Consider the following 115,343-nt stretch of genomic DNA (forward strand, 5'->3'; position numbering starts at 1 on the left):
AGGCGGGTCTGTATTATCATTATGGTGTGAAAAAATATGAATTGCCGGAAAAATGCTTCGGTATATATGAACACCAAATTTCTGACCACACTGTTAATCTTGTGCGCGGGTTTGACGATATTTTTCATGCGCCGCATTCCCGCTACACCAGTGTATCAAGAGAAGCGATTGAAGCCAATCCGGATCTGACGCTGCTGTCTGTTTCCGAACAGGGCGCACCCTTTATCATCATGTCAAACGATGCCAGAAACATCATGATTACAGGGCATATGGAGTATGATGCGACAACACTTGCTGAGGAATATAAACGGGATCACAGCAGGGGCGTGGACACTGGCATCCCCGAAAATTATTTTCCAAACGATGATGTTGATGCACAGCCGCCGCACAAATGGCGATCACACAGTCATCTGCTCTTTTCAAACTGGCTCAACTATTACGTTTATCAGGAGACACCGTTTGAATGGGACTGATACGAAAAGCTGTAACTCTTTAGAAAGGGTTACAGCTTTTTTTTGGTGGATCAGCAGAAGAGCGCCGACATCGGCAGAAGAACCTGCAATCTGCAGATGTTCGCATTCACTTCCCGAGATTCATGTTTTCTCACAGTTATTCCAGCAATATTCCCTCATTTTTCAGCACGTCGCATGCTTTATCCAATTGTCCTTCAGTGTCGGCCTCAATTGTATGCAGATGAACGCCACCGGTGAGTTTGGACAGAAGTGATGCCCCGGTCTTGTTCAATTCAGTTAAAAAAGCATCGACATCCAGCCGATTTTTTATCATTAATGAGCCGGTCATATCCCCGTAAATTGGGTGTTCAACCATTACATTCCGGACGATCACGCCATGATCTACCAGTGTATAAAGTTCGGTTCCCGTCTTTTCCAGTTTGTGGGAAACTGCAATCACCCTGGTAAAATTTGTAGATTCGCTGTTTTCCTCATAGTAGACATAACCGCGTGAGGTAGCGATGATAGGTTCGCCTTTCGCTTTCAGCAGAGAAATATCCTGAACAATTGCTTGACGGCTTACATTCATTTTTTGGGCTAAAACTTTTCCGGAAAGGGGACCACCGCTTTCTCTCAGCATGTTCACAATCATATTCCGCCGTTCTGCACCAAACACTTTATTTTGCTCTTCCACTTCCAGCACCTCTATTTCAGCTTTTTTCCAATTATACCATTGATACATGATCGATTAAAAAGTTCTTGAATTATTGCTTTGCATATGTAATTATATGTGTAAAGACATATGTAAAGTTATTTGTTGTTGCGCGTAACAGTGTTCAATATTTCATAAAAGGAGGAAGTCCATTTTGCAACAAAACAAATCAAAAACAAGCTGGGGAATACTAATTGTACTATTGATTTTGTCAGCTTTTATCCTTCCTTACTCTGTTCTGTCAGATGTTCAGACCTGGTATGGCAGTTTTCTATTGTGGGGGATCATCGGAATTCTAATCATTATCGCTAATGTTATGGTCACAAAGGATTGGGGGAAGTAAATTGAGTACAAATCTAGCAATTTGGGGAATTATTATCTATTTTATTTTAGCATCAGTTATCGCAATTCTGTCGAGACGAGGAGACCGTTCGGATATGGCGGGCTTCTTTCTGGGCGGACGCAGTATGAATGGTATCCTGTCGGCGCTGAGTTACAGTGCGACAACATATAGTGCGTTCATGATGGTCGGTCTCGCGGGACTCACGTATCAGGGCGGCGTCGGGGCACTCGGTTTTGAAATTGTTTATTTTACTGGCGTCTCGCTGGTTATCCTTTTCGGGCCGCGGTTTTGGAAAGCAGGGAAAAAATATGGCTATGTATCCCCGTCGGAAATGGTTGGTGGGCGATATGAAAGCAAAACAGCAGCAAAAGCTGTGTCGCTTGTCAGTTGTTTGTTTCTGATTCCGTATTGTGCCGTTCAGCTTGCCGGGGTCGGTTATTTGCTCCAGGGCATTACAAACAACGCCATCCCTTTTACAGCAGGTGTCGTGTTTGCAACCGTCATGGCTATTTTATTTTCCTATACGGCCGGTATCCGTTCTGTCGTGTGGACAGACTCATTGCAGGCTATCATCATGATCATTACATCCACAATCGTTGTTCTGATGGTTTTTCAGGGATTAGGTGGATTCGGACAGTTTTTTGAAAATCTGGATACGAGCCGTCCGGATTCGTTGTCTGTTCCGGGAAATGGCTACTTTGACTTTCTGACGTTTCTTGGCCTGACATTGCCGTGGTTCTTCTTCAGTTTGTCCAATCCGCAAGTGAGCCAGCGGTTGTTTATGCCGTCGTCGTTAAAAGGATTGCGGCAGATGCTGATTGGCTTTCTGATTTTTGGATTTATTTATACGTTCGTCTCCGTTTTATGGGGATTTTCTGCCATGCAGATGTTTCCTGATCTCGAAACGGCTGACTTGGCAACACCTAAGCTTCTGTCATCTGAACTGGTGCCGCCGATTCTTGGCGTCATTGTGATGGTCGGTATTCTGGCTGCAGCGGTATCAACGATTGATTCGATTATGCTGACATTGTCATCGATGTTTGCCCGCGATGTATATGGAAATTCCAAAAGTAAGCCAGGCGATCGGAAACAGTTAAAAGTTGCGAAAATGGTCATTCCGTTGATTGCGGTTTTGGCGTTTGCGTTTGCGGAACTGGAGCTTAACCTGATTGCGGTTCTGTCTGTTGCCGCCTCATCCGGGTTAATTGTTGTTGTACCCGCCTTTTTCGGAACTTTCTTTTGGAAGCGCGGAACGGCTGCCGGTGTCATTACTAGTGTGTCTGTCGGGGCGGTGCTTGTGCTTGCGATTGAATTTACCGGTATTAAACCACTGGGGCTGGCATCCGGCATTTGGGGATTGTTGGTATCAACGGTTATTTTTATAGGCGTCAGTCTCGTAACTAAAGTGTCATTGGAAAAAGCGGATGCCTTCATGAATATTATGAAAGAAAAATGGAACGAAGAGCGAAGAGCATCATAAATCGGTTCGAGTCTGGAAAAGCCTTTGTGTGTTCCCTGCACAAGGGCTTTTTCTATATGATGGTCAGTCCAAACAATCTAAAGTATTCATGGATGAATGTAATCGGCTGATGCACTTGTTGCATGCTCGCATCTGGGGCTTTATTACGTTCTGGTCACGTGAATTTCGGTTTTCGCTCAAGTTGTCACAGAATCGGCTTAAATAGCCATGAAATCGGCTCAAGTTCACAAAGTTTTCGCTTAAGTTCACATATTTTCCGCTCAAGTTCACAATTTGTCGCCTCTTGTTTGTCAAAAACACTGCCGAAATTAACTAAAATGGTCAGGATTTCAATCGCTTAGAAATTTTTCATTCTAATAAAGGATTTTGGTTAAACGTGTCGAATATCTAATCTGTATCTCTAATTCAATAAGAAAGGTTGTGTACAATTGTATGTCAAGCCACTAGCGCTCCCTCTTCATATCCAGGAAGCAATGGCTCTGGATAGGCGTGTAGCTAACACCCACCTGCAAAAACACGCCATCAGTAAGGCCGCTGCCAATCTATTCTCCGGTTACAAGGGCGAGGAATCACTAATTTATCATTTGAATTTTCTCCCTGAGGATGACTTCCTAATCTTTCACTATTTAAGGATTCCCGACGGTAAGGGGCGTTTTCAACTGGACTTTCTTCTCTTATCCATCTATTTTTTCCTGATTATTGAGGTTAAAAATATTTATGACAACGTCACTTTTGATGAAATGGGACAGGTATACCGGGAATCTGCTGAGAAAGTTGAAGTCTTCGGAAATCCCGTTGATCAAGTGAATCTGCAGCACAGAAGATTGTTATCCTGGCTCCGTGAAATGAATTTACCTGCAGTCCCGATTGAAAAAATTGTTGTTTTTAGCCGTGATAGTACATATCTGAGAAATTTAACTAACAATAAAATTATTTCCGATATTGTCATGCACCGTCATAAAATTCTTCCAAAAATAGACTCGTTTATAAACAGATATAGGTTGGCACGTATTTCTGAAGATCAGTTAATGGAACTATCCTACCGTCTACTTGAAGAGCATAACCCTGAAGTTTATAGTGGGATGGAAAAGTTCGGTATGACAACTCATGATTTGATAATAGGTGTGATTTGTCCGGGATGCAGAAACGTTCCAATGCATTGGAAAAGTGGTAAATGGCTGTGCTTAAGTTGTGGGTTAAAGTCGAAAACAGCTCACCGGCCAGCTTTGGCTGACCATAGCTTGTTGATCGGTAAGTCTATTAATAACAGGGAAGCCCGGGAGTTTTTGAAGCTTAATTCTAACAGTATCACAAGAAAGATTTTACAGTCGGAAGAATTGGATAAGATTGGAGTTGGGAGCGGAATGCGATACCGGCTGGACATTGGAAAACTTTTAGATTAAGTTATGTTTGGCTCAAATTGTCACAAAATCGGCTCAAATACTAATGAAATTTGCTCAAGTTCACAAAATTTCCGTTTAAGTTCACAAGTATTTCGCTGAAGTTCACAATTTCAAAACAGGAAATCACGCTCTGAGATATATTTTTAAACCAAGGTATCCTAATTTTGTACTATAATAGACAGATAGAATAAGCCGAAAAAGGGGGAGCAGAGCATGAAACTATTCCACACGGCGGACTGGCATTTGGGAAAGCTGGTCCAGGGCGTCTACATGACTGATGATCAGCGTTACGTGCTGGAGCAGTTTATCGATGCGGTTGAAGATGAGAAACCTGATGCGGTCATTATCGCAGGGGATCTGTATGACCGGGCAGTACCGCCGACTGAGGCTGTGCATTTATTGGACGAGACGTTGAGTAAAATTGTGCTTGAATTGAAAACGCCGGTGCTAGCAGTGGCGGGCAACCATGACAGCCCGAGCCGGCTTAACTTCGGCAGCAGCATTATGAAACAAAACGGCTTTCACATTGCAGGTAATTTTGAAGACGATTTAAAGCCGGTCGTGCTGCATGATGAGCATGGGCCGGTCCATTTTTACCTCGTGCCGTATTGTGATCCGAGTGTTGTGCGGACTGTGACGGCAGACGATACGATCCGTAATCACAACGATGCAGCGCAAAAAATCGTTGACATCCTGCAGCAGGATATGGATCCGGATGCCCGTCATGTCTACATAGGGCACGCTTTCGTGACGCCATTTGGCGAGGAAGAAGAGAATACGAGTGATTCGGAGCGACCGCTGTCGATTGGCGGTGCGGAATATGTGGATGCCCGCCATTTTGCACCATTCCACTATACGGCATTGGGGCACTTGCATCATCCGCACCATGTGGCCAATGAGACAGTACGGTATTCGGGTTCTATTCTCAAATATTCCATTTCCGAAGAGCATCATCAAAAAGGCTATTCAGTCGTGGAGATGGGTGCCCGCGGGAATGTATCAATAGAAAAACGCACGTTCACACCAAAACGGGATATCCGGACGATTGAAGCAACGATGGACGCGTTGTTGACGCATCCGGTTAATGACGATTATGTGTTTGTCCGGCTGCTGGATGAGGCACCGGTTTTGTCGCCGATGGAGCGAATTAGATCCGTCTATCCGAATGCGATGCATGTTGACCGCGGGGCTTATATGGCCTCATCCGATAATCAGACTGAAGACAGTCAAACGAACCGAAGTGACATGAGTGACCTGGATTTATTCAAAGCTTTTTATCATGAAGTCAAGGGACACGAGGCCTCCGAAGAAATGGAAACGATTTTCAAAGAAGTTCTGGATGACCTGTTGAAAGAAGAGCGGGGAGTAGAACCGTCAAAACAGACGGTAGAGAACTAGAGATAGAGAGGGGGGTTCTGATGCGACCTTTAAAACTGACGATGACGGCTTTCGGCCCATATAAACTTACTGAAACGATTGATTTTACCGAGCTGAATGGCAATAATCTATTTGTCATATCCGGCAACACCGGTGCAGGGAAAACGACTATTTTTGACGGGATCTGTTTTGCCTTATACGGAAGCGCGAGCGGAACGGATAGAGAGAATAATCGAATGCTCCGTAGTGATTTTGCCTCGGATGATACACAAACAGTGATTGAGCTGGAGTTTGAAATTCATGGGAGACACTACCGGATCCTCCGCCAGCCGGGACATGTGAAAGAAGGGAATAAGACCAAGACCGGCGAGCGGTATGAGTTTTATGAGAAAGTTGACGGTAGGGAAGTGCCATGTGTCGACCGTCAAAAAGTGTCTGATATCGATAAAAAAGTCGAATCGCTTATCGGACTCTCGCAGGATCAGTTCAAGCAGATTGTCATGCTGCCGCAAGGGGAATTCCGGAAGCTGTTAACCTCTGAGACTGAAAATAAGGAATTGATTTTGCGGCGGCTGTTCAAGACGGAGAGCTACAACCAGATTAATCAGCTGCTTCGGGACAGGAAGAATCGGATTGATCAGGACTTCAAGCAGGCACAGCAGTCCAGAGATCACTTTATCGAAAGTATCCGTACTGCCCTGCCTGAGCGTGAGGATTCAGAGCTTTTTAGCGTCCTCAACAGTGATTATTACAACGTCAATCAGGTTGTGGCAGGACTTGAGGCGGAAGTCACGTATTTTACTGAAAAAATTTCTGCCGACGAGCAAGCCTATCAGAACGCGTATCAAAAGCATGACCAGAAGCAGACCGAGCTTCATCAGGCGAAAGCGCTCAATGACCAATTTGCTGATCTGGATAAGAAGCAGTCTGAACTAAATAAGCTGGAGGAGCAGGTGCCGGCATATAAGGAACGAGAAAAGCAGCTGGAAGACGCTGAGCGGGCAAGCCACATCGAAGTGTACGAAAAGCAGGTCACCGACTGGCAAAACGATGAGAAAGCGAAGATAGAAGCTTTGCAACATGCCGAAACTGCCGACCAACAAGCTAAGCAAAGGCTCGAACAGGCTCAATCCATTTATCAGCAGGAAGACAATAAAAGAGATGAGCGTGAGAAGACAGCCAGAGAGCTTGAACGGTTAAACGACTATTTGCCGATCGTGAAGCAACTCGATGAGAAGAAAAAAGAGCTCGCAAAACTGGCGGAAAAAGGCAAGCAGGCTGCCAAAGATCTGGAAAACGCTAAAACCAAACTGCAGAAAAAAACAGAAGCAGTTGAGGAAAATGATAAAAAGGTGCTTGAACTTGATCATGCTGTCAGTCAGCTGCCGGACAAACAGCAGGAACTGATGGACGCCAGCGAGCAATATAAGGTAGCAGAAGGCTATGTTGATCTGCAGACAAAACAGTCCGCTGTGAAACAGGATTTGGAACAAAAGGAGAAAGCCTTTGTAACGGCCAAGAAGGCGTACGATGCCAAAGAGGAGGCATGGCTCAACAATCAGGCTGTGGTGTTGGCCGGGCACTTGCACGATGGTGGCGCATGTCCGGTGTGCGGGAGCACCGACCACCCGAATAAAGCAGCTGAACACGGTCAAACGGTGTCTCGCGAGCAACTTAACTCCTTGAAGAAAGATCTAGAGGAAAAAGAAAAACTATACTGGAAAGCAGATAGCGCGTATAAATCCAATGCCAGTCTTCTGGCTGAAAAGGAGCAGGAACTGGCAAAACATGAAGTAGCTGCCGATAAGGCCGCGAATATTCGCGATCAGCTATTTGAAAAGGGCACCAAACTTAAGCAGGAAGTCGGCTTGCTGAAAAAACAGCGTGAAGAGTTGAAACAGCTTAAAGCGAACCAGGAACAAGCAAAGGAGGAATTAAAACAACAGGAATCAAAAAAAGAGAAGTTGGATAAAACACACCAGGAACTTCAATCCGATTACCGGTCGGCGCATGCCATTTACAAAGAACAGCTGCGGAATATCCCGGAAGAGGTCCAGACGCTTGCCGCCCTAGAAAAACGAATCACTGAAACCGATCAGTACAAAACGAAATTGGAAAGGTCATGGGAAAATGCCCAGCGGCAGTTCCAGCAGGCAAAAGAAGCAGCCGCCAAAACCGCTGCGAATTTTTTAAATGCCACGAACCAGCTGTCAGAAACGAAGGAAAAACGTGCCAAAGCAGAGGAATCGTTCAAAGAAGCACTGAAGAAAGCAGGGTTTGAATCCGATGAATCGTATCAGCAGGCAAAAATGCCCGATAACGAGCGGCAGGAATGGAAAGAAGCCATTCGTCATTTTAATGATAATTTAACCGCGAAGAAACAGCAGGTACAAGATCTAGCGGAGTCGCTCAAGGGTAAAAAGCGTGCAGATCTGTCAGCGCTTGAGGAAGAGCTGCAAACACTCAAAACTGCCTACGAAAAGGCCTATCAGACATATAATCAATCGACGGATTACAGAAATCAGGCCGTAACGATAAAAGACAACATCATCGACACGCATCATGAAGCTGCAGAACTTGAGAAGAAATTGGCCACCATCACCGATCTGCATGATGTGCTGCGTGGTCAGAACAGTCACAAGATATCCTTTGAACGTTACCTGCAAATTGAATATCTGGAGCGGATCATTGATGCGGCAAACGGCCGGCTGAAACGTCTGTCCAATGGGCAATTTTCCCTGATGCGCAGTGAGCGCCAGGAATCACATGGTAGACAGAGCGGTCTGGCTTTGGATGTCTATGATGCTTATACCGGCCAGACCCGTGACGTCAAAACATTGTCAGGCGGTGAAAAGTTCAATGCTTCCCTGTGCCTGGCGCTCGGTATGTCCGATGTCATACAGAGCTTCCAGGGCAACATTACCATTGATACGATGTTCATCGACGAAGGGTTCGGGACATTGGATGAGGAGTCCTTAAACAAAGCGATTGATACATTAGTTGACCTGCAGAAGTCAGGCCGGATGATCGGGGTCATTTCCCACGTCCAGGAATTAAAGACGATCTTCCCGGCAAGACTCGATGTTGAGAAAACAAAGGAAGGCCACAGCAGGACAGAATTTGTGGTGAAGTAAGACGTCTTTGGAACTGTATGGGGCGGCCCGTTTATTTTTGCAGCGACAGCTAATTGTGACAACTTGAGCGGGAAATATGTGAACTTAAGCGGGAACTTTGTGAACTTGAGCCGATTTCATGGCTATTTAAGCCGATTCTGTGACAACATCAGCCGATCCAACAATTGCAACAGATTTAATAGTTAAGAGTAGCGAATCCGTACGGGGGAACTAATAGCGAAAAGAAAACTCATTTGTCGGAGTGAGCACAAGTTTATGATTAAGAATCATATTCGGGTGAATACGATTTTTTTTGATAAAGTTAAGCTGACCTCAAAATCTATTCACGCTGCATGCACTCGTCTGTTACGATAATATAAGACGATAATCCATTGTGTTATAGAAAGGGACGAAATGATGAAAGTGAACAGAAAACCCGTCTTAATGTTGATCGTTATTATGGTGTTTGTTGCAGGTCTGCTTGATGTTAAATGCCGCGGATTGTTCTTTCGAATGCTGCCATATGCAGCACAGACGTATTTAGCGTCTATTTTAAATCATGAAGGATACCCCGGCTCGCATTAAAGGTAAGTGGAAAAAGATACTCGTTTCATTGCTGTCAGTTTGTTAATATTAAATTAACGTCGCTAACGCAGGGTGGTTTTATATGATATATATTGTCATAGGTGTGTTAAGCATCGGGTTAATCGGATGCATATGGTATATTTTCCGTTTAAAGAAAAATACAACTGAAAGAGAAGCTAATGCCATAGAAAGGCATCAAAAGGAAATCGCAGCAGCAGAAGAAGACTTCAAATCATCTTATCATGAACAGGAGAATGAGTGGCTGGATAAGATGGCAGAACTCGAGCATCACTATAACAATGACGTTCAAACGCTGAATCATCATATTGGCAAATTGAATAAAAACTTAATTGACTTACAAAAATACACACGGAACGCAGGAGAAATCGTTACGCATCAAATTTTAGAACAGTTAAAAAATGAGTTGATTCATGAAGGGTCTATTTCTCATGATGACATGATTATTTTGCCAAATCTATTTATCCCATATGAGGAAGAAGGTTATTTTAAAACGCGCCAAATTGATCACCTTGTTTTACTGCCGACAGGATTTTATGTTGTGGAAACCAAGTACTGGCGAGGAAAAATCATCCACGGATTGACTCAGGAAAATGCAGGGTTGTTTTCGTTTATTACAGATATGATGACACCCGGCATTCAGCGATCGAAGAAAAAACATACGCTTGTTTTTGTCCCAGACAATGAAGGCAAAGAGATACGAATCAAATCATATGGGAGTCCGACGCAGCAAGTTATGAGCACCGCTTTAACGTTAAAAGATTATATTTCCAAACACTTGGCTAGAGATGATCATATTACGGCGGTTGTTTATTTTGGTTATTCATCTGATGAAGATATGCAAGGCGTAATAGACTTATCTGATAATCAAAATGTACCCAGATTAATAGGGGAAAATGAGATTCGCCAATATTTCCGTAATCAGTTAAAACATGAAGCAAAAAAGCATTCAAAGGAAACCCTTCAACAGATGAAGGAAGATCTGGAGAATATAAATTACTTACATAAGTGAAGCAATTATTACCCGTAATAAGAAACTGGATCCTAACGTTAAGGCTCCAGTTTCTTAGCTTTTCGATTATAAATTGTACGAACCTCTAATATATGATAATTTAGTAGATACCGTCGAATTTTGACAGATATATATAGGACAGGAGCGTTAGATATGAAGAAAAGTCTGATATGGCAGTTAATTGCCGCGTTTATACTAGCGATTGTAACCGGTATCATATTTGGTGAGAAAGCGCAAGTTGTGCAGCCGCTGGGGGATTTGTTTCTGCGATTAATTCAATTCATTATTGCCCCTTTAGTGCTTGCGACACTTGTCGTTGGAGTTGCCAGTACAAGTGATGTGAAGAAATTAGGAAGACTGGGCGGAAAAACGATTGGATTTTATCTGCTTACCAGTATGCTCGCGATAACGCTCGGCATCATAGCGGGGAAGATTTTTTCACCGGGCAGTGGTATTGATGTATCATTAGAAGGTAAAGAGACTCCTGAACCGAATGAAACAGAGGGGGTTGTCCAAACCATTTTAAATATTATACCGACAAACCCATTTGACGCGCTATCGTCGGGGAATATCCTGCAAATTATCTTTTTTGCATTGGCCATCGGTATTGCGATTACCCTGGTAGGTGAAAAGGCAAAACCCGTGCAGCAGTTTTTTGATGGATTTGCGGAAGTGATGTATAAAATAACCGGCATGGTGATGACCGTTGTTCCGATTGGTGTATTTGGCCTGCTTGCACCCGTTGTCGGTGAGTATGGAGTGGATGTGTTGCTTCCGTTAATCAAGCTGATTCTGGCAATGCTTCTGGGATGCGTTATTCAACTAATTGTGGTTTATGCGCTGATTATTAAATCACTTGGAAAAATGAGCCCAATTCAATTTTTTAAAGGCATTTTTCCAGCTACTGCCGTTGCTTTCAGTACGAGCAGCAGCTCAGGCACGCTGCCGGTAACGATTAAGAGTGCGCAGGAAAACCTGGGCGTATCCAAAGAGACGAGCACGTTTGTTTTGCCGTTGGGAGCTACCATAAACATGGATGGAACGGCGCTATATGTCGGGCTTTGTTCGATGTTTGTCGCGCAGTACTTTGGTATGGATTTATCGCTTTCACAGATGGCGACGGTTGTGCTAATCGGTACACTCGCATCGGTTGGGACAGCCGGTGTACCCGGAGCAGGTCTTATCATGCTGACGATGGCGCTGAGTGCCGTTAATTTGCCACTGGCCGGAATCGCACTGGTTGGTGGTATCGACCGTATATTGGACATGATGCGGACTGCTGTCAATGTAACAGGTGACGCGGCTGCGAGTGTTGTCGTTGATGCAAGTGAGAAGAGGAAATGACAGACAGAAGAGTGACAGGGTGCAGAGATTCTAAAAGTTAACCGTATCCAACAGACAAAACGCATTCAGGGGTTACCCGGAATGCGTTTTGTCTAATATTAGGAGACTGCCGATATCCCGTTCACAACCGCTTCAGACTGATGCTTTTTCGCATTTTCTGCAAAGCTTCCTGACCGGATTCATTATTAGCGATCATGACATTGGTATAAAGCGCATCAATGATTGATAACTGGGCAATTCTTGATGACAATGCTTCCGAACGGAAATCGGTTTCTTCGGCGACAGTGTATAACGAAATATCTGCTTCCTTCGTTAGTGGTGATTTAGCAAAATTTGTGATAGCGATGATTTCTACTTCATTTTCTTGTAAAACTTGCAGAATATCGAGCAGATCTTTGGTTGAACCGCTGTGTGAAATGAGAACAGCAAGGTCATCGCTCGTCATTTGGGATGCGGACATTATCTGCATGTGTGAATCCAAGTTGGCACTGACGTCAATGCCGCTGCGGATAAATTTGTGATAGGCATCCAGTGCTACAAGAGCGGATCCGCCATTCCCAAAAAATTGAACTTTATTTGCCCGCAAAATCGCTTCAACGGCCTCCTCGATCATCATGCCGTCCTGGATATGGAGTGTATCCTCAATCGTTTTAACGTTGGAACGGAATACTTTTTCAGTGACTGTTCCGATGCTGTCTTCTTCATTAATTTTTTCATGAATATCTTTTATAGGCGTTACAATTTCAGCAGCAAGTGAAATTTTCATGGCCTGAAATCCTTTGAAACCAATTCGCTGACAGAACCGAAAGACCGTTGATTCAGCGATTCCCAGTTTTTCAGAAACTTGATTAATCGTATGATGAATGATTTTCTGGGGATTCTCTAAAATAAAATCTGCTATTGCTTTTTCCTTATCACTGAATTTACCGTAGTTGCTCCGAATGCTGGCAAGGCAGTGCTGATTATCGTTTACCATAAACTATTCCCCTTATCAGTAGGCTGTATATTCCCCGCATATAACGGACAGTAACCCATCAAGAAACGGCGGTTAACTGTCCGTAAATGTCCGATTTTGCTTAACTAACAATGAGGTTTGGATAAAACTTACAAAGCAAACCTAAGGACGAACAATACACTGCTTAGCGGAGGAAATATACGAAGACTCTTGGGGAGCAGAGGCCTAGATGAGACCCCGCAGTGCTGAAGGCACGAGGAGGCTCATCAGCTGCCCCCGGAAAGCGAAGTATATTTCCGAAGCGAGTTATATCACTAGCTATAATTTCTAGTGGTTCGGATTTTACTTGTATAGAAACTTTTGTCCCAGCCTCATTGAAGTTTCACTTTACATTATATATGAAAATCAGTTTTCATAAAACATTGCATACGGAAAAAAATTTGATATAATATCTATAAAATGAAAAAAAATTACTTGAAAACAGGAGGACATCATGGAAATAGGAATGGTAGGACTTGGAAAAATGGGTCTTAACTTAGCTTTGAATTTATTGGACCACGATCATCAAGTTTTGGGTTTTGATAAAAATAGTGAAACGATTGAAAGCGTTGTCGGCAAAAAACTCAAGCTTGCTGATTCTTTACAGGAACTTGTTGCAAGTTTGCCTTTACCCAGAAAGATATGGCTGATGGTGCCGGCAGGTAGGATGACGACAGCTGTGATTGATGAACTCATTCCACTGCTTGATGCCGGAGATATATTAATCGACGGCGGTAATTCCAATTATAAAGATACACTTAAACATGCCGAAAAATTGAAGGATAACGGAATTTATTTCTTTGATTGCGGTACGAGTGGCGGTGTGGAAGGTGCCAGGTCAGGCGCTTGTACGATGATTGGCGGTGATCAGGATAAATTTAAGGAGATTGAACAGTTGTTCCGCGATGTGTCGATTGATAATGGCTATCTTTACACTGGAAAATGCGGAAGCGGACACTTTCTGAAAATGGTCCATAATGGCATGGAATATGGCATGATGCAAGCAATTGGCGAAGGGTTCGATATTCTTGAAAAAAGTGAATTCGACTATGACTATGAACAGGTTGCCAGGGTATTCAACAATGGTTCTGTTATCCGTTCCTGGCTGATGGAATTGGTTGAAAGTGCGTTCTCCAAGGATGCCAATCTTGATGATATCCGGGGCGTGATGAATTCATCCGGTGAAGGGAAATGGACGGTGGAAACGGCACTGGACTTACAAGCTGCCGCTCCGGTAATTGCATTATCGCTTATGATGCGGTATCGCTCACAGGAAGATGATACCTTCTCCGGCAAAGTTGTCGCAGCGCTAAGAAATGAATTTGGCGGTCACGATGTTGTGAAGAAGTAGTTGTTTAAATTAGGAGGAAGAACGATGGAACAGCAGGGGTTTTACCTGGGAGTGGATATAGGTACAACGAGTACAAAGGCAGTGCTTTATCAAAAGAACGGTAACGTACAAGCAGACTATACCGTCAGTTATCCGTTGTATACGCCAAATACTCTAGTGGCGGAACAAGATCCGGAAGAAATTTTTAATGCCGTACTTACCGTTATCCGGGAAGTCATCCGCAAGAGCAGCATCTCATCAGATCAACTCCGTTTGATAGCATTCAGTTCCGCCATGCACAGTCTTATCGCTCTGGATGGCGATGGACGATTATTGACAAACAGCATTACGTGGGCTGACACAAGGGCCAGTGAATACGCACGGAAAATCAAGGAAGATCACAACGGCCATAATATTTATTTACGGACCGGAACACCGATTCACCCTATGTCTCCACTGGCAAAACTGGTCTGGATGAAAGCGGAAAAGCCGGATATTTTCAATCAGGCGGCGAAATTTATTTCGATTAAAGGCTATGTTTTTTATAAACTTTTTGAAACGTTTGTTGTCGATTACTCGATTGCGTCCGCGACCGGATTGTTTAATTTGGAGACGCTTGACTGGGATGAAGCAGCACTGAAACTAGCGGGCATCTCACGTGATCAGTTGTCTGAAATTGTCCCGACCACACATCAGATGAATGGCATTAAGGCGGAACATCTTACATACATGGGGATTGATCCCGATGTTCCGGTAGTTATTGGAGCGAGTGATGGCGTTCTATCCAATTTGGGAGTTAATGCGATTGATGAAGGTGTTATTGCTGTAACAATCGGTACAAGTGGTGCCATTCGAACGGTATATAATGAGCCAAAAACGGATCCAAAAGGGCGGATTTTTTGCTATGCCCTTACCGAAAACCATTGGGTCATTGGTGGGCCGGTTAATAACGGGGGAATCATTTTACGGTGGCTCCGTGATGAATTTGCTGCTGCAGAAGTTGAAACGGCAAAAAGATTATCAATTGACCCATACGATGTGCTGACAAAAATCGCATCAGGTGTCAACGCAGGATCGGATGGTCTGATTTTTCACCCATTCCTAAAGGGTGAACGTGCACCAATCTGGGATGCCAACGCACGCGGTTCATTTTTTGGGTTAAGTATCCACCATAAGAAAGAACATATGGTTCGAGCCGTACTGGAAGGGACGCTTTATAACCTTTACTCGGTACTGCTGGCACTTGAAGAACTTACCGGTGAACCGAAGAGTATCCAGGCAACAGGTGGTTTTGCAAGGTCTGAAACATGGCGGCAGATGATGGCGGATATTTTTGATAAACCGGTTATTGTACCTGAAAGTTTTGAGAGTTCCTGTCTTGGGGCAGTTGTGCTGGGAATGTATGCGACAGGGGAAATAGACGACTTCAGTGTTGTGTCGGAAATGGTCGGCAATACCAATACACATTCCCCTAATGAGGAAACGACACAAATTTATCGGGAATTGCTACCGATATACATTCGCCTGTCACGGATGCTTACCGATGAATATGAAAGCATCGCTTCATTTCAGCGGAAATATTTGGGACAGGAATAATACTATGTTTGAGTATCGAAAGGGGTGATGTGGATGGACGTTGTGACACTCGGGGAGACGATGGTGCTTTTTACCCCGGAACACGCTGGTCCGATGCGTTATAGCGATCGCTTTTCGAGCCGTGTGGCAGGCGCCGAATCCAATGTGGCGATCGGTCTTGCACGGCTTGGCGTTCAGTCCGGATGGATGAGCCGCCTTGGCAATGATGAATTCGGCAAAAAAATCCGATCATTTATTCGCGGTGAAGGTGTTGATACGAGTCGAGTAATTTTTGATGAAACAGCTGATACTGGTCTTTTTTTCAAGGAAAAACTGGCAAACGGTGAATGGCGGGTTAAATATTATCGCCGGGATTCGGCGGCAAGCAGGCTTAAACCTGAAGACCTGGATGAATCCTATATTGCCGGTGCGAAATACTTGCATGTCACCGGGATCACACCAGCATTGAGTGATAGTTGCTATGAAACCGTTTTAAGCGCAATCGAGTATGCGAAAAGGCATGATGTGAAAGTGGTTTTTGATCCGAATCTACGGCGTAAACTATGGCCTGAGCATAAGGCTCGGAAGGTTTTGGTTGAACTGGTACGGAAAGCTGACATCGTGCTCCCGGGAATTGAAGAAGCAGAATTTCTTTTCGGAATTGGGTCGCCGGAAGAACTTGCCAGACAGTTTAACGAACAAGGAGCTTCAACAGTTATCATGAAGCTGGGTGAAGAAGGCGCGTATTATTTGACTCATGACACTGAAAGATATGTCGAAGGGTTTCGGGTTACAGAAGTAGTTGACCCCGTTGGTGCCGGAGACGGATTTTCAGCCGGCGTTCTATCCGGCTTGCTTGATGGATTGAATCTGGAGGATTCAGTTCAAAGAGGAAATGCTATTGGAGCAATGGCAGTCTTGGCGGCAGGTGATATTGAGGGACTGCCGGAAAAAGACCGTCTGATTGACTTTATGCATAATCGGGGCCAGGGAGATGTCGAACGATGAGGAGCGTATGTTCATGATAAACACATTGCAAAAAATTACAGATCATAAGCTGGTTGCGGTTGTCCGCGGGGCGGATCCTAATGATGTGATGCCAATAGCTGAAGCACTTTATGCCGGTGGTATCCGCATCATGGAAATCACAATGGACACACCGCGTGTTGAAACGGTGATTAGTGATCTAAATAACGCTTTTGATGGAAAAATGGTTGTTGGCGCAGGAACGGTTTTGGATGCGGAATCAGCCAGAACTGCGATTATGGCAGGTGCGAAGTTCATCTTCTCTCCGACTATTAACACCGGGACGATTGAGATGACTAAGCGGTATGGTGTAGTTTCCATTCCGGGCGCTATGACACCAACGGAAATTCTGACTGCCTACGAACACGGAGCAGACCTGGTTAAAGTTTTTCCTGCAGGGACGATGGGACCAGGCTATATAAAAGATGTTCACGGGCCGCTGCCGTATATCCCATTAATGCCAACCGGGGGCGTGAATCTGTCAAACGTCCGGGAGTATTTTGATAAAGGCGCTGTTGCGGCGGGACTAGGCAATGCACTTGTCAAGACCGGCTCACCGGTGACAGAGGAAAATTTGCAAACAATGAAGGAAAATGCGAGACAATTTATCGATGCGATTGAGGGTGTGTCATGATGAAAATTACGGATTTTAAACTGTATCAGATACCGCCGAGGTGGTTATTTTTAAAAATCGAAACGGATGAAGGAATCAGCGGCTGGGGCGAGCCGATTGTAGAAGGCAGGGCTCATACTGTAGGAGCCGCTGTTACCGAATTGATGGACTATCTTATCGGGAAAGATCCTCAACATATCGAGGACCATTTTCAGGTTTTATATCGCGGTGGCTTTTATCGCGGCGGTCCAATCCTGATGAGCGCTATATCCGGAATTGAACAGGCACTTTGGGACATTAAAGGCAAGTATTACAATATGCCGGTCTATGAAATGCTCGGCGGAGCTGCGCGTCACGACATTCAGGTTTATTCATGGATTGGCGGTGACCGGCCTCAGGATGTCGGAGCTGCTGCGAAGGAAAAAGCTGATGCCGGATTTACGGCCATCAAGATGAATGGAACCGAAGAAATGAACTATATCGACAGCTACTCCAAAGTGGATGATGCCATCAGCAGGGTTGCAGCGATTCGCGAGGCGGTCGGATGCGATTTTGGTATCGGCATTGATTTCCATGGACGCGTGCATAAGGCAATGGCCAAGGTTCTTGTGAAAGAACTAGAGCCATACCGGCCGATGTTTATCGAGGAGCCTGTCCTTGCAGAAAATCTGGAAGCATTTCGGGATATCGCCAATCATACGACAATACCGATTGCAGCCGGTGAACGCAACTACACACGCTGGGGTTTCAAACAAATGCTGACAGATGGTGCGGTGGATATTATTCAGCCAGATTTGTCCCACGCTGGTGGTATTTTGGAAGTGAAAAAGATAGCCGCCATGGCGGAAACGTTTGATGTGGCGGTAGCTCCCCATGCTCCACTGGGACCAATTAATTTGGCCGCATCACTGCAGTTGGATGCCTGCACACCAAACTGTATCATTCAGGAGCAGAGTCTTGGCATTCATTACAATCAGGGAAGTGATCTTTTGGATTATCTTGAGAACCCGAAAATATTCGAATATGCTGACGGGTCTGTAAACATTCCTAATGGGGTGGGACTTGGCGCAGAAATCGATGAAGCACGGGTGATTGAAGCGGCGAAAATGGGTCATCAGTGGAAAAATCCTGTCTGGCGGAATAAAGATGGCACATTTGCTGAATGGTAGTCTAACAGTCTATCAAAGACTGACATTTAAACAATTGGAGGGGGAAATGTAAATGTCTACTGTAGGATTGATTTTACTTGCCGCGTTTGGCGTAGCGTTACTGTTATTCCTGGTTATCAAAACAAAACTTCAGGCGTTCCTTGCATTACTGGTCGTCAGTTATATTATCGGGCTTTTATCAGGAATGAGTCCGTCGGAAGTACTTCAGGCCGTCAATGACGGGATGGGCGGTACGGTAGCTGAAGTTGCTGTCATTATTGGTGTTGGCTCGATGTTTGGTGAAATACTGAAGGCATCCGGTGGAGCTGAACGTCTGGCCATGACATTAATGGATAAGTTCGGTGAAAAGCGTGTCAATTGGGCACTGATGCTGACAGGCGTTATCATTTCAATACCGGTTTTTTTGGATGTTGCATTTGTGATTTTAATACCTATTTTATACAGTCTGGCTCAAAAGACGAAGAAATCATTGCTCTTTTTTTCCATTCCGCTGTTGGCAGGTCTTGCTGTCACACATAGTTTTGTGCCACCGACTCCAGGACCGATAGCTGTTGCTTCCTTATTGGATGCCAATCTTGGATGGGTCATCCTGTTCGGATTAATAGCTGGTATTCCTGCGGCGATTCTTGCTGGACCAGTTTTTGGAACATTTATCTCCAAAAAAATGCATGTTGAAGTGCCAAAAGAAATGCTCAAGAATATGGCAGATGAAGCCAGAGGTAAAGAGTATGATAAGGAACTTCCCAGCTTTACAATGATCGCATCCTTTATTTTGCTGCCTTTAGTCCTGATTTTGCTTAATACGTTTGCCAGTGCAATATTTGCTGAAGGGAGTACGGTGAGAGATGTCTTAACGTTTATTGGTAACCCGGGTGTTGCATTGACAATCACGGCATTGTTAGCTATTTACTTTCTGGGTACGCGCCGCGGCTATTCAAAAGAGGACCTGCAGCAAATTACGACAAAAGGATTGGAGCCTGCGGGTATTATCATTTTGATCACCGGTGCCGGTGGTGTGTTCGGTGAGGTATTAGTTGCAACCGGTATAGGAGATGTTATTGCTAATACAATGACGAATCTGAATATGCCGATTATCGTTTTCGCGTTTCTTGTTGCTTCGGCCGTTCGTATTGCACAAGGTTCAGCAACGGTTGCAATGGTTACGGCAGCCAGTTTGATTTCGCCGGTTATTGGTAATCTTGGGATTGAAGGGCCAATGCTGGCTTTGCTTGTTATTACGATTGCATCAGGTGCAACCATTGCGTCTCATGTGAACGACTCAGGATTTTGGATGGTCAGTCGCTTCCTGGGACTATCAGAAAAAGACACACTAAAAACCTGGACCGTTATGGAAACAATTATTGCGCTTGTCGGGTTTGGTGTTTCATTAATCATAAGTATCTTTATTTAAGAATTCGGGATAGGGGGTCTGACACCCTGTCCCGTTTTCAATTAGTGTAATCTATGTCTGATAGAGCAATTGATTTCTGTTAGAATAAAAGAATGTGTGCACAAGAAATGCATGCTGACTATCAACTTGGGAGTGGAACAACCTTGGATAAACAAGATATCTCAAATATCCGTAAACAATTTAAAGTCGATAACGATTTATTGAACATACATGACATTTTTAATGTGTATATCATGAAGGAATCGAGTGAGATTTATCATCATCAGAGCATGCCATTTGAGATGCTGGAGCAGGACCAGCAGGAGTTGTTTATGGAAAATTTCAAAAAAGTGCTGTCCGGCAAAATGGATGAGAAATTATTTGAACTAACGTTTCAGCGTGATGTGGAGAATAACAGTCAGCTCCTTCTGCATCAGGGTCTGTTAAGTAACGATTCCAAAGAATTCAACGAACAAATGCTCCGTCTTGTGGAAAAAATGCTGAAGGATAAACAATATGAACATGACATGGTGGTTACCTTTATTCGGGGAGAATACATGAAACCGATGAAGCGTCAAAGTGAAGAGGCGGAAGATAGCGATCGGGATACCGTTTATTCCAACCCCTTTATTCTATGCAGTGTGAATAAAACACAGGATCCGAAAAAAGAATTGCTGTTTGACTATGCTGAGAAAGAATTCAAGTATAATATTGTCGTCGACCCGATTATCAATCTGAAGGCGCCAATATCAGGATTTTTGTTCCCTTCGATTACGGATAATGCTGCGGATGTCAATCATGTGCTTTATTCGGCAGGGAAGAAAAATGAACTGAATTATCATTTTATCGAAGACGTTTTAAATGCAGAGGAAATGATGACGGCTGAACAGGATAAATTAGTTTTTGAGGAGATTGTAAAAAATGTAGCCGGTGATCAACCAATCAATACATCCACACTGTCGAATGTTTACGAAGAGATTAATCGGGTCGTGGAAGAAAGTGAAGAGGAAGACCGACCGGCGTTAGACGTCAGAGATGTTGAAAATGTTTTAACAACCAGCGGTATAGAAGGTGTTAATACAGAAAAGGTGGAAGCCGCCTTTAAAACGGTGATTGATGATGAACGCCATGAGTTTAAAGCAAACAACGTTATACCGAAATATAATTCAAAATCAATCAAAATCGAGACGAAAATAGCGAATATCGCCATCAGTCCCCAAGACTTGAGACATGTTCGCCAAGTCCACTTCAACGGAAAGCGTTACTTAATGATGGAGGTGGAGGAAAATACGGTGATTGAAGGGTTTGAAATGATTCCGGAGGCTTTGACTCAAAAAGCGCCTGAGAATGAGGAATAAGGAACAGAGGGGGGCTACTATCCCGCAAGAGCTGCTTATAAATTTGTTTTTGAGTGTTTTTATGATTATAGTTAACATAACACGAACCAAAAAGACAAGAAGGACACTATTATCAAATCTTATTGTGTTTAACCCTGCTCTGAAAAAGGAAAATAATAATTATCTGCAGCACGTTAAACATATGATAAGACAGGGGGTGACAAGTTAATGCTTGGGCGACGGATCAGACATACAAAACGGTACCGGCAGATTGTGAACGTGCTCGTCAAAAATGGCTTTAGTCATTTTCTTTTTCGGGCCGGCTTAATTGACCGCGGACTCGCAAGGGATGAGGAGTCAGATGAAATCAACACGAGTATGAAAAGTATTGGTAAACGGCTTCGACATGCGTTGCAAGAACTGGGCCCGACAGCCATAAAGCTTGGTCAGATTGCGAGCACGCGGTACGACACAATGCCTCGGGAAATTTCAGAAGAACTGGAAAAATTGCAGGATCATGCATCCGTTCTGGACTTTTTCCATATCCAGAATACAATCGAAACAGAAATGGATGACAATCTTGAAAATGTATTTGCCCATGTTGACCGTGAACCGATTGCAACGGCTTCAATCGGACAGGTGCATTCAGCTCGACTTTTGAGCGGGGAAGAGGTTGTGGTCAAGGTGCAGCGTCCGGGGCTCAAGCCTAAAATGGAAACGGACCTGGAAATCCTTCAAGGCATTGGCCATATGCTCGAGGAAAGGACAGCCTGGGCACAGCGTTACCGGGTTTGCGACATCATTGAGGAATTATCCGAAACGCTTCGAAATGAACTGGATTACATAATGGAAGGGCGCAGCGGTGAACTGGTCGCTCAGCAATTTGAAACTGAGCCATTTGTCAAGTTCCCGGGGATATACTGGGAGCTGACAACGGAGAAGATTCTTACAATGGAAAGAATCGACGGTATCAAGATTTCAAATAATGACGAGCTTGAAGAGGCAGGCTATGACCGGGAAATAATCGCCAAGCGTCTAGCGGATGCGATGTTGAAACAAATACTGGATAATGGTTTTTTCCATGCAGATCCGCATTCAGGCAATGTGCACGTTTTGCCGAACAATACGATTGCGTTTATGGATTTTGGCGAGACAGGACATGTCAGTAAAAATCTGAAGCAGCATTTTGCTTCGATTATTGTTAATCTGCAGCAGGGTGATAGCAACGGTATGATCAAAACATTTTCCAGGATGGATCTGATTGACGAACGAACTAATATTGAATCATTGAAGCGAGACTTGGAAAAACTCCATCAGCAATATGAAAATGTTAAGCTGAGAGACCTCAGTCTTGGACGGATTATCATCGGAATATTTAATGTCGTTTATCATCACTATATCCGGATTCCTACTGAAATGGTCATCATAAGCAAAACTATCCTGATCCTTGAAGGTGTACTCGGTAGACTTGACCCGGAATTCAGTTTGTCACGTGCAGCCGAGCCGTTTGCACGAAAATTGATGCTCAAACGCTATCATCCAATTGAGATTCTTCGTAATTCATGGCGGGAGATCGGGGAAAACATCGATATTTTGACCGATTTACCCCAGGATGTTAAAGACGTCATGTCCGTTCTGAAAAAAGGCAGAGTCGGACTTGATATAAATGTCAAGCACGTCAACGAGGTCATGCGGCGTCTGGACAAAATCAGCAACAGAATCGCATTTAGTATCCTAATGCTTGCGTTCAGTATTATCATGGCCGGGCTGATTGTCGGATTGGCGCTTGTCGGGCAGAGCACTGTCATATGGGAGCTGCCAATCATCGAAATTGGTGCCACCATTGCTTTACTGATGTTTATTCTGATGGTATTCATCATCATACGCTCCAACCGAATGTAGTGACGGAAATGTTTATTGGCCTCCAATAACGGCAATAGCAATAGTACGTGATTTTTTGATGAAGGAGTCGATTTGAGATGAAAGTACTTGTAGCAGGCGCGAATGGACATACTGGTCGTTTACTCATAAAATTTTTGAATGAAGATGGTCATGAGCCATATGGAATGGTCCGTAAAGAGGAACAAAAACAAGGTATAGAAGAATTGGGCGGTACTCCGGTTCTGGCAGATTTGGAACGTGACGTCGGCCATGCGGTAAAAGCAATGGACGCCGTTATCTTTGCTGCAGGTTCCGGCAGCAGTACCGGGCCAGAAAAAACAACAGATGTCGACCGCGATGGCGCTATCAATTTAATCAAAGCCACTGAAAATTTAGGGATTAAGAAATTCGTCATGTTAAGTAGTATAGGTGCAGGCCGCGATGTAGAAAAAATGGCTCAGGATAATGAACGCATGAAGCATTATCTGCAAATGAAAAAAGAAGCTGATGAATACCTGATGAGCACTGAGCTGGATTATACAATTGTGCGCCCAGGCGGTCTTACACACGATCCCGGCACAAGCAAGATTAAAGTAGGAAACAAAGTGGAATTTGCTAATATTCCGCGTGCGGACGTAGCCAAAACAATGATTGCAGCCATCCAGGAGCCAAATGCATTCCATAAAGCATTCGAAATGGTTTCCGGAGACATGCAAATCGAGGAAGCTTTGAAACGTTTATAAATTTATCCCCATCAGAACGATTCCCGGGCGATTTAAAGCGCTCGGGGATTTTTTTATCTCTGTACTTAGAAACAATAGTGGAACATGAGCAGAAGAAGAGGAACATCAGCTAACAAATGAACCGGTGCCCGCGATGTGGACACCGGTTCTTATTCTAGTTTCTTGGTCCTTTCCCATTGCTTTCATTTCCGTTATTGCCTTTGAATTTACCATTGGCTTTTCCTTGTGGCCCCATGACCACATCCTCGGTGACATTTCCGGCGTTGTCAGTGGCTGTAATGGTTACGACCTGACTCGGATGGATACCGTCCAGCTCCAGTTCGGTTTCCTCCGTCATGACGATCGGATCCTGTCTATCAACCTGAACTTCCCATTCGGCAACGCCATTCTCATCAGACACTGCCAAATCAACTTCGCGCTGTCCGCGGTTGATATTAGCATCTACCTCGGGTCCGGCCGTATCAACAGTGATTGGCAGTTTAATAGATTGCTGCTCTGCACCGTCAAAGTTGATGACCCCTTCAGCCTGCAAGAAATACTGACCATCCGGGGCAGGTTCATCCTCGATGGTGCCATCCCATGTGCGTTCCGGATCAAGCGAGTAGGTTGGCACCAGCCCACCGTCATAATAGTTTTTCCGTACGTAGTCTTCTTCGGTCAGTGTTTCGACAACATGACCGTCAGCATCGAGTACATTGAAACTGACTTCCTTGGCGTTTCTCAGGAAGGAAACAACGAGCAATGCGCTGTCAAGCTCGTCATCGCCATTTGGCGAGATGACCGCCTCTCCCTCAAAGAATCCATACTCGCCATCACTAAGTTCTGTTGCAATACCGGTCATGCCATAATAAGATGATTCATCTGCCGAATCAAAGATTGGCGCGTCATCCCATTCACCCTTAAAGCCAACATACGGAACACTCAGTGTTGGATTCGTATCAGTTGGATCAGTCAATGTTACGAATCCTTCGAGCCAATATCCGTTTGTGAACGTGGATTTCAGGTCCTTATCAAATTCACTGACGTTGATCGTGACTTCAAATGTCGTTTTGCCGTTGGCAGGGACTTCGATTGTGTTATTGTCCACTGATGCAGCACCGTCAAGCTCTTGTGCAGGGAATTGGTTCGGGGCTGTCACAAGAACGCCGCCACCATTAGCAGGTGTATCAGTCTGGGCATTGGCCTCAACGTCATATGTCACCGCTTCATCTGTAAAATTTTCCGCTGTCAATTCAAAGCTGACAGTATTGCTGGTTACTTCTCTCAACGCTACTTTTGCTTCACCTGTGTCGGAATTGGATACAGCAACAGGCGTTGACAGAGCGGCGTGCAGCTGCATGACCCCGGTACCCTGACGGCGAGGTGAAACAGGTGCACCCTGAAAGTCTACGGTCTCACTCGTATTCATCATCAGTTTCTTAGCCAGATTGACACGGTTAGCACCTTCATAGCCAAATTCCTGATCAATCCGTTCCAGTACTAATGCACCACCACCTGATACATGCGGGGCTGCCATCGATGTACCACTCTTAATGCCATATTCGCCATTGTTGAGCGTGGAATAGATTTGGCCGCCCGGTGCTGTAATCTCCGGTTTAAAATCAAGGTTAGGTGTTAACCCCCACGATGTGAAAGCACTCATTTTTCCTGCTTCAGGATTTACAATTGACGTTTTGTCCCCATGGAAGGCAACTGTCGGATTGTCACCGTTGGCAAGAGCCTCAGCAAGCTGTTCCCCATCCGTTTTCGACAAGGAAAGCTGTGGAATCTCAATCGTCGGGTCAGATGCCATATTGATCATTCCGTCTGTGTTGTTGTAAACAAGCACACCAGCTGCACCGGCGTTTTGTGCATTCAGCGCTTTATCGACAAAGGACAATTCACCGCGCTGTACTAGGGCAAATTTCCCTTCCAGATCTTTTCCTTCATAATCTTCCGGATAACCCAGCCCTGCATCGACTAATCCAAATGAACTGCCGTCAGCAGGCGGGTCTGTCTCACTGGCTGACAGGAATCCGAACGTTCCGGTTTCACCATCGATAGTGTATTCAAGTGCATCAACTTTCATCAGGCTGTTTTCATACGATGCCACTTGCAGCGAGTCATCAGCGACCCCAGGTGACCCGGTGACACCGTAATCCGGGTTAGAGGCGTATGGGTAAAAAAACCCTTCTCCAAACTTGTTGGAGTTGCCGGCAGAAATCGACATTAACACACCATTATCAACAGCGCGTGTGACAGCCTGCTGCTCGGGGGCTTTATCGTTTACAAATCCGGCAGGGGACCCCAGGCTCATGTTCAGCACGTCAGCACCTAGTTTAATCGCATCATCAATCGCTTTTATGTAAACATCTCCGTAAGTTGACTGGGATTCCGGATCATTGCCAAAAACTTTCAGGTTTAATAGCTGTGCTTCCGGAGCGATACCCAAAATGCCGTTATTGGATTCATCCCCGTTTGCACCAACTGATCCGGCCACGTGAGTACCATGGGATGATGCACCTGGAAAGTCATCCGTGTACTCATGGTTTTCATCCATATAGTTATAACCATATGGCACTTTTTCTGTGTAATAGCGCCCGGGAAGATTTTCTTCTGCAATCGTTTCATTAACGTCATCTTCGGTCAGCTTTACATCGGTATCGCCTGAGAGCATCATATCCTGGTGTTCGTGGTCAATACCTGTGTCGATCACACCGACAACCATGCCTTCCCCTTTAAAACCATAGTCACGCCACGCCTGCTGCGCTTCAACCAGCTTTTTACTGTTTACCATATCAGGTTCAGCAATCGGCTGTTCATATTCATTGGCGATCGTCACTTCTTTGACGTTCGGGATCTTCTCAATGGTTTCAAAATCTTTGTATTGCACTTCGACACTGAAACCATTCATGACCGCGTTAAATTCCTGAATCGGCTTGGCGTTGACATCTTTGCCTTTCATAGCCTTTTTGACGCCTTTTTTCTTAGCCTTTGCTTCGTTCAGAAACTGCTTCTTTTCCGAGACGCTCAAGCTGCCAAACTTAACGCCTTTTTCAGTTGCCTTTTCGATTGGGGCTTCACCTTCAACTTCAACAATCGCGCGCACCTCTTCTTCTGGGGCGATTGTCGGCTCCAAATCTTCAGCTTTCAGGTTGTTCCGCTGCAGTTCCGGCTTCGACGCCAAATCGCCCGATGCAAAGGCCACTTGACTAAACGCCATTAAAAAAATAACAAGCATTACTCCAATACGCTTAAGCATGTGCTTCCCCCTCATGTATTATTTTGTTTTGGCATCAAACGATCCAATTCGCCCCTTTCTGTCAAATTTCTATGCCTAAACACTAATTATGATAGAGAATTCCAAAAATTTACACAAGGGTAAAAAGCAATGGGTATTAAGACCTATTATCTGTAAATAACAGTTTTCCTGGACGGGTTAGCTTTGATATTTGCTGGAATCTCTGGCGGACAATATTAAATTGCTTTTTGATATAATGACATAATCTAGTAGATTTTGTTTTACATATATCTGTACTTATCGGGAGAGAATGATTTTGGCACAAAATAGACAAGCAATGCAGAAACATAATAATATATCTCGCTGGGGTCTGTTGATTGGAATCCTGGTAATAGCTGCTAATTTGCGGGCGCCTTTAACCTCGGTAGGGTCACTGCTGTCCGCTATCCGTGAAGATTTGCAAATAAGCAGCACCCTCGCTGGAAGCCTTACAACCTTGCCGTTGCTCGCCTTTTTTGCCGTATCGCCATTTGCATCCACCATTGCAAATCGCGTTGGCATGGAATGGACGCTTTTTTACTCATTTATTTTATTAACCATTGGGCTGATCGTTCGTCCTTTATCTGGCATAACGTTATTGATATCAGGGACGATTATTGTTGGGGTGGCAATCGCATTTGGAAATGTGCTGTTGCCTGGTTTGATAAAAATGAAATTTCCAATGAAAATTGGGCTACTCACTGGTTTATATGCGGTATTTATGAATATTTTTGGTGCGCTGGCTTCGGGGTTAAGTTTACCAGTGTCACGAATTTCCGGATTTGGATGGCAGGGCTCATTAGCATCCTGGGCGATATTGTCGATTGTTGCGTTAATGGTTTGGTTTCCGCAACTTAAGAAGAAAGCAGATTCACTGAAAAGTACAGACTCGAAACAAGCTGCAAATAATAAGCTTTGGAAATCATCTTTGGCATGGAATATCACCGTGTATATGGGAACACAATCAATGATCTTTTTCACAATGATTTCATGGCTGCCGGATATACTGACAAACAGTGGCTATTCATCGAATATGGCTGGGTGGATGCTTTCGCTCATGCAGCTGGCTTTCATTCCATTCACATTTATCACCCCGCTTATCGCTGAAAGAATGGCAGATCAAAGATTGTTGACTGCTATTACTGGAATATTGGTTCTAATCGGCTCCGGCGGACTTATGACCGGAAGTGCAGTCATGATCACCATAGCCGTTATATGTATCGGTGGAGCCTGTGGTGCGGCGTTCAGCTTATCGATGATGTTTTTTAGCTTACGGTCAAATGATGGGCACGAAGCATCCAGAGTATCCGGTATGGCCCAGTCACTCGGCTATTTAATTGCAGCGGCCGGGCCGATATTATTAGGCTTTATATATGATATAACAGCCAATTGGACTCTTCCGATTGCAATCGTGGGAATGGTCGGTTTTATTTTAATTGTGACAGGAGTGAAGTCTGGGGCGGATAGGAAGATAGTGAGTACCGAATGAGTAGGGGAGATCCAGGCCAAACTATGCACGGAGGTGTTTGAAATGGCTAAAGACAAAAAGAGAAAAGACCTTGTCAGTGATGAGCAGGCAGTACGGAAGGATCTTACACGAAAATACGATCATGAATTTGCCAATGAGCCGTTGACTGAAACGGAAAAGGCAAATAATAAGAAAACAAAAAAACGGCAGTAAGTAGTCATTAAGAGGAGTGGTTTGGCCATTCCTCTTTATTTGACGAGTTAATCCCCTTTTTTGCCCTCTCATTTAGAAGCATTCTTGATTCATGGCATTTCTGACTCAAGTGAAGAAAAGTGACAAATTTTGCAGCATTATGTATAATTGGGTTCAGCGAATAACTTAATAGTTTGGGTACAGGTGATTTCAATTTGTGAAATCTTAAAAGGGAAGCTGCTGAAAATCCAGCGCGGTCCCGCCACTGTAATTGCGAGCTAGCTGTGACAACCACTGTACATGTGAATGTATGGGAAGGTGCGGCAAGTGATGACCATAAGCCAGGAGACCTGCCTGTTGCCTATTGTGCACCAATGCCTACGGGGAATAGGAGGGGTGTAAAGGGACAGGTTTATAGTGCTGCTCTTTTACATGGTCATCTTCATTTCTCGTGAAGATGTTTTTTTATTTTGGCAGTTAAGAAAGTATAAATACTTCCTTACTGCATAAGGGCAACTAAGGCTTTCGCCATAAAAGCTTGGCGATAAGCCAAGTTTTCTAATACAGCATATAAGGGGGAATTAACGTGAAAAAGGTTTTATCATTTATACTATTACTAATGGTTACACTGGGGCTTCTAGTCGGCTGTGGTTCCGGCAGTTCTGATGCAGGAAATGAGGCCGGGAGTACAGACGACAATGCAGAACAAACAGAAACGCAGGAATCAGCTTTTCCGTTAACGGTAACTGATGCGTCAGATAATGAAATGACGATTGATGAGAAACCAGAGCGAATCGTTTCCTTAATTCCAAGTAATACCGAAATTGCGTTTGCACTCGGATTGGGGGATGAAATCGTCGGTGTCTCTGATCATGATAATTATCCGGAAGAAGTTAAGGAAAAGAAGAGAGTAGGCGGTATGGAGCTGAATGTGGAAGTTATTCTCAGCCTGGAGCCGGATCTTGTGCTTGCCCATGCTTCCGGTGCGCATAACTCTAAACAAGCATTACAACAGATCCGCGATGCTGGCATCAATGTATTTGTTGTACAGGATGCTCAGAGTATCGAAAGCACATACGAAGCTATTGAACAAATTGGCCACATTACGGGTACGGATGAAAAAGCGTCGGATATCGTCGGCAATATGAAAGAGGAATTTGCGGCACTAAGTGGAAAAACGGAGGCCATCAGTGATGACGACCGTAAATCTGTCTTTTTTGAAGTAGCGCCTGCACCGGAGATGTTTACGGCGGGAAAAAATACATTTTTTGATGACCTCCTCCAGGTTATTAATGCAGGTAATGCAGCGAAAAAACAGGACGGTTGGGTTCAGATCGACCCTGAGGCCATTGTGGAACTTAACCCGGATGTCATCATAACGACGTATGGCGGTTATGTGGACAACCCGGTAGAACAAGTTAGGAATCGTGATGGCTGGGGGGACATGACGGCGATTGAAAAAGAGCAGGTTTATGATGTGCCGTCTGATATTGTAAGTCGTCCCGGGCCTCGGTTAGTAGAAGGCGCAAAGGAGATCGCTGAAGTTGTCTATCCGGAACTTTTTGAAGAATAATTATGTATTTGCCTATGTGCTGGCATTTGCGTTTTTACTTGTATCGATGCTAACGGGTATATCCGTTGGAAGTGTATCTGTTCCTGTATCAGATATTGTCAAGATTATTGGTGCACACGTTTTTCGCTTACCGATAGCTGATCAGGTCGATTCAACGAATATGAATATTGTTTCGCAAATTCGACTGCCCAGAGTGCTGCTTGCCGGTCTTGTCGGGGCTTCTCTTGCGATTGCGGGAGCGGCTTTTCAGGGTTTGCTGCGAAATCCATTGGCAGATCCGTATATTTTAGGAGTCTCTTCCGGTGCATCTGTTGGGGCAGTGGCAACATTATTTTTTAACATATCAATTCCTTTTCTGGGACTTTATACGCTGCCGGCATTAAGTATAGCGGCTGCTTTAATAACCATTTTACTTGTGCTTTTTTTCGCTAGAAGAGTAGACCGGACGATGCGGGTGGAGACGATTATTTTAACGGGTATTGTCTTCAGTTCTTTTCTGGGAGCTTTTATATCGTTAATTATTGCGTTAACGGGTGATCAGCTGCAGCAAATCATGGGGTGGCTGCTTGGCAGTGTATCGATGAGGGGATGGAGTCATATTGGAATTATTGTGCCGTTTTTTATCTTGGGGGCTTTGCTGCTGTTAGTGAACACCAGCGAGTTAAATGCGATGTCATTCGGAGAGGAACGGGCACAGTATCTCGGTGTTGATGTCGAAAAACGGAAATTGGTGATTCTTGTGGCCGGCTCAATCTTGACTGGGGCGGCAGTGGCCGTTTCGGGAGCAATCGGCTTTGTTGGGTTGGTCATTCCTCATTTAACAAGGCGGCTGTGGGGGCCGGACCATGTGCACCTGCTTCCTCTGTCCATTTTAACCGGAGCCGGATTTTTAATGCTGACGGATCTTATATCACGAACGATTATATCGCCAAGGATTCTGCCGATTGGGGTCATCACGGCATTAATTGGCGCTCCGATATTTGCAATTATATTAATGAAACAGCGAAAAAGCACTTGAATTAGCGAGTTTTGCATCGAGTAACACGACGATGCAAAACTCGATCGAAAACGCGTGCAACTCGATCGAAAACGCGTGCAACTCGATCGAAAACGCGTGCAACTCGATCGAAAACGCGTGCAACTCGATCGAAAACGCGTGCAACTCGATCGAAAACGCGTGCAACTCGATCGAAAACTAACGCAGCGCTATCAAAAACGGGGGCTGCCGAGGAGAGGAGGGATGTCATGCTAAATCTTGAACATGTATCAGGCGGCTATGATGGGGAGTCAGTTATTCAGGATATCAGTTTTTCCGTTTCACAGGGCGAATTTTTTGGTATATTGGGGCCGAATGGGAGCGGTAAAACGACTCTGCTGAAAATGATCAGCGGCTTAATCTCCTGCACTTCCGGTTCCGTCCAGGTGGATAACAGAAGCATAGATCATTTTTCCAGAAAAGCACTGGCGAAGAAAATGGCTGTTCTCCCTCAGCTTACAGCGCATGCGTTTTCATATACGGTGAGAGAAACAGTGGCCCTTGGGCGGTATGCGCATCATCAGGGTCTTTTTCAAAGGTGGACGCCTGAGGATGAACGTGTACTTTACACGGTTATGGAGCAGACGAATATTACGGTATTTCAACATCAGGCAGTTCAGGAGCTGTCAGGCGGGGAGCAGCAGCGGGTATTTTTGGCCCAGGCTTTGGCTCAGCAGCCAGGTCTATTGCTGCTTGATGAGCCGACGAACCATCTGGATTTGGCTTATCAAAAAGATTTGCTGGATCTGCTGAAAAAAGGGGCGGAACAAGAAGGGTTAACTGTCGTTTCTATTTTCCATGACCTGAATCTTGCAAGTCTGTACTGTGACCGGCTGCTGTTGCTGGACAAGGGCCGGGAGCGGGCAATACATACACCTGATGGCGTGCTGAGTGAGAGATTGATCAAGGAAGTTTATAAAACGAATGTGACCAAATATCCACACCCGACAGTCGCTAAGCCACAGATGCATTTACTTCCGGATAAAGCAGAATGTTCAGCAGAAGCGGTCATGATTGGTCCGTCGATGTTAACCATTAAGCAGGAGCATATCACTTTAACTTCACCAATCCCGTTACGTACATTATCATCGGGCGTGTGTGGTGCCGGCATTGGCTGGAATAGTGCTTTTGTTAATCGTCATGTGCCAAAGAATTATGATTGTTCTGATCCAGAAGGGGAGATGCATGATTACCTGGAAAAAAACGGATTTAATATGGGGATGACAGTCGGTATGATGACAGCAGTTCAACTCTCTGATGCTGCTTATAGCCTTTGGGAAAGAGAACATGTCTCTCTCTTCACTGTTGTGACTGCCGGGGTAGGAAATGCAACAGACGGTACACAATCAGTCGGGGCGTCTTATCCCTTAACTCAGGGGACAATCAATATTTGGCTGTTTGTCAATGGGCACTTAACCGAAGAAGCATTTATCCAGGCGGTTATGACGGCAACGGAGGCCAAGGCCCAAGCGTTAAGGGAGCTGGACATTCGAGATAAGCGGACGAACACCATCGCAACTGGCACCTCAACAGACAGTATTCTGGTGGCTGCCACGCAACAGGGCGAAACACTGTCATATGCAGGAACAGCGACAGTACTTGGTCAATTGATTGGGGAAAGTGTCTACACGGAAACGAAAAAAGCGATCGAGCGAAGTCAGGCGGGTTAGCCGATGCTCCTTTATCATTTAATCAGCATCACACTGGCTCTCATAATTGACCGGATGATTGGGGATCCACCTTCGTGGCCGCACCCTGTACGCTGGATTGGATCGTTTATTGCCTGGCTCGAGTATCGTCTGAATATAGGCGGGCAAAGAAAGGCTAAAGGCGGTATGCTGCTGATTGCAGTGATGCTGACAGTATTTTCTGTGACAAGTCTTCTCGTGTGGGCAGCATATCATATTCATTCCATAGCCGGAGTTGCGGTGGAATCAGCCATCATCGCGACAACGATTGCGCAACACGATTTAAAAAAAGCTGCGATGAACGTTTATCACCCATTAAAAGACGGTGATATCACAGCTGCCAGACTGCAGGTTTCGATGATTGTCGGTAGAGATACGCATAAGCTGAAAGAAAGCGGGGTTACCAGAGCGACTGTCGAAACCGTTGCTGAAAATATCAGCGATGGTATTACCGCGCCATTATTCTGGGCATTATTCGGCGGCACCCCGCTGGCGATGGTGTATCGTGCTGTGAATACGTGCGACTCGATGGTTGGGTACAACAATGAACGGTATCATGATTTCGGCTGGGCATCAGCCCGGTTTGATGATATGGTTAATTGGCTCCCAAGCCGCATCACCGGTGTTTGTATGATAGCCGTCTGTTCATCCTCATTTTTGACGAAAAGGCAGGCGTTGCACATGCTGAAAACAGAGGCTGCTAAGCATCCGAGTCCGAACAGCGGCTGGGGAGAGGCAGCCGTTGCACTTCTTTTGGGTGTTCAGCTCGGGGGCACAAATTATTATCAGGGAATCAAATCAGAACGGGCCGTTATGGGACTGCCGCAAAAAGACTTGCAAAAGGGGCATATACAGGGAGCCATTACAATCATGGAACGATCAGTTGGGCTTTTTTTAATACTTTTATGGATAGGGGGAGGATGTTATGCAATTGCCAGCACATGGCTCTAATCCGGATCATTTGTTTAGGGCTTTGGGGATGGATAAACCTGCAGAAATGGTGGACTTCAGTGTGAACATTAATCCATTGGGCGCACCTGCTTCTATCAAACACCACTGGCAAAGCTGGCTGGGGGATATTGAAGATTATCCAGATCCATCAGCCGTGGAACTGAAACAGACTATTGCCGCTCATGAAGGTGTAGCAGAATCTCATTTGCTGCCCGGCAATGGTGCTTCTGAACTCATTACGTTAATCGCTCGTTATATCCACGGAAAAAAGGTGCTGATCATTCACCCGGCTTTTTCGGAATATGCGTCTGCCTGCAGGAATGAAAATTGCAGCATTTTTTATCATGTTGTTCATCCGCCAAACTGGCAATTAGAAAAGGCAGCATTGCAACAGGAAATCGATGCCGTTGATGCTGTCTTCTTTTGCCATCCCAATAACCCGGCAGGTGTGCAATATGACCGGTCGACCATCAATTGGCTGATTGATGCGTGTAGGCAGTCTAAAACGCTGCTCGTCATCGATGAAGCGTTTTATGATTTTGCATCGAATCCTGTCACGTCCATTCAACAAACAGGCAGATCTCCATACTTACTGGTCCTCCGATCACTTACAAAGATGTATAGTATTGCAGGGCTGCGCCTGGGATTTTTGGCGGGTCAGCCAGAACTTCTATCAAAAATCAAAAAGACCCAGCCACATTGGAGTCTCAATGCCATTGCTTTAGAAGCTGGAACGCTGTGCTTGAATGACCGCCGGCACAGCACACGGACCAGAACGTATATAAAGGCAGAAAGAATGCGGTTATTTTCTTTCTTCAGGGAAAACGGGTTTCTGCACAGCCCATCAGCAGTGAATTTTTACCTGATCAGAGACCCTGCACTGGACGATCAGCAGGAATTGTTCATGTATTTATTGCGCAAAGGACTTGTATTGCGGCATACTTATAACTTTCCCGGTCTTGAAGGGACGTGGCTTCGTGCGGCTGTTAAAAAGGAAGGGGAAAACAATCTATTAATGGAGGCGCTATCCGAATGGAAACAGGAAAACTGATATTTGTCACAGGCGGTTCTCGGAGCGGAAAGACCTCATATGCGGAGAAGATGGCTATCGATTTAGGACAGGACTTGGAGGCAAACCTGCATTATATTGCATGTAGTGATTCTATTGACATGGAGATGTCGGAACGGATTGCCCGCCACAGGAGAGATCGGGAAAACGCACCCGTTCACTGGGAGACCTGGGAATGTCCGTATAACGTGCAGCGTATTGCCAGGCATTTTTCAAAACGGGATATACTCGTTTTGGATTGCGTGACAACCCTTCTGGACAATTATTTATATGAATTGATGATGAAGGAAGCTGAATGGTTGATTGATTGTCTATTCGACGAATTAACCAGTCTTCAGGAAGCTTCCTCAGTGCTAATTGTTGTTTCTAATGAAGTGACACAAGAGGTCCCCTTTAAGGAACAATTAATAAAAAAATATCAGTACATACTTGGTAGCCTTCATCAAAAGATCGTTTACCAGGCGGATACGGCCTATTTGGTCGAAAATGGACTCCCGATTTGCAAGAAAGGAGCAGCGGAATGAGAGGGGTTATGATTCAAGGAACAGCTTCAAATGTTGGGAAAAGTCTTATCACAACCGCTCTGTGCCGCTTGTTTGCTGAAAGGGGATATGCTGCTGCACCATTCAAAGCACAGAACATGTCTAATCGTACAATTCAAACGGAAGATGGAAAAGAAATGAGTGTTGCACAGGCTCAGCAAGCTGAAGCAGCCGGTCTTACGCCGTCCGTATGCATGAATCCGATTGTCTTAAAACCTTCTGAAGATCATCGGACAGAGGTGATTTTTATGGGGGAAACCATCAGTACAATTAATGGCGATGATTATCAAAAGATCTATTATAATGAAGCAAAACAAACAATCCAATCGGCACTAAAGCAGTTGGACAAGCGGTATGACCTCATTTTTCTCGAAGGAGCAGGCAGTCCTGTGGAGATGAATCTGAAGGAGCGTGACCTTGCCAATATGGCTGCGGCCGAGATGGCGGACGTTCCGGTTATTCTGGTCGCCGATATCGACAGGGGAGGCGCTTTTGCGAGTATCGCCGGAACACTGGCATTACTGACAGCGGAAGAGCGAAATCGGGTAAGGGGGCTGATCATTAATAAATTTCACGGCGATGTAGCCTCGTTTGCTTCAGGCAATGAGTGGCTTGAGGCTTATACCGGGATCCCTGTTTTGGGTGTCGTACCATACATCGAACATGACCTTGCTGAGGAGGACGGTTTAAGTACCCCGGAATTTTCCAGTGACGATGTAATGGATAAAGAAGCTACATATGAAAAATTAGCAAAACATGTGGAAAAGTATTTGGACTGGCGTAAACTATTAACAATCATGCTGGGTGAAGCACATGTTCACTAGTTTACGGGGCATTTTTACCGGGATGGCCATCAACCTGCAGCTTTTCACAAGCATTCCCATCAATCGTGAGCTTCCGATGAACCGTTTCTATCTGGCATATGCGTTACGGACATTCCCGCTCCTCGGATTACTGCAGGGGGTCATCTATACAGCTATTTTGTTTGTACTTATGTCTTACATGCCTTTTTCTGACGTTATAACTGCGCTATGTTTATGGCTGGTACTGATTTTTCTATCAGGCGGCATTCATCTGGATGGTCTCATTGACACCAGCGACGCCTATTTTTCGTATCGGGATCCCGAAAAGCGGCTGGAAATTATGCAGGACCCCCGTGTCGGTGCATTTGGCGTATTGTCGATTGTCATATTTCTTGGCGTGCGGTTTGTAATTCTTTATGAATTGATCACCATGGCACACCCCTGGACATATTTAACGGTCATGCTGATTCCGTTTCTTGGGAAAATGCTGATGGGCACCTATTTGCAGGTTTTGCCGGAAGCTCGAAATAGTGGGATGGCTCACTTTTTTAAACAAGGTGCGAGCCGATCATTCTGGCTGGTTTATGGGGGCTATTTAATTATCATTGGTATATTGATAGGGCTGTTAAATATTGAATTATTGGCAATCTATTTGATTCTCGTAAGCTGTATGATCGTTATAGGGTTTATAATCGCCGGGAGAATTGTGAAGCATTTTGGCGGTATATCGGGCGATACATTAGGGGCGACCTCAGAAGGGATGGAGCTGGTGTTATGGATTGTTATGTGGCTGTTACACTCTTTCGCCATGGTGTAACAAAAGCAAACCTGGAAAAAAGATATGTTGGGTGGCGTGATCCACCGATAACGCGTGAGGCATGTAAAAGGTTAAAAGTGATGGAAAGCGATATGCCAAACTTTGACCACTGTGTATCCAGTGATTTAACCCGCTGCAGGCAAACAGCTGACATCCTTTGTCCAAGCATGCAGACCGTGTTAAGTGAAGCATTTCGCGAAATGCATTTTGGCCAGTGGGAATTGAAAACATATGCGGATCTTTATCAGGACGAAACATATCAAAATTGGCTTTCGGACCCTTTTTCAGGAAGAATGCCTGATGGTGAAAGTTTTGCCGATATGGAAAAAAGGGTCATGAGCGGCTGGAATTCACTCAAGAAAACCATACATGATCAGGGTTATCAGAAAGTTTTGCTGGTAACGCATGGCGGGGTCATCCGCTCTTTATTAACAAAGCTGGCTGATGAGACGAAAAGTTTTTGGCAATGGCAAATCCCACACGCGAGCGGGATCAGACTTTGCTGGACATACCATGACTGGAAGGAGGATGGCCGATGCACTTTATTACAGGCGGTGCCTTCAACGGCAAACGGAAATGGGTGAAAAAACACTATGATGCGAATCATCGCTTATGGCTGAGCGCCTATAACGCAGATGCGCTAACGAAACCGTCACATGAAACGATGCCGGATTTAGTAGTGTTGGAAGGTCTTGAAAAATGGATTTATACGCAAATCGATACAGCGCTCACACCTGATATTCATCGTCAAAATATAATCAATCAAATTAAGCATTGGCTGGCATGGGAAAATGCCGACAGCCACCGAAAACTTGTGATCATCGGCACAGATATTTCCAAAGGGATAGTACCAACGGATAAAAGGAATCGGCTGTGGCGGGATATAACCGGGTGGATCTACCAGGATTTGGTGACACAAGCCGACCGGGCTGATGTGATCTGGTATGGCATCGAACAAACGATAAAGCACAATGAATTTTAAGAGGAGGCTTTTACATGAGGCTTTATACAAAATCAGGCGACAAAGGGCAGACAAGTGTCATTGGTGGAAGATTGGATAAAGACGACATTCGCGTTGAGGCTTACGGCACAATTGACGAGGTGAATTCGTTTGTCGGAAAGGCGATTTCGGAATTGGATAAGGATATTTTCCCGGATATTGTCGCAGACCTTGAGAAGGTTCAGCATGAGTTGTTTGACTGCGGCTCGGAATTATCGAATATTAAAGAAAAACGCGACCATAAATTGACCGAAGAACCGATTACTTACCTGGAAGACAAAATGGATGAATTGATTGATGAGGCACCGGATTTGGAACGGTTTATATTGCCGGGCGGCTCAGATGCCTCTGCCTCGATTCATATCGCCAGAACAGTGACACGCCGGGCTGAACGCATGATTGTATCACTCATGAAAGCGGAAGAGGACATCTCACCTGTTCCATTAAAATATGTCAATCGTCTGTCGGATTACTTTTTCGCAGCTGCACGCGTCATTAATGCCAGATTAGATGTTCCGGATGTTGAATATGCACGCAGCGCAAAGGTATTCCGTGGAACCAACAAGAAGAAACGGGATTAATAAGGAACTAATCCGGGATGAATAACGTTGTTGTACTGCCTTTGACGGCTGGACAAGAGCTCGTCATTGCCTCGGATAACAATGGCGCCATTGGTGAAAAAACGCGTGATGCAGTCCGTACATCGAATAGCGTTGTGGGCTACTTTGCCTGCCGTGTAGCTGTTATGGAATGCCTTGCTGCTGGAGGAGAAGTAAGGGCAGTCGTCATGCAGAATTTTACAGACAATGAGGCCTGGCAGGACTATAAACAAGGCGTGGAACAAGTAATGGAAAAATTAAAGCTGGATCAGATCCCTATTACCGGCAGTACTGAGAGCAATTTTCCCGGCCTGCAATCGGGCCTGGGTCTGACGGTTGTTGGAACGAGAACACTCGCGAAAACGAGCGGCTTCCTGGGCGATGAAGGATTTGCGGTCATCGGGACACCTTTAGTCGGCAATGAAGTGCTTGAACAACCGGATAAAGTCGCACCACTTTGGTTATTTCAGCGTCTGTGCCGAATGGATTCGGTGAACGCATTGCTTCCGGTTGGCTCAAAGGGCGTTGCTGCAGCATGGAGAACCTGGACGGGCCGGTCAAATAAGCTGGATTGTACGGTTGACTTGGAAAAATCCGCCGGCCCGGCTACCTGCTTTTTGATAGCCTACGACAATGGAGATGAAGCGAAAATAAAAGAAGTAGTCGGTTCCTTTTTTTACAGACTGTTACCAGTTGGCGTGGTTGAATCATAGAACATCACCATATAGACGTTTTCAAACAAATCTTTTATAATGGTATTAACACACGTGCCGTTAACTTATAAATGAAGGAAAGAGGGAGGGCGGATACTGTGAGTGATATGGCAAATAATCAAGTGCTGCAGGCCATCAAAGAATTGCAGGATCAAATGAATGGTGGTTTTGAAAAAGTTAATCGACGCTTTGAACAGGTAGATAAACGCTTTGAAGAGGTGGATAAACGTTTTGATGAGGTGGACAAACGTTTTGAAGCAGTAGAAAATCGGCTTGATCGAATGGATGCAAAAATTGACAGAGTTCAAGGCAGCGTTGATTTGCTTGCTAAGAAAACCTGGGACAATGAAAAGGATATTCATTGGATAAAAACTACAATAGGACAAGAATAGCTTGGTGCAGTCTGTAGGGCTGCTTTTTTTATTGAATCCGAAAAGCATAGGGAGGATTTGCATGACTTTCAAGCAATTGGAATCCGAAATATTCAGCATTATATCCGATATTAATTCGCCAATTGGGCTGGTTATCAAAGAAGGGCACCACTCCATAGCAATCAATGAAAGCATGCCAATGCCTGCTGCCAGTGTCATAAAAATCCCGATCATTATGGAAGCGTTCCGTCAGGCTGAAAATAGTGGATTGAATTTGTCTGAAACATTAAGGGTTCCGACCGATGCTAAGGTCGGCGGTTCCGGTGTATTACAGTCTTTGTCAGAAGATGCTTCGATGACGCTGCTCGATGTACTGACACTCATGATCATTGTCTCGGATAATACCGCCTCTAATCTGGCGCTTAAGCGGGTTGGGATTGATAATGTGAACAGGCTTTGCCATGAGCTGCAATGTCATAATACGGAAATCCAGCGCTGTTTTATGGATATGGAAGCAGCCGAAAAAGGTCTGGAAAATACTACAACAGCAGGAGATATGGTCAAATTGCTTGCAGAAATTGCCGCACCTAATCTGTTAAGGAAGGAATCTGCCAATAGCATCCTGCATATAATGACCCAGCAGCAGCTTGCCTCCAAATTGCCTGCTTATCATGTGAACGACGACGTTATCATTGCCAATAAAACCGGAGAACTTGCACATGCCGAGCATGATGTCGGGATTTTCCAGTATCAGGACAGGACGGTTACTGCTGCGGTTTTGATGGTTGGCAACAGTGATCATGTCGCAGCGCAGCACGCAATTGCCCGCATCGGAAAAGTGATTATGGCTTACTTGACCGCGTAAGCATGCAACAATTTTCAGTTCTTCCAATGCGTGATATGATTATTTATAGGATTCTATCAGATAGTTGGGAGCTGAAATTTTGGCTATTTTAACGAATGACTGGGCGCCGGTCATAGCAGATGAATTTGAAAAAGACTACTACCTGGAGCTGCGTTCGTTTTTAAAACAGGAGTATGGGAGCTCCACGGTATACCCGGACATGTATGATATTTTTAATGCCCTGCACTATACAGGCTATGAAAATACCAAAGTCGTTATAATCGGCCAGGATCCGTACCATGGTCCGAATCAGGCGCACGGGTTAAGCTTTTCGGTGAGACCGGAAGTCAGCATACCGCCCTCTTTACAAAATATCTATAAAGAACTGCACGAGGATATCGGGGTCGCGATTCCTGATCACGGGTACCTGGTTGACTGGGCAAAACAGGGTGTTCTTCTGTTGAATACCGTCCTGACGGTGCGCGCTGGCAAGCCGGCTTCCCACCGTGGCAAAGGCTGGGAGCATTTTACAAATGAAGTGATCCGGCAGGTGAATGCCAAACAGTATCCGGTCGTGTTCATGCTTTGGGGACGGCATGCTCAGGCGAAAGAATCATTCATCACAGGGCAGCATCACCTTGTTATAAAGTCACCGCATCCAAGCCCATTTTCCGCACATAAAGGATTCTTTGGCAGCCGGCCGTTTTCACGTGCCAATCAATTTTTGGAAGATGCAGGCCGCACACCCATCAACTGGCGTGTTACGATTCAACCCTAGAAAAAAACCGGAAATTCCGAATAACTATAATCGAAGCATATGATAGACTTGTAAAATGACTGCTGAATTGTACAGCAATTGGCAGTCATTTTTTAGCCAACCCCAGCTGCAGTTTGAATGCTATGTTATTTGGGAACAGGTAGATAAAATTTACTGCAACTGTTTTTATAAACCTTGAAATGGCCATTAGGGTACCTGGAAAGGAGAATATCATGAAAACAAGATCTGACATGCGCATGAAGAAAAATAAGCAAAATCTCATTCTTAATAGCCTTATTGGTGTTGTCTTTATCTTCATATTAATTATTGGAGGGAACATGCTATTTGGTGACAGCAACACCACAAGCGGAACTGAAGATCAGCAAAACAGTGCCGCGAGTGAAGGCGAATCGAACGGCAAGGACAATAGCGTTCAAATTACTGAAGATGAAAATGCTGACGAAAAGTCTGAAACAGCATCCTCTAACCAAGAAGAGAATGCTGATCAGCAAGAAGGTGAGTCCCAGCAGGATGTGCACGAGAATAATGAACAGGGAAACAATAAATCTGAACAGAATGGAAACGACAATGACGACCAAGAAAATCAGGAGGAAAATGAATCGCAGCAGGATGGAAGCGGTCCTAATTCAGAAAATATTGGCGAACCCATCGGCACTTCCCAGACCGGTGAGCATACGTCCAGTTATGATAAAGGTTCAGTAGACTGGAATGAAAAGGTAAAAGCTATTAAAATGGCGACAGGACTGGATGACAGCATGACGCTCTGGCGGCTTGAAGGTGGCGGAGGTCCGCACCAATCAGTCGGCAAAGTCAGTCCTGAAGGTGTACAAGACTGGATGTATGTCGTCAATCTGCAGTGGGTCGATCAAAAAGGATGGAAAGTGACAAGTGTTAATCGACAAAGCCGATGAGGTAAGTTGAATAAAGATACCAGTCCACCTTGAGTTAGAAGCTCAGGGTGGACTTTTATTCTGCAGCGCTGAGCTCAGTCCGTACATCACTAAACGGGCACTTGCACCTTTGTTCGTGGTGAAAGCTAATTGTGACCATTTGAGCGGGAAATTTGTGAACTTGAGCGGAATTTGTGACAACTTGAGCCGATCCGACAATTGCGGGGCCTGATCATTAAATCTTGGTAATACGTTTTATCCTTCCATATCCCGTTTTCGATATCCGATAAAACCAGCAGCGATTATCGCGATGGCAATGCCTGTCAGCCATAACATGTTTTCAGCTTCCATATCAGCAGCGGGCAACTGGGGAACATGTTCGAAGACTGACAGGTTGTTCAGCCATTCCGGAAGTTCGAGCAGGCCGCCGATATACACGGTTACAAATCCATAAAATAAATATAACCAAACAAGCGTAGCTGCTTTTGGAAGCATGCCGATCAGCAATACAGCAAGACCGGTTATGACCCACATGGCAGGTAGGTAGACAAATGCCGCCGAAAAAACAGTGTTGAAGGAAAGCGCGTTATCCATGACCGACAACCCAACAGACCATAGTCCCAAAGCAACAAGCGCCTGCATGATCACACTCACCACAATCGCCAAACCCACATAATTGCTCAACAGATACAGCCGTGAAACAGCACGGCTATAGATGTTTTCAGTCCGGTGTTTGGATTCTTCGCCTTTTATATGCAATACCGCCATAACTGCCGGCACGGTGCTGATCAGTGCCATAATAGCCATCAAAAGCGAAATAAATTGATCTGTTAAGTTGCTCCCCGGACTGTTCGCTAGCATTGCCTCCATAAAGGCCACGTCAGAAAAATAATTTTCCAGATCACCAAGGATAAAACCGAATGACGCGCTCAACAGAAATAGGCAAATTCCCCAGATTAGAAGATTGGTGCGCTGAAGCCGCAAAATCAGACCAAATGGTTTTTGCAGCAAGGATGAGGCATGTTTTCCCCCGCCTTTTGCGGGAACAAAGCCTTGATCAAGGTCGCGAATAGCCTGCAGCCAGAAAGCCCCAAATATTAACACAATGGCAAGAGCGAGAAACAGATAAATCGGCCACCAATGGTTATCAACAAAAACGTTTGTCCTGACGGTCCAGCCGAGCGGCGAAATGAGTGAAAGAACGTCACTGTTCACGTCTCCCACAGACCGCATAAGGTAGGCTGCAATCAGCGCACCAAACGCCAGCATGCTGGTGCCCCGCGCTGTCTCAGCCAACTGAGCGAAAACCGCCGTGAAGCCGGCAAACGTTAATCCGGTTCCGGCTAAAATTGAACCATACAGAAACGAACTTTCCGCATCGATCCCATCAATCCCGAGAGCAGTCAATCCAAATCCGGTGACAAGCGCCAGAATCGCGTTTGCTAATATGATAACAATGATGGCAGCACTCATATAGGCGAGGCGCCCTGCAGGAAGGGAGCGGATCATTTCAACCCGCCCATCCTCCTCATCTGCACGGGTCATCCGTGCGACGAGGAGTATATTCATGATAGCTGCGGTAATGGCAGTGAACAGTAGCATTTCATTCGCAAAAAGAGTCCCTATTGCTGCTGCGTACTCCTTCATGTCATACCCGATGCCGACCATCGCAATCATAGCCGGATTTTCCATTGTCAGCGCAAATGCCTGCTTTGCCTGGTCATCCGGATACATAGTTGGATAAGCTGATGCGGCAGCCAATGTGACACCAATTAGACCGGCCAGCCAAATAAAAAGCTTGAACCGATGCTGACGCAGGATTAACCTGGTTAACTCTAATGTTCCGGTAAACATTTATGTACGCCCCCAAAATTGTAATCTACTCCCTATTATAGAGGTGTATGATCCAATTCACAAAATTAGGCGGGTGAAAATGGAGTGAGGACGTGACATAATAAACCTATTGAAATTGCTGTAACCGTGAGAAAAGCTGCTTTACGAAATCGTAAAACACTTCCTCTGATGGTGACAGTGTTTTTTTCTTTGGTTTAATCATTCCGACCGTTCGATTGACTGCCGGAAGCTCGAGTGGTATTTTAACGGTCATTCTTGGAGTTGATTCATGAAATGTGCTTTCCGGTAACAGTGTGACACCAATCCCTGCAGAGACGAGACCTTTGATGGCGTCAAGATCTTCTCCCTCGGCAGAAATCGTTGGATTAAAGCCTGCTTGTCTGCATGCATCGATTGTTATTTTATTCAGGACATATTCTTCAGGAAAACTGACAAAGTGATCATGTTTCATATCAGTGAGCGATACACTTTTTTTCTCGGAAAAAGGGTGATTAATCGGCAGCAATGCCATGATCTGTTCGGAAAATAAAATGTGGGATTCAACGTCAGGTTCATCTTTAGGGACCGGTCCGAGAAATGCTACTTGTATGTTACCTTTTTTGACGGAATCGATCAGGTAGCGATACGATCCTTGGCGCAATTGAAACCTGGCATTCGGATATTCATCTTTAAAAGCGGAAATCACACTGGGCATCAGGTGATTGGATAAGCTTGTTGGGAAGCCAATTTTGATTGTTCCGCGTTCAGGGTCGAGATATTCATCTATTTGCTTTTTGGCATTGTCAATCGCCTCCATGGCAACCTTTGTATAATCATAAAATGTCTTTCCGATCTGGGTTAATTTAATATTTCTGCCTTCACGTTTAAACAAATCGACTTCAAGTTCATTTTCCAAATTGGCAATTTGCCTGCTTACGGCTGACTGAGCAACATGTAAATGAAGTGCAGCTTCCGAAACGTGTTCCCATTCTGCTACTTCCATAAAATAGCGTAATTGGCGCAACTCCATTCCTATCATCCACCATTCATATCAAGAATCGATTGATTATATCTAAATTATATATTGTTTCGATTAATTTGAAAACCTATAATGACAAATACACAGCAATTACGGAATTGAATGACAATCCTGGGAGGGATGAATGATGCATTACAATCAAATACCAAAAGCTCAGGGTTTGTATCGCCCCGAATTGGAACATGATGCATGCGGCATTGGATTATACGCGCATATGCGTGGTATTCCCACTCATGACATCGTTAAACAAGGACTGCGGATGCTGTGTCAGCTTGACCATCGCGGCGGCAACGATGATCCCACAATGGGAGACGGCGCTGGATTGATGGTCCAGATTCCGGATCATTATTTCCGGCAAGTTTGTCCGGATATAGGTCTGCCCGAAAAGGGCCGCTATGGTGTTGGGATGATTTTTTTCCGGAATGATACGGACAACCGCGCATTTCTGGAGAATGAAATCAATAAGCTGATTGAACAAGAAGGGCAGACGGTTCTCGGATGGCGAACAGTTCCTGTGAACGTTAACACAATCGGTGAAAAGGCGATTGCAAGTTGCCCGGTCATACGCCAGGTGTTTATTGGGGATGATGATACCGCTGGTGAGACAACCGCGTTTGAACGAAAATTATATGTTATCCGTAAACAGGCGGAAAAAATAGCACTAGAACAAAACGAGTCGATTTATTTTCCGAGTCTGTCGAGTCAGACGCTTGTGTATAAAGGTTTGCTGACGCCTGAACAGCTGGAGATATTTTATGCTGATCTACAGGATGAGCGCTTTACATCGGCATTCGCGTTAGTCCATTCCCGCTTCAGCACGAATACGTTTCCGAGCTGGGAACGCGCACATCCGAACCGTTATTTAATGCATAACGGGGAGATAAATACACTTCAGGGGAATAAGAATTGGATCCAGGCACGCGAGAAACAGTTTGTATCGGAAGCGTTTGGCGATGATCTGGAAAAAGTGCTGCCGATTTTGGACACTGAAGGCAGTGATTCGGCGATGCTGGATAACGCGCTGGAGTTTCTGGTACTTGCCGGCCGAAAACCGGCTCATGCTGCCATGATGCTTATTCCAGAACCATGGGCGAATAATCCGCATATGTCGGAGGAGAAAAAGGCTTTCTACAAGTATCACAGCTCGCTGATGGAGCCGTGGGACGGACCGACATCCATATCATTCACTGACGGTAAACAAATTGGTGCGATATTGGATCGTAATGGGCTGCGTCCAGCGCGCTATTACATCACAAAAGACGATCACTTAATTTATTCCTCGGAAGTGGGCGTCATTGATGTTGGGGAAGACGAGGTTCTGTATAAAGACCGTCTCAGCCCCGGAAAGATGCTGCTGCTTGATATGGATGAAGGGCGGATTATCTCCGATGAAGAAATTAAAGAGGAAATGGTTACTGAAAAACCGTATCAAAAATGGCTGAATGAGCAAATGGTAACCATTGATAATGAAGCGGAAGTAACGCAACCTCATCAGTTCGCTGGTTTGGCTAAACGGCAAAAAGCTTTTGGCTACACGTATGAAGACGTCCACAAATATTTAATCCCGTTGATCACAGGTGAGAAAGATCCAGTCGGTGCCATGGGCAATGATGTGCCGCTTGCGGTGCTGTCTGATCATCCGCAATCACTCTTTTCTTATTTTAAGCAGCTGTTTGCGCAAGTGACCAATCCGCCGATTGATGCCTATCGTGAACAGCTTGTCACCTCGACGATGACGATGCTCGGGCCGGTTGGCAATATTCTTCATCCCAATGAGACGAATTGCCGAAGACTTCAGGTTGATACACCGATTTTGTCCAATCATCAGCTGGACTTATTAAAGGCTAACAGCTATGACGGGTTTACAGCCGGGACGATTGACACATTGTTTGACGGCGATTTAGAAGGCGCGTTGGAGCGTATTTTCCAGCAGGCAGACCAATTGATTGCTGATGGCATCAGTATCCTGGTCTTGACAGATAAAAATATGAATTATCAGACACCTGCGATTCCGTCGCTGTTGGCCGTAAGCGGTTTGCATCAACATCTTATCCGCACGGGCATGCGAACGGATGTGAGTATCATTGCTGAAACAGGTGAGGCCAGGGAAGTGCATCATTTTGCGGCATTGATCGGTTATGGAGCGGATGCGATTACGCCATATCTCGCTTATGCGACATTGAATCAGGCGATTGATGATGGCCACCTATCACTCTGCTACCAAGATGCTGTTAACACCTATATTAAAAGCGTGACAGAAGGTATCGTCAAAGTCATGTCCAAAATGGGGATTTCAACCATTCAAAGTTACCGTGGCGCACAAATATTTGAAGCGATCGGTATCAGCAAAGACGTCATTGACCATTACTTCACCGGAACGGCTTCCCAGCTTGGCGGTATCGGCTTGAATACAATTGAAGACGAAGCGCGTATGCGGCACAAAACAGCTTATGAAAATGACGTTGACGTGTCACTGGAATCGGGCAGTGACTTCCAATGGCGGAAGACCGGGGAGCATCATGCGTTTAACCCGACAACCATCCATAAACTGCAATGGGCATGCCGCAGAGGCAATTATGATTTGTTCAAGGAATATTCCACAGCAGCAAACGAGGAACGGCTTAACTTTTTGCGGAACCTACTGACATTTAAAAATCGGCGTGGGATTTCAATTGATGACGTAGAACCGGCCGAGTCGATTGTTAAACGGTTTAAAACAGGCGCCATGTCATTTGGTTCCTTAAGTGAGGAAGCGCATGAATCATTAGCAATTGCCATGAACCGCATCGGCGGTAAAAGCAACAGCGGGGAAGGTGGTGAAGATTCACGCCGCTTTGTCAAAAATAAAAACGGTGATCTGAAGAGAAGTGCCATTAAACAAATCGCATCAGGCCGATTTGGTGTCAAAAGTCATTACCTGGTCAATGCAGATGAACTTCAGATTAAGATGGCTCAAGGTGCCAAGCCGGGTGAAGGCGGACAGCTGCCTGGAAGCAAGGTGTATCCATGGGTGGCTGGTGTGCGCGGTTCAACCCCTGGTGTTGATCTGATTTCACCACCGCCGCATCATGACATTTATTCCATTGAAGATTTGGCACAGTTAATTCACGATTTAAAAAACGCGAATCGAGATGCTCGCATCAGTGTAAAACTTGTGGCCAAAGCCGGTATCGGCACCATCGCATCAGGTGTTGTCAAAGGAAAAGCTGATGTGATCTCCGTCAGCGGTTATGACGGTGGAACCGGTGCTTCGCCGAAAACAAGTATCAAGCATGCGGGACTGCCGTGGGAACTCGGTCTTAGTGAAACGCATCAGACGCTGAAATTAAACGATTTAAGAAAGCGGGTGGTGTTGGAAACGGATGGCAAATTAATGACCGGTCAAGATGTGGTTATGGCAGCCTTGCTCGGAGCCGAAGAATTCGGATTTGCAACAGCACCACTGGTTGTGCTTGGCTGTGTCATGATGCGGGTGTGCCATAAGGATACATGCCCGGTTGGCGTGGCCACTCAAAACCCTGAACTCCGCAAAAAATTCATGGGTGATCCCGATCATGTCGTCAATTTCATGTTTTATATCGCCGAGGAAGTGCGGGAAATTATGGCTGAACTCGGATTTAGAACAGTTGAAGAAATGGTCGGCCGGTCTGATGTTCTAAAAGTCAATAACAGGGCGAAAGCGCACTGGAAAGCACGTGATTTGGATTTATCAGCGTTGCTTCATCAGATTGAAGGGCCATCAACCTGTCAGACAAAACAGGACCACGAGCTTGATAAGTCACTTGATTCGAGGGAAATTTGGCCGGATGTTAAACAGGTAGTTGAACGCAAGCAAAAAGCAGACTTTTCTTATTGGATTAAAAATACAAACCGTGCAGTTGGGACGATTACAGGAAGCGAGATTTCCAAGCGATATGGTGAACAAGGAATGGAAGAAGATTCAATCACATTGCGATTCACGGGCTCAGCGGGTCAGAGCTTTGGTGCTTATGTGCCAAAAGGCATGTCACTCTATTTGACAGGGGATGTGAATGATTATGTCGGAAAAGGCTTATCCGGCGGGAAAATCGTTGTCTCATCGCCAGCCGAAGCAACAAACGCTGAATCCATCAACGTTATTGCTGGCAATGTCGCATTATACGGTGCTTCATCAGGTGAAGCGTATATGAATGGATATGCCGGCGAACGGTTTGCAGTGCGCAACAGTGGTGCGCATGTCGTTGTTGAAGGCATCGGTGATCATGGCTGTGAGTATATGACAGGGGGACGTGTCGTGGTCTTGGGCGACGCTGGCAAAAACTTTGCAGCTGGTATGTCGGGCGGTATCGCTTATGTCTATGCCAAAGACAAAGAAGCATTCAAGCAGCTGTGCAACCAGGAAATGATTGGATTTGAAACACTGTCTGATCCTGCTGAAGAAAAAGAAGTCAGACAGATGATTAAGAAACATTTTCATTATACCGACAGCCAAAAAGCCCAACATGTTTTGGAAAACTGGGAACACTGCATCGGCGATTTTATTAAAGTAATTCCGAAAGATTATAAGAATATGCAGAACACCATACAGACTTATAAAAATGACGGCTTGACAGATCAGGAAGCGGCAATGCGTGCATTTCAAGCAAAAAGTGAGGAAACGGCTCCCAGGAAACCGAAAGAACCGGAAAAAGTATCATTGTAATCCGGGATTCCGGAGCCGGAAAGAACCAACGAAAGGGGCGATGACATGGGAAAAGCGACAGGATTTATGGAATATCAGCGTGAGGAGACCCAAAAACGCAATCCGCTTATTCGGACAAATGACTGGCGTGAATATGATACCTCCTACTCTGATGAAACATTGATGACTCAGGGCGCCAGATGTATGGATTGCGGTACGCCTTTTTGTCAGATCGGAGAAGTCATCAACGGCGCCACAGCCGGATGCCCGATTTACAATTTGATACCGGAATGGAATGACCTGGTCTATAAGGGCAGATGGAAAGAAGCACTGGAGCGGCTGTTAAAAACGAACAACTTTCCTGAATTTACGGGGAGAGCATGTCCTGCACCGTGTGAAGGATCCTGCACACTTGCCATTTCAGATCCTGCCGTTACCATAAAAAGTATCGAACGGACGATTATTGATAAAGGATTTGAAAATGGCTGGATCTCACCGCGAATTCCGGACAAACGAACAGGGAAAAAAGTTGCTGTCATTGGTTCCGGTCCTGCCGGTCTGGCCAGTGCCGACCAATTGAATCAGGCCGGCCATCACGTTACCCTATATGAACGCCAGGACCGGGCGGGAGGCCTATTGATGTACGGTATTCCCAATATGAAACTGGAAAAAGATGTGGTCGAGCGCAGAATCCGGCTTCTTGAGCACGAAGGGATTGATTTCATCCTGAACACAGAAGCAGGCAAAGACATCTCCTTTGAGGCATTAAACCGTCAATACAATGTGGTCATCTTATGCATCGGCGCACAAAAACAGCGTGATTTGCCTTTGGAGGGAAGAGACACAGAGGGTGTTCATTTTGCGATGGATTATCTGACAGCTTCCACGAAGCAATTGCTGCAGGATGAAGACTTTATCGATGCCAAAGGGAAAGATGTCATCGTCATTGGCGGCGGTGACACAGGGGCAGACTGCATCGCAACAGCGCTTCGTCAAGAGTGCAACAGTGTGGTCCAATTCGGGAAACATCCAAAACCGCCATCAGCAAGAACCGGAAGCAATACGTGGCCGGAATTCCCGAATGTTTTCACCGTCGATTATGCTCATAAAGAAACAGCCGCTAAATTCGGGGAAGATCCGCGTCAATACTGTATTCAGACAAAGCGATTTGTTGCCGGTGAAGACGGTACGCTGAAAGAAGTGCATACCGTGGAAATGGAAAAAACAACTGATGAAAACGGCAAGGCAACATTTCGAGAAATACCCGGAACAGAACAGGTTTGGCCAGCCCAGCTTGTCTTTATTGCCATCGGTTTTGAAGGCCCCGATGCAGAGCTGAAGCAGTATGGTCTGGATACTGAAGATGGCAGCGTGAAAGCAACATACGGTGACTTTATGACCAATATCGATAACGTCTTTACAGCAGGTGATGCCAGACGCGGTCAAAGCTTAATCGTCTGGGCTATCAATGAAGGGAGGGAAGCAGCGCATAAAATTGATGACTATTTAATGGGAACCTCCGCACTGCCGTCGTATCTGAAAGAATCAGTTTAATATTTTGTAGAAAAGGATGAATACTGTTATGAACAAACAAGATATTTATAAAATGATTGACGAAGAAAGTGTGCGATTTATTCGGCTGCAATTCACGGATATGCTTGGGACGATTAAAAATGTCGAAATCCCATATAGTCAGCTGGAAAAAGCATTTGACAATAAGATGATGTTTGATGGGTCATCAATCGAAGGATTTGTCCGGATTGACGAATCAGACATGTATCTCTATCCTGACTTGGATACATTTGTTGTATTTCCGTGGACAGCGGAAAAAGGGAAGGTCGCCCGTTTTATATGTGATATCTATAATCCGGATGGAACGCCGTTTGAAGGCTGCCCACGTTATAATTTAAAGCGTAATCTGAAACGTATGGAGGAATTAGGCTATTCAGCATTTAATATCGGAACTGAACCAGAATTCTTCCTGTTTAAATTGGATGAAAAAGGTGACCCGATGATGGAGCTGAATGACAGGGGCGGCTATTTCGACCTTGCCCCAACTGACTTAGGTGAAAACTGCCGGCGTGATATCGTCCTGGAACTGGAAGAAATGGGATTTGAAATTGAAGCGTCCCACCACGAAGTTGCCCCCGGCCAGCATGAAATTGATTTTAAGTATTCCGATGCTGTGAAACATGCGGACGACATTCAAACATTTAAATTAGTCGTGAAGACGATCGCCCGGAAGCACAACTTGCATGCGACCTTCATGCCAAAACCGCTATTCGGCGTTAACGGATCCGGCATGCACGTGAATATGTCGCTGTTTAAAGACGGCAGGAATGTGTTCTATGATGAAAAAGGCGATATGCAGGTCAGCACTACATTGAAGCAATTTACAGCAGGCATTATCAAGCATGCCACGAATTTTACAGCTGTCACCAACCCAACGGTCAATTCGTATAAACGGTTGGTTCCCGGCTATGAAGCCCCTTGTTATGTGGCATGGTCAGGCCTGAACCGCAGCCCATTGGTCCGTGTGCCGTCCTCACGAGGGTTAAGCACCCGCATTGAAGCACGGAGTGTGGATCCTGCGGCAAACCCTTATATGACGCTTGCAGTGTTATTGTCTGCCGGACTGGATGGGATCGAGAATAAGCTGACACCACCAGAGCCAGTTGATCAAAATATTTACGAAATGGATAAAGCAGAACGTGAGGAGCATGGCATTAAAAGCCTTCCAGCGACCTTAATGGATGCACTTGAGGAACTTGATAACGATCCGGTCATTACAGAAGCGCTTGGCAACCATTTATATGAACACTTTGTTGAAGCAAAACAAATTGAATGGGATATGTTCAGAACCGCTGTACATCCATGGGAGCGTGAGCAGTACTTAACATCTTATTAATACGCTTGTATCCACATTCCGAATATACTCGTAAGAGCCTCCTCCAAGCTGCTGCTCAGAGGAGGCTCTTCGTTTCGTGGTGAAGGTTTTTATTGCAAATAAACGCTGTTTTCTCTAACGTGTCACGCCAATTCGCCATGACATATATAGCAAGCTTTTCCTTGCATTAATATATGACCATTGTCAGCCAGCTCAATGGTCAAATCACCGCCCGGCAGATGGACAAGGGTAGGCTGCGTTGTATTCAGCAGATTATTTAAGGCAGCTGCAGCAACAGAAGCACAAGCTCCCGTTCCGCATGCCATGGTGATTCCTGAGCCCCGTTCCCATACACGATAATTGATTTCCTGCTGATTTTTCACATGAACGACACCTATGTTCACGCGTTCCGGAAATAGACTCGAATGTTCAATGATTGGGCCAATCGTTTCCAAAGGCACCTTATCAACGTCATCAACAAATATAATCGCATGCGGGTTGCCCATCGATAGACAGGTTAATTGATACGACTTATCCCCAAATGTATACACCTCTTTAACCGCAGTTTCATCCGGATCGCCCTGCATGGGAATCATCTTTTTAGCCAGCCGCGGCTTTCCCATATCAACGGTGACATACGCTGCTTGATTATGGTGATTAACTGTTACATCGACAGTGACCACGCCGCCCAATGTTTCAATTGAAAAGCGGGGGTCTTTTGGATATTGGTTGTCGTACAGGAACTTTGCCACACAGCGTAAGCCATTGCCGCAATTCTTCGCCTCGGAGCCGTCTTTGTTGAAGATACGCATTTTAAAATCGGCTTGTTCCGATGCGCCAATCAGAATAATGCCGTCCGAGCCAATACCGAAAGACATATCGGATACACGCCTCGCAAGCTCCGGATAATCGTTTTCCGGTAGAATATTAGCTGAATGGCCCAGTTGGTCAAATACGACATAGTTATTGCCTAAGCCTTGCATTTTGGTGAACATCAACTCGCCGATACCCCCTTTAAAAAATGAACTTAACCGTGCTTAACCGTTTGCCAATCTCACCTAGAACACGCTCTTCTTCAGTTACTCTCTCTGCCTGGAATGTCACGGACAAGCGAACATACGACCCGGCGTCATCCCATGGTACAGTCGATATTAATAAGTTTTTGATTAAATAATGGCTGAATTCCTCGGCTGATTGAAACCCGGGTCCACCTTCGACCGCTTTTGGAATGCGCGTATATAAGAAAAATGACCCCTCAGGCTTTTCGACTTGAAAGCCCTGTTCACGCAGCACCTTGACTAAAATGTCCATCCGTCGTGAATATTTGGCCGCTGTTTGTTCGGTTATTTCCGGATGGGCCAGTGCATGGGATGCTGCTTTCTGGATGGGAATAAATTGACCGGAATCAGAATTATCCTTAATCGTCTTAAACGCCGAAATAAGTTTTGCGTTGCCGGCCACAAAGCCGATCCGCCAGCCGGTCATATTGAATGATTTTGATAAAGAATGCAGTTCAATCCCAACATCTTTGGCCCCCGGTACGGATAAGAAGCTGAGTGGTTTCTCATCAAAGACAAGAGAAGCGTATGCCGCATCATGGATTACGATTAATTCATGTCTCTTGGCAAATGCCACAACCTCTTCAAAGAATTCCCGCGTTGCCACAGCTCCGGTTGGGTTATTCGGGTAATTCAGATAGAGTAATTTGGCTTTCTCAAGCACATCATCTGACAATGAATCTAGCTCTGGTAAAAAGGAATTGTCAGCATGAATCGGCAGGTAAACGACCTCACCGCCTAAATATTCGGTATGTGTCCCCAGCACCGGATAGTTTGGGGTCGGCATAATGGTGATATCCCCGGGATTAATAAAAGCTTTCGGGAGTATTGACAAAGCTGATTTAACACCGATCGCATGGTTTATTTCGGTCTCCGGATGCAAGTCGCTGACATTAAAAACGTTTCTCATATAAGCAGTAGCAGCCTGTTTGAATTCATCGATGCCATTGTCCGAATAGAAGCGGTTCTCCGGCTTTTGGCTTTCCTCTGCTAACGTATTGACGAATGGTTGAGCAGCCATTGAATCCGGTTCACCGACCCCCATATCAATTAATTCCGTTTCCGGATGTGCGTTTATAGCCTCGCGTTTGGCCTTTTTGATCTTTTCAAATTTGAAATCACTCGTTTTCACACCAAAGTCAGAACCGCCGATTCGCTCGGCAAATAACTTCTGGATATAGTCCGTCTCCATCATTAAAATACCTCCAAACGTGAATAACTGATTAGCAAAATCGTATCACGCTTAGGAGGGAAAAGGCTTTAGACAAATTGAAGTAATCTTTGTACTTTTTGGGGAGGAATAAAGAAAAGGTTTCCTTGGCCGTTGTATGAATGCCTTTACCGCACTTGTGATGGGCTTTTACCTGTGTATTTTTTAAATTGTCTGCTGAAAAAATGCAAGTCGTTATAACCGAGTACAGATGCTGTTTCTGTTACGGTCATGCCGGCGTAATGAAGTAAATGCTCTGCTCGTTTAATCCGGCAATACACAATATAGGTCTTGACTGTATGGCCGATAATCTTCTTGAACTTTTGCGAAAAATAGCGCTCCGATAGATCTGCGCGTGCGGCTAAACTCCCAACGGTATGTGGCTTACCGGGATGTTGTTGAATATGATTGGCGATTTCACGAACTGTTTCAACAAGGCTATGACTGGCATCTTTCAATTCTGCCTGCTTTTCTTTTTCTTCTCTCAGAAGCTGGATCACCAGCTGCTTCAAAATCAGCTTAGCTTCAATTTTTGCACCGTAGGGCTGGATTAACGATAAGCGGACATATTGTGTCAATAATGATTCAAAATTAATACGCTTATCGACAATTTGATGCGAGGAGGGGATTAATTGAGGTGTGTCCATCACATCAAAATGAATATAAGTTAACACGAAGGGGTTTTGCGGATTATGTGTGGCTGTCGTTTCATCACCGGGTTTAAATAAAAAGCAGTGGCCTTTTTCGATTCTGTATGTTTCCCCATTCAATACCAATTCACCTTCACCATTCCAAACATAAAATAAGTCATAGTTCGGCATTGGCTTCTCCCGCTTTTTCCATTCCCAATTTGGTTCACAATGAATGGTTGCAAGCGCTGGTTTTAATATAAAACGTTCTGGATTTAAATAAAGCATTCAATACCTCCTCTGAATAGGAAATGAAAAACGGGTGGAAGAAGCAGGGAAGGGGGATTCACCTTCACTAATCTTTACGTCCCTTTTCCTGTTTGACCTGCTTAATCCAGTCATTGATTTGTTCTTTGGTCCATCCAGCTTTGTCTCCAATCATAACGGTTGGCCCCGGTAGCAAATCTCTTCCTTTGTAGACGGATAGCTGCCTTGTGCTGTAATTCATTCCTTCTTCTTTGGCCAAATCGGCGAATTCTTTAAGCCCGTAGTATTGCACTGGTTTTTTTGAAGTCATTTAAGCACCCCGATTACATCAATTATTTTTCTTCCAGCGTGTTTTGTACAAAATTACAATTGTCGACAGGCTGATGATCATGGAAGCGATGGAAATAGCGATCGTCACTGTTGTCCCCCCCTTTTTCTCAAAGAGGGCAGGGTAGGTTATCACACCCTTATTGATAGATTATACCAGGTTGTTGATTAAGTCAACAAGTTGATGGTCGAATGCAAGTAGTACCAAGTATCATTCGTAAGTTCTTTGCTATCACCCCTTTTTAATAGACGATGGAAGATGTGTCAATCCACCATTAGATAGCAGCCGACATTCAAAAGTACTCTGATAAAGTTGTTTGTCCATAAACATGCTACTATCTCTTTTCGTCCTCTCGATTTAAGGGTATAATTGACTTGCTTGGAACTGATTACCAAACCGTGGTTCATTCCATGCTACACGAAGGGGTGATAGTTTTGACTGTCAGAACACTCGCTGTCAATGCAATTCTGGCTGTTGCTTATGTTGTTTTGTCATTGGCCACAGCCCCGCTTGCATTCTCCACTATTCAGTTTCGGATTCCTGAAATGTTAAATCATCTCGTCATCTTTAACACAAAATATTTTTACGGTATCGTACTGGGCGTCTTTTTGATCAATTTAATTCCGCCGACGGGGATGTACGACCTGGCATTCGGCGTAGCCCACACGGTGCTGTCGCTCGCATTCGTCATGTTCCTGGCGACGTTTATTAAACATAAATTGATTTTAATGGTTATCAACACGATTGTATTTACGTTGACTATGTTTATCATCGCGTATCAGCTTATTATGGCCGCCGACTTGCCTTTTCTGCAGACATGGCTGACGTCCGCTGCAGGTGAATTTATTGTTATGGCTCTCGGGATTCCGATTATGTATATGCTGAACAAGAGATGGAATTTCAATGAGCTTATGGAAAGACATTAATGGTGTTTTTATTCAAGCTGATATATGACATTTCATTCGACGTTTAACGACAAAATTCGGGAAGTGACAGGCACCCCCTTGACATTCCCATCCAAGTGGAGCATAATAAATCTTAAATTAATTTAAGGTTCGGCGTTGACAGGGGTCAGTAAATAGTACATGGAACGAAAGAGAACGGAGTCCACCGGCTGAAAGACTCCAGCGTTTTTAGGCTATTGAACCTACCCTTTGAGCTGCTGGGGAACAACCCAGCCGTTCTCCCGCGTTACGGGGAAGAGAAGGGCATCATTTTTCGATGCCAATAAAGGTGGTACCGCGGAGTGCAGACTCTTTTTCCGTCCTTTGCAACATTGTGCGAAGGGTGGAAAAAGAGTCTTTTTTACTTTCTAAGGGAGATGTATGATTCTATGGCGAAAAAACGAATTGTGGTGAAGATCGGCAGCAGTTTGTTGACGAATAAAAACGGCGGGCTCAGCGACAGCAAACTGAACGAACACGCTGAGGCATTGACATATCTGAAAAAACAAGGCTATGAAGTGATCCTGATTTCCTCAGGAGCTGTTGCGGCCGGCTTTAGCGAGCTTGGTTACCCGTCCCGTCCTGTAACACTGGCAGGTAAACAAGCGACAGCGGCAGTGGGGCAGGGATTGTTAGTGCGGGCTTACACAGAGGCATTAAAAGCTCATGGCATTATTGCCGCACAATTGCTGTTAACGCGAAATGTTTTTGGCAATCAGGCACAATATGGGAATGTTTACAGTACGCTGACTGAGCTTCTGAAGCGGTCAGTTTTGCCGATTATAAACGAAAATGACTCGGTTGCAGTTGATGAATTGACTTTCGGAGACAATGATATGCTGTCTGCACTGGTCAGTGGTCTGGTCCATGCTGATTTTTTGATCATGCTGACGGATATTAACGGACTGTATGAGAGCAATCCGCGGACAAACCGATCAGCAAAACGTTACGACTTTTTGCCTGCCATTACAGAGGAACTTTTTGATCATACCAAAAGCGGTTCAGGGTCCAAGTTCGGAACAGGCGGCATGGCTTCGAAACTGTCAGCTGCACAAACAGCCCTGTCACTCGGCGTTCATGCATTTGTCGGATCCGGTACCGGACAGGAAAAACTTATGGATATTCTGAATGGAAAAGGCGATGGCACCTATATTGGTGACAGCATGACTCATATTTTGAATAAGCCGAAACAATGGATTGCGTTTCATTCACCTATTTCCGGAAAAATCGAAATTGATGCAGGGGCAGAACAAGCGATTATTTCGAACGGAAAAAGTTTGCTGCCGGCAGGAATAAAAGCATTTGAAGGCAGTTTTGACATAGGCGATGTGGTCGAAATCATTAACGCCAACAAAATGGTTATCGGGAGAGGACAGGTGAATTATTCATCGTCAGATTTACATAGAATCAAAGGGCTCGCAAGCGGAGAAGCCATGGTAAAAACAGAACGAAACCGCCCGGAAGCGATTCATCGTGATCGATTGGTACTATCTTTAAAGGAGGAAATTCTATGAGCGAATTAATCACAAAAGCCAAGAAGGTAGAGGCGTCCTCTCAGGAACTAGGTATTAAAACCACAGATCAAAAGAACGCCGCATTACATGTGATTGCTGAACAACTCATAAGTGAAACGAATTTTATCATCAACGAAAATGAAAAAGACATCGCAGGCGCCAAACAAAAAGGTTTTCAAGAGGCCTTGATCGACCGTCTTGTGTTAAATGAACAAAGAATTAATGATATGGCGGATGCGCTCAAACAACAGGCTGCCCTGAGTGATCCCATCGGAGAAGTGCTGGAATCGTGGGACCGCCCAAATGGCATAAATATCGAAAAAGTTAGGGTTCCCTTAGGTGTCGTCGGGATGATATATGAGGCAAGGCCTAACGTGACGGTGGATGCCGCAAGTCTTTGTTTGAAAACAGGAAATGCGGTCCTCCTGCGAGGAAGTTCCTCAGCCCTTTACTCCAATAAAGCGCTTGTAGACGTTATTCACCGTGCACTTGAGCAATCGGATCTTCCTGAAGATGCCGTACAGCTGCTTGAAGATAATAGCAGGGAAACAGCTGCTGAAATGTTCAAGCTGAATGACTATCTTGACGTTCTAATTCCACGCGGCGGACAAAACCTCATTCAAACCGTCGTGGCACAATCGTCAGTTCCGGTATTGGAAACGGGTTCGGGAAATTGTCACGTCTTTATTGATGAAACCGCAAAACCACAAATGGCGATTGATATAACCGTCAACGCCAAAACACAACGCCCGTCAGTCTGTAACGCTACGGAAACGGTCATTGTCCATGAAGCGTGGGCGAAAAAGCATTTGCCTGAGCTCGTTAAGGCACTTGAAGACCATCATGTTGAATTGCGGGGTGATGACAGAGCACAGGAAATTGCCTGGGGCCTTGTGCCGGCAACAGAAGAAGACTGGGCAACCGAATACCTGGATAACATTATAGCCGTCAAAATTGTTTCAAACGTTCATGATGCCATCGCACACATCAATCATTACGGTACACACCATTCAGAGGCTATTATGACAGATTCGGACGAGAGCGTTCTGAAATTCTTCAACAATGTGGATGCCGCAGCCCTTTATCATAACGCTTCAACGCGTTTTACAGATGGTTTTGAATTCGGGTTCGGTGCTGAAATCGGCATTAGCACGCAAAAATTGCATGCCCGCGGACCGATGGGGTTGCCCGCGTTAACTTCAACAAAATATACCATTCGCGGCGAGGGGCAAATCAAGGAATAGACTCCTAAACTTCCTTTGGACAGATAAGGTTGTTGGCTCGACAATGTGGGTTGTTTGGGTAGCATTTAATACTGTGTAAGTGCTTTGGATGACACAGTATGGTAACAAGAAAAATTTCAATCCAGATTTTGTTCATCAAGCCTTCCGCTTAGTTGCAGAGGAAAAGCCAGTCAGATTTCGGTCTTGGCTTTCCGGCTGATAAATCAGAATCACATAAATGATAATTTCTGGCAATTAAACATTACTCTCTATCAAAATGAGTCGTATTTAAGGAATAATACTCCTGAAAGAAAAAACTTATGCTATAATAGATTTAGTGTGATAAGGCTTTCGTAGGTGGTGGCTCACTCCCTCTTTGAAAGGGGGTGATATCTATGATAGTTTATGAATCATTAATCGTGATGATTTCTTTTGCAGTGCTTGTCGTTGCGATCCTGTCAGAAAAAAATAACCACCCTGTCAGCCTAGCCAGCATTTAGGGTGAATTACTTTTCCCGATGTGAGCTGCCCCCTTGAAGGGCTATCACACATAAGGCCGTTTGGTGTTACTAGCACCATTCGGTCTTTATTAATGTATTTCTTATCTAATTATATTATACATCATTTGTTGGAATTATAAAATAAAAAGTCCGTTCTTTTTTTCGTTGCTCTTTACATACGTAGCGGTGTCCCGTGAATCGTTTCATTATTCAGGAAGATACCAAATTAAATCCGTTTATTTATTTATCAATCGAACTATAAACAGTATTGGAAGAGGTTTCCCGCGTTTACAAGCAAGAAAAAGAGCATGCAGCCTTTTTAGTGAACATTCAGGAAACAGATTTGGCGGGCCATGCTGAAAATGTAGACTGGTATTGCGAATTGTTAACCGAAATCGATCAATGGCTTAATGGTTATGTTCAACTTATGAATGAGGAGGACATTTTAATTGTCATGGCTGATCATGGAAATGACCCGACAATTGGCCACTCCAATCATACACGTGAGTATGTTCCAATAATGGTTTTTGGCGATAAGGTGAAAAAGACAGACATCGGACTAAGGAACACGATGGCAGATATCGGAGCAACCTTTTGTGACTTTTTTAGATTACAAGAAACGAATGAAGGGAAAAGTTTTTTAAGTGAAATAATTTAAATGAGAGGTAATCAATGCTCTAATTACCCCAAAACAAGAAGGGGACCAGACTTTGCGCCCGATCCCCCTCAACACTAAGCTTCTGACGCTGATTGTTTATCATCATTTAATGCTGCGTTATTTTCTCTCGTCGAAAAACGCGGGTACCCCGTTGCAATGGCGATCACACCCGCTATTCCGAGCAGAACCGGGTAAATACTATAGGGCATGATGGAAACGGGCGATATCGATGCAATGCCGGCAACCGCCAGGAGTTGTGCGCCATATGGCAAAATGCCTTGGAAAGTACTTGCGAAAATATCCAGCACGCTTGCTGTTCGGCGCGGGTCGACACCAAATCGTCCTGAAATCTGTTTAGCTAATGAGCCGACGCTGATAATCGCAATGGTATTGTTGGCCGTTGACAGGTCAAAAACACTGACAAGTCCTGCGATCCCCGCTTCAGCACCTTTTCTCGAGCGAATCCGAGTGCTGATAACGTGCAGCAGGAAATCAATCCCGCCATTTACGCGAATCAGTTCAACCAACCCGCCAAGTAAAATCGATAACAGGGCCAACTCCTGCATGCCAGCCATGCCATCGCCAAGCAAATTCAGGAATTCCATGACATCGAATGTACTGTAAAAAAGCCCAACAGCCCCGGCGAAAACGATTCCGCCGATTAATACGTAAATCACATTCACCCCGGCGACGGCAAAAATGAGTACCGCAAGATAGGGCAGTACCTTCACCAGATCATACGGGTGATCACCGCTGATCGATCCGCCAGCATCCCATGTCATGACACCGAAAATAATAGCGGTCACGATGGCAGCCGGAAGAGCAATAAAGATGTTGACTTTAAATTTATCGTTCATTTTGACAGCCTGTGTTTTGACGGCCGCGATGGTTGTATCCGAAATGATGGATAAATTATCACCGAAAATCGCTCCGCTGATGATCGACCCTAAAATTAATGGGGTGCTCATTCCGGTCTGATCAGCAAGACCAACACCAATCGGAGCGAGCGCAACGACCGTGCCGACCGAACTCCCCATGGAAATGGAAATGAAGCAGCTGATAACAAATAACCCGACAATCAGAAGGTTTTCAGGTACGAAAGTCAGGCTGAGATTGACGGTTGAATCAACTGCACCGACGCCCTCCGCGACTGCGGAGAACGAACCTGCCAGCAGATAAATGATAACCATAAGCATGATGTTGGGGTGCCCGGCCCCTTTGGTCAAATGATCAAGTTTATCTTGAAAAGTGATTTTTCGGTTCATAAACAATGCAGCCAGTACAGCGATAAAGACCGCAACAAGTACTGGTAATTTATAAAAATCTCCATTAAGAAGACCGGAACCGATAAATAAAACTAGAAATATGATAAATGGCAATAATGCCGATGCGCGTCCCTTGTTCATTTGTTGTGTATTCATTGCTGTTCCTCCATTCGTTGCTGGATTCTTGTGGGCTCAGGGTTTGTGGATGATATATTGTGAAAAAATCTGGTGTACTGGTTGTCCGTTGTTTTTAAGCCGAAAAACAAAAAAACCTCCCGTTTTGGAAGGCGTTCGTCCGGACACCTTATCTTTCAAAACGCTTGAACCGCGATTTGCTGGAATTGGCACCTTGCAATTGTTTGCAGGTTGCCGGGCTTCATTGGGCCAGATCCCTCAGCCACTCCGGATAAGTTATATGAAATTAGTTGATAAATAAAATATAATAGACGAAGACAGATGTGTCAAGGCATCATCAATTCTATGAAGCGCGAGGCTTCATCTTTAAATATGAAAAACCGGGGTACTAGGATTAAATGTGAAAATCCCACTCGACCTTTATTGACAAAACCCGGGAAGTGACAGGCACTGGTCCAGGGTCTTGGACCTTTGGTGAACTTTTGTTTATCATAGCATTATCCTTATAGTTTGAGGTGAAAAACTATGAATCAGCTTGCTTTAGTCGGCTGTTTTTTCTTATTAACAAATGGATCCGTGTCACAATTGTCTGTGCCTATGCCTGCCATCGTCTGGGATATTTTATCCGGCGTTGCATTAGCCTTTTATACATTATATGCCGTTTCTCTTCTCGCACAATATGATTCGCTTTTTGTCGTTGGCTGGGCAATGGTTATCGGCGGTCTGGCATTAAGTTTTATCCATCCGCCCTGGCAAATGGATTATGCAAGCTTAACAGCAGACATTTATGTATACCTCTTTTTCGTTATCATGTTAGGCACGATGATTGCATTTTGGTTCTATATTGAAAGCTTACAAAGCCTTTCACCTAAAGAAACAAGTCTGCTGGGCAGTTTGGAACCACTGTCAGCTGTTTTAACAACTGTCATTTGGCTAAATGAACCGTCTGGATAATTTCAATGGACCGGGACGGCTTGTATTATTGGGATGACTTTGTTGCTGGCATTTCATTCAGGGTCTTCCCGAAAGAAGAAGGTAGATAAAGAGTCCCCAAGAGTTGGATGATTTCCACCAACTCGAGGGGGGCCTTTATGTATAAGGACTTAAATACTATATTCTCCACAAATATAAGTGATTTATGTTGATTTTGTTGAATATATTGAATTTAAATAGTAAACTATAAGTAGAAAGGGGCGATTCAAATGGCAACTACAATGGACCGTGAACAAGAAACATTATGGGATACGGTGAAATTTTTAAACCAATTACACGATAAAGAAAAAGCTGAAATCCTTTTAAAAACAACGATTGAAAAATCATTGAGACTGATGAATGTTTATACACCTGTAGTATTACAATTGCATTTCTCCATTCCAGGTGAAAACGATTTGGATGAGTTGAAACAATTGGATGCAGCTATACGGGGGAAAATGGAAACATCCCAGTCTGAACAAACATTTGAAGAAGTACTGGATTATATCGATATGATCAGCAAAATGACACAAAAACCTCAAGAAACGAACAAGAAAATGTTGGCATCAATTCTTGAAAAAAAGACACAGAAAACTGTCCGCGTTGGGAAAAGAGCTCACGCACCATTGGATAAATTAGCTGCAGCAGAGGCGAACAAAGAAAGCAATCAGCAATTCTATACAACCAGTGAGGCAGCCCGTAAATTAGGACTCAGTGATCAAACAATACGGAGAATGTGTGAAAATGGAAAGTTTAAAGGTGCTTATCGTTCAGAAGGTGGACATTGGCGGATTCCTGAAGATAACTTTATAACATCGAAGAAACAGGATAAAAAAATTGATGAATTATTTGAACAAATCGATAGAAAAAATAGAGAAGCGGGGGATGTAGATGAGTTCGATCTTTAAACGAAATAGTCCCCCGAAGGTATTTTTGGATACCACGGTGTTGTGTGGAGCTTTACGAAAAGATGGTATCAACCGCAAAATCCTCAGAGCTGCGCAATTTCCCCATTTTTATCGACCTATCATTCAAAAGTATGTTTATTTGAATTTGTCCGAAATGCTTCAAACGGACTTGGAAAAGGCAATCGTATGCTAAAATATGATGGTCAGGAGATTGAATTCTTTTTAAACGAATTCTTGAGTCCAATAACAGCGTATTATGCGGAGCTTCCTGTTAACAGTATTGTTGGCCGTTATAGTGTGGAAACGATTATGAGAGAAAATCGTCCGATTGGAGCGGTTCTAACTGAGCTAAGTGGTTGCAGTAATGAAATGGCGGAACAAATAGCCTATTCTTTGGAAATGAGTGAACCACTTTATCGCTTTGATCAAGAAGATTTTCATGTGTGGGTAACAGCAATTCAGGAAGAATGTGATTACATAGTCACCGCTAATAGCAGACGATTCCCTGCAAAAACAGGAAATATAGAACGAATTCATCCCATCGAATTTTACGATTGTTTAGATTCAGCTGCAGAGTGAAAGTATGGCAAAACGAAAAACATTGGAACAAAAGAAGGAAGAAGTTAGGGATCTGACAACGAAAATGAATGACGCCATTGATTATTATTTTGAATCGCCGGAACAAATGAATGAGTTAATGTCGTTCATGTTGAAGTTTTATCATTATTCGCCTAAGAATGCGGCGTTAATTCGCAGTCAATTTGAAGGTGCAGAGGCTGTCGGTAGCTATAACTTCTGGAAGGAAAAAGGATTTCAAGTTCAGAAAGGTGAAAAAGCCCTTAAGGTATTAGTGCCAAACAAAACGGCGTCGAAATTCAAAACGGCTGAAGGTAAATGGAAAAACATGAAGTATGCAACGGAAAAAGAGAAAGAACGGGTTGATAAAGGGGAGTTGGCACAACGTAAAAGCCGATTATATTTTTCCACCGGCAATGTGTTTGATATAAGTCAGACGAATGCCAAAGAAAGTGATTTGCCAGAGATTTTCCCGAATAAGTGGATGGAAGGTGATGTTGCCAATTATCAAACGATGCTGGCGAGTATGAATAGAATAGGCGACAAGCTGAATGTCACGATTGGCGAGCCGTTTGATGAATTGGGAGCAGCAAAAGGAGCCTTTTATCATAGCGTTCATGACAAAAATAATGGCCATATTGGATTGAATCACCGAAATGGTGAACTACAGAATGTCAAGACATTATTGCATGAACTTGGTTATCCCAAGCTGCATAATCCAAAAAATGAAAATTATCAAGCTATGCCAGCAGAGGAGAAGGAATTTCAGGCGGAAATGATGGCTTATGCGGTAGCATCCTATTTTGACATTGATACCAACGATTATTCCCTTCGTTATTTGGCCAATTGGACTCAAGACAAAGAGATGAAGGATAAAACGAAGCTATTAGCTGATGTCCGTGAAACGGCCGTTGAATTTATAGAGGAAATGGAACTGGATTTGGTGAAAGAACGTGATAAAGAACAGGATCAAGAAAAGAACATGATGTTACTACAATACGGCATGAATCAGGTAACTGATATAAAAGATATATCTCTGCAGGAAATAAAGGAATTTGCCAATGAGAATACAAATAGTGTTGCATTTAACGAAATGCAAGCATCTGGGAATCTGACGGAAGAGGCTTATTTGAAGCAATTTAATGAAATATCTGCAGGTAAATATGCTGTCATCGATAAAACAATTGATGAACCGCAGTTGTTGATTCAATGGTCGGAAGCGCCAGAGTTAAAGGATAATACGATGTATCCTTTTGCAAAAGGTAATGAGAAGATGGAAGCATTGGAGGAAAAATATCGACAAGAAGCAGGTTATCATAAAACACGATACCAGTGGTTCTGCCGGCAAATGATCATTCAATGCCTAGGCTTGTGAGTATACAAGACAGACTGGATATTGGTGATGGAGCATATGTTCACCCTTATCGGAAAATGGCCGAAATGACACAAGAGCAGCAAAAAATGTTAGACGATGCTTATCACAATCGTCTTATTGAAACAGAAAAAGAGGAATTAGAGGAGTTAAAGATACAACAGCAGTCAGAGCAGGGTCAAAATAATTACGATGATGGCTTGTATTGGTATGAAATGCGTCAGCGTCCAGTTTCATTAGGATGTCAGCCGAAAGGGTTTGTGGAATTTGATGATGATAAAGGGCAATATGGTATCGTTGCATATGATAGAGAATTGACCGATAAAGAATTAAATGATTTTGAGATCAAGGAATGGAATCTTAAGCAAGATAAAGAAAAGGAGAAAGAACATATACAGAAACTAGAGATGGGAATATAGCAAGTACCACTTATTTATTTTGTAACAAAAACGGTTGATTTTTAATCGCTTTTACTATAATTTGATTTGTTGGAAAGCCCGTTTCCTCGGTTTTGAAAATGTTCATTCAGAGTTGTTCAGCGGAAGGTAGGGCGAAAACAATTATATGACAAAGAACGGATATATGTTCAGCATTCATTGAATATAGGAATTGCTAACGATACGATCGTCGTATGAACCGTGAATCATAAATGCATTTAATACCTGAGATAAATAACATGTGTAGTATACATGGGATTAATGTATTCAAAACCGAAGAGAGCTTTTTCCCTTTTTTATATGTGTCCCCATATCTATATTTTTGGTATATTGGTTGTATAGGCAAATTGTAGGAGGAACTATCGTGGGAAAATTAACATTACAACAATTAGAATCACATTTATGGGAATCAGCAAACATATTAAGAGGATCGATTGATTCTTCTGATTATAAAAATTACATATTTGGTTTATTATTCTTGAAAAGACTTAGTGATGTCTTTATCGAAACCGCAAAAGAAATAGAACGAGAAGAAAATGACGATTACGGATGGTATGACCGTGATGAACATCAATTCTTCGTCCCTGAGCGAGCACGTTGGACTCATATTCAAGTGCAGACAAACGATATTGGAAATTCGATAAACATAGCTTTTGAAGCATTGGAAGAAGAGAATCCATCACTGGTAGGTGTCTTAGCTAACATCGATTTTAATGATAAGGATAAATTGCCTGATAAATTGTTACTGCAATTAATACAGCATTTTTCTTCGATTGATTTAAGTAACGGGAATTTATCGGAACCTGATATGCTCGGTCGTGCTTATGAATATTTAATTAAAAAATTTGCCGATGACGCAGGGAAAAAGGGTGGAGAATTCTATACCCCAACTAAGGTGGTAGAACTCATTGTAAACTTGATTAAACCAGAAGAAGGGATGCGTATATGTGACCCAACGGTTGGTTCAGGAGGGATGCTTATTCAATCAGTTGACTACATAAAATCACAAGGTGCTGACCCACGTAATTTATCGTTACATGGTCAAGAGCGAAACTTAAGTACATGGGCGATTTGTAAGATGAATCTTCTCTTGCATGGTTTAAGTGACCATCGTATTGAACGTGAAGACACGATTCGTCAACCAAAATTATTAGGAGACGATAAGGAATTACTATTATACGACCGTGTTATTGCAAACCCTCCATTTAGTCTAAAAAATTGGGGCCATGAAGAGGTTGAAACTGATGAATATGGGAGATTTTTATTTGGTTTGCCTCCAACTGATAGAGGTGATTACGCATTTGTTCAACATATGTATTCGGCACTTAATGCTCGTGGGAAGGCTGGAATAGTATTACCTTTGGGTGCTTTGTCACGAGGCAAACCTTCAGGAAAAACAATGCGTATGGGGTCTGAAGGAATTATAAGAAAAGGGCTCATTGAAGATGATGCAGTAGAAGCCGTAATTAGCTTGCCTGATAATATTTTTTATGGGGATGTTGCAATACCTGCGGCAATATTAATCCTTACTAAGCATAAGGAAGCAGAAAAAGTGGGTAAGGTAATTTTTATTGATGGTTCACGAAATTATAAAACAGGTAAAGGTCAGAACTTTATAGGAGAACAGGATATAGATACTATAGTTAAATGCTTTGATGACTTTGAAGATAAAGAGGGGATTTGTTCTATAGTTTCGAATATAAGACTTAGGGATGAAGGTTATAACCTTCATGTAGGTAGATACGTAAATCCAATTGTTAATGTAGAGCCTGTTGAACTAAATAACATGTACAGAGAAGTTAGTAAAAGTGAAGGTACCTTTGTAACTGAAGTTCAAAAATTCATGGATAATTTAGACAAACTTAATTCTAAGATATCTGTTCAAAATACAAGTAATAAATGGCCTGAAAAGAATTTGCGTGATTTTTTTAAAGAAGTATCAATAAAAAATAAAGATGATGCAGATTTACCAGTACTATCTGTTACTAAAAACAATGGTATTATGCTAGCAAGCGAGAGATTTAATAAGCAGGTGCATTCTGATGACACAAGTGGATATAAGGTTATTAAGGATGGGCAATTTGTGTATGATCCAATGCTATTATGGACGGGGGCTATCGGTGTACAGAACGTTGTAGATGTCGGGTTGGTTAGTCCAGCATACTATGTCTTAGAATGTTTAGATGACGATATGTCAATATACTTCAAGAGTATTATGCAGACAAAATTGATGGTTGAACGATATAAATCAAGATCTGAGGGGACTAATCAAAGAAGAAGAAAGGTCCAAATTGACGACTTTTTGGATATTAAAATTCCAATCCCTCCCGAAGAAATTTTAACTGACTTAATTAAATACCTTAAATTAAAAGAACAAACCACTACTAACTTAAAAAAATATCTTTCTGATTTAAACGCTCTGAGTGCGGGGTTAATGGATAATTTTGTAGTCGGCAACATCACTTTAAAAAATGAATCAAAAAAGTAAGAATCAATCATTTCTTAATTAGGGAGGTTTAAACATGACTTTAACCCAAGATTGGAATGAACAAGAATTAGTAGAAAATCGATTGATTGAACAACTCCAACAGCTTGGCTACACGTATGTGCATGGCACTGATCTTGATAAAGAACGAACCTCGCAAACGGAAGTTGTTTTAATAGAACGATTAATAAAAGCTATAAAACGGCTGAATCCATGGTTGAATGAAAACAACTTAAACAAAGTAGTACGTAGGATGACCCATATGGAAGTGACCAGTTTAATGGAAGCTAACCAGCGTTTTCATGAGTTACTCATTAATCAGTTGTCAGTTCAACAGGATGTAGGCAGTGGACGTAAAAACCAAACAGTTAAGCCTATTGACTTTTATAACATCGATAATAATGACTTCATCATAACCAATCAGTTCAGTTATACCCGTGCGAATGATACGATTCGTCCTGACATTATGCTCTATGTGAATGGACTGCCATTAGTGGTAATTGAGTGCAAAAGTCCAGCCTTGCCTCCAGATGAACAAATCGGGCAAGGAGTGAAACAGTTAAGCCGCTATCAACAAGAAAATGAAGCACTATTCCATTATAACCAATTCCTGATTTCCACAAGTAATGACCGTGCGGAGGTTGGTACAATTGGTGCAAATGTGCAGCATTACAGTGCATGGAAAGAACCCTATCCATTATCAGTGAAAGATGTTGGTGAAAATCCTTCTCCGCAAGATATTTTGACGGCAGGGATATTAGACAAAGAACGTCTTTTTGATATTATCTTAAACTTTATCGTCTATGAACCAGAAGATGGTCGAGTGATCAAGAAGATGGCACGTTACCAGCAATACCGTGCAGTAAATAAGGCTGTTAAACGGATAATAACAGGTGAACATCCACAAGCTCGTGGCGGTGTTATTTGGGCAACGCAAGGATCAGGAAAATCATTATCGATGGTCTTTTTGTCGACGAAGTTACGTCGTATTCAGCAGTTAGAGAACCCCGTCATTGTTGTGGTCACGGACCGACAGGATTTAGATACGCAAATCACTGCAACATTTAAGCGGTGTGGTTTTCCAAATCCTCAACAGGCTGAATCAGTTGAGGAACTTAAAAGCCTTCTTCAAAAAGGTCCTGGAACTACGGTAATGACATTAGTTCAGAAGTTCCAAGCAGATGAGGATGAAGATTATCCTTTATTGACTGATTCTAAAAATGTCGTTGTCTTAGTTGATGAGTCCCACCGTTCCCAGTATAGTTCGTTAGCAATGAATATGCGGATTGGCCTGCCCAATGCAACGTATATTGGATTTACGGGAACACCGATTGATAAAGAAGATAAAAGTACGCTAAGAACTTTTGGAACATACATCGATAAGTATCCGATTGAAAAAGCTGTGGAAGATGGTGCTACAGTCCCTATCTTTTACGAAGCACGTCTGGTTGATTTACATGTTCAGGGGGAAACAATCGACACATTATTTGATCGTTTTTTCCGAAACTATTCTGATGAAGATAAGGAACGAATAAAGCAAAAATATGTAACGGAAGAAGCGATTACTGCCTCACCGAAACGACTTAAAACAGTTGTAATGGACATTATTGATCATTTTGAACAACATATTAGACCGAATGGTTTTAAGGCACAGATTGTTACCGTTTCTCGTGAAGCAGCTGTCGCATATAAAGAATTAATGGATGAATTAAGTGATTATGAATCAGCTGCTATCATTTCGGACGGCAATAATGATTCTGAGAAAATGAAACAGTATACTTTATCACGTGCGAAGGAAAAAGAGGTTATCAGTCGATTTAAGAAACCGTTGGATGAAGATCCGCTCGCTTTTTTAATCGTGTGTGATAAGCTTTTAACAGGTTTTGACGCACCAATTGAACAGGTCATGTATTTGGATAAACCGTTAAAGGAGCACAATCTTTTGCAAGCGATTGCTAGAACGAACCGAACGTATAATAAGAAGACACACGGCTTGATTGTCGATTATTACGGCGTTTCTCAATTCTTGGAAGAAGCTCTGGGTATCTTTCACGAAGAAGATATTAAAGGTGCGATGAATCATGTCGATGAAGAAATACCACGATTACAATCCCGTCATCGCAGGGTAATGCAATTCTTTGATTATATCAATAAGAGCGATCTGGAATCTTGTTTGAAAGTACTGGAACCAGAAGATATTCGCAATACGTTTGATACAGCCTTCAAAAAGTTTTCCGAAAGCATGGATATGGTCATGCCAAGTCCAAAAGCAAAGGCATATGTTGATGATTTGAAATGGCTGGGAAAAGTTCGAAAGCTGGCTAAATCCCGTTTCTATGTTAATGATGGAATAATGGATATTTCTGATTGCGGTGGCAAAGTTCGTGAACTGATAGAAGAATACATTTATGCATCCACACCTGAAATTTTATTTGAGCCAGTGAATATCTTGACGAATAAATTTGATGAGAAGCTGGATGAATTAAAAACACCAGAAGCTAAGGCTGCTGAAATGGAACATGCAATTAAACACGAAATACGGATTAAGTTGGATGAAAACCCTGTTAAATATACATCAATTAAAGAGCGATTGGAGCAACTGATTGAGCAGCGCAAGGCTCGCCAGTTAACGATTGAAGAGCTTCTTGAAGAGTACCAAGCCATGCGGGAAGAAATGATGGATTTGGAGAAGGAAAGTCAATCAATTGGGCTAAACGATGCCAGGCAGTTACCATTTTATCAATTATTGGAACAACAATTGCCTGATGATGTGGCGCACGACAGCTTGAAAGATTTAACCGAAATCATCACTGATATTATTCAGGATAATGCAGTCATTGATTGGACAGAAAAAGAAGATGTAAAACGTGAAATGAGGAAGAAGCTAAAGAAACAGCTTAGAGCAAGTTCCGTTCCAAATAAGCAAGTTGAAAGTGTTGCAAGACAATTGATGGAGCTGGGCGAGGTACATTATAAATAGTAATAACCTGAAGACAGGGTATAACATCAGAAAAATTATATTTTTGGATAGTTGAATAAAAATTTGGAGGTGTTTAAGTGGAAGAAAAAATCTCAATTCCAACTGATAGTGAGGGGTACTATTCATTAGAATGCCCCTACTGTAAAGAACGTTTTAAGGCTTTAGGCGGCGACATTGATGGAGAGGACACATTGGAATTATTTTGTCCTTCCTGTGGTTTAGTTGAAGATAGCAATAGTTTTGTACCTCAAGAGGTAATTGAACATGCTGAAGCACTTGCAATGAATTACATGAAACAACAATTAAACAAAACATTTAAAAAGACAAGCCGAAGCATGAAAGGGTCTGGTATTAGCTTTGACTTTAAAAAATTGAAAGAGGAGCAGCCTAAGCAATTGACAGAGGATGAGAAACTGGAGCAGATTGAACTTCATTGTTGCGATAAAACTATTAAGGTGCATGCAGACCAAACAAGGGAAACAATTTACTGTCCGTTTTGTGGGGTGAATTAAATGGGGGAAATGTTAACAGACAAGGAGTTCCAGAAACTTTCACTGAGTTTTAGAAAAGTAGCAAGTAGGTTTTTGAAATGTAGCTTTCAAGCCTATCATGAAAATTTGGAAAGATTCCTTCTATTTATTGAGGAATCACCAACTATTAATGAATTTATCCAAGAAAATAACGTTAAAGAGTTTAACATGGAGAAGATTCTCGAAGAACAAGGATTTCAAACCCAATTCCAATTGCCAATTCGTGAGTCAGACGAGATTGCCTTTATTTATCAAATGTTAAATTATATATCAAAAAATAACCTTGACATTGTCGGTATTTCATATGGTTATGGTGGTTCCAAGAAAATTCAATCTCATGTTGAAGGTTTTAACAATCATGTTGTTCAACTGCTAGTTGACCACATTGTTACTTATTTAGGGGAGATGAAAATAGATATGGGACTTGATAGGAAATCAGGAACGCATTTCACATTTAACCGTGACTTCAAAGGTCAATTCAATCATGCAGAAGATAATGGACAAGTGTCAGCTCATCAGACATACAACTATACTAAGATTGAGGGTTTTAAAGAAATTGCTGAAAAGTTCGTTGTAGCACTTAACAAGGGAGAAGATATTCCTGATGAAGATAAAGCGGAGACCATTGAGTTTTTGGAAGCTGCAGTTCAAGAAGTAGAAAGTGAAAAACCAAAAAAAGCAATAATTAAAACCGCAATGGAGAAGATAAGGGGAATAAATGAGTTGGCAAGCGCGGGAACCAACTTGTTCACTCTTGGAGGCCAGTTAGTTAGTTTTTTGGATGGATTTGTTGCATAACTTAAATGGATAGAAGGGGAGATGTGAAACGTGAAATGAGGAAGAAAGTGAAGAAACAGTTAGAATAAGCTCCGTTCCTAATAAGCAAGTCGAATATGTGGCAAGACAGTTAATGGAACCGAGGCAGATTCAAGTAACAGCATGAGAATATATTTGAACTGGGTGGAAGCATGGTAATGGATCATAAGCAAAGGACAAGTTGTCGTGATGAAATGTTACAGGTGATAAAGCACCTTGTGAAACAAAAAGGTGAGAACCAATTCTCCATCCAGGAAGTTTTGGATAGGATGGAGAGAGCTGGGACCACTTATAAAGAGTCAACGATTCGTACGCATTTAACAAGCAAGTGCTGCGTAAATGCCAAACATCGAGCAATATATAACGATAACAAACGAATCGACCATGGATTATATGCTTTAACAGATTCAGCCAATACAATGTAATTCGACACCATGTACTCGTAACCATTCTTTTGATTCCTTATAGTGAGGCAAGGTCGTTTTGACCAATCGCCAAAACTTGTCGTTATGTTTGGGGACAATTAGGTGAGTTAATTCATGGACAATCACATAATCAATTATACGAACGGGAGCCATAATGATTCGCCAGTTTAGATAGATATCACCATTAGGTGTGCAGGTTCCCCATCGTTTGTGCTGAATACGTAGGCTTATGGAATTAGGAGAGACACCAAGCATGGCTTGATAGTGGCCAGCCCTTTCTTCTATTTTTTTGATACCGTATTGACGATACCACTCGATTAATTTTCTTTCTAGTGTACGCTGTGTTTTTTTATGAGACCAATTATGTGGAACTGTGGCAAAGAAACGTCCTTGTTTCATTTGAATATCAGCATTTTGCACAGGCTCTTTTAATACTTTAAGACGATAATGTCGACCTAGATAAGGGAGTTTTTCGCCACTGACAAATTCTTTTGTTTGAACGCTTGTATTGGCTTCGTTCAGTTCCTCAAGCTTATTTGTTATCCATTCAGCCTTACGTTGCATGATTTGTGTTAATTTAACATTTGTAATCGTCTTTGGTGCAAATACTTCAACACCATTTACGAGGTCTATTGATATTTTTACGTCTTTTCGGGACTGTATATAATGGTTGTAATATATTATGGTCTTTCCATATTGGATGCTAGGCAATCATGATCCCTTCTTTCATTCATTATTGTACAATGATACATCAGTTGCGGCAAATAGATTATGAAATCTCAGAAAATATAGATATAAAAACGAAAAGAAGTCAATCTTATATAGATGCAATAGATGAAGTTCAAGAATCAAAGGGAATGGATATGACGGGTTATTAGAGCTAAGATAACAAGGGATTGAATAGGAAATAACTTTTATCAAATTGTCAGTACAAAGGAAATATCTTCGCTTGTAGAACATTTTTCCTATTATCCCTCCCAAGAGATAAAATACGCTTTGGGAGGGGTTTTGATGTCATCTAAAGTACAAGTAAATAGGGGTTACTGAATAACTCAATGTTTTGTCCAAATGTGAATAAGTGATTTTCTCAATTCTGATAGTGGATAGACCATAGACGTGAAAAAATAAGAAAAGAAGCTCTCGAAGGGCTTTCGAGAGGTTTAGATTAAGCACCTGAAGCGAAATGACCGATTCACTTGTCTGCTGAAGACGTGCTTGAATAAGACCGAGTCCATAAGTGCGCTTTGCTTCACCGAACTTACCTTCAATGGCATTTCGTTCAGACGCATCCTGGTACGCGATCTGTTTCTGCTCCTTGTCTTCTTTTTTAGGCGGGCGTCCAAGCTTCGGGCCACTTAACCGGATGCCACGTTCCTTACAGTACCGGCGGTTTTCACGCGTCAAATAAATCTTATCGGCCAGCACAGCTTCGGGGTAAACCCCGTTCCGACTCACGTATCGCTCAACTGAAGCGGGCAAGTCGCCGGCTTCATGATACGCATCCCACTTTAGGTTATCGAGAAATGCCCAGCCGTCAACAAGACTGAGCGAAAGTTTTGCTCCAAACTCCACGTTGGTATGGGGTTTACCGCGGACAATCGGACGAACATGGGGCTGGGAAATGCTTACAATACGGTCGTCAACGCGATGCGTTTTCGTCTGAAACATCAGCTTTTGCTGGCGATAGAGCTCCTGAATCACGAAAAGGTCCCGATATTGTTTGGTATTGAGAAGTCCCAGCCCGCCTCGTCCGGCAAGGGTTTGAAGGTGGGTAAGATCTCTTCCATGTAGCTCAGCTGCTTTTTGATCCCTTTTCGAAGTTTGCGTTTGGACGGCTTCTTCTGTTTAGCAAGAGCCAAGTAGTCTTTACGGGCCTTCTTTCGGTATGTTCTTGGTTTATCCTGTTGGCCGCAAAAGGGAGCGTGAAGCGTATCAATCATCGATTCCAATTTCTCACGTCCATCATTCAACAGCTTCAAATCGGTCGGATAGGAGATATCAGCCGGCGCGCATGTGGCATCCATCAGGAGCTTACCCTGACAGTGACGGGGTGCACTAGAATCTTTTTCCTGAGTGTGGTCTGACCGGTCGGAAGAATCATCGCTTCTTCCGCCTGAATGATCATCATCGTCATCCTGGTTGTCGTCGGATTGCTGTTCTTCCACAACCCATTCATTCACCTGATCGATGATTTCCCGGGTGATTCGCTTGCGGAAATGGGTCATCGATGAGGAATGAAAAGGCGCTTCAAATTGAAATTCCGGCAGTCCAATAAAGTACTGAAGATACGGATTCTCGATAATCTGTTCAACCGTTTCGACGTCACTCGTGCCCAGGCGTTCTTTAATGATTAACGCACCCAAAGCGAGTCGGACCGAGTTGGCATGGGCTCCTTGAGTTAGATCCTTCAGTTGCTTTTTGTAGCGCTCTTCAATTTTCCACCATGGAATGAGGTTGGCCAGGATTACCCAACGATTCTCAGGGTTTAACTCTCCTCCGAATGGAAGAAAGAAGTCACCGGGGAACACCCTTTGGCGTTCAGAATGATTATACATGATTTTCGTCCTCCAGCTGCAAGGGTTTTTGGTCTTTTCACGACATTTCCTTTGCATCTATTTCGACAAAAAAAGCTAAAATCCTTGCGATAATTGAACTTTTTAGTTATTCAGTAGCACCTAATTATAAACGGATTCATTCAGCTATTAATTATTTGTCACCATTATAATATGAAAAAATGTATATCCAACAGCTAAAAACAACTGCTTAAAGGGGTATTCAACATTTTATGTGTCCAATTTCTTGACATAGATCCGGTTTTCAGTGTTAAGTGTTGTCAAGCTTGGGTGGAACTATTGAACCTATTAATAAGAGAGGTTATAAAATGTTAAAAACAATTGCTATAGATGTTTCCGATGCCGTATTCGAGAATGAAATGCTAGCATTTATGTATATAACAAAAGAAGACCCTAACGACACTGAAGAATATATTGTTTCCATTCCAAGTGTTAATTTTTCGTGTTATATATCTGGTGTTGATGATTATAAAGCACTTTTGGAATTAAACATTTTTGCGTTTCCGCATTATAGAGAAAACTTAGTGAGAGCTATTCGCTCCAATATTAATCTATTAATCGATTAATAATCTGCAGTATATGCTTCAGAATAACGTAATATAATTTGACCACTTAATTGACCACATTTTTACTAGATTGCAACAAACATAAACAAACGGTTGTTCTGTTGTTGGGGCAATAACTCTAGTTATTGAAGGTGTACGAATGTAAGTCAATGCTAGAAAATATTGATGGAGAATGGGCAGCATAATGTAATATAGGTTTAATAACCTTGTTATATCAGCACTTATGACGGCTATAAACAATTTTAGTGTGCGGAAAAGTGACCGATATTAGCTGTTAAGATTTCGAGGGGTTTCCAAATAGCCACTAAACTTTTTGGAGATCGCTTATAATTTTGGCAAAAGTCAAGTTACACATTAAAATTACTTGAATTTTTAGAATATCATGTGGGTATAAAAGCTTAAATAGACGTTCCTTTTCTTGCTCCAAAATTGGGATTATTATAGTGTGTTATAAGATTTATTATCATTTAAAATAACAGAATTGGCTAAAAATATTGTGATTCATATATCTAATCCCATATACTGTATTTAAGCAAGTAAAATTAGTTAAGCATGTTCTTATGGTGGCGGTATACAGATGCTGGTTATGATCTGCTGATTGAAGTGATCGCCATAATGGAAGCGGTTTCTATAATGTTGAGTACGAAGCGAGGGTGGGTAAAACCCCTCAGCTTGTTTTTGAAAGGCATAGTGAGAAGATGTCATCGGTTTGATCATTATCGATGTTGCGGTTGATCATGGGGGTTCAATCCGGTGACGGAACATGTTTTACCGACGAAGGAGGCAATCAATATCTTGATGGCCTGTTCGGATTATGGTGTTTGAATATTAAGTACGGAAGATAAGCGATTGTCAATGCGGCATCTGCGCAGATGAAAACAAATATACAAGGGGGAATTTAGGTGCAAATTAGTGTATTGGATTTATCGATTATCCTTCTTTACATGGTAGTTGTCCTTTGGATAGGGTTTTACACAATGAAGAAAATAAAATCGTTTAATGATTATTCTGTCGCTGGGCGGTCAATGCCATTTGCATTAATTTTCGCAACAATTGGGGCTTCGCTGGCAGGTGGTGGAGCCACGGTAGGGAGAGTTTCTTTTGTTTATGAAACAGGTATCGTTGTGTTTCTTGCTTTAATGGGTGTTGTTATAAGCCAGACACTTATAGGCTATTTTGTTGCTCCGAGAATCAGACAAATGAAAGATATTTATACTCTCGGAGATATTATGGAATTTTACTACGGCCGTTCCGGTCAGTTGGTTTCTAGCATTATTGCTTTTCTTTTCATGGTGGGTGTTTTTGGAGTACAAGTATTAGCACTTGGGCGTATTTTAGAGCCAATTATTGGTTTACCTTTTGTTACTTTAACAATTATAGCTGCTGCAATTACGATTATTTATACTTGGGCTGGAGGAATGTTGGCAGTAATATACACGGACACAATGCAATTTATACTATTGGTTATAGGGATAGCCACGGCTACTGTCGTTGGTTTAAATAGAATGGGTGGTATGACAAGCATTATTGAACAAGTAAATGCAATAAATCCTGAGCAGTTAGCCTTTTATGGTGGAGCTTGGACTACGAGCATATTCATTGCTAACTTTTTGAGTTTCCTATTAGGTGAAGCTCTGGCACCGCACTATATACAACGGTATGCGTCTTCTGAAGATGAGAAAACCAGTAGGTGGACTACTGTATCCTTTGCCCTTATGTATGTATTTCTGACGATAGTTATTATGGTAATTGGCTTGATTGGGTTTTTACAGTTCCCAAGGATAAATGGAGATATGGTATTTGTTACTTTTATACAACAATACTTACCAATAGGGATTATTGGTTTGACTTTTGGGGCTTTAATGGCAGCGGTGATGTCAACAGGAAGTTCAATTTTAAATACAGCTGCAGTTATCTTCACTAGGGATATTTACGGAAAATATATAAATAAAGAAGCTACTGACAAAATTATGATTGACTGGACGAAATATGCAACACTGGTAGTAGGATTCGGTGGTGTGATTATTTCACTATTTATTCCGAGTGTAATGGATTTGATGCTTTATTTATTTCAGCTTTGGGCACCTTCCATTCTTCCACCATTAGTTATAGGAATTATGTCGGGAGAATCATTGGAAAGAAAGGTATCAGTGCATGCAGGTACACCTTCTATAATAGCTGGTTTAATCATAACACTTATTTGGATGAATTTGGGAGAACCCTTCGCAATCCCAGCTATTGTAATTGGAATAGTCATGAATCTTATTGTTTTTTACAGTGTGCATTTTACATCAGTATCAAAGGATCTTCCAAAAGCTTCGTAATCAACTAAGCAGACTCTGTTTACAAGGGAGGAAAGTATATGAATATATGGGACTTTATAGTTTATTTCTCAATAGGTGTTTGCTATATTACCGCTTTATTAGTTGCTATTGGATGGATTAAACATGCAAAGAACAAATAATTTAGTTGAGGAGTTATTTAGAGTAAAGGAGAATAGTATGACGAAAAAAGTTGTGATTATTGGTGGAGGTATTATAGGATTAACCAGCGCATATTTTCTGAGCAGGAATGGAGCGAATGTAACACTCCTGGAAAAAGATAGTTTTGGAGAGGCGTGTTCCAGAGGGAATCAAGGCTGGGTGTGTCCGGCTTTACATGCCCCTATGCCGGAACCGGGACTTGTTGGCTCATCTATGCTGGGAATGATGAAAAAAGATGACCCGCTTTATCTGAAGCCTACAGCAATACCCCGCTTAACTCCTTGGTTAATGCAGTTTATCAAGCATTGTAATGAAAATGATTTTCAAAATGCTGAGGCAGCACTTCATTATCTTAGCCGTTCAACATTTCAACTATATGATTTTATGAAAGAAGATGGTGTAGATTTTGAAATGCACAATGAAGGAATGTTATTCGCCTTTTTTAATGAGGAAGTGCTGAATCAAAAAATGAAAGGGTTTGAAAGAAAGGCCGAAGCCTATGGACATGAAGCACCTGTGAGATTATCAGGTCGGGAATTACGGGATATGGAACCAAACTTAAGCGATAAGGTGTTTGGAGGCATTTGGTTAAAACAGCAAAGACATGTTAATCCACAGTCGCTCTCAAAAGCTTTGATAGATAAACTAGCAGAAATGAATGTCGAAATGAGACCGAATGAAGAAGTGATAGGTTTTGATATCAATGATGAAAAAATTACTGCTGTTCAAACAAGCAATGAGCTGATTAATGCAGATACGATTTTGGTGACTGCGGGTGCCTGGTCCAGTTTGCTTACTAAAAAATTAAATTATTCATTACCTATGGAAGCCGGAAAGGGCTATAGCATTACAATTTCAAATCCCAATTTATCTTTTACCCGACCATTATATCTTGGTGATTCAAAAGCCGGGATTACTCCTTTTACTGGTAAAGTAAGAATTGGTGGTACGATGGAATTGTCAGGTATTAATCTAAAATTAGATAGAGGAAGAATTGACAGTCTGCGGGAATCCATTTTGAAGTATTTGAAGGAACCTCTTACAGGTGATCATGAGGAGGAATGGACAGGGATGCGCCCAATGACACCGGATGGTTTGCCGGTCCTTGGCCAAATACCAGATTTAGAGAACTCTTATATTGCCACAGGCCATGGTATGGTAGGAGTAGCAATGGCCCCCGCTACTGGAAAAATAATTTCCGACATAATTTTAAGTGGAGAAGCTAAGAGTAAGGTTGGCCATTTTAATCCTAAACGATTTGTAAAAAAACCTTCAAAAAGTCAGACTTATAAAATGTTTTTTACGTAAAGGTGGTTAATTAGATGAAAAATAAATGCAGTATTGCAATTGTTGGGGCAGGGTCAGTCGGTATGGCAGCTGGGTATTATTTATCTAAGGAAGGAATTGATGTTCTATTAATTGATTCCCATGACCCGCCTCATGATATTGGGAGTCACCACGGTGAAACAAGATTAATCCGTCATGCAGCTGGAGAAGGAGAAGAATACGCAGACTTGGCTTTAAAAGCTCAAGATAGATGGCATCAACTAGAAAAGGAGTCAAAGAAAAAATTATTTGTTCCAACCGGAACCTTAATGGTCGGTGAAAGAGATGCATCATTCATCCGGAAATCGGTAAAAAGTGCTAAAACTTTTGGTCTGGAGTTAGAAGAGCTTACGGCAGCCCAGATAAAAGAAAGGTGGCCCGGATTTGAATTGCCATCCCATTTTAAAGGGTATCTTGAACATTCATCAGGTGCACTTTTAAATGAAGATTGCATTCTAGCTTATAAAGAACTAGCACTGAAGAATAATGCGAAATTATTGGCTCATACAAAGGTAACTGAAATGAAATTTAACGAAGATTACTTAACACTAAATACGATAAAGGGAACGATTTATGCTGACCAAGTGATTCTCACTACAGGTGCCTGGACAGGCAAGATATTGTCTGAGTTAAATCTTCCCATACAGGTAGTCCGTAAAACACTGGGGTGGTATGCCACTGAGAAGCCACTCTATAAATATCCTTTACTGCCTAGCTTCTATTTCAGCTTTGAGAACCGGAAATATTATGGTTTCCCGGATATTACAGGTAATGGTGTTAAAATAGGCCGTAATGATTCAGAAAGAGATATTGAACCAGATTTTTTTAAGCAAGATTTTGGTAAGTATACGAAAGATGAACAGGATTTCAAGGAATTTGTGGAGCGTTTCTTACCGGGGCTTACAAGTCGAATAAGCTATGGACAAACATGTATGGTCACGAAAACACCAGATAAGCATTTCATACTAGATTGGCATCCGAAAAATCGAAATGTATTGATAGCAGGTGGTTTTTCCGGTCATGGATTTAAATATGCCAGCATCTTGGGAGAAATGATCAGTCAGATGATGATTGCTGGAAAGTCAAGACATCATATACCCGATATTTTTTCTATTTCCCGAAATTCATTAAAAAACTATTAGAAAGCAGGTTATGATTACACATCCAAATGAGATAACAAAAACCAGAAAACATGCAAATATCAGTTCATTAATGAAACATAACTGACAAAAAGGGTAGTCTATCAAATAGGAATGTCTTCTTTCTTGTTGAGATTTTGTTTATCATACCAGATACAACCTAATAGAATGTAAAGGGGTTATAAAACATGAATGGAACTTGCCGTCACATACCGGTCAGCAAAATAGATTGTTTTGATAATAATCATCTATGGAGAGTCCTATTAGTGATGTTATGGAGATGATGATTTGATTAATGGACAAAGTAGCGCCCTATCATTTAGGGGTTCTAACACTCTCAAAAAAAATCATACTTAATTATAATCTCTCTGTAATTGCCATGTCTTTTATTTGCTGTGGTTCCTTATTGTAGCATTTACGGTGTGCGTGCCGTTCCGTTCATCCAGAAAAACTATATCATCATCTTTAAAAGCTTTTCTGGAAATAGGACAATCCATTTTCATTTCTCACTCCTCATGTGAAATTATATTACACTCAATATACTGAATAGTTATATGGCTGTTTCAGATGTATTTTTTATTTTATAATTGGGATGACGTAAAATAGTTTGTGTAAATTCTTTGAGACAAAAAAGAGGTAGGGTACCCTCGGAATTGGCTATAAATAGAGAGAGGAGAAACCCTACCATGACTCAAAGTATAACGAATGATGGCTTTATGAATCAACTGGATAGTCTTGTGCGTGATTTTGTCAAAGACCAGCTCGAAACGATTTTGGAAGAGGAAAGGGAACAGTTTTTCAACGAAGAACATCCTGAATTGAAGCAAGTAAAAAATGGTTACTACAAACGAACGCTTGATACCAAGCACGGCCATATTGATGACCTTGCTGTGCCCCGCGACCGCCATGGTGAATTTCAAACGGAATTGTTTTCACCTTACCAACGCCGTGATCAATGGGTTGGCGAAACGGTAACAAGAATGTATCAGAAAGGTGTCAGCACGCGTGAAATCGGGCAAATGATTGAACACATGCTGGGCTCTGCTTATTCGGCAACAACAGTTAGTAACATCACAGACGTCACACTCGAAAATATCGAAACATGGCAGCAGCGCCCGCTAAAGAAACGTTATTCAATCCTTTATCTTGACGGGACTTACCTGAAGCTGCGCCGCGATGATGTCGCCAATGAAGTCGTGTACTTGGTCATCGGTGTGGTTACCGCGAGATTCTCGGTTTCTATGTCGGTGGCCAGGAAAGTTCACTCGGCTGGAAAAAAATTCTCCGTGATCTTTACAACCGGGGTGTTGAGGAAGTGTTGCTTGGTGTTTTTGATGGCCTGCCCGGACTTGAAGCAGCGATGAAAGAAATTTATCCAAAGGCTGACGTCCAGCGCCGTGTGGTACATAAAGTTCGTAATGCCATCAATGCCGTTCGTAAAAAGGATCAAACAGCTGTAGCTGAAGATTTAAAGGCTATTTATGAGGCAGGCACGAGAGAAGAAGCCATGAGCCAATTTAAAACGTTTAAAGAGAACTGGCAAGCCAAGCATCCAAAAGTCGTCAAATCATGGGAAGAGGACTTAAATGTGCTTCTGACATTCTTGAAATACCCCTCGTCGATCCAGCGCATGATTTATACCACGAACATCATTGAGCGGACGATGAAGGAAATCAAGAAGCGCACAAAGACGATGAATAGTCTTCCCAGTGAAAAGGCAGCAGAAAAGGTGGTATACCTTCAATCAACCGAATATAACCAAAGATGGTCAGAGCGGAAGCTCAGAGGTCGCAAGTGCTTACCAAGCGTTACAGGAAATGTCTGAAAATACCACCCACCACCTATTCTGAGGAGTATCCTATTTATTTACACAAACTTCTTGACGGTACCATAATTGGTCACAAATTTGGTAACGCATAAGTCGAAATAACTTGAAATAAATTGATGCATTTTTGATAATACTCACCTGTTAAATATTGCAATAACAACAAATTAACATTTTTTATAATATGTTAAAATATGCTGACACGGTTTCCATGCTAATTTCCTTGGATGTAATCCGTTTCCTTCTCTGTGGGCGTAGAATATCCAGTCTTTCCATAATGATACACTTTCTTTTTATTGATTTGAAGCTTGTAAATACGCCGGAGCATTCTGGTCAGTTTATGATGCCGAAATAATGTATTCACAGTCTATAAGCTCTAATAAAAACTCTTTTATTTGTTCGTCGGGGACTTTTTTTCTCGTTTTCATCGGTTGAGTAACCTGGTGCCGGGTGTCACCCCCTCACTTTTCGTCTTCCACCTGGTAATATTTAGATGACAATAGGTGGAATGAGTTTTATCGAGTATTTTCAATAATAAAACAACAAACTTGCCCGTGAAATGTGGTCAAGACGAAATCCATATGCTGGGGATCCCATTTATATAATTAAGTCAAAAAAGACTTAAATTAAGTACTTTTAGACTTAATTTAATCAGCTCGATTCGGTCTGTTCCTATTTTCAAGGAACTTTCTAATGTGGCATGATTTTTGCATATTTAAAGGAAAGAGGGATTGTGAAATGTTCGTTAGGGTGACTTGGACTGGTTCTTTTCATGCTATAATACGAGGAAAGGAGACGATAGACTAGAGGAGGATATTCGTAATGAAAAACTTAGAGAAAATTAAGGAGTTAAATCGGGAATTGGAGGATATATTTGAATATTCATTTGAAGGAATACTTTTAACGGATGCCGACGGCAACATTATTATGCTTAATAATGTAAGCGCCTCCTTTTTACGTATGACAAAAGAAGAGGCATTAAGCAAAAATATCAAGGACTTGGAAGTAGAAGGGTTATTCAATCCTTCGGCTGTAGTAAGAGTCATCGAAGAAGGGCGTCAGATAGAGCTTGTACAAAAGTCTGCCGGCGGTGGTTATGTATATGCCCGGGCAAAGCCTGTTTACGATGAAAAGGGAAATATGAAGCGTGTAATTTCCTTTACAAGGGATTTAACCGAAATTATGAATCTACGGCAACAATTAGAAGAAATGGAGGGTGAATTAAATAAGTATAAAAGGAATATTCATGATCAAACAAATGTTGAGGGGATCATTTCACGCAGTGAGGAAATGAAGAAAACACTTTATAAAATGAAAAAGGTTGCTGCTATTGATAGTGATGTGCTGCTTCTTGGAGAGACAGGTGTAGGAAAAAGTAAGATTGCTAAGGTAATTCACCAGTTTAGTAAGCGCAAGGATCAGCCGTTCTATGTAATCAATTGTGCCACGCTTCCCGATTCATTGATCGAGGTTGAACTGTTTGGCTATACAGAGGGAATGTTCACAGGGGGATCTCCTGGTGGAAAAAAAGGTTTGTTCAAATCTGCAAACGGAGGCACTTTATTTCTTGATGAAATCGGTGAGCTTCCTGTACATATGCAAGCAAGGCTCTTGCATGTGCTACAAGAAAAAGTATTGCGACCTGTTGGCAGCATAGAGCAGCAAAATATTGATGTAAGAGTGATGTCGGCAACGAATCGAGATTTGAAAAAAGCTGTTGAAGAGGGGACATTCCGTGAGGATCTATATCACCGTCTTAACATATTTCCCATCATTATTCCCTCACTTAAAGATAGAAAAGAAGACATTCTGGGGTTAACTAAGCATTTCTTGGAGGAGCATAACAAGACATATAATAAGCAGGTTAGGTTGTCACCCAAAGTTTTGGAGATATTTCTATCGTATACATGGGAGGGAAATGTAAGAGAGCTAAGGAATCTGATTGAGCGTCTCGTTGTCATGACCGATGATCCTGTTGTTAAAAAGGAGGATTTACCTGAACATATGGGTGTGGTGACACATTCCAAAGGTGAACTGACACTTAAGGAAATTATAGAGAAAGTGGAGAAAAATGTTATAAACGAAGTTTATGGGAAAGTAGGTTCTTCTTATAAAGTTGCTGAAAGCCTTGGCATCAGTCAATCGGCCGCCACAAGGAAAATTAAAAAATATATTAAGCAAAAGAAAGGTGAGTAAATTCAAAGTTGTGTTTCTCTTCTTTGGGAACCCTATTTTCTTTCTCATTTTATTGCTTACCTGTTAAAAAACTTTCAATCAACATGATATTCCTAACCAAGTACCTGAGTTTTAAAGTGAACAATGGTTATTTAATATTAAAGGGAGGAAAATAATCATGGATTGGTATTTAATTTACATCAGTATTTACTTTATTTTTTTGTTTGCAATGGGATTCTATTACTTTTTCAAGGTTAAAACGTATAGCGATTATCTCATTGGAGACTGGAATATGGGTTTCTGGTCGATTACCGGTACCACCATAAGTACATGGACCGGTGCTGCAGTGTTTGTTGGTTGGCTTGGGATGGGTTTCACCGTTGGACTGTCTGGCTATTTTAAATTTGCATTACCGGGAGTAATTTTTTCTGTGTTATTAGTCTATGTATTTGCAGTACCCTTAAGAAGACAGAAACTATTTACGCTTCCTGATCTTTTTAATACTCGCTTTGGTGGGAATACCGGGCTTTTACCATCCTTTCTTTCTTCTATAGGTATTGCCGTTATAGGAACATCCTTACAGCTTGTTGCAATGTATTCCGTATTTAATATTGCATTTGGCATGGATTTTGGCCCGGCTGTCTTTTTATCCTTTGTATTAATACTCGGGTTTACCATTTTGGGAGGTTTGCCGGCAACAATTGTCACGGATGCAATTCAAGCTATTGTTCTTTGGGCAGGTATAGCAGTTTTATTTATAGCAAGTCTCTTTTATGCTGGAGGATTTAAGGATATTATTTCTAATACGCCCGTCGAATATATTGCTCCCACTGGTCCATTTGGATTAACTGAAGTTCTTTTATTCGCTTTGTCGGTGGGGCCTTATTACCTTATTAATCAGACATCCTGGCAGAGGATTTTTGCTGCAGAAAATGAACAGGTGGCAAAAAAAGCAGGGATCACAGGTTTTCTAATTTCCGGTGCGATTGCAATTCTGCCTTTTTCTATCGGTGTGATAGCTCGTCAATATGTATCATTGGATTTAGATCCTGATTTAGTGTTTTCATATTTTGCGGCAGAAATATTACATCCCGCTATAGGAGGAATTGTCTTAGTAGGTTTACTTGCCGCATTAGTGACGGGTGCTGATTCCTTTATTCTAGCAGGAAGTGCTAATCTGACAAGAGATATATATTCCCGGTTAGTAAATCCAAATGCAAATGAAAAACAGCTCTTAATTGCAGCACGAATTAATGTAGTTATTATATCAGTTCTCGGGGTGTTTGTAGCTTTTAATATGACTACCATCGCGCTTATGTGGCAGTGGGGACTTAGGTTGGCAGCAACAATAATGGTCTTCCCATTTTTAGCTATTATGTTTTGGAAAAGGGTTACCAAAAAAGGTGTAGTTTGGAGCATGGTGATCACTGCAATCGCCACATTAGGTTGGCCCTATTTAGGAATAAGTATCGATCATACGTTATTTGGATTTTTGGTCTCCTTCCTTACTTTAGTTGTTATTAGTCTGGCTACTCAACATGATAAGACGGAACAGGTCAGGGCGATATACTGGGAAGATCTTAATTCGGCAAATGGGGATGATCTTCCTACTATCCCGCCTTCAGATAAAGAGAGTATGTAGTAACCCTTCAAAATAAATAAACGGAATATTTTAATAATTTTGTTAACAATAAGAAAAATAGTATTATTAGAGCATTTATTGTCCAGGGGAATATTAGTTTGATAATTGATTTCTAAGTAAAATATCTGTAAATGGAAGGTGGCTCGGCCTGTAGTGCCAATTATGACAGAAAATATTTTATGTAGGGTACTTGTGATCAATGGTAGTTCAGATGGAGCTTATAAGCAATGCAATCCATTTAACAGCAGAGACCAGCCAATCACACTACAGTAATAACGAAGGAAAGCAATTTTTTAGGGATATTTACCAAAAACCGAGGAGGGAAGTTAAAAATGGAAAAATTTGAAGGTGTTTATATCTCATTGGTAACCCCAATGACGAAAGATTACAAAGTAGATTATAAGCGTTTGAGTGAAATATGTGAATGGCTCATTGGCAAAGGTGTTGATGGGTTAATTCCTGCAGGGCCACTGGGGGAATATGCAACATTATCGAATGAGGAACGCAGGAAGGTTGTTGAAACTGTAATTAAAGCAAGCAAAAGGCGTGTTTCCGTGATCGTTGGAACAGGAGCCTCGGCTACAAGAGATGTTATTGACTGGGCGAAACATGCTAAAAGCAACGAAGCAGATGGAATTTTAGCATTGCCTCCTGTTAATTATAAACCGCTTGAAAATGAAGTAATAACTCATTTCGAGGCTATCTCAGAGGTAGGTATTCCAATCATTGCTTTTAATAATCCAAGAGATTTTGGTGTCGATTTAAGTCCGGATTTACTTGCTAAAATTTCGGAATCTGAAAATATAGTAGGTGTCAAAGAATTTAGCGGTGATATTCGACGAGTACAAGAGATTTTAGAAAAAACTAATTTAGAAGTTTTTGTGGGGGTTGATGACTTAGCTATGGAAGGTGCATTATGTGGAGCATCCGGATGGACCTCTGGAGTTTCAAATGCTCTTCCAGAAGAAGGTATTAAACTATTTCAGTTAGCAAAGGAAAGAAGGTTTGAGGAAGCAAGCATCCTTTATCGTGATTTAGTTAAATTGTTTCATTACGATGCCAATCCACAGCTGATTCAATCAATTAAGTATATGATGGAATTAGCCGGTCAACCTGTTGGACCAACACGTCCACCACGACTAGCATTAACAAATAAGGCATATAAGGAAATAGAGCACCACTTTAATAAGGCAATCAACACTGAAGCTTAAGAAGACTAGCGAGGACCATTCAAACAGCTGTATAGACAACTTTAAAAAGTGTTCAAGATGTAAATCCGTCTCTTTGTAGTGAGGGGAAAGGAGAATTTAGGGAATTTGTTTAGAATGGAACACTTGAATGTATAAGTGTAGAGAACGTTCTATCTTCAAGAAGGCTAAGGGGGACAAGACGGGACAAATTTTTTCTTGGTTTTCTCGTTCCTTTAGGCATTTCTGATACGGACAAAATCACGGTTACTATTGACATCCGTTGTCAATGAGTAGCTAAACTATGGCGTCAATAAAAAATATAAAGGAGTTGAGTGATAATGAGTAATTCGCCAAATAACATTAATTTACCCCGATTAAAATCAACCTTTGAGATAAGCTCAAATATAGGTAAAACTAAAGGTGGTGGATTAACAAGACTACCTCTCTCAAAGGAAGATAAAGAAATGAGGGATGTTTTTATTGGGTGGCTTAAAGAGTCAGGGTTAAGTGTACGTATCGATGATCTAGGAAACATTTATGGCAGAAGGGATGGAAAAAACAAGAATGCTGGTGCAGTTATGATAGGATCACATCTTGATACACAGCCAAAAGGAGGGAGATTTGATGGGATATTAGGAGTATTATCTGCTCTTGAGATTATTCGAACACTTAATGATTATAATGTAGAAACTGAAAGACCTATTGAGATAGTTAACTTTACAGCAGAAGAAGGTGGTAGGTTTGGAGTTCCAATGGTTAGTTCTGGAGTGCTTACCGAAAACCTCACAAAGGATTTAGTCTATTCACTTAAAGATAAGGAAGGTATAACATTTGAGCAAAGTCTTGAAGAAATAGGTTACAAAGGAGAAGTGAAAAATCGTTTTACTGACTTTAATATAGAATATTATGTTGAACCTCATATTGAACAGTCACCCACTTTAGAAAGAAATCAAAAATCAGTTGGTATTGTTCAAGGAGTTGAGGGTGAAACAAGATTCAAGGTTTTAGTTAAAGGACAATCAACTCATGCTGCCCATCCGCCGAGTGAAAGAAAAGATGCATTAGTAGCCGCTTCTGAAATGGTAATAGCTATAGATAGTTTAAGAGAACAATTTAAAGGTTTATCCCCGGCAATTGGAACATTTGAGGTGCATCCATCATTACAAACTATTACTGCAGGTGAAGTCGAATTTGTGTATATTGTAAGACATTTCAAGGATGACATCAGAAACAAGGCTATTGAAATCATCAAAGAACGATTACAGGAAAGCGCTAAGCGTAGGAAGGTAGAGATAAGTATTGGGCAATATTTAGAAATAGGTAGTACCAAATTTTCTGAAGAGATAATTAACCTAATTGGAGAAGGGGCGAAAGATTATGGTTATTCTCATCAAAAAATTTTAAGTTCAGCCGGTCACGATGCAAAATATATAAATGAGATTGTGAAATCAGGTATGATTTTTGCGCCTAGTGCTGAGGGACTCAGTCATTGTGAAGAGGAATTCACATCATATGAGGATATAGAAAAAACAGCAAATGTTTTATTGCATGTTGTAGAGACTTTAGCAAATAAAACATCTAATTCGTTCCATGAGGTGCCGTCAAAGGGTTTGCGTAATTAACATTCATACTCATATGACTTGATTGCTTAGGAGCCATTTGGTTATAAAGTGGGGGCACAACCTAGAGGTAACGATAATTATTGAACTTGCTGTCCCCATAGCAAATGTTATGGAGATTTAGATAAAATGAAGTCTGAATTGAATATTGGTATTTTAGAAGCGTGCTGAAAATAGTCTGCGTCGAACTGATTCATTTATGCTGGCCTCCCGAGCATTTTCAATTTTCTATCCAGTATAGCCATATGAATCCTATTGTAGAATAAACATCAACAGGGAGAAAGTAGAAGAAAAGTTAATTAAAGACGAAAGAAAGGAATACCATTCTCATTTTAATTTTTGAATATAGTTTACGGTTAATCCCCAAAAACAGCCTTCTTTTAATAAAATGGTTCAAAACCACAACATACTATAATGGACCCAAGATTTTAGACACGAAAAAAGGAGATGTTAAGGTAGGTATATGAAACGCAAAAGATATACACCAGAATTCAAATCACAAATCGTGTTGGAAATCTTGAAGGAAGAAAAACCAATGAGCCAAATTGCTTCGGAAAACGGAATCCATGTGAACCAACTTCATAAGTGGAAAACACAATTCCTGCAAGAAATGCCGAAGCTCTTTAACAAGCAGAATGAGGACCAGGAAAAAATGAAAGCCGACTATGAAGAAAAGCTTGAAAATCTCTATGCAGAAGTCGGAAAGTTAACCACGCAATTGTCGTGGATCAAAAAAAAATCTGGCATATACCACGACTAGACGGGAACGGATGGAGATGGTGGACTGGGTAGATCCGGAACTGCCTATCTCCCAGCAGGCTAAACTACTCGGAATCAATCGTTCAAGCCTTTACTATAAGCCTGTTCAACCGTCACCGGAAGAGGTTGCCATGAAACATTGGATTGATGAGATTTATACCAAATATCCGTATTTTGGTTCACGCAGGATTGCTGAAATACTAAAGAAAAAAGGAGTGAATATCAACCGTAAAAGAGTGCGGCGTCACATGCGTGAAATGGGTATACAAGCCATTTATCCGGGTCCTAATTTGAGTAAACGCAATCTACAGCACCGTATTTATCCATATCTGCTGAAAGGAGTGAATATTACTCGGCCCAACCAGGTTTGGAGCATTGATATTACATACATTCGCTTGCATAATAGCTGGATGTATCTAACGGCCATTATCGACTGGTATTCCCGTTACATTATCAGTTGGGAACTGGATCAGACGTTGGCAATTGACTTTGTCCTGGATGCCGTACAACACGCATTCACGCACGGTACACCTGAAATATTTAACAGTGATCAAGGCAGTCATTTTACCAGCCCAAAATACATTAATCTTTTAAAAGAGCATCCATCCGTACAAATTAGTATGGACTCAAGGGGGCGGGCATTGGATAATATCATGATTGAACGCTTTTGGAGAAGCCTTAAGTACGAAGAAGTCTATTTAAAGGACTATGGGTCACCAAGAGCGGCAAGAAGCAATATAAGGGATTATATGAACCTTTATAATCATGAACGGCCTCATCAATCATTAGATTATCAAACACCGGCATCTATTTATTTCGGGTAGCCCGTACCGTTATCCTTTCCATCTTGGGCAATTATCTTTCCTGTGCCAGAACCTGTCAAGGGAAAATACGCCCTTGACAGAACCTGACACAAGAAAGAGCTAGTTAGTAAGATGGGAAAGGGAAAACAATGATAACTCACCCCCCACCTTATTTTTATAAAATATGTGTCTTGACAATGGGGTCCACCTTATACAGTGTCAAAATCAATTGAAGTACTAGTGTTTAAAAAGAGGGCATCACCTTTTTGGGAGTGAACTAGTTTACGAATAGCAATAAAAACAAAAAAAGATTCAAAAAGTAAAGAGAAAAGTATACAATAAAATTATTTGGTAGGAGTGGTTTCATGAATATCAATAAAAGTTTGAATTCTAATACAAATCGAATCTATTTTTAACAATATCCTGATAAGGAAACAGGTGCTGTGTCGCAAGCTGTTGTACCTGCGATTGCTTATCCTTTTGATACAGATGAAGGTGCATTTAAAGTGGTTACCAGAAATATTTATTTTTCAAAGTGCAAATGAATCCTTTTGAAAATCTGAAAATTAGGTTCAAATATAATATACAAGGGAGGAATTGTCATGGTATTGCAACAGAAAAAGGTAAAGGAGTCCGTGAATCAAAAGGTGAAAATGACCCCGAGTGAGGCTATCGTGGAAACACTTGTAAAAGAAAATGTTAAAGAGGTCTACGGGATAGTCGGCTCGGCATTCATGGATATGCTTGATTTATTCCCGGCAGCAGGTATCCGATTTATCCCGGTGCGGCATGAGCAAAGCGCGGGACACATGGCAGATGCGTATGAACGTGTTTCCGGAACAGCAGGCGTCATCGTCGGCCAAAATGGACCGGGGATAACCAACATGGTGACATCTGTTGCGGCCGCGAATCAGGCGCACAGTCCATTGGTCGTCATTTCTCCGTCTGCGGGTACAAACGCGATTGGCCTGGACGGCTTCCAGGAAGCCAATCAGGTATCGATTTTTAAGGACATTACTAAAGAAACGGTGCAGGTAACCAATAAAAATCGTGTCGCCGATAAACTTCGCACGGCATTTCGTATCGCTTATGCGGAGCGCGGACCGGTTCTGTTCGATATTCCGCGTGATCTTTTTTACGGCGAAGTAGAAGATGTGATTCTGGAGCCGCATCAGTACCGTGCCGATAAACGGGGAGTCGGGGACCCTGCATCAATTGAGCACGCTGTGGAACTGTTGAAGAATGCCAAAAATCCGGCCATCATTTCCGGCCGCGGGGCAGTTGATGCGGATGGTGTCGATTCTATTGTTAAAATCGCCGAACATTTAACGGCTCCGGGCGCAACGGCATATATGCATAATGACGCATTTCCGGCTAATCATCCATTGGCGGTTGGACCAATCGGCTATATGGGCGCTAAATCGGCCATGTATTCACTGCGGGAAGCAGACGTTGTTCTGGCCGTCGGTACACGGCTGTCGCAATTCGGAACCCTGCCGTGCTATGATATTGACTACTTCCCAACACATGCCAAGATCATTCAAATCGATATCAATCCGCGGCAGATCGGACGGACACATCCGGTTGAAGTGGGCATCATTGGCGATGCGAAAGCGGTCAGTGATGAGATTTTCCGTCAACTAAATTCAGTTATGCCGTCACCTGAAAAGGATAACGAACGTATGCAGGCGGTAACCAGACGAAAAGAAGAATGGGAACAGGAGCTGGTGGATTCAGCCATGGAAGATGGCGATCCGATTAACCCAAGACGTGCCTTGCTAGAGATGACCAAAGCGATGCCGGAAAATGCGATTGTATCATCTGATATCGGCAACGTTTCATCGACAGCGAATTCCTATTTAAAGTTTAACCAAACCCGACGTCATATTGCGGCACTGACATTCGGCAACACCGGTTTTGCCTATCCGGCCGCCCTCGGAGCGCAGCTTGCCGAACCGGATGCGCCTGTATTAGCAATCGTCGGTGACGGTGCATGGGGCATGAGCCTGCATGAAGTAAGTACAGCAGTTGAACAGAATATCCCGATCATTGCCTGCGTGTTTAATAACAAAGCATGGGCTGCAGAGAAGAAGAATCAGGTCGATTACTATGATGACCGTTATGTCGGCTCCAATATTGAAGCACCTGAATTCGCCGAAGTAGCAAAATCAATGGGCGCGCTTGGCTATACGATTGATACACCGGAAGATATCGTTCCTGCGATTGAAGATGTACTGAAAAAACGCAAGCCCGCGGTACTGAACATTTATGTCGATGGTACACAGCTGGCACCGCCGTTCCGTAAAGATGCCTTGAAGATGCCGACACGTTATCTGGATAAGTATAAACACTTGGATTATAATGAATCGAGAAAATAAATTAGACTATTGTTCCCCGTACTTGTTAACTGGTACGGGGAATTTCTATGTTTCGAAAAGGTATTCTGCCCGCGTTCCGACTACATTCACGACCTTAAGGTGACCTTCCGTTCATACCAGAGTACGGGAGTCTCGTATTGGCTACTTTTCTCTTAGTAGTCTGGGTGTATTTGGGTACCAGTAATTCGAATATAGAGAGTTTTGAGCCAAGAAATTCATCACTTTCTAATGGTAAACCCATAAATGCAGCTTTTGCTTCATCAGATGGGATATGGTCACTATTCTTTGCTGTTATTAAGCGAAAAGAATATATAGGTTCATTAAGAAATATGTGAATAGTGGCCCCTGCTAAAATAGGATAAGGTGTTATTATTATTCTTCAGTTAATAAAGTGTATATGGTAATTTAATTTTGTTTTGCAGAACGATAATTAGGGAAACCTTGAGTTCTTTTTAGGGATTCTTTATGGTCTTACTTAGTGATGTGTGAAACGTGTAAAGTCTGTGGAGCTTTAGCAAAGTTTTATTGCCTTTCACCCTCTACTATGCTAGGTCCTGTCAATGGAAAGTGAGCCCTCACTGGTGGGGCCCCGACCCCTTCTAGCGATCACTAAGAAGTGGCACGGCGGTAAAGGACAAGCAGCTAACGCCTGGTTTAAAAAGCGTTATTTCTATAAGTGGCTCACCCTTGTCAGAACTGGCTCATTTTCTTGTCATCGGTGGTTCAGAAAAATGGCAAAGGCGGCTCAATCCCATGGCAATATTCAATTAGAGGACAAAAAATAAAACCTCTAGCCAGAATATACGTTAGTATAGGTTTTATTTTGTCCACGATTTGTCAACATTGCCCACGAAAATTCAACGGATTATACATTTTTGTATATGTGCTATTTAAGTTTTTATTACCTAAAAGTGCATGTACATGGAGTTTGTAAATGACATAGATAGGTCAACAGTCAACAATGACTATTATTGGTACGATTAATATTTGCAAGATATAAAGAAACTCGGTATACGATATTAAAGACTTGGGGTTGAATTGGGGCTGAAATTCATTAGTTGGGGTTGGAACCTGTCATGATTCATCAGATTAGTGTATATAAAAGCCTATAAATCAGGGTTTTTCTTAGAAGGTCCGTTTCTATTTTAGAGATATCAGCAGCCTTCTAGGCTGTTGATCCCAGGCTCGAATACTGCCTTGGATGTAAAAAAGTAATCGTCAAATAATCCCCATCTGTAAATCATCAGGTGGGGATTTTATGTATGACTTCCTGTTCTCGCCATCACGCAGCAATACTTAATTTAACAAGAATCTTTCAGCCAAACCGTTCAACTGTTCTTCAATATCCGGGAAATCCATGTTCATATCCAATGTTTTGACGGCGATTCGATTGCCACTTAATAAGAATTCATTGTCCGGCACGATTTCTTCGTCAGTTTTGGCATAAAGTAAAACCCCACTCACATTTCCGGAATTTGTACGATCCTCGTTTTTTACATAGGTGAAAATCTGATACAAATTGTGGGAGTGGAAACTTTTACTGTCATAATAGCTGTTTCTTTGCATGGTATGTGCATAGTACTTAGTATCGATAATCACTGTCTTCCCTTCATATTGGAGCGTGGTATCTGTTTTCATAAGGGGCAGAAAATCGATTATACCATCATCGACATTCCAAGCAATATGAGAAGGAGAAGCATGGAATTGCGGAAAATGTTTTCGATAATATTCTAGTAAAAACTTCTCAAATAGCTGATGCATTTTTTGACTATCCAAAAATCTTGCCAGCTTGCGATTTCCTTCTTGTTCGGTAAGCAGCAGCCCTTCAATTACCAAATAACAAATGTTGATTAGCAACCTATAGGTAGCATTGTTTCGATGGTATTTTATGCGTGACCAGTGAATTCTGCGGTAGTTTATTTCATCTACATTGGAAAAATAAAGCAACAGTTTTTTAAATCTTTTTTATTTTTCCCTGAAACTTCCGGCGTCTTAATTAATAATAGGGCGGTTGTTTTTAGTATTTGATTCATATAGGAGTTTTCCGTATATTCATCAAAACTGCATACTAGCTGTTTGTTGAGCAAGGATTGCTGTTTTACAGACAGAGCAACATTAATCTTACCTCTTGGGGATGTAAGGGGTTCTGTTTTATCCTCATAGACCCTACCTAATCCTCGCTTAGTTTGATTGCTGATGCCCGTTGCTAGTATTGCAGCAAATAAATCAGAAGTATACTCAAATTCTTCGATATTCAATTTTTCATAGTTTGTCTTCTGCAAAACCTTATAGGCATATGCAAGCATATGGTAAATATTCTTAATCTTAATCATTTAGAGCACCACGTAACCTACTTGCCCATTGTTCAACCTTAGAAGGTTCATCGAACCAGTATTCATCTAATAACGGTACTAATTCATATTCTATTACTGATGACAGCCATTCATTTGTTACTTCTTCATCTGTACAAAAATAACTGTGTCCGATCTGGAATCCACTGCCTAGGGATTCATCTTGCCTAATGAAGTTGTTTAAGGATTTTACTTGTTCAATCAGTACATCAAATTTTGGATTGTTTGCTTGACTTAATATTTCCTGAAATCCATCAGAATCAAAAGCGGGCTCCAGTTTATAGAAAGCAAACCTTCTTCTAAGTGCATAATCGATCATTGCCAAACTTCTGTCTGCCGTATTCACCATTCCAAGAATGTGTACATTTTTAGGTACTGAAAATAGTTCGTTGGCATAAAGCAAGCGCAGTTTCTGTCCTCGTTTGTCTTTTTCAACAAGCATCATTAGTTCGCCAAAGATTTTACTCAAGTTCCCGCGGTTAATCTCATCAATAATAAAGAAATAATCACGATCAATATCCTTTTCTGCTTCTTTACAAAACTCATAAAATGGTCCTTCTGAGAGCTCGAATTCATCATCTGTTGGACGATATCCCATTATAAAATCTTCATAACTGTAACTTTGGTGGAATTGTACCATCATTACCCGGCTCTTATCTTTTTCTCCCAAAATGGAGTAAGCAAGCCTTTTTGCAGCGAATGTTTTACCTACACCTGGTGCTCCTTGCAGTATAACATTTTTCTTCTTTTTCAGGAGATTTACTAAACTATCATAATTACTTTTATCTAAAAATACTTCTTTGAGGAAATCTTCTTCCAGATAAGAATCGTAATCGACTTCCAATTGTTCTATCTCATCATCGTCTTCATCAATAAATAGATTTTCTAATTTCTGTACATATTCAGTATATGGAGTAATATCCGTTAGTGCCTTAGTAACGGCATCACCCGGATGTTCCCATTCCCCAGCGTCTGTCCAGTTCACTTTATGAATGTGTTTATATTCATCTCGTGTCGAATCATAAATGTATTCTGATTCCACAATACCACGTCCAATTATTCTCGACTTTCCTTTTTTAGCATAGATGGTGTCTCCTGGTAATAACTCATTAGCAAATTGCCAGGTTGCATGGGCCGCATTCATATACGTAAATTCTTGTCCATATAATTCTTTCATTTTTGTTTTCATTTCTTTTTTTGTTGAGTACTGAGTTAATTCACCCATCTCATCCCGGCCAAGTCCCATAATACCATGAGAGTAGAATTCTTCCCATTTGGAGGAACCATGGCCAGGTGAATAAATCCAGTATCTTTTTTCTTTTTTGTTTACGATGTCAGCTGAGGAGGAAGAGTCTTCTTCTCCACGCTTCTCTCCACCTGTTCCCTTTGAAGATGATTCTTTCCATGCTGCGAAAGACAACTCGGGAAAACTTTGGTGTGGTAAATAATCTTTTTGAAATGTGTTTTTAAAGTAGTTAACAAGTTGTAAGTAATCACTGGCATCAGGTAAGCTTTTTAGTTTTGTTATTTTGGTGATATCATCTGAATAGAGACTTCTGTTTTGTAATAAGTATGATCTGTTTCTTTCATCGAGGTTTATGTAATTAAATGGACGGATCCAATACAGTCCCATCGTCAGATTCCATTTAACACCTCGTTGCCTTCTTACTTTATCATAACAATCGATAAATTTATTCTTTAAATCATCGGATTGCTGACCTGCGTATTGTATTCCTGATTCAAATATCTCCCAAAGGTTTGGTATGTCATTTGGATCTCTTTGCGCTTTATATGCAAAAAACCATGCTTTCATATTGTTCAAAACAGGAATACCATCAAATTCAGTCGGAACAGGTGTCTGAACGCCAAATTTAGTGCTGAGTTCTCTTGCAATAGCTATACGGTTTTCGTTAGTAATTCCTTTGTTAAAACTTCCGAAAACTGTAAAAGGACAGATGTCTTCTATAGATATTCCTTTGTCAGTAAAAGGATACCGTATATTTAAATCCTTGTAGACCCCTTTTAGGATGGATAATAATTCTGTTCTTTTATTTTTGAATTGCAGTAGTTTGTCAGCAAATTCCATGTAAAAAGTAGTCCAAGAAAATAAACTTGTACTTGGATTATTTGTTTCCATTTATTACACGAATCAATTTCATAATTGCTCTTTTTAAAAACACAAAGACCTGCAGAATTTTTAAAATGGATTTTTTAAAATTCCTTTAAACAGGTTGTTATGCAGCCTGTTGTAGGTTTAGCTCTGCATTAATACGGTCTGCAGCTAATTTTGAAGCATTATACATCAAAGTAACGATGTCAAAATGGACTTTAGCACGTTCACCTGTGCGATTACGAACATTGTTGAGCTGGAAGAACTCCTTTAAATACGCATTAACGCGTTCCACTGCTGAACGACGGTTGTAAATAGCTTTCCAGGCTTTGGAGCCACGAGCCGGCGCTGTGTATCGTCTGAGGTCTTTGGTAATTTTCATCTTGAACACTTTTTGGCAAATACCTTCATTGGCTAATGGGCAATCTTTGCATTCCTTCGGGCTCGTGTACTTCAGTGTTTCATATTTGGCATCGTAACTATCATAACGATACGAATGCTCACGGAAACAAGTCGGGGCAAAATACTTATCAAACCCAATTGGTTCCGATTCATTCCGTTTATTATAGGCAATAATGGATTGCTGCCCCATTTGGTACACTTGCTGGTAAATCGGTTCAAAATCATAACCGGCATCCATCGTTTGATAACACAAGTTTGGAAGTGGCAAGCGTTCATCAATCCCTTTCAATAACGGAATGGCGCCTTTTCCGTCGTTCATTTTTCCTGACGAGAAAAGGGACTGTAAAATATATTGACTCGATGTACCAACCGCCAGATGGCCTTTATAGCCAAACCAGAATTCGTTTTTGCCTTCACTATTCTTCTTGACTCCCCATTGGGGATCCCGAGGAACTTCATCACGAAGTTCGGTTAAGGAAGCGTCTAATTGGGCTTCAATTTTTTTGTCATAAAGAGGCATATTAGCTTCTTTTTCAGCTTTTTCCTTTAACCATTGTTCACGCTCTTCTTTGGATTTACTGCCGCGCTTTTTAGGCTCCGGCTTTGGCTTTTCTTCTTTAAGTGGTGCCTGATCGCGTGCTTCGAAGTGAGTAGCATCGATTGCGACTGTATCATCAATGATAAAGCCTTCCGCAATGGCTTGGAGGACAACCTTTTCCTGCGCTTTTTCCAAAGCGTTTGTTTCTTTCAACTTCGCAAAAAGCCGGGAATAAGAAGCTTCAGATGGGATTGGATCAAGAAACAAGAAATCCGCAATTCAGTTTAAAGGCAATATCGTCATTTAGACGTTTGACCAGGTCTTTTATCGTTGGGATACGCTCGATGTATCGAATGAAAATGGAAATAATCATTGCTGCATAATTCAGCTCTTCCGGCGCACCAAGTCGCGATTTTTTGGTCACTTCATGGTAAATCGAATCCAAATCAATCGCGGAAATGATTGCCTCATATTTTTGGGTAGGTTCCATTTCATATAATTCTTGGATGCCAAATAAGCTCGTTTGTCGTATAATGGTCATAGGAAGTATTCCTCCAGTCTTTTTGGGACGTTTTGGTCGACTACCATTATACAAGATTTGGGGAGGTACTTCCTTTTTTATGCTTTTGAGCCCTTGCGGCAGAAGGGCTAAGAATTATGAAATTCGTTCACACTCCTAATAATTAAATAAGTCCATATCAACTGCTAGATTTAATATCTTTCTAGGTATTATTATAACTGTTTAATAGATTAAATAAAATGGAAGGTATGGTAGAACTATCTCCAGTAAATAAGGACATTTGTCCTCCCGGATTCTCACTCCCAACTTTCTTATTTTTAGTTTAATAGGAATATTGATGAGTGTCGAACTTCATTTTAGGCGGGAAAATGTCCTTATTTTGTATATTACTTTATTTATGCTGAAACTCAAAAAATGCCTGTTTATGGATTTTTAAAATTGTACAGATACCATAATATGACCCATTTAATAACTAGACTTAACGCACTTTTTCCTGTATTTTAGTATTGGTATGATTGGTCACAAGAATGGTAACGAATATATCGCAATAAACTAAAATGCAATATAAATAAAAAGAGGTATTATTCATTTGAAACTTTGGTGTAGAGGCATTCTGAACCATGTACCGCAGGCTCGAATCCTGATGGGTATATCCAAGTTTAATAGGGTGGTATTTGTCAAGGCTTAACTTCCGAAATTCTATCGTCAATCATAGGTTTTATAAATAGTTGAATAGTCAGCAAGGTAAACACCCTCTTTCCGTTTCAATATGGGAAGAGGTTTTTTGTACGAAAAAACAAACTGATTGTAAGGCGTTAGGACTGAATCACAAGGGATGTTTAGACGAAAATACGATTAAATTAACGTTTTCGGACGTCTTGGAGTATGAAATCATGTTCAAAAAGTCGGATATTTACGCGAGCTTGATTTTTTGCTTGGTTTTTTATGGTGTTTTCCATCTATTACTTAATAATTATCGATGTGTTTTCAAAAAAATCTAATGTTCTATTGACCAAATTGATAGAAAAATGTATATTATAACTATATTATCAATATTAAATATCTCATTATCAAATAATGATAATTATGGGAGGGACTATGACTGCAAACAAAGTTCTTTCAATACTGAATCTTTTTAATATGGAAAGGAAATCGCTGACTGTGGATGAAATGGCCGAATTACATTCTTTGCCAAAAAGCAGTGTATACAGGCACGTAAGGACACTGAAAGAACACGGCTACCTTATCGAACACCATAAGGGCAGGTATAAACTTGGCTACAAGTTTCTGGAGTATGCAAATATTGTCCGATCGGACATCAACATTACAGAGGTTTCTCATCCTATGATGAATGACCTGACACTGGAATTCGGCGAAACGACTATTCTAAGTGTGCTTTCAGATATCAACGCTGTTTGTCTTGCAACTTCGACTTCAAACCAGCCAATCAAGGTGTCTTCGGAGGAAGGCAAGATTCTTCCATTATACAGTGGAGCGTCTTCCAAAGTGATTCTGGCATATCAGAATGCAGATCTTCTGGATAAGATCATTGAAGGGGGACATGTACAGCGGTTTACAGATAAGACGCTTACAGATAAGACTGATATTATCGAGGATATGAAACATATCAGGGGCCGGGGATATGCACGTTCTTTCAGCGAAGTGGATAAAGGGGTGATATCTATTGGTTTCCCGATCCGGAATTCGAAAGGAAAGGTGTTTGCCTCACTGGCCATTGCTGGACCTGAATACCGAATGGCCGAGAAGGATGAAAATGTACTGGTAGAGAGGTTCAAGGAGGCGGTTGCGAGTATTGAAAAATTTTTAAAGTGATTTGTAAACGATTGCAAAGGAGGGGTTGGATGCAATTTGAAAAAAAGAGTGCAATATGCCTATTGATTATTATGGTGGTACTGTCTGGCTGTGGTAAGGCGCAAAGTGAGGTTACCGAAGATGGCTACAGTACTGACGAATATGAAATCACTCTAAACTATTCGGATCATGATCCTCCGAATGGTATGCGGACCAATTTCATTGAAAACTACTGGTTCCCGGAAATCGAGAAAGAAACAGATGGAAAGGTCGAGATTAATGCAATTTATGGTGGTGGACTGCTGAGTTCCAGCCAGGCACTAAATGGAGTCAGAGATGGTATAGCGGATATGGGTCTGATCTATCCTGACAACTATCCTAATCGTATGTTCAGCTATGAGCTGCTCAAATTATTCCCGGAAGCTCCTGACGACTTTGAAAGCATACATGGCATAATCGATCAAGCAATGAAAGAACTACCGCGTCTGAGGGGAGTCCTCGAGAAGAATAACCAAAAACCATTGCTTATTACGACAGGATTGCCAATTGTATTTGCTTCGACAACGGAGTTGGATAGTCTTTCCGATATCAAGGGAGAAGATTGGCGTGCATCCAGCAGGTGGTATATGGAAGTGCTCAAGAATATGGGTGCGAATCCTGTAAGCGTACCATTTGATGATGTATACATGTCATTGCAGACAGGTATGATCGACGGGGTCATGACCAATTATGATGGATTTCATATGATGAACTTCTATGAAGTTGCACCGAACATTATTGTTGCCCCGAGCCTATGGTGGTCTGCACCGTTTATTCATACAATCAATCAGGATATGTGGGATCGACTTCCAAAAGATATACAAGAAGGGATCATGAGGGCGACTGAATCAGCCCAGAAGGAATTCGCCAAGGTCTATCAGCAAGAGCTCGAGGAAACGATCCAGGAACAGAAAGAAGCGGGTGCCAATGTGAAAATCGCCAGTGACGAAGATATTGCCATGTTCAACGACGAAAAGTTGTTTGAAAATTTGAGGGAAACATGGGTTAAGGAAGCGAAAGAGGTTCACGGTATTGAAAATGCTGAACAGTACGTTGAAGATATGGAGCAGATTGTGAATGATGCATTAGAGGATTCTGAGGAATAACTGTGTAGTAGGAAAGGAGCAGACCATGAATTTTATCAATAAAATAGATAATATTTTTAAACTAGTTAATAAACGTCTCTCTGAATTATGCGGCATTTTGTTGTTTATCATCATGATCCTCTTGGTCACAAACGTTGCTTCGAGGGAAGTTGGGTATGCAATTGAAGGTCTTTCGAACCTGTCCGTACTCGTGCTAATATCAGTGGTCTATCTAGGTCTTTCGACGACGGAACAGCATAATCAGCATGCAGCTGTCGAGATTTTGGATCACTGGCTCAACAAGAAAAGTAGGAGAGTTTTAGATATTCTTGTTAACATTATCAAGCTGGTTACGATACTAATCTTCCTATATGCCGCGTTCGATAATTTAATATTCTCATTCCAATCCAAGGAAAGTTTTCCAGGTGTGGTCACTATCCCAATCTGGCCTTCAAAATTGGCGCTTGTGGCTGGATTGCTCTTCTTTGTACTGCAAATTCTATTGAACCTGTTGAAAGCAATCATCGATCCGAACTACGGGGATGACGAATCCGATGATTCATCAAAAGATTTGACAGCAAACTTATAAAAAGGGGGTAAAGCATGCTGGATATTACTTTTATCGGAATCATATGCATTCTACTGCTGTTGATTTTTATTGCTATCGGAGTACCCGTGGGTATTTCATTCATCACCAGTGGACTGATCAGTACTTTTCTTATCTTGGATGGCGCCAGAGCTATTGCCCTGCTCGTAGGCTCTGCACATAGTTCGATTGCAGCACCTAGCTGGGTTGCTATCCCACTATTTATTCTATTGGGGGCGCTGGCGGTGCAATCCGGATTGGCTACTAAAGCATTCAGAAGTGCAGATGCCGTTGCATCAGGGATTCCGGGATCTGTTGGTATTGCTACGTGTCTCGCTACCGCCGGTTTCGGGGCAATTTCCGGGGCATCCATCGCGGCTACTTCTATTTTCGGAAAGATGGCACTTCCGGAAATGAGAAAGCTTGGTTACAACAAAAGCTTTTCTTCGGGCATTATTGCCTCTGCGGGTACATTCGCTTCCATGATTCCACCGAGCATGATGTTCATTATCTATGCGCTATTTACACAAACTTCGGTTGCAGGACTATTTTTTGCTGGAATCATCCCGGGTCTACTCAGTGCGGTGATTTACTCGATTTATATCTATATTAGATGCAAAAACGATCCAGCCATGATGAAAAGGCAGAAGGCACAACCTGAACTGACTGTGAAGCAGCGTTTCAGTGCAATGGGCGAATCTTGGCCTATTATACTTGTCGCAGTTGCTTTGCTGGGTGGCATCTATACCGGTATATTCACACCGACGGAATCCGCTGCGGTCGGCTGCATACTTATTGTGGTTATCGGCTTTATACAGGGTCACTTTCGTAAATTCGATGCATTTTCGGGAGCCCTGCGAGATTCTGCTAATACGACATCCATGGTGTTTCTGATTAACATTGGGGCATTATTTTATGCGAAAGTGTTGGCATTAAGTCAAATGCCTGCAAACCTCACATCGTACTTTGTGAATCTTGATGTGCCACCTATTGTTATTATTATCATTATATCCCTGATTTTCTTTTTACTAGGAATGATTATGGTTCCAATTGGGATCTACGCTCTGATTCTACCAATCGTGGCACCGATTGTTTCAGGTCTTGGATATGATTTGATATGGTTTGGTGTTATCGCATTAAAGCTTACGGAGATTGGGGCGGTGACTCCCCCGGTAGGCCTAAACGTGTATGCACTGAAAGGCGTGGTGTCTAGAGATATCACAATAACTGATATTTTTAAAGGTGTCACACCATTCGTGATAATAGATATTTTCGTGCTAATCGTTCTGATTGCCTTCCCGATTCTTTCGCTGTGGCTGCCGAACTTACTATTCTAATTTAAATAAAAGGAGAATGTGAATATGAATTATGAACAGGTTATAAAAGGAAATCTTGTGTTAGAAAATGACGTTGTCAAAGGCTCTATCGGAATCAGTGATGGCCGAGTGGATAGAGTTTCAACAGATGTGAAATTGGAAGGTGATGCCGTTAAGGACTTTGGGGAGAAACTCATTTTTCCTGGTGCTATTGATGTACATGTTCACTGCTTCAGTAACCCGGATGAAGGGTTTGAGAAGACGACCTATCTTTCCGCGAAAGGAGGCGTGACGACTTTTCTTGATATGCCCTATGATTTACCAAATCCTGTAAATAATACTGACATATTCAAGCAGAAGGTAGTAGAATTAGAGAAGGAAGCCGTTGTGGATGTCGGTCTATGGGGAACAATTTCTAAAAAGAAAGGAACGCCTGATCTTAAGCCACTTATTGAAGCGGGTGCGATGTCATTCAAAATGTCGACTTTTGAAACGGATGAATATCGGTTTCCGAAAATACCTAACGATGAAATCATCAAAGCTATGAAAACCCTTGCGGACACTGGTATTCTTGTTGCGTTTCATTCGGAAGATGACGAAATCGTGAAATCGATGACAAAGGAATATCAGGAGACCAGCAAGCATTACAATTTGGCACACACAGAAACGCGTCCACCATATACGGAAACTTCAGCAGTACTGAAGCTAATGGAATTTGCGTACTGGACGGGAGCCAAGCTCCATATTGTCCATGTGAGTCACCCAAGAACACTTGACTTGATTAAAATGTTCAAGGAAATGGGTACAAATGTATCTGCAGAAACGTGCTATCCATATCTGCTGCTGGATAAGGAAGATCTTGAGAAGTACGGTCCCGCTGCAAAAATGAACCCTCCACTTCGTACGAAGGAGGAAGTGGAAGGCATGTGGAGACATCTTAAAGAAGGGAATATTGATCTGATTTCCTCGGACCATATCAGGTGGAATGCAGCTGACAAGGAGAGAGGGCACGGTAATATATTTAAAGCACCTTCAGGTCTCCCCGGACTCGAGGTTATCGTACCACTTATGTTCGATGCTATGGTGAGCCGTCGCGATTTTTCACCGAGTGCATTTGCAAAAGTAATGTCGACGAATGCTGCCGAAAGGTTCGGTGTGGCACATAAAGGAAGAATTGAGGAAGGCTATGATGCAGACTTTGTGGTTATTGATCCTGAAAAGGAATGGCAGATGAGTGCGGATATGTTGGATACGGACATCAGCCTGTTGCCATTTAGAGACCGTAGGATTAAAGGGAAAGTAATGGAAACAATCATCAGGGGCAGGACCGTATTTGATGGTCAGGAGGTCATGGTTGAATCAGGGTATGGTAAATTTATCAAAGGATCCGGTACTGTATAGGAGTGAAGAGATGGAAAAACAGTTCAATGAATTGATTGATACGGTCCTTGAATATAGTATGTTTTCCGAAAATACAAAGAGACAGGCGGAATGGGTCATCAGTGATACTGTTATCTCTGCCCTTTACGGCCTCCAATCCGAAGAGGAAATCGCCAGTTACATAAACGATGCGTCGAATCGTGTAACTGATCAAGGGTATAGGTTTCCAGTACTGGGTACAGATCTGCTAATTGACCGAAAGGATAGTCTGATCATCCATGGCACCGCCCTCGTATCCAACGAACTGGATGAAGGCAATACATTTGCTAAAGGCCATCCAAGTGCACACATCCTGCCTTCGTTGCTGGTGAGCGCATATGAAAATGATGCGACAACGGAGCAGGTGATTGATGCTTTCATTCGAGCGTATGAAATATCCAGCAGATTGGCATATGCAATTAGTATGAGGAATGACATGCATCCTCATGGCACATGGGGAAATGTCGGGGGAGCAGTCGCCCGTGCACTGATCGAAGGCAGAGATAAGGCAGCCATCAAGGAGATAGTGTTGATGACTCTATCCCTTCCGCTGTCCACGACCTGGCTGGCAGCGGAAAAGGGTCAGTCGGTCAGGAATCTATATACAGGAATCGGAAGTTTTCTCGCTTATGAAACCGTCAGTTACCAGCAGTACGGTTTCGGTTCAAACAAGAAAGTCGTTGAAAACCTATGGTCCAGTATCATGGGAGATGGTATCACTGCAGATCGATTGACGGAGTCACTCATGGATCCACCATTGATCATAAAGAACTACTTAAAAGTACATCCAGCATGCAGATTCACACATGCTGCAATCGATGCCTCTCTTGCGTTGAAAGCAGGCAATAGCATTAATTTTAAAGAAATAGACAAGGTTGAGGTTGAGACATACAATTTGGCAGCAAGATGCAACATCAAAAGACCTGAAACCAGGTTGCAATCCAAATTTTCTATTCCATATGTTGTCGCTTGTATATTAATGGGCGTTGACCTGTTTGGAGATTATGAAGACAACCTTCAACAGGTGGAAAAGCTTGCTTACAGAGTGTTTGTCAGTGAAAGTCAGGAGTTGACCAAATTGCTACCTGAAAGACGTGCAGCGAAGGTGATAGTTACATTGAAAGATGGTACAGAACTTGAACATACTACCTACACCGCAAAAGGAGAATACGACCATCGCTTTAGTGAAGAAGAACTTTGGGATAAATATCAGAACATGCTAACTGACCATTATGATGTTAATTTTCTGAGCGTTCTGAAGGGTAATTTGCTAAATATTAGAAGGTACCCAACTTTCAAGGAATGGATGCAAGCGAATCAATTAATGGGGGAATTGACATGCAAAAACTGAAAATTGATATTAACAGGGTGAAGTATAACCTAGAAAATGTCGCTCAAGTATATAATAGTGGTGAAGACGGTTATACAAGGCTCGCATTCTCAAAGGAGGAAGACCAGGCCATCGATTGGGTCGCAGAGGAGCTCAAATCATATGGTGCTCGGGTGCGAAAAGACGCTGTTGGAAATCTGTATGGCAGGATTGGCCCTGAAGATGCTCCCGTTATTGCCTTCGGCTCCCATTTGGACACTGTTAAAAATGGCGGACTTTTCGATGGGGCAGTAGGGGTATTCACCGGACTTGAATGTATTCGTGCACTCAAGGAACAGAATTTTGATTCCAATATGGCATATGAGTTGGTATGCTTTAAAGGGGAAGAAGGCAATCCATTGGGAGGAACATTTGGTAGCCGTACAGTTACAGGACAAATCAATCCTGAAGCATTCGATGAAAAATTGCTTAAATCCCTTGAGGTATCAGAACAAGATATCAGAAATGCAATGGACACTCTTCCTGAATATAAAGCATTCATCGAGATGCATATTGAACAGGGAACAGTTCTTGAGAACAATGATAATAGGACAGGCATTGTCACAAATATTGCTGGAATTTCTAGAACTCATATTAAAGTTATCGGAACTCCGGGTCACTCAGGTACAATGCCAATGAATTCACGCAAAGATGCCCTTGTCAATGCTAGTGAAATTGTGCTCCATATCCACAAAGGAGCTAAAAAGGTCAAAGACGGAACGGTTGCGACAGTTGGACAGTTAGATGTCATGCCCAATCTTGCAACAGTTATCCCCGGTACAGTAGAATTGACCTTTGAGGTGAGGTCTGGCAGTCAAGAGAGGATCGATGCATTCGAGAAGGAAATGCTAGACTGGGTTACAGCCAATTACGATGTAGAGATTCTACCAGGTGTGAAAAAGAAAGCTAGTAGTCTTTCACCGGAGGTTAGGGCATTACTGAATAGGGCAGCAAATACACTCGGTCTTCCGGTGATGGAAATGGTGAGCGGTGCCAACCACGATGCTAACTCATTGACTAATCACACGGAAGTTGGCATGCTGTTTGTACCAAGCATCGATGGCATAAGTCATAATCCAGAAGAAAATTCCTATTGGGAAGATATCGCTAATGCAGCTGATATTATGCTCCAAGCATTGATGATGTATAGAGAAGAGTGAATCGCATTCTACGATATGAGTTATTCATTTTAACATATCCCTTGTTAAAAATAATTATAATGCTGGTTTACCTAGGATAAAATTTAATTTGGTTGGTTATAGCCTTAAATGACCACCTGAGAAAACGGGTGGTCATTTAAGAATATTAACAGAATTCCTGTGTGTTGAGTGTCCAACATAGAAACCAATAAAAAGTCGGTATATACATCTTTGTAGCTAACAACGTAAATAGAACTTGCTAGTATAACGTGAATCAAGATTGTTTAATAAGAAACTTTATCGTATTTGAAAATGGTGGCTTTAATGGCAGTGAAGCTATGATGGGGAAAAAGAGATATCCATGAGAAGGAAAAACTTCAGGATTTTAATGGGTGGCCTTTTTCTAAAGTGTTAGAAGATGTTGATTTAAGTGTGGAAAGTTATGCAAGTGCTAAAAGGAATCCAGGTGACATTGAAATGTTTATTGAAGTACATATTGAACAAGGGAAACGTCTTGAGAAAAAACGTCTTCCTTGTGGGATTGTAACTGGCATTGCTGGACTATGCTGGCTGGAAATAACATTTGAGGGTGAGGCTGGTCACGCTGGAAATACGCAAAAGGAAGACCGTCAGGATGCATTGGTGGCAGCCAGTGAATTCATTGTAGAAGCTAACAAGCTTCCTACCACAATCAGTGAATCAGCTGTAGCAACTATAGGGAGACAATTAGTTGAGCCAAATGGTGTTAATGTCATACCGGGACAAGTAACGCTTTACGTAGATATAAGGGATATTGATTCACAAACACGTGATCAATTAGTTGATGAAACGATTCATATAACTAGACGAATTGCAGAAGAGCATCAGGTGAACTGGCAATATCATGAAAAATCAAGAGTTACACCTGTCCCTGTAGATGAATCTATACAGGAAAAACTGAAAAAGTCCTTCCAGGCTAACAATATTGAACCGTTCTCGCTTCCAAGTGGGGCAGCACACGATGCGATGATTATTGGTACAGAACTGCCGATTGCCATGTTGTTTGTCCAAAGCAAAGACGGGGTTAGCCATAACCCTTCTGAATGGTCCGCATTAAATGATGGTTTGCAAACGGTCCACGTGCTGAAAACATTTATTGAAGATTTATACACTTTTTGATGACGACGTTCAACAGGAACTGGGACTGGATTCAATTAGTGTTTCCCAATTGTCACGAAAACACCGTACTGTGGACTCCAACTTGTTGGCAGCCATCTTTTATCTATTAGTTGATTCAGATACGTCATTCTCAACCAGGTCGAACAGTTATGCCCGTGAAAATCATTGATTCGAGTACAATGCCATTAAACCTGACGAATCACCCATGGGCTACCTCTCGTAAAACGAAAGGCGACGTCAAACTGCACTTGCGCGGTTGGTATTCATGGAAAATGGTTCTTCTTATCCGGAATACGCAACAAGATCATGTCGGCCAACGAATACGATCGTAACCAATTAGAAGTCTTGGTGGATGACAAGGAACAACCTACGTATTTGATCGTGGTTACATAGATTTTAAGCGTTTTGACCGCATGACGGACGACGGTTATTTCTTCGTCTCCCGGTGGTCCAACAAAGCGCATGGATAATTTGTGTCGCTTAATTGAAGTCGATGATACAAAAGGGCAATCGACTGCGTCTCATCACAAACCGGTTTGACCTAAAAGCCAGCGAGATCAGTGACATGTATCGTTCACGCTGGACGATTGGCGTGTCCAGAAGGACACAACATCTAGTCGGTGAAAGTCCGACCGGGAGAAAAGACTTCACTCCTGTAGCCTGAGAGGCACCGCGGAACGAAAGTGAACCGGTGAAGCCCTCCGACAAACATTCTAAAGGAATGCGGCAAAACTTCAGGTCGTAACACACAGTGAACGCAGATGTAGCCTCGTTACACGCAAATCCGGTGGCTGAGACGGTCGATAACGTGCGAAAGCAGCAGGAACTGACTGAAAAGAGTCTGAAACAGTAGTTCCCACCGGCGGGGTATCAGCGGCGACATGAAGGGAAAGATGATGTGGAAACTGGAGAAGCCCTCGACACCCGGTGAAGAAATCTCATCGAGGAGGCTGTCCTTATAACCGTGAATGGGAAATGGGACTGGCAGGTGTCAGGGTGGCGGAACGGATTGTAGTACTGAAGATACGCGTGCAGCAAAATACGCGAGGAGGAAAGAGTCCGAACCTGTAAACAATTCGTGTGACCAAAGGAGGTAAGGGTGCCATGACAAAAACACCCATCAACTTACAGGAACTAAGGCAGCGAATTTATCAAAAGGCGAAGACTGAACCTACGCATCGGTTTTGGGGTTTGTTTACCCACATAACCAAACGAACTACCCTTCATGAAGCTTACTTACAAGCAAAGAAAAACGGCGGTGCCCCAGGCATTGACGGACAGAGCTTTGATGATGTGGAGCATGAAGGTGTTCAAACGTTTTTGGAAAACATTCAGAAAGAACTCCAAGAAGGAAACTACCAACCGTAGGCGAATCGAAAAGTAGACATCCCGAAGGCAAACGGGAAGATGCGAACACTGCAAATTCCAACTATTCGAGACCGTGTAGTACAGGGGGCGTTGAAACTCATCATGGAAGCCATCTTTGAGGCAGATTTCTGCCCGAACTCGTACGGCTTCCGTCCAAGGCGCTCACCGCATCAAGCACTGGCAGAAGTACGACGAAGTTTACTGCGTCGTATGACAACAGTCATTGATGTTGACCTATCTCGGTATTTTGATACGATAAGGCATCATATATTGTTGGGGAAAATTGCGGTACGCATTCAAGACCCACAGGTCATGCATCTGATAAAACAGGTGATAAAAGCAGCAGGAAAAATCGGTGTACCGCAAGGGGGTTTATGCAAAGCTTCGCATAAACCCCCTTATGCAAAGAAAGTTATTATGCAAAGTAATTGCTATAAATCCTTGTAAGTCAATATTCATATTCGATTTTCTTCGCATAATATCTGAAAATGATTATCAGAGCTTTATGCTCAAATATTATTTTTGGAGGAATGCTTCATGCAGTTCTACCGTAGAAGGTGGAAAATGCTCCTTCAATTCGCTCAGGATCGAGGTGAAACCTATTATACAGAACGATTGGGTATCGATTTTATTGAAAAGCATTTTCAAATTCTTGAAAAAGATTTCGAACGCACGTTATCGCAGCCAGAAACACAAGAACTGCGTGTTATCCGGATGATTGGTAACTTTCAGTTACACCGTACCATTTTATGCCGATATTATAAGCACAAGGAAATTTTGATGGATGCCTATTACATTGAATTAAGCCATCGGTTTAAGCAATATTGCGAGAATCAAAATTATTCTAAGGTGACTATCGACCATTATGTCAAACAGTCAGAACGGTTTATGGATTATCTTGTCTCTCAATCTGTAACGGAGTGTAAGGATATCAACCTCACTCTGATTAACAACTATATCAAAACATTAGCTGGTTATACCTATAAAACGGTGGAACAAGTAATTTGTTCGATACGTGCTTTTTTCCGTTTTCTTTTGGAGGTCGGTGAAACAGATAAAGATTTTGCTTCAAAAACACCAATGATTCAAGCGAGAAAACAAACCCGTATCCCATCTGTATGGACAAAGGATGAATTAAAAAAATTGATCGCTGCCATTGATAAAGGAAGCCCGAAAGGCAAACGTGATTATGCCATTATTTTGATGGCAGGTGTTCTAGGTTTGCGTTGTACAGATATTAAAAATTTGAAAATGGAGCACTTCCGATGGGAAGAAAAGCAGTTAGTCTTCACACAATCCAAGACAAGAGAAACCATATCTCTTCCCCTGACACCGGAGGTGGGCTGGGCCGTGATCGATTATCTCAAATACGGACGACCAAGCATAGAAAGTCCCTACCTATTCGTCAAACATATGGCGCCATTTGATCCATTTTCAGAAGCCGATCATTTACACCAGCTGATTAGTAGGTACATGGAACAAGCTCGTATCCCAAAGTCGAAAAAGCGAAGAGGTATGCATTCTCTGAGGCACACAATGGCCAGTATGCTTCTGGAAAAAGAAACGCCGCTTTCCACCATTTCAGATATCCTTGGACATGTTGATACGAACTCAACGGCTGTCTATCTGAAGACGGACATCGAAAAGCTGAAAGAATGTGCGCTTGATTTTGATGAGGTGTCCAGCTATGAGTGATATCGAATACAAAGGTCCTTTTAAAGAATATCTTCAAAATCACGTGGAATTGAAACGAGCAGTTGGATATAAATATGACACAGATACTCGTCATCTTAAACGTTTCGACCGATTTACATTGGAAAAATACCCTGATGCAATCGATTTAACAAAGGAAATCGTATTGGATTGGTGCAGCAAAAAAACGTATGAGACTCAGGCTAACCAAGCCTCACGTGCATCATTCATGCGCCAGTTTGCAAAGTATATGGATTCTGTTGGAGCGAATGCTTATATCCTTCCTAAAGGATATTTTCCGAAGGGGCAACAATATACTCCGTATATTTATACAACGGATGAACTCACTAAGTTCTTTACTGAAACTGAGAAATGCAAGTACTGTTACGAATGTCCATATCGACATCTCATTATGCCTGTATTTTTTCGGATGATTTACATGTGTGGACTGAGATTATCGAAAGCACGACTTTTAAAAGTAGCTGACGTTGATCTTGAAAACGGCATTCTCATCGTCCATCAATCCAAGAAAGATAACAGCAGAATGATACCTATGTCGAGGTCTCTAACTGAACGCTGTCGGCTTTATTCAGATAGGGTACACCGTTTTTCAAAAGTCGAAGACTATTACTTCCCTGCTTTTGGTGGAAAACCGATGACTATAGGGAATGTATATAAGAACTTCCGCAAATTTCTGTGGGGTGCCAATATTTCGCATGGCGGTAGAGGGAAAGGTTCTCGTATTTATGATTTTCGTCACACTTATGCCGTTCATTGCCTGAAAAAATGGACGGAACAGGAAAAAGATTTAACAGCTTACCTTCCGGTACTGAAAACATATATGGGGCACGATACGTTTGAAGAAACCGCCTATTACTTGCGCATGACTGCCGACGTGTTTCCGAATATTACTTTAAAATTGGAAACACAATTTCCGAAGATGATTCCGGGACTGGGAGGCGATGCGGTTGAAACCGACTGATTTTGCCAAACATCTTACTGACTTTCTTTCGAGTTACTTGCCGTCCCAGAAAAATGTGAGTAAAAACACCATTCATTCCTATCGGGATACATTTAAACTCTTAATTAAGTATTGCCAAGAAATGAAAAATATACCAGCAGAACGAATAACGATAAGCGTTCTTTCGAGTGACTTACTGGTAGAATTCCTAGAATGGTTGGAGGAGGATCGAAAATGCGGCATCTCGACCCGAAACCAAAGACTTTCCGCAATTCACTCCTTTTTCCGGTACGCGCAGGCTGAAGAGCCCGCTGGGCTATTTCACTTCCAAAAAGTCATCACCATTCCCACTAAAAAGGCAAAGAAAACAATGGTGGAGCACCTGACACCTGAGGCAATGAAACTTCTTTTGGAACAACCAAATAAAAATTGCCTAAAAGGTCGGCGTAACCTAACACTCATGAGTGTGTTGTATGATACAGGAGCCAGGGGACAGGAACTTATTGATATTACTGTCAGGGATGTCATTCTGGAGGAACCAGCCGTCATTGTATTAAACGGAAAAGGAAATAAGATAAGACGTGTACCTCTTATGAAAAATACGGTATCATTATTGGAGCACTATATTGTTGAACATCAGCTCGATAAACCATGGAAAAATGAGTATCCTTTATTCTCTAACAACCAACATAACAAGCTTACCAAGGAAGAAATAGCTTATATCATTTCAAAATATGTGGCAGAGGCACAAAAGACTTCTACGATTATACCTACAAAAGTAAAACCACATATGTTTCGCCACTCGAAAGCTATGCATTTACTGCAAGCTGGCGTCAACTTAATATACATTCGTGATTTC

The 115,343-nt window shown here is 42.4% G+C and carries 85 protein-coding genes, 8 pseudogenes and 2 riboswitches (2 of these 95 running past the window's edge); of the genes and pseudogenes, 78 read left to right on the plus strand and 15 right to left on the minus strand.

Annotated elements, in window-relative coordinates; translation table 11 throughout:
* Positions 1–473 carry the 3' portion of a homoserine O-acetyltransferase MetA gene (metA, locus tag ON01_RS05335; protein WP_010529977.1) on the plus strand. Its footprint begins 436 nt before the window's first position, so 473 of the gene's 909 nt are visible here — the last part of the coding sequence; its start codon lies beyond the left edge, outside the window; the stop codon is at positions 471–473.
* A gap of 136 nt (positions 474–609) precedes the next feature.
* On the opposite strand, the gene ON01_RS05340 is transcribed toward metA, so the two are convergent.
* Positions 610–1,194, minus strand: coding sequence for a transcription repressor NadR (locus ON01_RS05340; RefSeq protein WP_010529978.1), 585 nt, complete (start codon positions 1,192–1,194; stop codon positions 610–612).
* Positions 1,195–1,318: 124 nt separating this feature from the next.
* On the opposite strand from ON01_RS05340, the gene ON01_RS05345 reads away from it, so the two are divergent.
* From ON01_RS05345 to ON01_RS05375, 8 genes are all read left to right on the plus strand, one after another.
* Positions 1,319–1,507 (plus strand): hypothetical protein, encoded by a 189-nt coding sequence (locus tag ON01_RS05345; RefSeq protein WP_010529979.1) that lies wholly within the window; start codon positions 1,319–1,321, stop codon positions 1,505–1,507.
* A 1-nt stretch (position 1,508) separates the two neighbouring features.
* Positions 1,509–2,987: a sodium:solute symporter family protein gene (locus ON01_RS05350; protein ID WP_029328994.1), complete on the plus strand. Its 1,479-nt coding sequence runs from the start codon at positions 1,509–1,511 to the stop codon at positions 2,985–2,987.
* 428 nt (positions 2,988–3,415) lie between these two features.
* The gene (locus ON01_RS05355; protein WP_010529981.1) at positions 3,416–4,390 is read left to right on the plus strand and encodes a nuclease-related domain-containing protein; all 975 of its coding nucleotides are present in this window, start codon (positions 3,416–3,418) and stop codon (positions 4,388–4,390) included.
* Between the two features lie 213 nt (positions 4,391–4,603).
* The gene (locus tag ON01_RS05360; protein ID WP_010529982.1) at positions 4,604–5,788 is read left to right on the plus strand and encodes an exonuclease SbcCD subunit D; all 1,185 of its coding nucleotides are present in this window, start codon (positions 4,604–4,606) and stop codon (positions 5,786–5,788) included.
* Positions 5,789–5,808: 20 nt separating this feature from the next.
* Entirely contained in the window at positions 5,809–8,901 is a 3,093-nt protein-coding gene (locus tag ON01_RS05365) for an SbcC/MukB-like Walker B domain-containing protein (RefSeq protein ID WP_010529983.1), read from the plus strand.
* Positions 8,902–9,297: 396 nt separating this feature from the next.
* Positions 9,298–9,465, plus strand: a complete 168-nt coding sequence (locus ON01_RS19470; RefSeq protein ID WP_175284930.1) for a hypothetical protein — start codon at positions 9,298–9,300, stop codon at positions 9,463–9,465.
* A gap of 82 nt (positions 9,466–9,547) precedes the next feature.
* On the plus strand, positions 9,548–10,495 hold the full coding sequence (locus ON01_RS05370) for a nuclease-related domain-containing protein (RefSeq protein WP_010529984.1): 948 nt from the start codon (positions 9,548–9,550) through the stop codon (positions 10,493–10,495).
* Positions 10,496–10,648: 153 nt separating this feature from the next.
* On the plus strand, positions 10,649–11,839 hold the full coding sequence (locus ON01_RS05375) for a dicarboxylate/amino acid:cation symporter (protein ID WP_010529985.1): 1,191 nt from the start codon (positions 10,649–10,651) through the stop codon (positions 11,837–11,839).
* A gap of 121 nt (positions 11,840–11,960) precedes the next feature.
* Here ON01_RS05375 and ON01_RS05380 read toward each other — a convergent pair whose 3' ends face one another.
* Positions 11,961–12,815, minus strand: a complete 855-nt coding sequence (locus ON01_RS05380; RefSeq protein WP_010529986.1) for a MurR/RpiR family transcriptional regulator — start codon at positions 12,813–12,815, stop codon at positions 11,961–11,963.
* Between the two features lie 472 nt (positions 12,816–13,287).
* Here ON01_RS05380 and gnd point away from each other — a divergent pair, with 472 nt between their 5' ends.
* The 9 genes from gnd to ON01_RS05430 all read left to right on the plus strand — a co-directional run bounded on the left by gnd (position 13,288) and on the right by ON01_RS05430 (position 23,897).
* Positions 13,288–14,184 (plus strand): phosphogluconate dehydrogenase (NAD(+)-dependent, decarboxylating), encoded by an 897-nt coding sequence (gene gnd, locus ON01_RS05385; protein ID WP_010529987.1) that lies wholly within the window; start codon positions 13,288–13,290, stop codon positions 14,182–14,184.
* A 24-nt stretch (positions 14,185–14,208) separates the two neighbouring features.
* Complete coding sequence (gene gntK / locus ON01_RS05390) at positions 14,209–15,759, plus strand: gluconokinase (RefSeq protein ID WP_010529988.1); 1,551 nt, start codon at positions 14,209–14,211, stop codon at positions 15,757–15,759.
* 33 nt (positions 15,760–15,792) lie between these two features.
* Complete coding sequence (locus tag ON01_RS05395) at positions 15,793–16,746, plus strand: sugar kinase (RefSeq protein ID WP_010529989.1); 954 nt, start codon at positions 15,793–15,795, stop codon at positions 16,744–16,746.
* A gap of 13 nt (positions 16,747–16,759) precedes the next feature.
* Positions 16,760–17,398 carry a bifunctional 4-hydroxy-2-oxoglutarate aldolase/2-dehydro-3-deoxy-phosphogluconate aldolase gene (locus ON01_RS05400; RefSeq protein ID WP_010529990.1) on the plus strand — a complete coding sequence of 213 codons (639 nt, stop codon included), beginning with the start codon at positions 16,760–16,762 and terminating at the stop codon, positions 17,396–17,398.
* A complete protein-coding gene (gene dgoD, locus ON01_RS05405) occupies positions 17,398–18,546 on the plus strand; it encodes a galactonate dehydratase (protein ID WP_010529991.1) in 1,149 nt (382 codons plus the stop codon). Before ON01_RS05400 ends, dgoD begins: the two co-directional genes overlap by 1 nt.
* Positions 18,547–18,598: 52 nt before the next feature.
* Positions 18,599–19,957 (plus strand): GntP family permease, encoded by a 1,359-nt coding sequence (locus ON01_RS05410; protein WP_010529992.1) that lies wholly within the window; start codon positions 18,599–18,601, stop codon positions 19,955–19,957.
* A 143-nt stretch (positions 19,958–20,100) separates the two neighbouring features.
* A complete protein-coding gene (locus tag ON01_RS05415; protein ID WP_010529993.1) occupies positions 20,101–21,294 on the plus strand; it encodes a DUF4317 domain-containing protein in 1,194 nt (397 codons plus the stop codon).
* A 207-nt stretch (positions 21,295–21,501) separates the two neighbouring features.
* Positions 21,502–23,175, plus strand: a complete 1,674-nt coding sequence (locus ON01_RS05425) for an ABC1 kinase family protein (RefSeq protein WP_010529995.1) — start codon at positions 21,502–21,504, stop codon at positions 23,173–23,175.
* Positions 23,176–23,252: 77 nt separating this feature from the next.
* Positions 23,253–23,897, plus strand: a complete 645-nt coding sequence (locus tag ON01_RS05430) for an SDR family oxidoreductase (protein WP_010529996.1) — start codon at positions 23,253–23,255, stop codon at positions 23,895–23,897.
* A gap of 154 nt (positions 23,898–24,051) precedes the next feature.
* Here the strand turns inward: ON01_RS05430 and ON01_RS05435 are convergent, their stop codons facing one another.
* Positions 24,052–27,138, minus strand: coding sequence for a S8 family serine peptidase (locus ON01_RS05435; protein WP_010529997.1), 3,087 nt, complete (start codon positions 27,136–27,138; stop codon positions 24,052–24,054).
* 289 nt (positions 27,139–27,427) lie between these two features.
* Here ON01_RS05435 and ON01_RS05440 point away from each other — a divergent pair, with 289 nt between their 5' ends.
* The 18 genes from ON01_RS05440 to ON01_RS18515 all read left to right on the plus strand — a co-directional run bounded on the left by ON01_RS05440 (position 27,428) and on the right by ON01_RS18515 (position 42,511).
* Entirely contained in the window at positions 27,428–28,645 is a 1,218-nt protein-coding gene (locus ON01_RS05440; RefSeq protein ID WP_050901099.1) for a CynX/NimT family MFS transporter, read from the plus strand.
* Positions 28,646–28,687: 42 nt separating this feature from the next.
* Positions 28,688–28,837 carry a small acid-soluble spore protein O gene (gene sspO, locus ON01_RS05445; RefSeq protein ID WP_010529999.1) on the plus strand — a complete coding sequence of 50 codons (150 nt, stop codon included), beginning with the start codon at positions 28,688–28,690 and terminating at the stop codon, positions 28,835–28,837.
* A 164-nt stretch (positions 28,838–29,001) separates the two neighbouring features.
* Positions 29,002–29,188: riboswitch (cobalamin riboswitch) on the plus strand.
* A gap of 214 nt (positions 29,189–29,402) precedes the next feature.
* The gene (locus tag ON01_RS05450; RefSeq protein WP_010530000.1) at positions 29,403–30,389 is read left to right on the plus strand and encodes an ABC transporter substrate-binding protein; all 987 of its coding nucleotides are present in this window, start codon (positions 29,403–29,405) and stop codon (positions 30,387–30,389) included.
* A complete protein-coding gene (locus tag ON01_RS05455) occupies positions 30,361–31,407 on the plus strand; it encodes a FecCD family ABC transporter permease (protein ID WP_010530001.1) in 1,047 nt (348 codons plus the stop codon). Before ON01_RS05450 ends, ON01_RS05455 begins: the two co-directional genes overlap by 29 nt.
* Positions 31,408–31,634: 227 nt before the next feature.
* Positions 31,635–33,095: an adenosylcobinamide amidohydrolase gene (locus ON01_RS05460; RefSeq protein ID WP_010530002.1), complete on the plus strand. Its 1,461-nt coding sequence runs from the start codon at positions 31,635–31,637 to the stop codon at positions 33,093–33,095.
* Between the two features lie 3 nt (positions 33,096–33,098).
* Entirely contained in the window at positions 33,099–34,064 is a 966-nt protein-coding gene (gene cbiB, locus ON01_RS05465; RefSeq protein WP_010530003.1) for an adenosylcobinamide-phosphate synthase CbiB, read from the plus strand.
* Positions 34,039–35,115 carry a threonine-phosphate decarboxylase CobD gene (gene cobD, locus ON01_RS05470; protein ID WP_010530004.1) on the plus strand — a complete coding sequence of 359 codons (1,077 nt, stop codon included), beginning with the start codon at positions 34,039–34,041 and terminating at the stop codon, positions 35,113–35,115. The genes cbiB and cobD overlap by 26 nt, the downstream gene beginning before the upstream one ends.
* Positions 35,097–35,657 carry a bifunctional adenosylcobinamide kinase/adenosylcobinamide-phosphate guanylyltransferase gene (locus ON01_RS05475; protein ID WP_010530005.1) on the plus strand — a complete coding sequence of 187 codons (561 nt, stop codon included), beginning with the start codon at positions 35,097–35,099 and terminating at the stop codon, positions 35,655–35,657. The genes cobD and ON01_RS05475 overlap by 19 nt, the downstream gene beginning before the upstream one ends.
* Complete coding sequence (locus ON01_RS05480; protein ID WP_010530006.1) at positions 35,654–36,499, plus strand: cobyric acid synthase; 846 nt, start codon at positions 35,654–35,656, stop codon at positions 36,497–36,499. Before ON01_RS05475 ends, ON01_RS05480 begins: the two co-directional genes overlap by 4 nt.
* Complete coding sequence (gene cobS, locus ON01_RS05485) at positions 36,489–37,295, plus strand: adenosylcobinamide-GDP ribazoletransferase (RefSeq protein WP_010530007.1); 807 nt, start codon at positions 36,489–36,491, stop codon at positions 37,293–37,295. Before ON01_RS05480 ends, cobS begins: the two co-directional genes overlap by 11 nt.
* Positions 37,253–37,879, plus strand: a complete 627-nt coding sequence (locus ON01_RS05490) for a histidine phosphatase family protein (RefSeq protein ID WP_010530008.1) — start codon at positions 37,253–37,255, stop codon at positions 37,877–37,879. Before cobS ends, ON01_RS05490 begins: the two co-directional genes overlap by 43 nt.
* Positions 37,831–38,277 (plus strand): bifunctional adenosylcobinamide kinase/adenosylcobinamide-phosphate guanylyltransferase, encoded by a 447-nt coding sequence (locus ON01_RS05495; RefSeq protein WP_010530009.1) that lies wholly within the window; start codon positions 37,831–37,833, stop codon positions 38,275–38,277. The genes ON01_RS05490 and ON01_RS05495 overlap by 49 nt, the downstream gene beginning before the upstream one ends.
* Positions 38,278–38,291: 14 nt before the next feature.
* On the plus strand, positions 38,292–38,876 hold the full coding sequence (locus ON01_RS05500) for a cob(I)yrinic acid a,c-diamide adenosyltransferase (RefSeq protein WP_010530010.1): 585 nt from the start codon (positions 38,292–38,294) through the stop codon (positions 38,874–38,876).
* A gap of 17 nt (positions 38,877–38,893) precedes the next feature.
* On the plus strand, positions 38,894–39,607 hold the full coding sequence (locus ON01_RS05505) for a hypothetical protein (RefSeq protein WP_010530011.1): 714 nt from the start codon (positions 38,894–38,896) through the stop codon (positions 39,605–39,607).
* Between the two features lie 107 nt (positions 39,608–39,714).
* On the plus strand, positions 39,715–39,999 hold the full coding sequence (locus ON01_RS05510) for a hypothetical protein (RefSeq protein ID WP_245544984.1): 285 nt from the start codon (positions 39,715–39,717) through the stop codon (positions 39,997–39,999).
* 61 nt (positions 40,000–40,060) lie between these two features.
* The gene (locus tag ON01_RS05515; protein ID WP_010530013.1) at positions 40,061–40,843 is read left to right on the plus strand and encodes a serine hydrolase; all 783 of its coding nucleotides are present in this window, start codon (positions 40,061–40,063) and stop codon (positions 40,841–40,843) included.
* A 79-nt stretch (positions 40,844–40,922) separates the two neighbouring features.
* Positions 40,923–41,600, plus strand: coding sequence for a uracil-DNA glycosylase (locus tag ON01_RS05520; protein ID WP_010530014.1), 678 nt, complete (start codon positions 40,923–40,925; stop codon positions 41,598–41,600).
* A gap of 212 nt (positions 41,601–41,812) precedes the next feature.
* The gene (locus ON01_RS18515; RefSeq protein WP_010530015.1) at positions 41,813–42,511 is read left to right on the plus strand and encodes a YrrS family protein; all 699 of its coding nucleotides are present in this window, start codon (positions 41,813–41,815) and stop codon (positions 42,509–42,511) included.
* 234 nt (positions 42,512–42,745) lie between these two features.
* Here ON01_RS18515 and ON01_RS05530 read toward each other — a convergent pair whose 3' ends face one another.
* Both ON01_RS05530 and gltC read right to left on the minus strand, forming a co-directional pair.
* The gene (locus ON01_RS05530) at positions 42,746–44,344 is read right to left on the minus strand and encodes an ABC transporter permease (RefSeq protein ID WP_010530016.1); all 1,599 of its coding nucleotides are present in this window, start codon (positions 44,342–44,344) and stop codon (positions 42,746–42,748) included.
* Between the two features lie 106 nt (positions 44,345–44,450).
* The gene (gene gltC, locus ON01_RS05535; protein WP_010530017.1) at positions 44,451–45,353 is read right to left on the minus strand and encodes a glutamate biosynthesis transcriptional regulator GltC; all 903 of its coding nucleotides are present in this window, start codon (positions 45,351–45,353) and stop codon (positions 44,451–44,453) included.
* A 136-nt stretch (positions 45,354–45,489) separates the two neighbouring features.
* Here gltC and gltB point away from each other — a divergent pair, with 136 nt between their 5' ends.
* From gltB to glnA, 3 genes are read left to right on the plus strand one after another with little or no spacing between them, the layout of a single operon-like run.
* Complete coding sequence (gene gltB, locus ON01_RS05540) at positions 45,490–50,043, plus strand: glutamate synthase large subunit (protein ID WP_010530018.1); 4,554 nt, start codon at positions 45,490–45,492, stop codon at positions 50,041–50,043.
* 45 nt (positions 50,044–50,088) lie between these two features.
* Positions 50,089–51,576 carry a glutamate synthase subunit beta gene (locus ON01_RS05545; RefSeq protein WP_010530019.1) on the plus strand — a complete coding sequence of 496 codons (1,488 nt, stop codon included), beginning with the start codon at positions 50,089–50,091 and terminating at the stop codon, positions 51,574–51,576.
* Positions 51,577–51,604: 28 nt separating this feature from the next.
* Positions 51,605–52,930 (plus strand): type I glutamate--ammonia ligase, encoded by a 1,326-nt coding sequence (gene glnA / locus ON01_RS05550; protein WP_010530020.1) that lies wholly within the window; start codon positions 51,605–51,607, stop codon positions 52,928–52,930.
* 122 nt (positions 52,931–53,052) lie between these two features.
* Here glnA and dapF read toward each other — a convergent pair whose 3' ends face one another.
* The 4 genes from dapF to ON01_RS05570 all read right to left on the minus strand — a co-directional run bounded on the left by dapF (position 53,053) and on the right by ON01_RS05570 (position 56,383).
* Positions 53,053–53,916, minus strand: coding sequence for a diaminopimelate epimerase (gene dapF / locus ON01_RS05555; RefSeq protein ID WP_029329001.1), 864 nt, complete (start codon positions 53,914–53,916; stop codon positions 53,053–53,055).
* 7 nt (positions 53,917–53,923) lie between these two features.
* Positions 53,924–55,162, minus strand: coding sequence for an LL-diaminopimelate aminotransferase (locus ON01_RS05560; protein ID WP_029329002.1), 1,239 nt, complete (start codon positions 55,160–55,162; stop codon positions 53,924–53,926).
* Positions 55,163–55,305: 143 nt separating this feature from the next.
* Entirely contained in the window at positions 55,306–56,094 is a 789-nt protein-coding gene (locus ON01_RS05565) for a helix-turn-helix domain-containing protein (RefSeq protein WP_010530023.1), read from the minus strand.
* A gap of 67 nt (positions 56,095–56,161) precedes the next feature.
* Positions 56,162–56,383, minus strand: a complete 222-nt coding sequence (locus tag ON01_RS05570; RefSeq protein ID WP_010530024.1) for a hypothetical protein — start codon at positions 56,381–56,383, stop codon at positions 56,162–56,164.
* 443 nt (positions 56,384–56,826) lie between these two features.
* On the opposite strand from ON01_RS05570, the gene ON01_RS05575 reads away from it, so the two are divergent.
* From ON01_RS05575 to ON01_RS05590, 5 genes are all read left to right on the plus strand, one after another.
* Positions 56,827–57,327, plus strand: coding sequence for a QueT transporter family protein (locus tag ON01_RS05575; RefSeq protein ID WP_425357500.1), 501 nt, complete (start codon positions 56,827–56,829; stop codon positions 57,325–57,327).
* Positions 57,328–57,734: 407 nt separating this feature from the next.
* Complete coding sequence (gene proB / locus ON01_RS05580) at positions 57,735–58,859, plus strand: glutamate 5-kinase (RefSeq protein ID WP_010530026.1); 1,125 nt, start codon at positions 57,735–57,737, stop codon at positions 58,857–58,859.
* The gene (locus ON01_RS05585; RefSeq protein WP_010530027.1) at positions 58,856–60,103 is read left to right on the plus strand and encodes a glutamate-5-semialdehyde dehydrogenase; all 1,248 of its coding nucleotides are present in this window, start codon (positions 58,856–58,858) and stop codon (positions 60,101–60,103) included. Before proB ends, ON01_RS05585 begins: the two co-directional genes overlap by 4 nt.
* 374 nt (positions 60,104–60,477) lie before the next feature.
* Complete coding sequence (locus ON01_RS19850; RefSeq protein WP_245544977.1) at positions 60,478–60,582, plus strand: putative holin-like toxin; 105 nt, start codon at positions 60,478–60,480, stop codon at positions 60,580–60,582.
* Positions 60,583–60,850: 268 nt separating this feature from the next.
* Positions 60,851–61,240 (plus strand): alkaline phosphatase family protein, encoded by a 390-nt coding sequence (locus tag ON01_RS05590; RefSeq protein ID WP_010530028.1) that lies wholly within the window; start codon positions 60,851–60,853, stop codon positions 61,238–61,240.
* Between the two features lie 74 nt (positions 61,241–61,314).
* Here the strand turns inward: ON01_RS05590 and ON01_RS05595 are convergent, their stop codons facing one another.
* Positions 61,315–62,661, minus strand: a complete 1,347-nt coding sequence (locus ON01_RS05595) for a Na+/H+ antiporter NhaC family protein (protein ID WP_010530029.1) — start codon at positions 62,659–62,661, stop codon at positions 61,315–61,317.
* A 145-nt stretch (positions 62,662–62,806) separates the two neighbouring features.
* Positions 62,807–62,918: riboswitch (SAM riboswitch) on the minus strand.
* 256 nt (positions 62,919–63,174) lie between these two features.
* On the opposite strand from ON01_RS05595, the pseudogene ON01_RS05600 reads away from it, so the two are divergent.
* The 10 genes and pseudogenes from ON01_RS05600 to ON01_RS05640 all read left to right on the plus strand — a co-directional run.
* Positions 63,175–63,705, plus strand: a pseudogene (locus ON01_RS05600) (EamA family transporter); the annotation flags it as partial.
* A 137-nt stretch (positions 63,706–63,842) separates the two neighbouring features.
* Positions 63,843–64,520, plus strand: coding sequence for a helix-turn-helix domain-containing protein (locus ON01_RS05605; protein ID WP_010530031.1), 678 nt, complete (start codon positions 63,843–63,845; stop codon positions 64,518–64,520).
* 186 nt (positions 64,521–64,706) lie between these two features.
* Positions 64,707–65,099: a PIN domain-containing protein gene (locus ON01_RS05610; protein ID WP_010530033.1), complete on the plus strand. Its 393-nt coding sequence runs from the start codon at positions 64,707–64,709 to the stop codon at positions 65,097–65,099.
* 4 nt (positions 65,100–65,103) lie between these two features.
* Complete coding sequence (locus tag ON01_RS05615; protein ID WP_010530034.1) at positions 65,104–66,471, plus strand: LPD25 domain-containing protein; 1,368 nt, start codon at positions 65,104–65,106, stop codon at positions 66,469–66,471.
* Positions 66,472–66,536: 65 nt separating this feature from the next.
* The gene (locus tag ON01_RS18520) at positions 66,537–66,887 is read left to right on the plus strand and encodes a defense against restriction DarA-related protein (RefSeq protein ID WP_138919728.1); all 351 of its coding nucleotides are present in this window, start codon (positions 66,537–66,539) and stop codon (positions 66,885–66,887) included.
* Between the two features lie 382 nt (positions 66,888–67,269).
* Positions 67,270–68,718, plus strand: a pseudogene (locus tag ON01_RS05620) (type I restriction-modification system subunit M); the annotation flags it as partial.
* A gap of 709 nt (positions 68,719–69,427) precedes the next feature.
* Complete coding sequence (locus tag ON01_RS05625; protein WP_010530037.1) at positions 69,428–72,370, plus strand: type I restriction endonuclease subunit R; 2,943 nt, start codon at positions 69,428–69,430, stop codon at positions 72,368–72,370.
* A 77-nt stretch (positions 72,371–72,447) separates the two neighbouring features.
* A complete protein-coding gene (locus ON01_RS05630; RefSeq protein ID WP_010530038.1) occupies positions 72,448–72,882 on the plus strand; it encodes a hypothetical protein in 435 nt (144 codons plus the stop codon).
* On the plus strand, positions 72,883–73,698 hold the full coding sequence (locus ON01_RS05635) for a hypothetical protein (RefSeq protein ID WP_010530039.1): 816 nt from the start codon (positions 72,883–72,885) through the stop codon (positions 73,696–73,698).
* 176 nt (positions 73,699–73,874) lie between these two features.
* Positions 73,875–74,141 carry a DUF7669 domain-containing protein gene (locus ON01_RS05640; protein ID WP_010530040.1) on the plus strand — a complete coding sequence of 89 codons (267 nt, stop codon included), beginning with the start codon at positions 73,875–73,877 and terminating at the stop codon, positions 74,139–74,141.
* On the opposite strand, the gene ON01_RS05645 is transcribed toward ON01_RS05640, so the two are convergent.
* A complete protein-coding gene (locus ON01_RS05645) occupies positions 74,124–74,852 on the minus strand; it encodes a M48 family metallopeptidase (RefSeq protein ID WP_010530041.1) in 729 nt (242 codons plus the stop codon). The two genes, ON01_RS05640 and ON01_RS05645, sit on opposite strands and share 18 nt — an antisense overlap.
* Before the next feature lie 303 nt (positions 74,853–75,155).
* Positions 75,156–76,696, minus strand: a pseudogene (locus tag ON01_RS05650) (IS5 family transposase).
* Between the two features lie 326 nt (positions 76,697–77,022).
* On the opposite strand from ON01_RS05650, the gene ON01_RS05655 reads away from it, so the two are divergent.
* The 11 genes and pseudogenes from ON01_RS05655 to xsc all read left to right on the plus strand — a co-directional run bounded on the left by ON01_RS05655 (position 77,023) and on the right by xsc (position 94,619).
* A complete protein-coding gene (locus ON01_RS05655; RefSeq protein WP_010530044.1) occupies positions 77,023–77,280 on the plus strand; it encodes a hypothetical protein in 258 nt (85 codons plus the stop codon).
* A gap of 902 nt (positions 77,281–78,182) precedes the next feature.
* On the plus strand, positions 78,183–79,604 hold the full coding sequence (locus tag ON01_RS05660; protein WP_010530045.1) for a sodium:solute symporter family protein: 1,422 nt from the start codon (positions 78,183–78,185) through the stop codon (positions 79,602–79,604).
* Between the two features lie 123 nt (positions 79,605–79,727).
* On the plus strand, positions 79,728–81,071 hold the full coding sequence (locus ON01_RS05665; RefSeq protein WP_138919729.1) for an NAD(P)/FAD-dependent oxidoreductase: 1,344 nt from the start codon (positions 79,728–79,730) through the stop codon (positions 81,069–81,071).
* Positions 81,072–81,085: 14 nt separating this feature from the next.
* On the plus strand, positions 81,086–82,231 hold the full coding sequence (gene solA / locus ON01_RS05670) for an N-methyl-L-tryptophan oxidase (protein ID WP_010530047.1): 1,146 nt from the start codon (positions 81,086–81,088) through the stop codon (positions 82,229–82,231).
* Positions 82,232–82,914: 683 nt separating this feature from the next.
* Positions 82,915–84,078, plus strand: a pseudogene (locus tag ON01_RS05675) (IS256 family transposase).
* A gap of 797 nt (positions 84,079–84,875) precedes the next feature.
* Positions 84,876–86,249: a sigma-54 interaction domain-containing protein gene (locus ON01_RS05680; protein WP_010530048.1), complete on the plus strand. Its 1,374-nt coding sequence runs from the start codon at positions 84,876–84,878 to the stop codon at positions 86,247–86,249.
* A gap of 157 nt (positions 86,250–86,406) precedes the next feature.
* The gene (locus ON01_RS05685; protein ID WP_010530049.1) at positions 86,407–87,870 is read left to right on the plus strand and encodes a sodium:solute symporter family protein; all 1,464 of its coding nucleotides are present in this window, start codon (positions 86,407–86,409) and stop codon (positions 87,868–87,870) included.
* Between the two features lie 332 nt (positions 87,871–88,202).
* Entirely contained in the window at positions 88,203–89,081 is an 879-nt protein-coding gene (locus ON01_RS05690; protein WP_010530050.1) for a dihydrodipicolinate synthase family protein, read from the plus strand.
* A 317-nt stretch (positions 89,082–89,398) separates the two neighbouring features.
* Complete coding sequence (locus ON01_RS05695) at positions 89,399–90,682, plus strand: M20 family metallo-hydrolase (protein WP_010530051.1); 1,284 nt, start codon at positions 89,399–89,401, stop codon at positions 90,680–90,682.
* 460 nt (positions 90,683–91,142) lie between these two features.
* Positions 91,143–92,262 (plus strand): IS3 family transposase gene (locus ON01_RS05705; RefSeq protein WP_138919703.1). Its coding sequence is split into 2 segments (ribosomal slippage): positions 91,143–91,411 and positions 91,410–92,262, totalling 1,122 coding nucleotides; the frame shifts between segments, so codons are not numbered across the junction.
* 581 nt (positions 92,263–92,843) lie between these two features.
* Positions 92,844–94,619 carry a sulfoacetaldehyde acetyltransferase gene (xsc, locus tag ON01_RS05710; RefSeq protein ID WP_010530052.1) on the plus strand — a complete coding sequence of 592 codons (1,776 nt, stop codon included), beginning with the start codon at positions 92,844–92,846 and terminating at the stop codon, positions 94,617–94,619.
* Positions 94,620–95,915: 1,296 nt separating this feature from the next.
* Here xsc and mcrC read toward each other — a convergent pair.
* The 3 genes and pseudogenes from mcrC to ON01_RS05735 all read right to left on the minus strand — a co-directional run bounded on the left by mcrC (position 95,916) and on the right by ON01_RS05735 (position 100,561).
* Positions 95,916–96,952, minus strand: a pseudogene (gene mcrC / locus ON01_RS20190) (5-methylcytosine-specific restriction endonuclease system specificity protein McrC).
* Entirely contained in the window at positions 96,945–99,056 is a 2,112-nt protein-coding gene (locus ON01_RS05730) for an AAA family ATPase (protein WP_010530054.1), read from the minus strand. Before ON01_RS05730 ends, mcrC begins: the two are co-directional and overlap by 8 nt.
* Before the next feature lie 148 nt (positions 99,057–99,204).
* Positions 99,205–100,561: pseudogene (locus tag ON01_RS05735) on the minus strand (IS1182 family transposase).
* A gap of 1,077 nt (positions 100,562–101,638) precedes the next feature.
* On the opposite strand from ON01_RS05735, the gene ON01_RS05740 reads away from it, so the two are divergent.
* From ON01_RS05740 to ON01_RS05795, 13 genes and pseudogenes are all read left to right on the plus strand, one after another.
* Positions 101,639–102,373 carry an IclR family transcriptional regulator gene (locus ON01_RS05740; protein WP_010530055.1) on the plus strand — a complete coding sequence of 245 codons (735 nt, stop codon included), beginning with the start codon at positions 101,639–101,641 and terminating at the stop codon, positions 102,371–102,373.
* Between the two features lie 29 nt (positions 102,374–102,402).
* A complete protein-coding gene (gene dctP, locus ON01_RS05745; protein WP_010530056.1) occupies positions 102,403–103,497 on the plus strand; it encodes a TRAP transporter substrate-binding protein DctP in 1,095 nt (364 codons plus the stop codon).
* Positions 103,498–103,522: 25 nt separating this feature from the next.
* Positions 103,523–104,065, plus strand: coding sequence for a TRAP transporter small permease subunit (locus ON01_RS05750; RefSeq protein ID WP_010530057.1), 543 nt, complete (start codon positions 103,523–103,525; stop codon positions 104,063–104,065).
* A 14-nt stretch (positions 104,066–104,079) separates the two neighbouring features.
* Positions 104,080–105,399, plus strand: a complete 1,320-nt coding sequence (locus ON01_RS05755; protein ID WP_010530058.1) for a TRAP transporter large permease — start codon at positions 104,080–104,082, stop codon at positions 105,397–105,399.
* 24 nt (positions 105,400–105,423) lie between these two features.
* On the plus strand, positions 105,424–106,779 hold the full coding sequence (locus ON01_RS05760) for a dihydroorotase (protein ID WP_010530059.1): 1,356 nt from the start codon (positions 105,424–105,426) through the stop codon (positions 106,777–106,779).
* The gene (locus tag ON01_RS05765) at positions 106,733–108,148 is read left to right on the plus strand and encodes an MmgE/PrpD family protein (protein WP_010530060.1); all 1,416 of its coding nucleotides are present in this window, start codon (positions 106,733–106,735) and stop codon (positions 108,146–108,148) included. The genes ON01_RS05760 and ON01_RS05765 overlap by 47 nt, the downstream gene beginning before the upstream one ends.
* On the plus strand, positions 108,136–109,326 hold the full coding sequence (locus ON01_RS05770; RefSeq protein ID WP_010530061.1) for a M20 family metallo-hydrolase: 1,191 nt from the start codon (positions 108,136–108,138) through the stop codon (positions 109,324–109,326). The genes ON01_RS05765 and ON01_RS05770 overlap by 13 nt, the downstream gene beginning before the upstream one ends.
* A 411-nt stretch (positions 109,327–109,737) precedes the next feature.
* On the plus strand, positions 109,738–110,463 hold the full coding sequence (locus ON01_RS05775) for a hydantoinase/carbamoylase family amidase (RefSeq protein ID WP_425357501.1): 726 nt from the start codon (positions 109,738–109,740) through the stop codon (positions 110,461–110,463).
* Positions 110,456–111,052 (plus strand): annotated as a pseudogene (locus ON01_RS19865) (transposase); the annotation flags it as partial. The gene ON01_RS05775 and the pseudogene ON01_RS19865, both read left to right, overlap by 8 nt.
* Positions 111,053–111,567: 515 nt before the next feature.
* A pseudogene (locus ON01_RS05780) lies at positions 111,568–112,203 on the plus strand (reverse transcriptase domain-containing protein); the annotation flags it as partial.
* 165 nt (positions 112,204–112,368) lie between these two features.
* Positions 112,369–113,526, plus strand: a complete 1,158-nt coding sequence (locus ON01_RS05785) for a site-specific integrase (RefSeq protein WP_010530063.1) — start codon at positions 112,369–112,371, stop codon at positions 113,524–113,526.
* Complete coding sequence (locus ON01_RS05790) at positions 113,519–114,505, plus strand: tyrosine-type recombinase/integrase (RefSeq protein ID WP_010530064.1); 987 nt, start codon at positions 113,519–113,521, stop codon at positions 114,503–114,505. The genes ON01_RS05785 and ON01_RS05790 overlap by 8 nt, the downstream gene beginning before the upstream one ends.
* Positions 114,486–115,343: the 5' portion of a site-specific integrase gene (locus tag ON01_RS05795; protein ID WP_245544981.1), read on the plus strand. The gene runs 162 nt beyond the window's last position; only the first 858 of its 1,020 coding nucleotides appear in the window; its start codon is at positions 114,486–114,488; the stop codon falls past the right edge of the window. Before ON01_RS05790 ends, ON01_RS05795 begins: the two co-directional genes overlap by 20 nt.

The organism is Lentibacillus jeotgali (assembly GCF_000224785.1).
GTDB lineage: Bacteria > Bacillota > Bacilli > Bacillales > Amphibacillaceae > Lentibacillus > Lentibacillus jeotgali.

Excerpts from the sequence above, each read along its gene's own strand:
- ON01_RS05635 (WP_010530039.1), top strand. The coding sequence starts at position 72,883 with ATGGGGGAAATGTTAACAGACAAGGAGTTCCAGAAACTTTCACTGAGT.
- ON01_RS05565 (WP_010530023.1), bottom strand. The coding sequence starts at position 56,094 with ATGCTTTATTTAAATCCAGAACGTTTTATATTAAAACCAGCGCTTGCA.
- ON01_RS05370 (WP_010529984.1), top strand. The coding sequence starts at position 9,548 with ATGATATATATTGTCATAGGTGTGTTAAGCATCGGGTTAATCGGATGC.
- ON01_RS05340 (WP_010529978.1), bottom strand. The coding sequence starts at position 1,194 with ATGTATCAATGGTATAATTGGAAAAAAGCTGAAATAGAGGTGCTGGAA.
- ON01_RS05475 (WP_010530005.1), top strand. The coding sequence starts at position 35,097 with ATGGAAACAGGAAAACTGATATTTGTCACAGGCGGTTCTCGGAGCGGA.
- ON01_RS05440 (WP_050901099.1), top strand. The coding sequence starts at position 27,428 with ATGATTTTGGCACAAAATAGACAAGCAATGCAGAAACATAATAATATA.
- ON01_RS05365 (WP_010529983.1), top strand. The coding sequence starts at position 5,809 with ATGCGACCTTTAAAACTGACGATGACGGCTTTCGGCCCATATAAACTT.
- ON01_RS05500 (WP_010530010.1), top strand. The coding sequence starts at position 38,292 with ATGAGGCTTTATACAAAATCAGGCGACAAAGGGCAGACAAGTGTCATT.
- ON01_RS05510 (WP_245544984.1), top strand. The coding sequence starts at position 39,715 with ATGGCAAATAATCAAGTGCTGCAGGCCATCAAAGAATTGCAGGATCAA.
- dgoD (WP_010529991.1), top strand. The coding sequence starts at position 17,398 with ATGAAAATTACGGATTTTAAACTGTATCAGATACCGCCGAGGTGGTTA.
- ON01_RS05610 (WP_010530033.1), top strand. The coding sequence starts at position 64,707 with ATGCTAAAATATGATGGTCAGGAGATTGAATTCTTTTTAAACGAATTC.
- ON01_RS05560 (WP_029329002.1), bottom strand. The coding sequence starts at position 55,162 with ATGATGGAGACGGACTATATCCAGAAGTTATTTGCCGAGCGAATCGGC.
- ON01_RS05380 (WP_010529986.1), bottom strand. The coding sequence starts at position 12,815 with ATGGTAAACGATAATCAGCACTGCCTTGCCAGCATTCGGAGCAACTAC.
- dctP (WP_010530056.1), top strand. The coding sequence starts at position 102,403 with ATGCAATTTGAAAAAAAGAGTGCAATATGCCTATTGATTATTATGGTG.
- xsc (WP_010530052.1), top strand. The coding sequence starts at position 92,844 with ATGGTATTGCAACAGAAAAAGGTAAAGGAGTCCGTGAATCAAAAGGTG.
- gntK (WP_010529988.1), top strand. The coding sequence starts at position 14,209 with ATGGAACAGCAGGGGTTTTACCTGGGAGTGGATATAGGTACAACGAGT.
- gnd (WP_010529987.1), top strand. The coding sequence starts at position 13,288 with ATGGAAATAGGAATGGTAGGACTTGGAAAAATGGGTCTTAACTTAGCT.
- solA (WP_010530047.1), top strand. The coding sequence starts at position 81,086 with ATGAAAAATAAATGCAGTATTGCAATTGTTGGGGCAGGGTCAGTCGGT.
- ON01_RS05755 (WP_010530058.1), top strand. The coding sequence starts at position 104,080 with ATGCTGGATATTACTTTTATCGGAATCATATGCATTCTACTGCTGTTG.
- ON01_RS05770 (WP_010530061.1), top strand. The coding sequence starts at position 108,136 with ATGCAAAAACTGAAAATTGATATTAACAGGGTGAAGTATAACCTAGAA.
- ON01_RS05430 (WP_010529996.1), top strand. The coding sequence starts at position 23,253 with ATGAAAGTACTTGTAGCAGGCGCGAATGGACATACTGGTCGTTTACTC.
- ON01_RS05410 (WP_010529992.1), top strand. The coding sequence starts at position 18,599 with ATGTCTACTGTAGGATTGATTTTACTTGCCGCGTTTGGCGTAGCGTTA.
- ON01_RS05665 (WP_138919729.1), top strand. The coding sequence starts at position 79,728 with ATGCAAAGAACAAATAATTTAGTTGAGGAGTTATTTAGAGTAAAGGAG.
- ON01_RS05695 (WP_010530051.1), top strand. The coding sequence starts at position 89,399 with ATGAGTAATTCGCCAAATAACATTAATTTACCCCGATTAAAATCAACC.
- ON01_RS05435 (WP_010529997.1), bottom strand. The coding sequence starts at position 27,138 with ATGCTTAAGCGTATTGGAGTAATGCTTGTTATTTTTTTAATGGCGTTT.
- ON01_RS05395 (WP_010529989.1), top strand. The coding sequence starts at position 15,793 with ATGGACGTTGTGACACTCGGGGAGACGATGGTGCTTTTTACCCCGGAA.
- ON01_RS05740 (WP_010530055.1), top strand. The coding sequence starts at position 101,639 with ATGACTGCAAACAAAGTTCTTTCAATACTGAATCTTTTTAATATGGAA.
- ON01_RS05400 (WP_010529990.1), top strand. The coding sequence starts at position 16,760 with ATGATAAACACATTGCAAAAAATTACAGATCATAAGCTGGTTGCGGTT.
- gltC (WP_010530017.1), bottom strand. The coding sequence starts at position 45,353 with ATGGAGTTGCGCCAATTACGCTATTTTATGGAAGTAGCAGAATGGGAA.
- gltB (WP_010530018.1), top strand. The coding sequence starts at position 45,490 with ATGCATTACAATCAAATACCAAAAGCTCAGGGTTTGTATCGCCCCGAA.
- ON01_RS05480 (WP_010530006.1), top strand. The coding sequence starts at position 35,654 with ATGAGAGGGGTTATGATTCAAGGAACAGCTTCAAATGTTGGGAAAAGT.
- ON01_RS05490 (WP_010530008.1), top strand. The coding sequence starts at position 37,253 with ATGGATTGTTATGTGGCTGTTACACTCTTTCGCCATGGTGTAACAAAA.
- sspO (WP_010529999.1), top strand. The coding sequence starts at position 28,688 with ATGGCTAAAGACAAAAAGAGAAAAGACCTTGTCAGTGATGAGCAGGCA.
- ON01_RS05360 (WP_010529982.1), top strand. The coding sequence starts at position 4,604 with ATGAAACTATTCCACACGGCGGACTGGCATTTGGGAAAGCTGGTCCAG.
- ON01_RS05530 (WP_010530016.1), bottom strand. The coding sequence starts at position 44,344 with ATGTTTACCGGAACATTAGAGTTAACCAGGTTAATCCTGCGTCAGCAT.
- ON01_RS05730 (WP_010530054.1), bottom strand. The coding sequence starts at position 99,056 with ATGGAATTTGCTGACAAACTACTGCAATTCAAAAATAAAAGAACAGAA.
- ON01_RS05375 (WP_010529985.1), top strand. The coding sequence starts at position 10,649 with ATGAAGAAAAGTCTGATATGGCAGTTAATTGCCGCGTTTATACTAGCG.
- ON01_RS05785 (WP_010530063.1), top strand. The coding sequence starts at position 112,369 with ATGCAGTTCTACCGTAGAAGGTGGAAAATGCTCCTTCAATTCGCTCAG.
- ON01_RS05505 (WP_010530011.1), top strand. The coding sequence starts at position 38,894 with ATGAATAACGTTGTTGTACTGCCTTTGACGGCTGGACAAGAGCTCGTC.
- ON01_RS05750 (WP_010530057.1), top strand. The coding sequence starts at position 103,523 with ATGAATTTTATCAATAAAATAGATAATATTTTTAAACTAGTTAATAAA.
- ON01_RS18520 (WP_138919728.1), top strand. The coding sequence starts at position 66,537 with ATGACACAAGAGCAGCAAAAAATGTTAGACGATGCTTATCACAATCGT.
- ON01_RS05595 (WP_010530029.1), bottom strand. The coding sequence starts at position 62,661 with ATGAATACACAACAAATGAACAAGGGACGCGCATCGGCATTATTGCCA.
- cbiB (WP_010530003.1), top strand. The coding sequence starts at position 33,099 with ATGCTCCTTTATCATTTAATCAGCATCACACTGGCTCTCATAATTGAC.
- ON01_RS05425 (WP_010529995.1), top strand. The coding sequence starts at position 21,502 with ATGCTTGGGCGACGGATCAGACATACAAAACGGTACCGGCAGATTGTG.
- ON01_RS05570 (WP_010530024.1), bottom strand. The coding sequence starts at position 56,383 with ATGACTTCAAAAAAACCAGTGCAATACTACGGGCTTAAAGAATTCGCC.
- proB (WP_010530026.1), top strand. The coding sequence starts at position 57,735 with ATGGCGAAAAAACGAATTGTGGTGAAGATCGGCAGCAGTTTGTTGACG.
- ON01_RS05680 (WP_010530048.1), top strand. The coding sequence starts at position 84,876 with ATGAAAAACTTAGAGAAAATTAAGGAGTTAAATCGGGAATTGGAGGAT.
- ON01_RS05790 (WP_010530064.1), top strand. The coding sequence starts at position 113,519 with ATGAGTGATATCGAATACAAAGGTCCTTTTAAAGAATATCTTCAAAAT.
- ON01_RS05615 (WP_010530034.1), top strand. The coding sequence starts at position 65,104 with ATGGCAAAACGAAAAACATTGGAACAAAAGAAGGAAGAAGTTAGGGAT.
- ON01_RS19850 (WP_245544977.1), top strand. The coding sequence starts at position 60,478 with ATGATAGTTTATGAATCATTAATCGTGATGATTTCTTTTGCAGTGCTT.
- ON01_RS05495 (WP_010530009.1), top strand. The coding sequence starts at position 37,831 with ATGCACTTTATTACAGGCGGTGCCTTCAACGGCAAACGGAAATGGGTG.
- ON01_RS05585 (WP_010530027.1), top strand. The coding sequence starts at position 58,856 with ATGAGCGAATTAATCACAAAAGCCAAGAAGGTAGAGGCGTCCTCTCAG.
- cobS (WP_010530007.1), top strand. The coding sequence starts at position 36,489 with ATGTTCACTAGTTTACGGGGCATTTTTACCGGGATGGCCATCAACCTG.
- ON01_RS05690 (WP_010530050.1), top strand. The coding sequence starts at position 88,203 with ATGGAAAAATTTGAAGGTGTTTATATCTCATTGGTAACCCCAATGACG.
- ON01_RS05655 (WP_010530044.1), top strand. The coding sequence starts at position 77,023 with ATGTTAAAAACAATTGCTATAGATGTTTCCGATGCCGTATTCGAGAAT.
- ON01_RS05460 (WP_010530002.1), top strand. The coding sequence starts at position 31,635 with ATGCTAAATCTTGAACATGTATCAGGCGGCTATGATGGGGAGTCAGTT.
- ON01_RS05760 (WP_010530059.1), top strand. The coding sequence starts at position 105,424 with ATGAATTATGAACAGGTTATAAAAGGAAATCTTGTGTTAGAAAATGAC.
- ON01_RS05685 (WP_010530049.1), top strand. The coding sequence starts at position 86,407 with ATGGATTGGTATTTAATTTACATCAGTATTTACTTTATTTTTTTGTTT.
- ON01_RS05625 (WP_010530037.1), top strand. The coding sequence starts at position 69,428 with ATGACTTTAACCCAAGATTGGAATGAACAAGAATTAGTAGAAAATCGA.
- ON01_RS05605 (WP_010530031.1), top strand. The coding sequence starts at position 63,843 with ATGGCAACTACAATGGACCGTGAACAAGAAACATTATGGGATACGGTG.
- ON01_RS05515 (WP_010530013.1), top strand. The coding sequence starts at position 40,061 with ATGACTTTCAAGCAATTGGAATCCGAAATATTCAGCATTATATCCGAT.
- ON01_RS18515 (WP_010530015.1), top strand. The coding sequence starts at position 41,813 with ATGAAAACAAGATCTGACATGCGCATGAAGAAAAATAAGCAAAATCTC.
- cobD (WP_010530004.1), top strand. The coding sequence starts at position 34,039 with ATGCAATTGCCAGCACATGGCTCTAATCCGGATCATTTGTTTAGGGCT.
- ON01_RS05545 (WP_010530019.1), top strand. The coding sequence starts at position 50,089 with ATGGGAAAAGCGACAGGATTTATGGAATATCAGCGTGAGGAGACCCAA.
- glnA (WP_010530020.1), top strand. The coding sequence starts at position 51,605 with ATGAACAAACAAGATATTTATAAAATGATTGACGAAGAAAGTGTGCGA.
- ON01_RS05640 (WP_010530040.1), top strand. The coding sequence starts at position 73,875 with ATGGATCATAAGCAAAGGACAAGTTGTCGTGATGAAATGTTACAGGTG.
- ON01_RS19470 (WP_175284930.1), top strand. The coding sequence starts at position 9,298 with ATGAAAGTGAACAGAAAACCCGTCTTAATGTTGATCGTTATTATGGTG.